Origin of the sequence: Streptococcus sp. HMSC076C09 (genome assembly GCF_001837905.1) — a bacterium.
In the GTDB taxonomy this organism is placed as follows: domain Bacteria; phylum Bacillota; class Bacilli; order Lactobacillales; family Streptococcaceae; genus Streptococcus; species Streptococcus parasanguinis_I.
The window spans coordinates 1-83,576 of sequence record NZ_KV834648.1; the positions used below are offsets into that span (position 1 = coordinate 1).

General features: G+C 43.3%; 73 protein-coding genes and 2 pseudogenes. 35 read left to right on the forward strand and 40 right to left on the reverse strand.

From position 1 onward, the window contains the following. Positions 1–2 precede the first annotated feature (2 nt). Entirely contained in the window at positions 3–62 is a 60-nt protein-coding gene (locus tag HMPREF2704_RS11675; RefSeq protein ID WP_371106653.1) for an integrase core domain-containing protein, read from the forward strand. 89 nt (positions 63–151) lie between these two features. On the opposite strand, the gene rpsR is transcribed toward HMPREF2704_RS11675, so the two are convergent. The 3 genes from rpsR to rpsF are packed head-to-tail and all read right to left on the reverse strand — an operon-like array spanning position 152 to position 1,241. Next, the gene (rpsR, locus tag HMPREF2704_RS07890) at positions 152–391 is read right to left on the reverse strand and encodes a 30S ribosomal protein S18 (protein WP_000068664.1); all 240 of its coding nucleotides are present in this window, start codon (positions 389–391) and stop codon (positions 152–154) included. Between the two features lie 41 nt (positions 392–432). Next, positions 433–930, reverse strand: a complete 498-nt coding sequence (locus HMPREF2704_RS07895; RefSeq protein WP_021153796.1) for a single-stranded DNA-binding protein — start codon at positions 928–930, stop codon at positions 433–435. Positions 931–950: 20 nt separating this feature from the next. Then, positions 951–1,241 carry a 30S ribosomal protein S6 gene (gene rpsF, locus HMPREF2704_RS07900; RefSeq protein ID WP_003005040.1) on the reverse strand — a complete coding sequence of 97 codons (291 nt, stop codon included), beginning with the start codon at positions 1,239–1,241 and terminating at the stop codon, positions 951–953. A 303-nt stretch (positions 1,242–1,544) separates the two neighbouring features. Here rpsF and HMPREF2704_RS07905 point away from each other — a divergent pair, with 303 nt between their 5' ends. Genes HMPREF2704_RS07905 through HMPREF2704_RS07915 form a run of 3 tightly spaced genes read left to right on the forward strand, consistent with a single transcriptional unit; the run spans position 1,545 to position 3,874 of the window. Further along, the gene (locus tag HMPREF2704_RS07905) at positions 1,545–2,597 is read left to right on the forward strand and encodes a bifunctional glycosyltransferase family 2/GtrA family protein (protein ID WP_070846157.1); all 1,053 of its coding nucleotides are present in this window, start codon (positions 1,545–1,547) and stop codon (positions 2,595–2,597) included. Next, the gene (locus tag HMPREF2704_RS07910; protein ID WP_070846159.1) at positions 2,584–3,486 is read left to right on the forward strand and encodes a phosphodiester glycosidase family protein; all 903 of its coding nucleotides are present in this window, start codon (positions 2,584–2,586) and stop codon (positions 3,484–3,486) included. The genes HMPREF2704_RS07905 and HMPREF2704_RS07910 overlap by 14 nt, the downstream gene beginning before the upstream one ends. Then, positions 3,467–3,874 (forward strand): hypothetical protein, encoded by a 408-nt coding sequence (locus tag HMPREF2704_RS07915; protein WP_049490889.1) that lies wholly within the window; start codon positions 3,467–3,469, stop codon positions 3,872–3,874. The genes HMPREF2704_RS07910 and HMPREF2704_RS07915 overlap by 20 nt, the downstream gene beginning before the upstream one ends. Before the next feature lie 64 nt (positions 3,875–3,938). Here the strand turns inward: HMPREF2704_RS07915 and HMPREF2704_RS07920 are convergent, their stop codons facing one another. After that, positions 3,939–6,047 carry a surface-anchored 5'-nucleotidase gene (locus tag HMPREF2704_RS07920; protein WP_070846161.1) on the reverse strand — a complete coding sequence of 703 codons (2,109 nt, stop codon included), beginning with the start codon at positions 6,045–6,047 and terminating at the stop codon, positions 3,939–3,941. A gap of 424 nt (positions 6,048–6,471) precedes the next feature. Here HMPREF2704_RS07920 and HMPREF2704_RS10915 point away from each other — a divergent pair, with 424 nt between their 5' ends. Then, on the forward strand, positions 6,472–6,810 hold the full coding sequence (locus HMPREF2704_RS10915) for a CHY zinc finger protein (protein ID WP_080934958.1): 339 nt from the start codon (positions 6,472–6,474) through the stop codon (positions 6,808–6,810). 46 nt (positions 6,811–6,856) lie between these two features. On the opposite strand, the gene HMPREF2704_RS07925 is transcribed toward HMPREF2704_RS10915, so the two are convergent. From HMPREF2704_RS07925 to hutI, 3 genes are all read right to left on the reverse strand, one after another. Further along, positions 6,857–7,396 (reverse strand): biotin transporter BioY, encoded by a 540-nt coding sequence (locus HMPREF2704_RS07925; RefSeq protein ID WP_024054847.1) that lies wholly within the window; start codon positions 7,394–7,396, stop codon positions 6,857–6,859. A 387-nt stretch (positions 7,397–7,783) separates the two neighbouring features. After that, the gene (locus HMPREF2704_RS07930; RefSeq protein WP_049474088.1) at positions 7,784–10,168 is read right to left on the reverse strand and encodes a phosphoketolase family protein; all 2,385 of its coding nucleotides are present in this window, start codon (positions 10,166–10,168) and stop codon (positions 7,784–7,786) included. A 291-nt stretch (positions 10,169–10,459) separates the two neighbouring features. Continuing rightward, entirely contained in the window at positions 10,460–11,707 is a 1,248-nt protein-coding gene (gene hutI / locus HMPREF2704_RS07935; protein ID WP_070466503.1) for an imidazolonepropionase, read from the reverse strand. A gap of 199 nt (positions 11,708–11,906) precedes the next feature. Here hutI and HMPREF2704_RS07940 point away from each other — a divergent pair, with 199 nt between their 5' ends. From HMPREF2704_RS07940 to hutG, 8 genes are all read left to right on the forward strand, one after another. After that, positions 11,907–13,937: a urocanate hydratase gene (locus tag HMPREF2704_RS07940; RefSeq protein ID WP_045759825.1), complete on the forward strand. Its 2,031-nt coding sequence runs from the start codon at positions 11,907–11,909 to the stop codon at positions 13,935–13,937. Between the two features lie 83 nt (positions 13,938–14,020). Next, complete coding sequence (gene ftcD, locus HMPREF2704_RS07945; protein WP_003008641.1) at positions 14,021–14,920, forward strand: glutamate formimidoyltransferase; 900 nt, start codon at positions 14,021–14,023, stop codon at positions 14,918–14,920. 12 nt (positions 14,921–14,932) lie between these two features. Next, positions 14,933–15,562 (forward strand): cyclodeaminase/cyclohydrolase family protein, encoded by a 630-nt coding sequence (locus HMPREF2704_RS07950; RefSeq protein ID WP_070466505.1) that lies wholly within the window; start codon positions 14,933–14,935, stop codon positions 15,560–15,562. Between the two features lie 35 nt (positions 15,563–15,597). Next, positions 15,598–17,271 carry a formate--tetrahydrofolate ligase gene (locus HMPREF2704_RS07955; protein WP_070846163.1) on the forward strand — a complete coding sequence of 558 codons (1,674 nt, stop codon included), beginning with the start codon at positions 15,598–15,600 and terminating at the stop codon, positions 17,269–17,271. A 15-nt stretch (positions 17,272–17,286) separates the two neighbouring features. Beyond that, a complete protein-coding gene (locus tag HMPREF2704_RS07960; RefSeq protein ID WP_070846165.1) occupies positions 17,287–17,865 on the forward strand; it encodes a HutD/Ves family protein in 579 nt (192 codons plus the stop codon). A gap of 21 nt (positions 17,866–17,886) precedes the next feature. Continuing rightward, positions 17,887–19,230: an APC family permease gene (locus tag HMPREF2704_RS07965; RefSeq protein ID WP_070846167.1), complete on the forward strand. Its 1,344-nt coding sequence runs from the start codon at positions 17,887–17,889 to the stop codon at positions 19,228–19,230. Between the two features lie 215 nt (positions 19,231–19,445). Continuing rightward, a complete protein-coding gene (gene hutH, locus HMPREF2704_RS07970) occupies positions 19,446–20,987 on the forward strand; it encodes a histidine ammonia-lyase (protein WP_070846168.1) in 1,542 nt (513 codons plus the stop codon). A gap of 82 nt (positions 20,988–21,069) precedes the next feature. After that, complete coding sequence (gene hutG / locus HMPREF2704_RS07975) at positions 21,070–22,062, forward strand: formimidoylglutamase (protein ID WP_003008653.1); 993 nt, start codon at positions 21,070–21,072, stop codon at positions 22,060–22,062. Positions 22,063–22,205: 143 nt separating this feature from the next. On the opposite strand, the gene HMPREF2704_RS07980 is transcribed toward hutG, so the two are convergent. The 10 genes and pseudogenes from HMPREF2704_RS07980 to HMPREF2704_RS08020 form a co-directional block, all read right to left on the reverse strand. Continuing rightward, a complete protein-coding gene (locus HMPREF2704_RS07980; RefSeq protein ID WP_070846170.1) occupies positions 22,206–25,142 on the reverse strand; it encodes an ATP-binding protein in 2,937 nt (978 codons plus the stop codon). A gap of 132 nt (positions 25,143–25,274) precedes the next feature. Beyond that, positions 25,275–26,150, reverse strand: coding sequence for a methylenetetrahydrofolate reductase [NAD(P)H] (metF, locus tag HMPREF2704_RS07985; protein ID WP_049474095.1), 876 nt, complete (start codon positions 26,148–26,150; stop codon positions 25,275–25,277). Between the two features lie 113 nt (positions 26,151–26,263). Further along, a complete protein-coding gene (gene metE, locus HMPREF2704_RS07990) occupies positions 26,264–28,513 on the reverse strand; it encodes a 5-methyltetrahydropteroyltriglutamate--homocysteine S-methyltransferase (protein WP_003004989.1) in 2,250 nt (749 codons plus the stop codon). A 315-nt stretch (positions 28,514–28,828) separates the two neighbouring features. After that, positions 28,829–30,436, reverse strand: coding sequence for an alpha-glucosidase (locus HMPREF2704_RS07995; protein WP_070846172.1), 1,608 nt, complete (start codon positions 30,434–30,436; stop codon positions 28,829–28,831). Positions 30,437–30,504: 68 nt separating this feature from the next. Beyond that, entirely contained in the window at positions 30,505–32,736 is a 2,232-nt protein-coding gene (locus tag HMPREF2704_RS08000) for a glycoside hydrolase family 31 protein (RefSeq protein WP_070449316.1), read from the reverse strand. A gap of 120 nt (positions 32,737–32,856) precedes the next feature. Then, positions 32,857–32,952 (reverse strand): annotated as a pseudogene (locus HMPREF2704_RS11585) (CPBP family intramembrane glutamate endopeptidase); the annotation flags it as partial. Positions 32,953–33,305: 353 nt separating this feature from the next. Next, positions 33,306–33,971 carry a potassium channel family protein gene (locus tag HMPREF2704_RS08005; RefSeq protein WP_023919047.1) on the reverse strand — a complete coding sequence of 222 codons (666 nt, stop codon included), beginning with the start codon at positions 33,969–33,971 and terminating at the stop codon, positions 33,306–33,308. A gap of 9 nt (positions 33,972–33,980) precedes the next feature. Then, entirely contained in the window at positions 33,981–35,363 is a 1,383-nt protein-coding gene (locus HMPREF2704_RS08010; RefSeq protein WP_070449318.1) for a TrkH family potassium uptake protein, read from the reverse strand. Between the two features lie 31 nt (positions 35,364–35,394). Beyond that, positions 35,395–36,159: a nucleoside phosphorylase gene (locus HMPREF2704_RS08015; protein ID WP_070846174.1), complete on the reverse strand. Its 765-nt coding sequence runs from the start codon at positions 36,157–36,159 to the stop codon at positions 35,395–35,397. Next, the gene (locus HMPREF2704_RS08020) at positions 36,156–36,725 is read right to left on the reverse strand and encodes a sugar O-acetyltransferase (protein WP_070846176.1); all 570 of its coding nucleotides are present in this window, start codon (positions 36,723–36,725) and stop codon (positions 36,156–36,158) included. Before HMPREF2704_RS08020 ends, HMPREF2704_RS08015 begins: the two co-directional genes overlap by 4 nt. A gap of 176 nt (positions 36,726–36,901) precedes the next feature. On the opposite strand from HMPREF2704_RS08020, the gene HMPREF2704_RS08025 reads away from it, so the two are divergent. The 4 genes from HMPREF2704_RS08025 to HMPREF2704_RS08040 all read left to right on the forward strand — a co-directional run bounded on the left by HMPREF2704_RS08025 (position 36,902) and on the right by HMPREF2704_RS08040 (position 41,733). Continuing rightward, positions 36,902–37,645 carry a DeoR/GlpR family DNA-binding transcription regulator gene (locus HMPREF2704_RS08025; RefSeq protein WP_049497955.1) on the forward strand — a complete coding sequence of 248 codons (744 nt, stop codon included), beginning with the start codon at positions 36,902–36,904 and terminating at the stop codon, positions 37,643–37,645. Positions 37,646–37,657: 12 nt separating this feature from the next. Beyond that, the gene (locus HMPREF2704_RS08030; protein ID WP_070588681.1) at positions 37,658–38,467 is read left to right on the forward strand and encodes a Cof-type HAD-IIB family hydrolase; all 810 of its coding nucleotides are present in this window, start codon (positions 37,658–37,660) and stop codon (positions 38,465–38,467) included. 271 nt (positions 38,468–38,738) lie between these two features. Next, positions 38,739–40,169 (forward strand): vWA domain-containing protein, encoded by a 1,431-nt coding sequence (locus HMPREF2704_RS08035; protein WP_256318628.1) that lies wholly within the window; start codon positions 38,739–38,741, stop codon positions 40,167–40,169. 289 nt (positions 40,170–40,458) lie between these two features. Next, positions 40,459–41,733, forward strand: coding sequence for a hypothetical protein (locus HMPREF2704_RS08040; RefSeq protein WP_070846181.1), 1,275 nt, complete (start codon positions 40,459–40,461; stop codon positions 41,731–41,733). Positions 41,734–41,830: 97 nt separating this feature from the next. Here the strand turns inward: HMPREF2704_RS08040 and HMPREF2704_RS08045 are convergent, their stop codons facing one another. Next, positions 41,831–42,712: a LysR family transcriptional regulator gene (locus HMPREF2704_RS08045; protein WP_070846183.1), complete on the reverse strand. Its 882-nt coding sequence runs from the start codon at positions 42,710–42,712 to the stop codon at positions 41,831–41,833. A gap of 120 nt (positions 42,713–42,832) precedes the next feature. Between HMPREF2704_RS08045 and HMPREF2704_RS08050 the strand changes: the two genes are divergently transcribed. Further along, on the forward strand, positions 42,833–43,876 hold the full coding sequence (locus HMPREF2704_RS08050; protein ID WP_070846185.1) for a threonine aldolase family protein: 1,044 nt from the start codon (positions 42,833–42,835) through the stop codon (positions 43,874–43,876). Positions 43,877–43,941: 65 nt separating this feature from the next. Further along, entirely contained in the window at positions 43,942–46,653 is a 2,712-nt protein-coding gene (locus HMPREF2704_RS08055; protein WP_070846187.1) for a DEAD/DEAH box helicase family protein, read from the forward strand. A gap of 58 nt (positions 46,654–46,711) precedes the next feature. Here HMPREF2704_RS08055 and HMPREF2704_RS08060 read toward each other — a convergent pair whose 3' ends face one another. Both HMPREF2704_RS08060 and HMPREF2704_RS08065 read right to left on the reverse strand, forming a co-directional pair. Next, a complete protein-coding gene (locus tag HMPREF2704_RS08060) occupies positions 46,712–47,749 on the reverse strand; it encodes a zinc-binding dehydrogenase (protein ID WP_049471864.1) in 1,038 nt (345 codons plus the stop codon). Positions 47,750–47,827: 78 nt separating this feature from the next. Then, positions 47,828–48,733 carry a cation diffusion facilitator family transporter gene (locus HMPREF2704_RS08065; protein ID WP_024054599.1) on the reverse strand — a complete coding sequence of 302 codons (906 nt, stop codon included), beginning with the start codon at positions 48,731–48,733 and terminating at the stop codon, positions 47,828–47,830. A 132-nt stretch (positions 48,734–48,865) separates the two neighbouring features. Here HMPREF2704_RS08065 and HMPREF2704_RS08070 point away from each other — a divergent pair, with 132 nt between their 5' ends. The 3 genes from HMPREF2704_RS08070 to HMPREF2704_RS08080 are packed head-to-tail and all read left to right on the forward strand — an operon-like array spanning position 48,866 to position 50,258. Continuing rightward, a complete protein-coding gene (locus tag HMPREF2704_RS08070; RefSeq protein WP_070466537.1) occupies positions 48,866–49,405 on the forward strand; it encodes a TetR/AcrR family transcriptional regulator in 540 nt (179 codons plus the stop codon). Positions 49,406–49,420: 15 nt separating this feature from the next. Next, positions 49,421–49,891, forward strand: a complete 471-nt coding sequence (locus HMPREF2704_RS08075; protein ID WP_070846189.1) for an HXXEE domain-containing protein — start codon at positions 49,421–49,423, stop codon at positions 49,889–49,891. A gap of 34 nt (positions 49,892–49,925) precedes the next feature. Then, complete coding sequence (locus tag HMPREF2704_RS08080) at positions 49,926–50,258, forward strand: glucuronide permease (RefSeq protein ID WP_070846191.1); 333 nt, start codon at positions 49,926–49,928, stop codon at positions 50,256–50,258. 60 nt (positions 50,259–50,318) lie between these two features. Here HMPREF2704_RS08080 and HMPREF2704_RS08085 read toward each other — a convergent pair whose 3' ends face one another. Continuing rightward, entirely contained in the window at positions 50,319–51,257 is a 939-nt protein-coding gene (locus HMPREF2704_RS08085; protein WP_070846193.1) for an AEC family transporter, read from the reverse strand. A gap of 214 nt (positions 51,258–51,471) precedes the next feature. Here HMPREF2704_RS08085 and HMPREF2704_RS11275 point away from each other — a divergent pair, with 214 nt between their 5' ends. Both HMPREF2704_RS11275 and HMPREF2704_RS11590 read left to right on the forward strand, forming a co-directional pair. Further along, on the forward strand, positions 51,472–51,633 hold the full coding sequence (locus HMPREF2704_RS11275) for a hypothetical protein (protein ID WP_001062367.1): 162 nt from the start codon (positions 51,472–51,474) through the stop codon (positions 51,631–51,633). A 14-nt stretch (positions 51,634–51,647) separates the two neighbouring features. Next, entirely contained in the window at positions 51,648–51,776 is a 129-nt protein-coding gene (locus HMPREF2704_RS11590; protein WP_002878297.1) for a hypothetical protein, read from the forward strand. An 81-nt stretch (positions 51,777–51,857) separates the two neighbouring features. Here the strand turns inward: HMPREF2704_RS11590 and HMPREF2704_RS08090 are convergent, their stop codons facing one another. The 7 genes from HMPREF2704_RS08090 to HMPREF2704_RS11595 all read right to left on the reverse strand — a co-directional run bounded on the left by HMPREF2704_RS08090 (position 51,858) and on the right by HMPREF2704_RS11595 (position 61,931). Beyond that, a complete protein-coding gene (locus HMPREF2704_RS08090) occupies positions 51,858–52,658 on the reverse strand; it encodes an energy-coupling factor ABC transporter ATP-binding protein (protein ID WP_070846195.1) in 801 nt (266 codons plus the stop codon). Next, complete coding sequence (locus HMPREF2704_RS08095) at positions 52,645–53,481, reverse strand: ABC transporter ATP-binding protein (protein ID WP_070846197.1); 837 nt, start codon at positions 53,479–53,481, stop codon at positions 52,645–52,647. Before HMPREF2704_RS08095 ends, HMPREF2704_RS08090 begins: the two co-directional genes overlap by 14 nt. After that, positions 53,457–54,248: an energy-coupling factor transporter transmembrane component T gene (locus HMPREF2704_RS08100; RefSeq protein ID WP_173019373.1), complete on the reverse strand. Its 792-nt coding sequence runs from the start codon at positions 54,246–54,248 to the stop codon at positions 53,457–53,459. The genes HMPREF2704_RS08095 and HMPREF2704_RS08100 overlap by 25 nt, the downstream gene beginning before the upstream one ends. Next, entirely contained in the window at positions 54,248–54,850 is a 603-nt protein-coding gene (locus HMPREF2704_RS08105) for a hypothetical protein (RefSeq protein WP_021153833.1), read from the reverse strand. Before HMPREF2704_RS08105 ends, HMPREF2704_RS08100 begins: the two co-directional genes overlap by 1 nt. Positions 54,851–55,182: 332 nt before the next feature. Continuing rightward, positions 55,183–60,582, reverse strand: a complete 5,400-nt coding sequence (locus HMPREF2704_RS08110) for a Cna B-type domain-containing protein (protein WP_070846199.1) — start codon at positions 60,580–60,582, stop codon at positions 55,183–55,185. A 324-nt stretch (positions 60,583–60,906) separates the two neighbouring features. Next, a complete protein-coding gene (locus HMPREF2704_RS08115; RefSeq protein ID WP_256318659.1) occupies positions 60,907–61,680 on the reverse strand; it encodes an acyltransferase in 774 nt (257 codons plus the stop codon). A gap of 62 nt (positions 61,681–61,742) precedes the next feature. After that, entirely contained in the window at positions 61,743–61,931 is a 189-nt protein-coding gene (locus tag HMPREF2704_RS11595; RefSeq protein ID WP_223344859.1) for a hypothetical protein, read from the reverse strand. Between the two features lie 118 nt (positions 61,932–62,049). On the opposite strand from HMPREF2704_RS11595, the gene pabB reads away from it, so the two are divergent. The 4 genes from pabB (at position 62,050) to HMPREF2704_RS08135 (ending at position 66,392) form a co-directional block, all read left to right on the forward strand. Next, the gene (gene pabB, locus HMPREF2704_RS08120) at positions 62,050–63,777 is read left to right on the forward strand and encodes an aminodeoxychorismate synthase component I (RefSeq protein ID WP_049483768.1); all 1,728 of its coding nucleotides are present in this window, start codon (positions 62,050–62,052) and stop codon (positions 63,775–63,777) included. Next, the gene (locus HMPREF2704_RS08125) at positions 63,777–64,391 is read left to right on the forward strand and encodes an alpha/beta fold hydrolase (protein ID WP_070846200.1); all 615 of its coding nucleotides are present in this window, start codon (positions 63,777–63,779) and stop codon (positions 64,389–64,391) included. Before pabB ends, HMPREF2704_RS08125 begins: the two co-directional genes overlap by 1 nt. A 285-nt stretch (positions 64,392–64,676) precedes the next feature. Next, the gene (locus HMPREF2704_RS08130) at positions 64,677–65,585 is read left to right on the forward strand and encodes an ABC transporter ATP-binding protein (protein WP_049497968.1); all 909 of its coding nucleotides are present in this window, start codon (positions 64,677–64,679) and stop codon (positions 65,583–65,585) included. A 54-nt stretch (positions 65,586–65,639) separates the two neighbouring features. After that, entirely contained in the window at positions 65,640–66,392 is a 753-nt protein-coding gene (locus tag HMPREF2704_RS08135; protein ID WP_006595651.1) for an ABC transporter permease, read from the forward strand. A gap of 20 nt (positions 66,393–66,412) precedes the next feature. Here the strand turns inward: HMPREF2704_RS08135 and HMPREF2704_RS08140 are convergent, their stop codons facing one another. Next, a complete protein-coding gene (locus HMPREF2704_RS08140; RefSeq protein WP_070846203.1) occupies positions 66,413–67,300 on the reverse strand; it encodes a sensor histidine kinase in 888 nt (295 codons plus the stop codon). Next, positions 67,300–67,989: a response regulator transcription factor gene (locus tag HMPREF2704_RS08145; RefSeq protein ID WP_070846258.1), complete on the reverse strand. Its 690-nt coding sequence runs from the start codon at positions 67,987–67,989 to the stop codon at positions 67,300–67,302. Before HMPREF2704_RS08145 ends, HMPREF2704_RS08140 begins: the two co-directional genes overlap by 1 nt. A 203-nt stretch (positions 67,990–68,192) precedes the next feature. On the opposite strand from HMPREF2704_RS08145, the gene HMPREF2704_RS08150 reads away from it, so the two are divergent. Continuing rightward, a complete protein-coding gene (locus tag HMPREF2704_RS08150) occupies positions 68,193–68,726 on the forward strand; it encodes a hypothetical protein (RefSeq protein ID WP_070846205.1) in 534 nt (177 codons plus the stop codon). A 114-nt stretch (positions 68,727–68,840) separates the two neighbouring features. Here HMPREF2704_RS08150 and HMPREF2704_RS08155 read toward each other — a convergent pair whose 3' ends face one another. The 6 genes from HMPREF2704_RS08155 to HMPREF2704_RS08180 form a co-directional block, all read right to left on the reverse strand. Beyond that, positions 68,841–70,280 (reverse strand): 6-phospho-beta-glucosidase, encoded by a 1,440-nt coding sequence (locus HMPREF2704_RS08155; protein ID WP_070846207.1) that lies wholly within the window; start codon positions 70,278–70,280, stop codon positions 68,841–68,843. 188 nt (positions 70,281–70,468) lie between these two features. After that, on the reverse strand, positions 70,469–70,816 hold the full coding sequence (locus HMPREF2704_RS08160) for a VOC family protein (RefSeq protein ID WP_003008740.1): 348 nt from the start codon (positions 70,814–70,816) through the stop codon (positions 70,469–70,471). Between the two features lie 109 nt (positions 70,817–70,925). Then, on the reverse strand, positions 70,926–72,701 hold the full coding sequence (spxB, locus tag HMPREF2704_RS08165) for a pyruvate oxidase (RefSeq protein ID WP_070846209.1): 1,776 nt from the start codon (positions 72,699–72,701) through the stop codon (positions 70,926–70,928). Between the two features lie 350 nt (positions 72,702–73,051). Then, a complete protein-coding gene (locus tag HMPREF2704_RS08170; RefSeq protein ID WP_070846211.1) occupies positions 73,052–75,274 on the reverse strand; it encodes a heavy metal translocating P-type ATPase in 2,223 nt (740 codons plus the stop codon). Positions 75,275–75,284: 10 nt separating this feature from the next. Next, a complete protein-coding gene (locus tag HMPREF2704_RS08175) occupies positions 75,285–75,656 on the reverse strand; it encodes a cupredoxin domain-containing protein (RefSeq protein WP_024056338.1) in 372 nt (123 codons plus the stop codon). A gap of 18 nt (positions 75,657–75,674) precedes the next feature. Then, complete coding sequence (locus HMPREF2704_RS08180; protein ID WP_024056337.1) at positions 75,675–76,070, reverse strand: CopY/TcrY family copper transport repressor; 396 nt, start codon at positions 76,068–76,070, stop codon at positions 75,675–75,677. A gap of 230 nt (positions 76,071–76,300) precedes the next feature. Here HMPREF2704_RS08180 and HMPREF2704_RS08185 point away from each other — a divergent pair, with 230 nt between their 5' ends. From HMPREF2704_RS08185 to HMPREF2704_RS08205, 5 genes are all read left to right on the forward strand, one after another. Next, positions 76,301–76,579, forward strand: a complete 279-nt coding sequence (locus tag HMPREF2704_RS08185; RefSeq protein WP_003008749.1) for a hypothetical protein — start codon at positions 76,301–76,303, stop codon at positions 76,577–76,579. 5 nt (positions 76,580–76,584) lie between these two features. Continuing rightward, positions 76,585–76,932 carry a cingulin gene (locus HMPREF2704_RS08190; protein ID WP_256318690.1) on the forward strand — a complete coding sequence of 116 codons (348 nt, stop codon included), beginning with the start codon at positions 76,585–76,587 and terminating at the stop codon, positions 76,930–76,932. Then, on the forward strand, positions 76,923–78,578 hold the full coding sequence (locus tag HMPREF2704_RS08195) for an LXG domain-containing protein (protein ID WP_070846214.1): 1,656 nt from the start codon (positions 76,923–76,925) through the stop codon (positions 78,576–78,578). The genes HMPREF2704_RS08190 and HMPREF2704_RS08195 overlap by 10 nt, the downstream gene beginning before the upstream one ends. Then, the gene (locus HMPREF2704_RS08200; protein ID WP_049474136.1) at positions 78,579–79,205 is read left to right on the forward strand and encodes a hypothetical protein; all 627 of its coding nucleotides are present in this window, start codon (positions 78,579–78,581) and stop codon (positions 79,203–79,205) included. It begins immediately after the preceding gene. A gap of 95 nt (positions 79,206–79,300) precedes the next feature. Further along, the gene (locus HMPREF2704_RS08205; RefSeq protein WP_256318696.1) at positions 79,301–79,729 is read left to right on the forward strand and encodes a TipC family immunity protein; all 429 of its coding nucleotides are present in this window, start codon (positions 79,301–79,303) and stop codon (positions 79,727–79,729) included. 98 nt (positions 79,730–79,827) lie between these two features. On the opposite strand, the gene tnpA is transcribed toward HMPREF2704_RS08205, so the two are convergent. Beyond that, a complete protein-coding gene (gene tnpA / locus HMPREF2704_RS08210; protein ID WP_037616840.1) occupies positions 79,828–80,292 on the reverse strand; it encodes an IS200/IS605 family transposase in 465 nt (154 codons plus the stop codon). 151 nt (positions 80,293–80,443) lie between these two features. Here tnpA and HMPREF2704_RS08215 point away from each other — a divergent pair. Continuing rightward, positions 80,444–80,692, forward strand: a pseudogene (locus HMPREF2704_RS08215) (TipC family immunity protein); the annotation flags it as partial. 163 nt (positions 80,693–80,855) lie between these two features. Here HMPREF2704_RS08215 and HMPREF2704_RS08220 read toward each other — a convergent pair. The 3 genes from HMPREF2704_RS08220 to HMPREF2704_RS08230 all read right to left on the reverse strand — a co-directional run bounded on the left by HMPREF2704_RS08220 (position 80,856) and on the right by HMPREF2704_RS08230 (position 83,052). After that, positions 80,856–81,488, reverse strand: coding sequence for an SGNH/GDSL hydrolase family protein (locus HMPREF2704_RS08220; RefSeq protein ID WP_003008759.1), 633 nt, complete (start codon positions 81,486–81,488; stop codon positions 80,856–80,858). Further along, entirely contained in the window at positions 81,489–82,337 is an 849-nt protein-coding gene (locus tag HMPREF2704_RS08225; protein WP_049523127.1) for an HAD family hydrolase, read from the reverse strand. Between the two features lie 136 nt (positions 82,338–82,473). Continuing rightward, positions 82,474–83,052 carry an HD domain-containing protein gene (locus HMPREF2704_RS08230; RefSeq protein ID WP_070846260.1) on the reverse strand — a complete coding sequence of 193 codons (579 nt, stop codon included), beginning with the start codon at positions 83,050–83,052 and terminating at the stop codon, positions 82,474–82,476. Positions 83,053–83,576 lie beyond the last annotated feature (524 nt).

The window sequence follows — 83,576 nt, forward strand, 5'->3', positions numbered from 1 at the left end:
GAATTAAGGTAAAACTAAAAGGACTTAGTCCTGTACAATACAGAACTAAATCCTTTGCTTAAATTAATTGTCTAACTTTTTGGGGTCAGTACAGTCTTACTCGCTTTTTTATTTTCAAGCTCGTGAAAAAGAGGTCCACTGGACCTCTTTTTTAATCTTCGTTTACGAAAGGCATCAAAGCCATTACGCGAGCGCGTTTGATAGCTGTTGTTACTTTACGTTGGTTCTTCGCTGAAGTTCCAGTTACACGACGAGGAAGGATTTTCCCACGTTCTGAAACGAAACGGCTAAGAAGCTCAGTATCTTTGTAATCGACATATTCGATTTTGTTTGCTGCGATGTAATCAACTTTTTTACGGCGTTTGAATCCGCCACGACGTTGTTGAGCCATGTTTAATTCTCCTTTATAGTTTTAATTCGTTAAACCCATTCTTAGAATGGAAGATCGTCGTCTGAGATATCCATTGGATTGGCTCCAAATGGATTTTCTTCACGACCAAAGTTTGGCGCTGCATTGCTTGGTTCAGATCCACCAAAGCTTGGGGTTGAGTTTCCAGCAAAACCACCGTTGCCTGATGAATAGCCACCACCTGCATGCCCTTCGCGTGCTGCACGGCTTTCCAATAGTTGGAAGCTGTCTGCTACGACTTCAGTGACATAAACACGTTGACCTTGCTGGTTTTCGTAATTACGTGTTTGAATGCGACCGGTAATCCCAATCAAAGCACCTTTCTTAGCCCAGTTGGCTAAGTTTTCTGCTTGCTGACGCCAGATCACACAGTTGATGAAATCGGCTTCGCGCTCTCCATTTTGACTCTTGAAGTTGCGGTTGACAGCTAAGCTGAAAGTAGCAACTGCTTGATTGCTTGGAGTGTAACGAAGTTCAGCATCACGGGTCATACGACCGACAAGTACAACATTGTTAATCATAAGTCACCTCTGATGATTTCTTACGCGTCAACTTTTACGATCATGTGACGAAGAATGTCACCGTTGATTTTTGAAAGACGGTCGAACTCGTTAAGAGCTACAGCGTCGTTCGCTTCAACGTTTACGATGTGGTAAAGTCCTTCACGGAAATCTTGGATTTCGTATGCAAGACGACGTTTTTCCCAATCTTTTGATTCAACAACAGTTGCACCGTTGTCAGTCAAGATAGAATCGAAACGTGCTACCAAAGCGTTTTTAGCTTCTTCTTCAATGTTTGGACGAATAATATAAAGAATTTCGTATTTAGCCATTGATAATGTTCCTCCTTTTGGACTAATGACCCCCTGTCTTTGCAAGGGGTAAGTGAGGTTTACTCACAAGAAACTATTATACCAGACTTTTCGAACAAAGGCAAGAATTATCTTTAGGATTTGAAAAATGATTCTGGACGTCCCCTTCGAGAAAAAAGAAAAAAATGTCCTAAAAAATGACATTTTATAGAAGAAACCCCTCCCCTTCTTTCTCCTCTTTCCTTAAAGAAAACTGATATCAGTTAGCTTTAAGCTTGAGTCTTTATACTAGCTACAACAAATCTCAAGAAACGAGGAACGATTATGAATTATCTTATCATCCCCGCCTATCAACCGGATCTGAATCTTGTCAAACTGGTTCGCTTAGTCCACGCTAAGAGCGATCTCCACATCATCGTGGTCGACGATGGGAGTGACGCTGACAAGAAAGTGATTTTTGACAAATTGGACGGTCTTGCGACAGTTCTGACTCATGAGCACAATCAAGGAAAAGGGCAAGCTCTCAAAACTGCTTATGCCTACATCCTAGAAAGAGGCACCTATGGAAGCATTGTTACAGCTGATGCAGACGGTCAGCACAAAATTTGGGATATTTTCAGGGTTGTTAACCAATCTCAAGAGCATCCTAGAACACTTATTCTAGGAGCACGCGCCTTCTCTGGAAAAGTTCCTTTGCGTTCTGCTTTCGGAAATAAATTGACTCGTTTCTTGTTTAAGCAACAAACAGGGGTGGTGGTCAGCGATACCCAAACGGGCTTACGGGCTTTCACTACGAATCTCTTGCCTTTCATGCTTGAGGTTGACGGTCAGCGTTATGAATATGAAATGAATGTTCTCCTCGCATCAAGCAAGTCCTTCCCCATCGTGGAAGTTCCCATCGAGACGGTCTACATCAATGACAACGAAGGCTCCCACTTCCGACCTATTCGAGATGGCCTCATGATCTACAAGGACATGTTCAAGTTTGCCCTCTCCTCTCTGAGTAGTTTTATCGTTGACTATCTGGTCTACGTCTTCTTCCTTTTCGTGATGATGGCCGTGCCCATTAGTCTACGTATTCTCCTAGCCAATGGGATCGCTCGTGTGACGAGTTCCATCTTTAACTACTCGACCAATAAGCACCTGGTCTTTAAGAATAAAGATAGTGTCGCTAAAACTGGAAGTGGCTACTTTGGTCTAGCTCTTGGCCTCTTTATTCTCGATACGCTCTTGATTCGACTCTTCTATACTGCTTTCGGGCTCAATCTCCTGATCAGTAAGATTGTCGTCGGCTTCCTCCTCTTTCTGGTCTCATGGGTGATCCAGAAAAAAGTGATCTTCAAAGAAAGGACTGCTCCCCACCATGAAATTCTTTAAAAAATCCTACACCTATGCTGCCTGCTTTGGCCTTCTTTTGACCAGCAGTTTTAGCTACTCGATGCTCAAGACCTTTGTCTTATCTGATGCCATCCAAACCGTAAAAGCTACGACTACGGACACCAAGGCAGCAAAAAAAGCAGCTGCATCGGCAACAACGACCGATACTAGCTATTCAGATGACAATATCCAGGTGAGCCTAACAGAAAAAACGATTGAAAATACCCAGGTTTACATTGCAGATATTACAGTCAGCTCATCTGACTACCTCAAAACAGCCTTTGCACAAAACACATACGGAACCAACGTGACAGCCAAGACCTCTGTCACAGCTGCCAACAACAGTGCCATTCTAGCAGTGAATGGTGACTATTACGGGGCTAACAGTACAGGATACGTCATCCGAAATGGAGTGGTCTACCGTGATACCGTTCGGGAAGATTCAAGCAATGGTGACCTAGCCATTTACAAGGATGGATCCTTCAAAATTATCTATGAAGATGAGATCTCAGCGGATCAATTGGTCAAAGACGGGGTCGTCAATCTCCTCGCTTTCGGTCCTTCCTTAGTTGAAAATGGAGAAATTACCGTCGATACCAACTCAGAGGTCGGGCAATCTATGGCGTCTAATCCACGGACAGCGATTGGAATCATCGATGAAAATCACTACATTATCGTCGTGTCAGATGGACGGACTTCAGAAAGCCAAGGCCTGTCTCTCTACCAATTAGCCGAAGTGATGAAGTCTTATGGCGTTAAAACAGCCTACAACCTGGACGGGGGTGGATCTTCTACACTTTACTTCAATGGCCAAGTTATTAATAAACCAACAACAAATGGTACTATCTCAGAAAGGGCGGTGAGTGACATTGTCTACATCGGTTACTAATCCTATCAAACAACGGTTGAAAAAAACGATTCTCTGGTACACTCTGATTTCAGCTTTCTTCTTTGTCGGAAGTCGCATCTATGAACACTTTAGTTTTGGCGAAACCTCTGCCTTCATGCACTACCTCTTCTTGATTCCTTTGATCGGTGGCGCCCTACTAGTGGCTCTACAGTTGATGGTGAAAGGCTTCTCTCGACTGAGTCTCAATCTTTGGAATTCAGGAGTGGCTACCCTAACAGCCGGAGCCCTCTACCGAGGGATTGTCAACCTCTCTGGTCGATCTACCACAATGGATCAACCCTATTATTACCTTGGAGTTGCCTTTCTAGCACTAGCTCTGATCAGCCTCTTCTTTGTCCGCAGTGTCTGGGTGGAGAAAACAGCCTAAGATCAAAAACGTCCGTTTCTTAAAAGAACGGACGTTTTTTAGGGTAAGTTAACGGATGAAGAACTTAACCTTCACGTTTTTTGCTGGCTACAAATCCCGCTAAAGCTAGTGAGGTCATGCCAAAGAGGCTAAGGACGGTTGAAGCCAATTCATCTTGACCTGTTTTTGGAAGACCAGTTACTGGTGTAGCTGTTGCTTCTGCTTGGCCACCTGTATGATAGGTAACAGCGACTGGTTTGTTTGTTGCCACTTCTTTTGTTTCGATTGCAGCTGGTTGAGCTGGAGTTACTGGGCTTTCAGGTTGAGGAGTTGGGGTAACAGGAGAGACTGGAGCCACAGGATGGACTGGATTTACTGGACTTACTGGATCAACTGGCGCTGGCTGTGGTTCTGGAGTTGGTTGAGGTTGTGGTTGTGGTTCTGGAGTTGGTGTTTCTTCTTCCACTTTTTCCACAAAGGTCTTGTTGCCCAAGATTGAAGCAGATAATTTCTTCCCTGCCTTATTCACATCTTCGATGTACTGGATAAAGACTTCAGTATCTGGATTAATCGCACCGATCAATTTTGTATCACGAAAGACTGAGAAGCCATCTCCGCCACCATACAAGAAGTCGTTGATAATCGCCTTGTAGGTCTTGTTGCGATCAATTTCAGTTCCGTCTGCCTTGTAAGCTTTCACGACCTTATAAGGATTTTCTTCTGTTGCATCAGCCGGTTTTGTATAGGTGTACTTGATCCCTGCCATTTGCAAGAAGTAAAGCTCTTTCTCATCATATTGTTGATCCAAAGCTTTGTAGATTTGGTCCCCAGTGATTTCTACTACTTGGAGGATATTTCCAAATGGTTGCACTGCTTGAGCTGCACCCCAAGTGACTGTTCCGTCTGGTTTCACCACGAGGTCTGCACGAATTCCTCCATTATTGGTGAAGGCAAAGTCAACATCTGGATAACCTGATTTTTTGGCAATATCTAGTTGCGCTGCTGTGACCAAATCTCCAACAGCACTTTCTTTTTGCGCATTCAATTCACGGGTAATATTTTCAGCTTTGTCTGCTGTACCGATTTTTGCTTCTGTTACTTTTTTAACCGTCGCATTGGCATCATCGATGATCGCTTGAACCTTGGCATCTTTTGCTTTGCCTTTCGATGGATCTACCGCAATAATCTTAGCAGTTGGAGCTTTGACAAAGTCAGCTGTATCCGTATCTAGGACCCCACGGACATCCGAGTAAGCTTTCCCTTGAGACGTACCTTGAACAATCAAGGTATTTCCAACCATCCCGTTTGTATATTGGTGGTTATGACCTGCAAAGACGATATCCACTGAGTTTTCAGGATAGATTTGATTTAATTTTTTGATCATGTCTGCAGCAGGACCTTCTGCTACACCATTCTTACTAGTGGCAGCAACGTGAGCCAAGACAGCGATAGCATGCACACCTTGGTCATTTAATTCACGCGCATATTTAGCAATCGATTCTGCTTCATCCAAAACACGGTATTGTTCATGATTTTTACGCAAAACAAGATTTGGGAATTCTGTCGTAACAACCCCGATAAATCCGACCTTAACGGTCTTGTCATTGACTGGGATTTCTTTGATGGTATAAGGTTTCCAGTCAAATGGGATTTTATTGGTATCTTTGTCAACCAAGTTGGCAATGACGACTTCTTGTTTGGAAGCTTCATGAGGATACTCATCTACGATCTTATTGAATTGACCAGGTGTTGGGGCTTCTCCCTTCATGATCCGGTTGAATTCACCAAGTCCTTCGTCAAACTCGTGATTTCCAAGGGTTCCGTATTCAAAGTTCATTTCATTGAAGACTTTTACAGTTGGTTCATCTTGAAGGAGGGCAGAGTTGGCTGGACTAGCGCCGACCATATCTCCCGCTTGCACACGGATGCTGGCATTAGGCGTTCCGGCATTCTCCGTTTCAAAGTCTTTTTGCGAATCGTTCAAATAGGTTGCCAAAAGTGGGGCTGTTCCTGCGTTTTTCACAGTTTCGCCTTCTAAACGAGCTGTCCCTGTTTGTTCCAAGGCACCGTGGAAGTCATTAACGCCCATGAACTGTACGGGCAATTCGTCTGCAAAAACGCTATTGATCGCAAAAACACTAAGACCCGCAGCGACCGCTAGGATACTGCTTTTCAAGATAATTTTTTTCTTCATAGAATACTCCATTTTCTAATGTAGAACACTTCTCCAAAAAGGAGAATGCAGAACAGTTGATTTGCTGCAATCAGCTCTTCCATTTTACTATTTTTTCGGTTTTACTTCAATATTTTCCTAGAAACTCTTACAATTTTATTAGAAAAACGCTTGATTTCCGAACTTATATCCAGCTGTCTTTTCTTTAGTTCCTAGATCTATAAATTGTTAAAAAAAATCAGTCCCTAAAGTTTCATCAAATAAGAACTGAAAACTATTGTTACGTAGAAGCATAAGATAGACACAATGAATCATGTGAATCGACTATACTTTTCTCCTAAAAATACAAATCATTTGTGCTATAATGTGGTTAATGGAAAATAGTAAAAGTACAATCACTAGAAAAACTCTCAGAAAGCAGGAACCTGATGTCCTGGGCAAGACAATTGCTTCTACTCCTTATCTACCAGTAGCACAAATTCATGGTCTCCTGGTAGATAAGGAAAGTAGGTGCCAACACTATCATTCTCCACTAGATATTGTTGCTCTAAAATGCTATGACTGTCAAAAATATTATGCCTGTTATCAATGTCATGATCATATAGAGGATCATAGATTTCGAGCTTATCCTTGCCACATAAGGCAGGATAAGGTAGTTATCTGTGGTGTTTGTCTACATGAAATGACTATTGAAAACTATCAAAAGTCTATCTCTTGCTCTCATTGTCACAGTCGGTTTAATCCAGCTTGCTCAAAGCACTATGACATTTATTTTGCAAAATAAAAAGATTGAAGACATTGTTCGTGTGAACAGAGCCTTCAATCTTTTTTTAGTTAAAGTAGCTATGATCTTTTAGTGCTTTTAAAACTGGCTTAGTCACCAAAGAGACGATGAGTCCTTTTAACAGGTCAGGAATGATAAAAGGTGTCAAACCGACAGCTACGGCTGTAGACCAACCCATATTTCCAAGGAAGTGAAGGGTGAGAATTCCACCGACAAATACTGGGACATCTCCTAAAACAAAAGCCAAAAAGATTTTCCAAATGGGTGTATCAGCATTGGTCAGTTTAGAAGTGATAAAGGCGAAAAGGGGATAGGCAAGTATATAACCAGCTATTGGACTAAAGAAGGTTTGAAAACCACCGCTACCTCCTGCGAAAACGGGTAGACCAATTGCACCGAGAATAAGATAGAGGAGAGCAGCAAGAGTAGCTTCTCTCGGTTTAAAAATGGCAGCCACCAGTCCTACAGCAAAGGTCTGTAAGGTGATGGGCACCGCTCCTATCGGAATGATGATTTGTGATAAGGAAGCAATGATAGCAGCTCCGAAGGCTGGAAGAACAATTGAAAAAGTATGATGTTGTTTCACTTTTAGTTAACCTCACTTTCAAATATGGTTAACCTATTATACCAGACAACTCCTCAATGGTCAACCAAAATATAAAAATAGGTTGACTGTAGAAACTGGAATTCGTTTGTAATTTTCTTTCTCAAGCAATCCCACTTTCCAGCACTCTTTTTATTTTATGAAATCATTCACCTAGTTACTGATGGGCTAATCAAATATTTTTAAAAAAATATCAAATTCTTTTACCGCTGGCATCATCAATGCAATCCACAAGGTGATTTCACCCTCTGTGGATAGAAGACTTCCACAAACTGATGAAACAGCGCTTAACTGTTTCAAAAAAAGCAAGTGGAAATGTAAAAGACGGTCTAAATAAGAAAAAAAGCCGGAATGCTCCGACTTTTTTTCTTATTTATTTACATTTTCCCATTTCCAGTTGTGCACTTCCGGAATGTCATCTCCGTTTTCACGGATATAAGCATTGTGGAAGGCAACTGTTTCATCCATTTGAGCTGCAAATGCGGATGCTTCTTCCCCAAGAGCTGCATTAGCAGCATCTTGTGCCAAGTGGAAGCGGTCCAACTCAGACATCACACGCATATCAAATGGTGTTGTGATATCTCCGTTTTCACGGTAACCATGTACACGAAGACTGTGGTTGTGACGGTTGAAGAAGATGTCACGAATCATGCCTTCGTAACCATGGAAGGCAAAGATGACAGGTTTGTCAGTCGTGAAGACTTTATCGAACTCTTCGTCAGAAAGTCCACGTGCATCTACTGATGGGTGACGCAATTTCAAAATATCCACAACATTGACAAAGCGGATCTTCAATTCTGGGAAGGCTTGGTGCAAGATTGTGATGGCTGCAAGAGCTTCAAGGTTTGGCTCTGTACCTGCAGCTGCAATGACAAGATCTGGCTCTTCATCTGCTGACACAGTTGATGCCCAATCGATCACCTTGTACCCTTCACGAACCAATTCTTCTGCCTCATCAGCTGAGTAGAATTGAGGACGTGGGTGTTTTGAAGTAACGATCAAGTTTACCTTGTCTTCTGCCTTGAAGGCTTTATCCATCACTGCAAGCAAACTATTAGTATCTGCCGGCAAGTACTCACGGATGTATTCAGGAGTTTTCTCAGCCAAGTGAGTCAAGATACCTGGATCTTGGTGAGTGTAACCATTGTGGTCTTGTTGGAAGACAGTTGAAGTTGCAATCAAGTTCAAGGCTGGGTAGTTTTTACGCCATGTTGTATGTGTCTTAGACTTACGCAACCATTTGAAGTGTTGAGTGATCATAGAATCCACAACACGAAGGAAGGATTCGTAAGAAGCGAAGAATCCATGACGACCTGTCAAGACATATCCCTCAAGCATTCCTTCTGCTTGGTGCTCTGACAATTGAGAGTCAATGACACGACCAGCAGGGCTCAAGGCTTCATCGTAGTCTGGTTTCATACGTCCTAACCATTGACGGCTTGTCCGTGTGAAGACTTCTTGAAGACGGTTTGATTTGGTTTCGTCTGGACCGAAAATACGGAAGTTATCTGGGTTTGCATCTACTAAGTCTGCCGCATACTTACCAAATTCGATCATGTCTTGAGCCATGATTTCACCTGGTGTGTTGAATTGAAGGGCATGTTTCTTCCAATCAGCTGTGTTCATTGGTTTGATCACACCAGCATTTGTGATTGGGTTCATAGCCATGCGACGGTCACCTTTTGGTGCAATTTCCGCAATTTCCGGAACTAGTTTTCCAGTTTCGTCGAACAATTCAGCTGGACGGTAAGATTCCAACCATGAAAGAAGGGCATCGACATGCTCCATGTGGTGAGCATCTACTGGGATTGGCACTTGGTGAGCACGGAATCCACCCTCGATTGGTGTTCCTTCCCATGCTTTTGGACCAGTCCAACCTTTAGGAATACGAGCAATCAAGACAGGGTATACTGGTTGAGTTGCTTCTTCAGCAGAACCTTTACGAGCTTCTGCTTGGACTTTCTTGATTTCTTCAATCGCTTCGTCCAATTTTTCAGCGAACAAAGCGTGTGCAGCTTCGTGGTCTTCTGAAATCGCAGTGACGTTCGCAAAGATTGGTTTCCAACCAAGACCTTCAAAGAAGAGGGCCAATTCTTCGTCTGTTTTGCGTTCGAAGATGGTTGGGTTGTGGATCTTCCCTCCGTTGAGGTAGAAGATTGGAAGGATAGCCCCATCGTTGACTGGGTTCAAGAAGGTATTTGACAACCAACCAGCCATCAATGGACCTGTTTCTCCTTCACCGTCACCGATAACTGTGGCAGCAATCACATCTGGATTATCCAATACAGCACCTGCAGCGTGAGAAAGGGCATAACCAAGTTCCCCACCTTCGTGGATAGATCCTGGTGTTTCAGGCGCTGCGTGAGAAGCAATTCCTCCTGGGAATGAGAAGATCTTACACAAGTGTTTGAAACCTTCTTCATTTTGTGGGATGTTTGGATTTAATTCAGTATAAGAACCATCTAAGTATGAGTTCGATACCATTACTTGTCCACCGTGACCTGGTCCTTCAATGTAGAACATATCCAAGTCATATTTGTTGATGGCACGGTTCAAGTGAGCATAGATAAAGTTTTGCCCTGGTACAGTTCCCCAGTGTCCGATTGGGTGAGCCTTCAAGTCATTTTCAACGACTTCGCGCTTCAACAATGGGTTATCTTTCAAGTACATTTGAGCAGCTGAAATGTAGTTGGCTGCACGCCACCAAGCGTCTACTTTATCCAAGTAAGCTTTGCTGTTATAATCGACAGTCATCTTGTCTCCTCACAATTTCTAGACAGGTCTGTTGGACAACCTGTTCGTTTGATGAATAGTTTAAAAAATCTGTTTTCAAGTCAAACAGATGATATTGAAGAAAATATTCAATATTACTTCTATTCTATCAAGAATTTCCCTTTTTGTACATCAGAAAGTAAGAAAAATATTCTTTGAACGTCAAATTTTAATTTCCCACTAAAGTGGTTCCATTCCCTACAGGGATAGGTTTTAAAAAAAGACTTTGCTGATTTTTGCAAACCAGCAAAGTCCCAAATGAAATGGAGTCGGTTAAATGACTTTTTGACCTTTCTTGTAGACATCTGTCACTAGATTTGTCGCAAAGAAATAGAAGAGATAATCTAGATTTGGTGCATCAAAGATGGTAATGTCAGCCTGTTTGCCAACATCGAAAGAGCCGATTGTTTTAGCACGATCTACTGAATAGGCTGCATTGATGGTCACTGCATTGAGAATTTCTACTGGAGTTAGGCGCATCATGAAGCAACCCAGATGCATGGCAAACTGAAGATTGGCTGTCGGACAAGACCCTGGGTTGCTATCTGTTGTCAGGGTGATGGCCATCCCAGCGTCCAACATCTTACGAGCCGGTGCATAGGTATCTTCCATGAGGCTGAAGGTTGTAGCTGGCAAAAGATTTCCAATCACTTTTGCTGCGGCTAGTTTTTGAATGCCTTCATCGGTAATCACCATCAAGTGTTCTGCGCTGGTAGATTCCAATTCAGCCGCCACATCAACACCACCAATGGACTCGATCTCATCGGCATGGATCCGTAGCTTGAAGCCCATCTCCTTAGCTTTAGAAAGAAGATAGCGAGATTCATCTGCTGTAAAGACACCTTTTTCACAGAAGATATCACAGAACTCAGCTAGCTTTTCTTCCTTCACTTTGGGAAGCATTTGCTCCACAATGAGATCTAAATATTCTTGGGAACGGCCCTTGTATTCTGTTGGGATCGCATGGGCTGCCATAAAGGTTGAAACCAAGTCTATTTGATGATCCCGGTCCAAGGCAGCTACTACATCTAGTTGGCGTTTTTCAGTTTCCCAATCCAAACCATAGCCACTCTTGGCTTCGACAGTAGTCACCCCATGACGCAACATGTAATCCAACAGTCGTTTGGACTTGTCATAGAGATTGTCAAAAGAAGCTTCCCGTGTCGCCCGAACCGTGCTCAGAATTCCACCGCCTTGAGCGAGGATGTCTAAGTAAGAAACACCTGCTAACTTTTTCGCAAATTCATGCTCCCGACTGCCTCCATAGACCAAGTGGGTGTGGCAGTCAATCAAGCCAGGAGTCGCAACTTTTCCTTCACAGGATTTCACTTCCGTATGGTCATCGATCAGTTCAGGGTCTGGTTGACCTGTCCCAACTGCAAGAATCTTTCCATCTTTAATGGCGATATAAGCATCGGAAAGAATTGTTGCCTCTGCCATCTCCTTGCCATAGAGAGGATGGCCTAGATCATTCGGACAAAACAATTGGTTAAAGTGGGTTAATAGGATATCAGCAGACATATGAAACATTCCTTTCTATTTCCATTGTTATTCATTTTACAATTCTACAGGAAAAGCGTCAAAAAAAAGTCAAAAAGTTTTTCCCTCATTTTTTTTTGCTTTATTAAAAATTATATTTTTTTTTGACTCTTTATTGACGTTTCTTCGATACAATAAAGAAAATATAAATTCACAGTCCAACTATAAGGAGGGTTCTGCTATGTCATTTATAGACGAGAAAGAAATTGCAGCTGCTATGTCTGTCAAACTTGACTTTGATGTCCTACCTGAAAAGGCGACTTTTCAAGAAGGCATCCGTCGTGCACCTGATAGAGGCTTCCGCTTAACGCAAGCTCAGACTGAAATTGCCCTTAAAAATGCTTTGCGTTACATTCCTAAAAAATTCCACCAAGAGTTGATCCCAGAATTTCTGGAAGAACTGAGAACTCGCGGTCGGATCTATGGCTATCGCTTCCGTCCAAAAGATCGGATCTATGGAAAACCAATTGATGAGTACAAAGGAAAATGCACTGCTGCTAAGGCTATGCAGGTTATGATTGACAACAACTTGAGCTTTGAAATTGCCCTTTATCCATATGAATTGGTCACTTACGGAGAAACAGGTTCTGTCTGTGCCAACTGGATGCAATACAACTTGATCAAGAAATACTTAGAAGTCATGACAGAAGACCAAACCTTGGTGGTTGAATCTGGTCACCCTCTCGGCCTCTTCAAGTCTAAACCAGAAGCTCCTCGCGTCATCATTACCAACGGTCTCTTGATCGGTGAGTATGACAACATGCGCGACTGGGAAATTGCTGAAGAGATGGGCGTTACCAACTACGGTCAGATGACGGCTGGTGGTTGGATGTACATCGGTCCTCAAGGGATCGTTCACGGTACCTTCAACACTCTCCTTAATGCTGGACGTCTTAAACTCGGTGTGCCTGATGATGGCGACTTAACTGGTAAACTCTTCATCTCGTCTGGTCTCGGTGGTATGAGTGGAGCTCAAGGGAAAGCAGCTGAAATTGCAAAAGCTGTTGCCATCGTTGCAGAAGTAGACCGCTCTCGAATCGAAACCCGTCACTCTCAAGGTTGGATTAGCCAAGTAACCGACAGTGCCGAAGAAGCTGTGAAATTGGCTCAAGCAGCCCTTGAAGCTGGTGAATCTACTTCTATTGCCTACCATGGAAATATCGTAGACTTACTCGAATATGTCAACGAACACCAAGTTCATGTTCACCTCTTGTCTGACCAAACCTCTTGCCACAACGTTTATGATGGTGGCTATTGCCCAGTTGGCATTAGTTTTGAAGAACGGACACGTTTGCTGGCAGAAGACAAAGAAACCTTCCGCCGTTTGGTTGATGAAACCTTGGCTCGTCACTTTGCAGTGATCAAAGCCTTGACAGCTAAAGGTACTTACTTCTTCGACTACGGTAATGCCTTCATGAAATCTGTTTACGACTCAGGCATCAAGGAAATTTCTAAGAATGGCTTGGATGACAAAGACGGCTTCATTTGGCCATCTTATGTAGAAGATATCATGGGACCTATGCTCTTTGACTATGGATACGGTCCATTCCGTTGGGTCTGCCTCAGCGGTAAACATGAAGACTTGATTGCAACTGACCACGCAGCTATGGAAGCGATCGATCCAACTCGTCGCTACCAAGACCGCGACAACTACAACTGGATTCGCGATGCTGAAAAGAACCAACTGGTGGTTGGTACACAAGCTCGTATTCTCTATCAAGATTGCATGGGCCGTGTCAATATTGCATTGAAATTCAATGAACTCATTCGCCAAGGCAAGATTGGACCTGTCATGATTGGACGTGACCACCATGACGTATCTGGTACGGATGCTCCATTCCGTGAAACATCAAACATCAAAGATGGATCAAACGTTACTTGTGACATGGCGGTTCAATGTTACGCTGGTAACGCTGCTCGCGGTATGAGTCTCGTTGCCCTCCACAACGGTGGTGGTACTGGTATCGGTAAAGCTATCAACGGTGGATTTGGGCTCGTCTTAGACGGTAGCCACCGGATCGATGAAATCATCAAGTCTGCCATTGCCTGGGACACTATGGGTGGGGTTGCTCGTCGGAACTGGGCACGGAATAACCATGCCATTGAAACAGCGATCGAGTACAACCGTCTCCATGCAGGAACAGACCATATCACCATTCCTTATCTGGCAGATGAAGATTTGGTCAAAGAAGCCGTTCAAAAATTGTTTTAACATCAAAAAATAAAAACTGAGAAAGGGGAGGAAAATACAAAGACTCCTCCTCCCCAACTTCTCCTATAAAAAGAGGTAATCATATGGCAAAAATTGTTGAGTGTATTCCAAACTTCTCTGAAGGACGCAATCAGGCTGTGATCGACGGATTAGCAGCTACAGCAAAAAGTATTCCAGGTGTCACTTTACTAGACTACTCGTCTGATGCCAGCCACAACCGCAGCGTCTTTACACTCGTTGGGGATGAAGAAAGCATTCAAGAAGTGGCTTTCCAATTGGTGAAATACGCTTCTGAAAACATTGATATGACCAAGCACGAAGGCGAACACCCTCGTATGGGAGCAACAGACGTTTGTCCATTTGTTCCGGTTAAAGATATCACTACAGCTGAATGCGTTGAGATCGCTAATAAAGTAGCCGAACGCATTAATCGTGAATTAGGTATTCCAATCTTCCTTTATGAAGATGCTGCAACTCGTCCAGAACGGAAGAACTTGGCGAAAGTGCGTAAAGGACAATTTGAAGGAATGCCAGAAAAATTGTTGGAAGAAGACTGGAAGCCAGACTACGGTGAACGCAAGATTCACCCAACTGCAGGGGTTACAGCTGTTGGTGTCCGGATGCCACTCGTTGCTTTCAATATCAACCTTGACACAGACGACCTAGAGATTGCCAATAAGATTTCTAAAATCATTCGTGGATCAAGCGGTGGATACAAATACTGTAAAGCGATCGGTGTCATGCTAGAAGATCGTAACATCGCCCAAGTCTCCATCAACATGGTCAACTTGGAACAATTCCCATTGTATCGTGTCGTTGAAACCGTTCGTTTCGAAGCGCAACGCTATGGTGTTCGCATCATCGGAACAGAACTCATTGGACTGGCTCCTGCTAAGGCTTTGATCGACTCTGCTGAATACTACTTGCAATTAGAAGACTTTGACTACAGCAAACAAGTCTTGGAAAATCACTTGTTGGGTTAGAAAGGGAGTTCTATGAAACTAGTTGACTTAAGTATTACGGAGTTTGCCAAAGTTCTTGGTTCAGATGCTCCAGCTCCAGGTGGTGGTTCTGCTGCTGCTCTATCTGCTGCGAATGGGATTTCCCTTACAAAAATGGTCTGTGAACTGACCATTGGAAAGAAAAAATACGCAGAATTTGAAGACCATATCAAAGGGGTTCATGAAAAAAGCGCTCAACTCCAAGACCAATTACTAGAAGCCATCGACAAGGATACAGAAGCTTTCAACGTCGTATCAGCTGTCTTTGATCTTCCAAAAGAAACCGAAGAAGAGAAAGCTGCTCGTCGTGAAGCCATGCAAAAAGCTCTGAAACATGCGACAGTATCTCCTTTCTCTATGATGGAACTCATCGTTGAAGCTCTTGAAACCACCAAAGAAGCTGTTGGCAAGTCCAACACCAATGCGGCTAGTGACCTAGGGGTAGCTGCTCTGAATCTTAAAGCTGGCCTTCAAGGTGCTTGGCTCAATGTCTTGATCAACATTTCAGGAATCAAGGACCAAGACTTCATCCAAGAATACCACGGCAAGGGACTCAAACTTCTCCAAACCGGTTCTGATCTTGCAGATAATATTTACCAAACCATTTTAGAAAGTCTATCTTAAACCTAGCAAATAAAAATAAAGAAAGAAGGGATTCTATGGTTTTATCGGATATTGAAATTGCCAATTCTGTCCAAATGAAGCCCATCACCGATATCGCTGCTGAACTTGGATTGACTGAAGACGACATTTCGCTCTACGGAAAATACAAGGCAAAAATTGATAGCAACCAACTGGAACAACTCAAGGATAAGGAAGATGGAAAGCTGATCCTCGTGACAGCCATCTCACCAACACCTGCTGGAGAAGGAAAGACAACCACCTCTGTTGGCTTGGTCGATGCTCTTTCAGCTATTGGTGAAAAAGCCGTCATTGCCTTGCGCGAGCCTTCTCTTGGCCCTGTCTTTGGGATCAAGGGTGGAGCTGCCGGTGGCGGGTACGCCCAAGTGGTTCCAATGGAAGATATCAACCTTCACTTTACCGGAGACTTCCATGCCATTGGGATTGCCAACAACTTGCTTGCAGCCTTGATTGACAACCACATCCATCATGGCAATGAGTTGGGCATCGATTCTCGTCGCATCACCTGGAAACGGGTGGTCGACATGAACGACCGTCAACTCCGCCATATTGTCGACGGCCTTCAAGGAAAAACAAACGGGGTTCCTCGTGAAGATGGCTTTGACATCACAGTGGCTTCTGAAATCATGGCTATTCTCTGTCTCTCAGAAAATATCCTTGACCTCAAAGAACGCCTCGATCGCATCATCATTGGGTACAACTACCAAGGACAACCAGTGACAGCCAAAGACCTCAAAGCGGGCGGTGCTATGGCTGCCGTCCTTAAAGATGCCATTCATCCAAACTTGGTGCAAACCTTGGAGCATACTCCTGCCATCATCCACGGCGGACCATTTGCCAATATTGCTCATGGCTGTAACAGTGTGCTGGCTACTAAACTAGCCCTCAAATATGCAGACTATGTCGTGACAGAAGCTGGCTTCGGAGCAGACCTCGGTGCTGAAAAATTCATCGATATCAAGTGCCGTATGGCCGAGCTCAAACCTGCTGCCGTTGTCCTCGTCGCAACCATTCGTGCCCTCAAAATGCATGGTGGAGTTGCTAAAGCAGACTTGGCTACGGAAAATGTCCAAGCTGTTATCGATGGTCTACCAAACCTAGACAAACACTTGGCCAACATCCAAGAAGTCTATGGTCTACCTGTGGTCGTTGCCATTAACAAATTCCCACTGGATACAGAAGCTGAGCTAGAAGCTGTCTATGAATCTTGTAAGAAACGCCATGTAGATGTGGTCATTTCGGATGTCTGGGCAAAAGGTGGGGCTGGTGGTCGTGACTTGGCTGAAAAAGTCATTCAACTGGCTCAAGAAGAAAACCACTTCTCTTATGTCTATGATGAAGAAGACAGCATTGAAACAAAATTGACCAAGATCGTCACAAAAGTATATGGTGGTAAAGGCATCAGCTTAACACCAGCAGCCAAACGCGAACTGAAAGAATTGGAAGCACTCGGTTTCTCAAGCTATCCAATCTGTATGGCCAAAACGCAATACTCCTTCTCAGATGATGCCAAGAAGATGGGAGCGCCAAAAGATTTCACTGTTAAAATCAGCAACCTTAAGGTAGCTGCCGGAGCTGGCTTCATCGTAGCTCTCACTGGTACCATTATGACCATGCCTGGCCTACCTAAAGTTCCTGCCAGTGAAAAGATTGATATCGATGCCCACGGCAATATCACTGGTCTCTTTTAAGAAAGAGGGCGTCCTATGGTGACTATCCTTCATCTTACCCCCGCAGATTATCAGATTTCTACTTGGTCTGGTGGCCAAACCACCCAACTCTTTCTCTCCCCAGAGGGAGGAAGCTATCCAGATCGGACATTTGACTTCCGCCTCTCTACTGCAACAGTAGAGGTTGAAAAAAGTAACTTTACCGATCTCACGGGCTACCACCGAATCTTGATGCCCTTAAATGCCTCCATTAGGCTCACCCATCACCATAAAGAAGTGGTTTTGAACCCCTTTCAAAGCTACTTCTTTGATGGGGGAGATCCTGTATCTAGCCAAGGGACTTGTCAAGACTTTAATTTGATTTACAAACCTTCTTATCAGGGGCATATGAGTGCTATATCCCCAAAAGAGAGTGTCAAAAGTCAGAGTCGCTATCAATTGATCTATGCTCTCTGTCCACTAACACTCAAATGGGGAACCAATCATTCTCAAACTCTCCAAACTCACGAGCTCCTGGTGATCGAACAAGCATCTCCTTTTCAAGAGATGACAATCACGTTTTTACCCCATCAGTCTGGGGAGCAACCGATTGCTATCTGGACTGGACTACAATAATGTTCACAAAGGAGAAACATTATGAACGGAGCACATAAACAGTCGATTGAGGAACAAGAAAAAGCGAAATTCAGCTTTAGTGGTGCCACTCTATACGGTATCAACGCCGTAATCGGATCTGGTATCTTCCTCCTCCCTCAAAAAATATATTCTGGCCTTGGACCAGCTTCTCTAGCTGTCATGTTCGGAGTAGCCATTCTCGTCATGCTACTATCAGCCTGTCTGGCTGAAACGGCTGGCTACTTCGATAAAAACGGTGGAGCTATGCAATACTCAAAAGCCGCTTTTGGAGATTTCGTTGGCTTTAACGTTGGGATTCTCGGTTGGGCCGTTACTGTTATCGCCTGGGCTGCCATGTTAGCCGGCTTTGCTAAGATCTTCATCATTACCTTCCCAGCATTTGAAGGCTACAACCTTCCGATCAGTGTCGGTATGCTGATTCTCTTGAGTCTGATGAACATCGCCGGTCTGAAAACCTCTAAGATGTTCACTCTGACAGCTACTGTTGCAAAATTAATCCCCATTGTCCTCTTCTCACTCTTTGCCATCTTCTTCATTTCTGGCGGGGTAAGCAAGGGCAACTTCACACCTTTCCTTCAATTGGAAAGTGGAACAAGTCTCTTCAGTTCTATTTCTAGTACAGCCGTCTACATCTTCTACGGTTTCATCGGATTTGAAACCATGTCTATCGTTGCAGGGGAAATGCGCAACCCTGAAAAGAACGTTCCCCGCGCTATTCTAGGTTCTATCAGTATTGTATCTGTTCTCTACATGTTGATCATCGCTGGAACAATCGCCATGCTTGGTGGTCGCATTATGCAAACTGGTGCACCGGTACAAGACGCATTTGTCGAAATGATTGGCCCTATCGGAGCTCCACTCGTTTCTTACGGAGCCCTCATTTCAATCGCCGGTCTAAACATCGGTGAATCCATCATGGTCCCTCGTTTTGGTGCCGCATTAGCAACTGAAAAACTCTTGCCAGAAGGGCTTGGAAAAACAAACTCTAAGAATGCCCCTGTCATTGCCATTATCATCTCTGGTATCTTCGCTTTCTTACTCTTGTTATCTGGCTCTTTCGAATCATTAGCAACCTTCAGTGTTGTCTTCCGTTTCTTCCAATACATTCCAACTGCTTTGGCAGCTATCAAACTCAGAAAAATGTACCCAGACAAAAAGGTTACCTTCCGAGTACCATTTGGTCCCGTTATCCCAGTTCTAGCCGTTGTGGTCAGTATCTTGATGATTGCAGGGGACAACATGATGAACTTTGTTTGGGGTGCCATCGGTCTCGTGATCGCAAGTGGACTTTACTTTGTTTTCCACGGCGATAAACTACATAAATCGAAAGCCCTTCCTCACTAATTTTCTTTACACAGTAGATGGGAACAGAGACGGGAGCGAAGCTCGGTTTTGCTCCCTAACCCATCTAGGACTCCACGAATGTCAAACCTGAGCCCTTTTCTCTATGACCCTTTTCAATTTTTATGATCAATAGACAATGGGCCCATGTTTGGTATTCAAACCGAAGTAAACAACACTACTTCCACAGAACAACTATTCATAATCGGAGGTTTTATATGACTCAATTGATTCATTTAGATGGTAATAGCTTAACACTCGAAGAAGTCATCGCTGTAGCTCGGCACGGTGCCCAATGTGAGCTTGATGAACAAGCCAAAGAAGCCGTTATCGCATCCCGTAAAATCGTTGATGACATTGTCCGGGAAAAACGAGTCGTCTATGGTGTAACCACTGGCTTTGGTTCCCTCTGTAATGTCAGCATCTCTCCAGAAGATACTGTTCAACTGCAAGAAAACCTGATACGAACTCACTCATCTGGCTTCGGTGATCCACTTCCTGAAGATGCCGTTCGTGCCATCATGCTGATCCGTATCAACTCGCTCTTGAAAGGCTATTCTGGCATTCGTCTGTCAACCGTTGAAAAACTGTTAGAATTGCTCAACAAAGGAGTCACTCCTTATATTCCTGAAAAAGGATCACTCGGAGCTTCTGGAGACTTAGCACCACTTGCTCATATGGTTTTACCAATGTTGGGTCTTGGACGCGCCTACTACAAAGGAGAACTTCTCAGTGGTCAAGAAGCCCTAGATCGTGCTGGAATTGAAAAGATCCAATTGGCTGCCAAAGAAGGGCTTGCCTTGATCAACGGTACAACCGTCCTAACGGGTATCGGTGCTCTTGCGACTTATGATGGTATCCAATTGCTCAAACTCTCTGATATCGCTGGTGCTCTCTCAATGGAAGTTCACAATGGAATTACCAGTCCATTCGAAGAAGACCTTCATACCATCCGCCCACAAAGTGGACAATTGGCAACTGCTCGCAACATCCGTAACCTTCTTGAAGGAAGCAAGAATACCACTGTTGCGACTCAACAACGGGTACAAGATCCTTATACACTTCGCTGTATCCCTCAAATACATGGAGCCAGCAAGGATTCTATTGCTTACGTAAAAGAAAAAGTTGAAATCGAAATCAACTCTGTCACAGATAACCCAATCATTACCAAAGAAGGACACGTCATCTCAGGAGGTAACTTCCACGGTGAACCAATGGCACAACCATTTGACTTCCTAGGGATCGCCCTTTCTGAAATCGGAAACGTATCTGAACGTCGGGTGGAACGCTTGGTCAACAGCCAGCTTAGTAAATTACCATCCTTCTTGGTTAAACACCCTGGACTCAACTCAGGCTTCATGATTACCCAGTATGCTTGTGCATCCCTTGCATCTGAAAACAAAATCTTGTCTCACCCAGCTAGTGTCGATTCTATCCCATCTTGTGAAAACCAAGAAGACTTCGTCAGCATGGGAACAACAGCAGCTCGTAAAGCGGCTGAAATTCTTAAGAACTCCCGTCGCATCGTTGCTACTGAAATCATGGCAGCTTGCCAAGCCTTGGATCTCAAGCCAGAAAATCATGAACTTGGTAAAGGTACAAAACCAGCTTATGAGCTGATTCGTCAAAAACTGAACTTCATTGAATTTGACAAAGATATCGAAATCTTTGAAGAACTTAATAAAGCATCTGCTGTTGTCGAAAGCGAAGAATTCTTAGCAACCATCGAAAAAGCAGTTGACTTAAGCATTCAATACTGATACAGTAAGAATAAAGCAAAACAGAGGCTGGCGATCTTCTCAGCCTCTGCCTGCTTTCAGAAAAATAAGGGAGGCGACAAGCTTGCTCACAAACTACTATCCAATGACCTACAGCTACTACCAAGGTAGCATCGAGGACAATCCCTACACGGCCAAATGGGGAATGGTCACCAAATTTTTAGACCTAAACGACGAGACTCTCACACCATTTGAGGGGATGACCTTTGGGATCATCGGCTTTAAGAGCGACAAAGGAGTCTATATCAATAATGGGCGTGTAGGAGCAGTCGAGGGTCCTACAGCCATCCGTTCTCAAATCGCTAAACTTCCATGGCACTGGGGAACCAATGTGACAGTGTATGATGTGGGAAATATTGACGGGCCTAACCATTCACTAGAAGAACTCCAAGAAAGCCTCTCACAAGCGATCCAGCGCATGTACCAATTAGGGATCCAACCCATTGTCCTAGGAGGCGGTCACGGAACTGCTTACGGCCACTATCTAGGGATTCAATCCAGTTTAGAAAAAGATGAACAACTGGCTGTGATCAATCTGGATGCCCACTTTGATTTGCGACCTTACGACCAAACCGGTCCCAATTCTGGAACAGGTTTTCGTCAAATGGCTGATCATGCTAAAGAAAAAGGTCAGGACTTCCCTTACCTCATCCTGGGGATCCAAGAGCACAATAATAACCTCTTCCTCTTTAATTACGTTGCTAAAACACCAAGCATTGATTTTTTAACTGGCCAAGATCTCTTCCAGATGAGCCACCAAGCCATTCTGGATCGAATCGATCAATTTTTAGAAAACCAAACCGCGATCTATCTGTCTATTGATATGGATTGCTTTGCGGTCGGCTCTGCTCCCGGTGTTAGCGCCATCCAATCACTTGGTGTCGATCCTAAACTAGCCCTCCTGCTTCTCCAACACATTGCTGCTAGTGGCAAACTAGTCGGATTTGATGTCGTGGAAGTTTCTCCTCCTCATGACATTGATAACCATACTTCAAATCTTGCTGCGACCTTTATTTTTTACTTGACACAAATATTGGCGCAACAAAAACTGAACTAAGAAGATTTCTATACACATAAAAAGCATAGAAACACTCATTGCTAGGGTATTTCTATGCTTTTTCTTCGTTTTCAGACACACTGATCTTTGCCTGAAAGGAGGACAGGCCACTTAGCCCTCTCTTATGATTTAGGCAAGAGACACTACAGGTCTTTTAATTTCTTAAGAAACTGACGATCTCTGTAGGGATTCAAGTGTTGCTCTGCCACCTTTTTGTAGTAATTCTTATCTTCTTTCAAGAAGGTGCTCAGGGCAGGATCGAGCTCTTCCCCCTTCTCCTTTTGATTAGATAAGAAAGCTAATAGATAATGAACCATCCCCTTATCCCGTGAATTGGCAGATTTTTTCATCGTCCTTTCTTTTCGAGCCAGATAATCGGCAACCTTCTCCTGATCCCCTTGCTGACAAGCAATCAAGGATTGGTAAAATTCGAGCAATTCTTCCTTCCAAGGGAAACGAACACTGGACAAAATCTTCTGAGCTCTGTCAAAACAGAGGCGAGCTTGGATCAAATCTCCCTTCCAATAATAGGCGATTCCAAGATCAATATCAAAGACGACACGGACGGAATCAACAGCTTGATCTCCCACTAAACGCAGAACCTCTTCTAAGTGGGTGACCGCTACTTGGAAATGCCCTCTCACTTGCTCGATTTCAGCGAGGTAGGCCAAAGAAGCTGCAATTTGAATGGCATACTTGGCCTGCATGCTATTGGTCAAACTAAAGCAATCAATAGAGCGATACAGATGCCGAGTCGCCTGCTCCTCATCCCCAACCATCAGGTGATACAAGCCCTTCAAACGCAACTGGATCGCGATGACCTCATGATTATTGGCTTGGATGGCATCTTCCAGAGCCAAATCTGTATAATAGGCCATCTCAGAGATATTTTCAGTTTGAATGCAATAATAAATGATTTGCCGATAACCCTCTAAGAGGAAGTCGGATTGCTTGAGTTCCCGCGCATAGGAGATGACTTTTTGGATATCATGAATCCCCTTTTGATACTCCCCACTTCGAATAAAATAGCGACCTTCTAGGTACAAGTAACGCAGTTGCAAATACTTGTATTCTCTATCTCTTTGGTGCCTTGAAAAGAGGTTATCTAATTCTTGGCGTATACGGGATAGCTCTCCAAAAATGTCCAAACGGCTATTTGTACCATCTGATAGGAACCCCTCATCTACCTTGGAATAAATCGGAAACAGTTCATGCTCCAGCTGAAGGATTTCTTCTAAGTAGGTCAACTCAAAAGATATGGAACGCAAAAGATTTTGGGATTGCTTGTATTGGTAGGCAATTTCCTTATAAAGAAGAAGGTCCGTCGCATCTTCTAAGCTTTCTTCCAATTTTTGCGCAATTTGTTGGTGGAAGAGTCGCCGTCTAGCTGGCGAGAGGAGATGGTAAAAGTACATGGCTACCAATTGCTTGCAAAATTGAACCATGAGAGCCTCTCCTTCTTCTACGATTGAAACGATCGCTCTTTCAGATAAAGGCTCGATTAATTCTGTCAAAACAGGAAGCTCTGTAGCTGTCAATTCTGCCAAGATAGACAGAGAAATTGGCTTATGAAAACAAGATAGGTAGTGTAGAAGAGCCTCTTCCTCACTGCTCATATCCCCAAGTTCCTGAGAAAGATAGGCTTGAATGATATCAGGCAAGGGTTCTAAATTTTCATTTTCTTTCCACTCTTCGATATAGCTGGACAGCAAGAACGGACTGCCTTCACTCCATTCAACCATCTGCTCCATCACTGCCGGCTCTATTGCCCCCAGTTCCCCTTTCAAGAGAGCACGACTTTCACTTGGGGAAAAATTGGTCAACTCTAGTTGGGACAAGCGTTTCTCTACCTTCAAGCCCCCCAAGAAGTTGACGAAGAAATCTGGTAGGGGATCTTCCGCTGTGAAAATTAGTTGCCATTTCTCCTGACTTCTTCTCTCCTCTAGTTGTTTCACTTTTTCTAGAGACACTGCATCGAACCACTGGGCGTTTTCAAGCAGGATCAGGAGCGGTTTTTCTTTGCTAAGGCCTTGAAGCTGATTCCATACAGAAATGAGATCATCCTCCTCTTCCAGAAGGGAAATCCCCATCTCATCCCCCAGTTTCTCTAGCGCTTGTCTGAGATCATTCCAGCTGCTTCCTTCGTATCGTTGACTAGTAGCTTTTCCTTCCACCTTGATAAAGTTAAAACTGCGATTGGACATCAAGACCAACTGTCGCAACAGACGTTTCTTACCTGTTCCAGATTGCCCCATCACGAGAAAAGGACCTACCGCTTCACCTGTCTCGACTAAGGAAAGGTATTCCTCGAGTTGCGAGAGTTCTTGTTTCCGACCAAAGAAAGAAAGTTCACGAATATTCAAGCGATTGGTCAGTTTATGAGTTCGTTTGGCTTCCAAAACGGAGTGATAAAGTTCCTCAATCGCTCGACTGGGACGCACACTGAGCTCGCGATCCAATAAATCGACTAGCTTATAATAGGTCTCGAAAAATTTTCCTAGCTGATGATGGAAGCTATAATACTCCATCAAGAGTTGGTAGTTTTTCTCTTCAAATTCATCCAGTTCTACCAAATGATGGAGCAAGAGTTCTATACTAGAGTCTCCGAAACCGACCTTTTCAATTTTTTGATAGCAGCTTTCGACATAGAGCTTCCTATATGCATCCCGTTTTCGAGAAGCCCACTGATCAAAGTCTTCATCATCCTTGACATAGAAGCCCTCTAAAAAGTCTCCCCGATAAAGATCCAAGGCACTTAGTGGATCTCTTTCAAAGAGTTTGACATCCAAAGAAAGGCTCAAATCAGGATTAAGGGCCAAACTGCTCCGACTTGGAGAGACAATGATATCTCCTTCAAAGATTTTATTGGCTTGGTAAACCGTATTCCGTAAGTTTTTGCGAGCTACTTGGTTTTCCTTATCTCCCCAAAGGATACCGGCTATTTCATCGCGGTTGACCTGGCCCATGACCGCTAAATAATAAAGCAAGGCCTCCATCTTCGAAAAAGAAAACCGAATAGTTTTCTGATTGAAAACAACCTTAGGGGGTCCAAATAACTTTAACGTGAGATCTTTCTTCATTGCAAGCGCCTCCAAAAATTTCATATTAATACTATAAAAAAAAAGTTGGCTTTTAGCAAGTGATTTATCCAAATAAAAAGAGATTGAGAACGATTCTTTCTCAATCTCTACACTTCCTACTAAAAGTGTTGATTAATTCACTTCAAAATTCGGTTGATGATCAAATAACGCCTTTGTTGCTTGGTAGACGTGGTAAGCGACATCTTCATTGTTCATGGTGTAAAGATGGACACCTGCCACATCTTGAGTAACCAAATCAACGATTTGATCGACTGCATAAGCAAGTCCTGCTGCTCTGAGTGACTCAGGATCATGCTCATACTTGTCCAGAATGGCTTTAAACTTCCGTGGGATATGAACATTTTCACAAGTCTTAAGGAGACGAAGGGCCTGATTACGATTGAGAATCGGCATCACTCCTGCATGAATAGGAACATCGATCCCAGCCAAGGTACACTTATCTTGAAAATCATAGAAACGCTCATTGTCAAAGAAAAGTTGAGTGACCAAGCTAGAGCACCCTGCATCTACCTTCTTTTTAAGATTTTGAATATCTGAAATTTGGTTTGGAGAATCTGGGTGTCCCTCAGGATAGCAAGCACCAATCACCTCAAAATGAGAAGCTTCTGTTTTAATAAATTCAATCAGATCCGTTGCATAACGAAAGTCTTTTAAAGGTTCCACACCAGGGATAATATCCCCACGCAGAGCCAAAATCCGATGAACCCCTACTTCATCTAACTCATGAAGAGTATCGGCCACTTTTTCCTTGCTCAAATAAACGGCTGGTAAGTGAGCAATTGTCGGAATAGACAATTCATTTTGAATATAATTGGCTAAAGCAACCGTCGTCTCTTTGATATTGTATTTATTATTGCTAGCGGTCACACTAATGAAGTGAGGGGCTAGCTCCTGCATATTTGCCAAGGCACGTAAGAGCTTGGCATTGCCTACTTCAGGATTTGGAGGAAAAACTTCAAATGACAGAGACGGTGTGTGTTGTGACATATTCTATCCTTTTCTTTTGTTTCTTTGATCAAGAACTCTGAGCCACTATTTCTAGGATAAGGGAACGATTCGAAAACCCTCTACACGACGATAGAAGGTCCTCGAAACATTTCTTACAAGTGTTCACGCGCTTCTTTAGCGGCATTAACCAGCTTGATCAAGCTTTCTTTTGTTTCTTTAATTCCGCGAGTCTTCAAACCACAGTCAGGGTTGATCCAAACTTTGCCACTTGGTACTTTGGCCAAGATTGCTTCAATAGTGTGATCAATTTCACCGTCTTGTGGGACACGTGGTGAGTGGATATCGTAAACCCCAGGTCCAACTTCTGTTTGGAAGTTTTTCGCTTTCAACTCATCCAAGATTTCAAGGTTTGAACGGCTTGCCTCAAATGAGATAACGTCCGCATCCAAGTTGTCGATAGCTGGGATGATATCTGTAAATTCTGAGTAACACATGTGAGTGTGGATTTGGGTGTCTGGTGCTACAGTTGAGTGTACCAAACGGAAGGCTGGAATCGCCCAGTCAAGGTAGTCTTCGTACCAGTCGCTACGACGGAGTGGCAATTTTTCACGAAGAGCAGCCTCGTCGATTTGGATGATTTTCACTCCTGCAGCTTCAAGGTCAAGAACTTCATCCTTGATGGCAAGAGCGATTTGAAGAGTAGAATCCTTGATAGAGATGTCTTCACGTGGGAATGACCAGTTAAGGATGGTCACAGGTCCAGTCAACATACCTTTAACCGGTTTGTCTGTACGGCTTTGTGCGTAGCTAGACCATTTCACAGTGATTGGGTTAAGACGAGTTACATCACCCCAGATGATTGGTGGTTTCACTCCACGCATACCGTATGATTGTACCCAACCGTTTTTAGAGAAGAGGTAACCAGACAAGTTTTGACCGAAGTACTCAACCATGTCGTTCCGCTCGAATTCACCGTGTACAAGTACGTCAAATCCAACTTCTTCTTGCCATTTGATCCATTCGTCGATCGTTTCAGCAAGGAAAGCATCGTATTCTTCTTGTGTCAATTCACCCTTACGGAAGGCCAAACGTTTAGCACGTACTTCCTTAGTTTGAGGGAATGAACCGATGGTAGTTGTTGGAAGTGCTGGAAGCTTGAAGGCTTCTTTTTGGATTTCTTCACGTTCTGCGAAAGCTGGCAAACGAGTGTAGTCTGCTTCTGTCAAGGCTGCGATACGAGCATGAAGTTCAGCATTTGCTCCAACGCGTTCTGTTGCAAAGAGTTCTTTGTTGGCAGCAAGAGCTTCTGCCCCTTGACCATTGCGGATGGCATCCAAGTCACGCAATTCACCCAATTTTTCAACCGCAAAGGCGAAGTGGTTCAAAATAGCTGGTTCAAAATCTTCGTTAGCCGTTGTAAATGGCACATGAAGAAGGGAGCAAGAAGTCGTCAAGACAACCTTTTCAGCTGGAACTTGATCTAAGATTTCCAAGCTCTTTTCATAGTTGTTGCGCCAGATGTTTTTCCCATTCACAATACCAGCATAAAGGGTCTTATCAGCTGGGAAGCCACCTTTCACCAATTCAAGCGTTTTCTTCCCTTCAACAAAGTCAAGACCGATACCATCTACTGGCAAGTTTACAAGGTCATTGTAAACATCACGAACATCACCAAAGTAAGTTTGGATCAAGACTTCAAGACCTTTCTTGTCAGCCAAGAGTTTGTTGTAGAGGTTCAAGAAGAGAGCTTTTTCTTCAGCTGACAAATCTTTGACAAGAGCTGGCTCATCGAGTTGAATACGAGTCGCACCAAGCTCAGCCAATTTGGCAAAGACTTCTTGATAAGCAGCAACCAAGCTGTCGACGAAGTCTTCAGCTTTCACACCATCTTCAAAGTCAGATAATTGAAGGAAAGTGAATGGTCCAACGACTACTGGACGAGTGTTGATCCCCAATTCTTTAGCTTCTTGGTACTCATCAAAAATCTTGTGACCAGCCAATTTCACTTCTGTTGTTTTTTCAAATTTAGGAACGATGTAATGGTAGTTGGTGTTGAACCATTTTTTCATTGGAAGGGCACGGACATCCCCTTTTTCACCTTGGTAACCACGCGCCAAAGCGAAGTATTGTTCAAGATCTGTCAAATCCAAGTTTTGAACAGATGCAGGCACGACGTTGAAAAGGAAGGCTGCATCAAGGAAATTGTCGTAATGTGAGAAGTCATTTGAAGGAATCTCTGAGATGCCTTGTTCTTTAACGATATTCCAATGTTTAGCACGCAAGTCTTTAGCAGCTGCCAAGAGCTCGTCTGCTGAGATTTCTTTTCTAAAGTATTTTTCAGTTGTAAATTTTAATTCACGGAATTCACCCAAACGTGGGAAACCGATAATTGTAGTTGACATGTTGTGTCCTCCAAAAATTCTAATTGACACTATCATATCAGAAGATAGCCGTCTTGTATAATTGCTTTTACACGAATTTTGATATAGCCAAAAACTATAACACGGATTTAATGGGCCTTGAGACCAGAGATTAAAAGCAAAAACTAGGACTTCTTATAAAGATTTCCTATAGCCCAAGCGTCCCTGAACCATTTCTGAGCGGATTTTGAGCGGATTCTGCTAGAAGAACAGCCCCTAAAAACTAAAGAAGGCCTTCTCTACTGAGAAAGACCTGCTTCTACGAGGAAGTAATTTCCTCTATTTTTCTTACTTTTATTAGGCTAGTTTGACACAGAAGGCATCCCAAGGGGCTAACTTGCCTGATTCGAGGACTTGTTCTACCTTGGTATTGGCAATGAGAACCTCTTCAACCCCATTGACGAGCGGTAACTCTTGCTCTTGACTGGAGAGATTGACAACCACCAGATAGGCTTGCTCTCCTTCTACCCGCTTGTAGGCAAAAACCTTGTCTGTTGCGTCCACCAATTCATAATCAGCGGTCACAAGCCAAGGGTACTCTTTTCTCAAAGCAATGAGGGCTTGGTAGGTATAGAAAATAGAGTCTGGATCTGCTAGGGCAGCCTCTACATTGATCTCTTTGTAGTTTGGGTTGACAGCAAGCCATGGTTGACCTGTCGTAAAGCCAGCTTCTGCTTCATCATTCCACTGCATCGGTGTCCGCGCATTGTCCCGACCAATATGGCGGATCTGATCCATGATCACTTCGAGTGGCACTCCTTTTTCCAAGGCTTCATGGGCATAGTTGATTGACTCGATATCTTCTACATCCTCGAGGGTCTTAAATGGATAATTGGTCATCCCGATTTCTTCCCCTTGATAGATATACGGAGTCCCCTTCATCAAGTGTAGCAGAATTGCTAAAGCCTTGGCAGATTTGACACGGTAGTCGCCATCATCCCCCCAAGTTGACACAATCCGTGGGAGATCGTGGTTGTTCCAAAAGAGGGAATTCCAGCCTTCGTCTTTTCCTAATTCCGTCTGCCACTTGGTGAAAATTTCTTTCAATTTTGGCACATCCAATTCTTTAGAGTAGTGCCATTTTGGTTGACCCGGTTGGTATTGAAGACCAATGTGTTCAAATTGGAAGACCATGGACAATTCTTGATTTTTTGGATTGGAATATTGCTTAGCAATCTCTGGAGTCGCCCCCCAAGTTTCTCCCACGGTGAGCAGATCCTTATCGCCAAAGGTAGCTTGATTCATTTCCTTCAAATAAGGATGGAGCATGGGACCATTGCTGATGATTTCCTGATCTGGGATCTTACCGATCATATCGATGACATCCATACGGAAGCCACCAATTCCCTTGTCAATCCAGAAATTCATCATGTCATAGATCTGATGACGAAGCTCCTCGTTTTCCCAGTTGAGGTCTGGTTGCTTCTTACTGAAGTTATGCAGGTAGTATTGGCCTGATGCTTCATCAAATTCCCAAGCAGAGCCACTAAAAGCAGAAATAATGCCATTGGGCTCATCCCGCCAAATATAGAAATCCCGCTTTGGACTGTCTGGATTTTCACGTGCTTCGATAAACCAAGCATGCTCATCAGAGGTATGGTTGACTACCAAGTCCATAATGATTTTGATCTTGCGTTTCTGACCTTCTGCGATCAATTCTTCCATATCTTCCATGCTACCAAAGATGGATGCAATATCCTCGTAATCCGAGATGTCATAGCCGTTATCATCCATGGGACTCTTGTAGACTGGTGAGAGCCAGATCGCTGTAATCCCTAATTTTTCCAAGTAGTCTAGCTTGCTCGTGATCCCCTTGAGATCCCCGATGCCATCGCCATTACTATCCTTGAAACTCTTTGGATAAACTTGGTAAATTACGGCATTATGCCACCATTTTTGTTCCATTTTTTCTTCTCCTTTATGATTGTGAAATCACTTTCATCATACAAAAATAGGGGTAAAATTGCAAGAATTTACAAGTCTTCATTCTCTTCACTGGAATAAATCACTTCAAAGAGACGTTGACGCAAACCTTCCTCTAAAGGCGTAATGATCTTCATCAACTGTTTCCAATCCTTGGCTGTTGAACAAGCCGCAAATAATTCATTCTTCCTATCGTAGGCCAGGTTGGCAGATTTCAAGAACTCAAACATCCGATCTTCTTTTGCAGTAGGACGCGATTGCAGCTCACCCATCGCAATCTCCTGACTGTGATTGTCCACTAAGATAGGGGTTGTCTCTAAGGTATGGAGGAAGAACCGGTGCTGTCTCTTTTCAGGAAGCAGCGTTCGATCACCTGTTAAATCCAGCTTAATCTTTCTTTCATCCCAATTGACAGTTAGGCGGGTTTCAACCCTGTTATCTCCTTCTCCTTCAACGAGTACGAAGGAACGATTGTCACCTGGGAAAAGATGCCAGTCCAGCATTTCTGGGAGCTCTACCCCTGTCTGCGGTTGTGCATCCATAGGGATGATGGCTCCTGCACGCGCAAAGACCGGAATATCCTGGCTAGCTCTAAAGACTGTAAGCTTGCCTTTTCCTTCGTACTTCCAATCATGGAAGAAATCATACCAAACTCCGTCTGGGAACCAAACACTCACAGAAGCACTATGATAGACAGGATCCAGAGCCTCTGTAATTGGGGCCACCATGAGTTCACTGCCATAGAAATATTGATTTTTAGCCTCATAAGCCTCTTCTTCGTTTGGGTAATGGTAATAGAGAGGTTGAACCAAAGGCAGGCCTTCTTCGTGCGTCGCCACATTCATGGTGTAGAGATAAGGCAGTAAGCTATGGCGCAGGCGCAAATACTGCTTCATCAAGCGACAGGTCTCAGACGAGTAAAACCACGGTTCCTTGCTGTTAAAGGCATTACAAGAACTATGAAGACGATTGATCGGGCTAAAAACCCCAAACTGCAACCAACGAAGAGCCAAGTCTTCATCATAGTAGCCCCGCATATGGCCACCGATATCATGACTCCACCAGGTGTAGCCGATATTGGAAGCTGTGCTAGTAAAATAGGGTTGAAAGGCTAGGGATTCCCAAGTCACAATAGTGTCCCCTGAAAAACCAATCGGATACCGATGGCTGCCGGGACCCCCATATCGTGATAAGATGAGACCAGCTTGGCCTTTTCGGCAATTATCTACATAATGATAGTGATTTAACAACCAAAGGGGATCCATCTTGCCATGACTACCTTGCTGCCAATCAATCCACCAAAAGTCCACTCCTTGATCTTCCAAAGGATGGTGGACATCTTCGAAATAAGCTTCGCGAAAGGCTGGACTATAAAAGTCAAAGCTAGCCGCTTCTTCTTTTTCAGCATCCAGTCCCAAGCGTTTTGCGACCATGGGATAAGCATCTTCAAAGGCGCGAATTCCATCTGCCGGATGGACATTTAAGGTCACCTTTAAACCACGCTCATGCAGGCCATTTAAGAAGGCAGCTGGATCGGGAATCAAATCCCGGTTCCAACTATAGCCCGTCCAACCACTTCCAAAGCGAGCAGGAATCGCCGTCTTGTGCCAGTCCATATCGATCACACTGACTGCAAGAGGCACCCCTTCTGCTTTGAAACGATCCATCAAATCTGTATACTCCTGACTGGTATAAGGCCAATACCGACTCCACCAGTTTCCCAGAGCATAACGTGGCAAGAGGGGTGGCTGTCCTGTCAGATGGTAAAAATCTTTTAAGGCGCCTAGATAATCGCGCCCATAACCGAAGAAATACAGATCCACTTCTGGACATGGCCGTGCTCTAAATCCGCTTTCGACATCATACAAGTAGGAAGCGGAATCGTCTAAAAGAGCATAACCGGCCTTGCTCAAGATCCCATCTTGCAACTCCATAGCCCCATCGACCTCGTCAAGTGTCCGACTGGTCCCCTTTAAGGTCTCCGGCTGATCTCCATAGTGCCACCGGCTCCCATAGACTGCATACTGACCCTTGAGCTCGATAAAAAGCCGATCCGGTGTAAAAGGTCCCTTTTCAAAATGGAGGTGGAGATGCTCCGTATGAAGATCGAGGACCTCTTCTGTCTCTACGACCTCACAGGCTACAGGTCCAAAATCACGATTTTGCACAACTTGCGTCTGACCATCCTCAAAAACACCATCCTCTGAGTATTCCAAGCGCACCAAAGATTCCGTTAATACGGAGATTCGGTAGTTCTCTCCCTGTATCACTGATCCTGCCATTTGTCTTTCCTCCTCTTTTTATCTACTTCGCCTTACTGTGTAAACGTTTACGATTTTACTATAGCACTCAAAAAAAGGCCTGTCAACACCTGACAGAGCCTTTCCTAAAATTTTATAAGATCAACTTCCCCAATGAATCAAGAGATACATGAGACTCGATCCAAACATATCTGCCAAGGCATGCATGAGGAAAAATGGCAAGAGATTCTTGACGACCTTGAGGACGGACGTTAGGTGAAATTATCCAGTGGATGATTTCAGCAATCCAGGAAGTTCTATGACTAAATTAAGATACAGAGGGCGTCTGCGGAGTAAAAATTAAAAATCATTTTTCTGCAGAATCATTTCACCTATTTCAGTTAAAAAATAGGTGATCAACATTCTGAGGCTGGGACAAAAGTCCTAGCCTCAGAATTGTTTTTGGATTGTTGAGCAAGACGCAGTGGTTGAGTGGGCTCTACTACGCTGATTTCATCAGCTTTTACAGCCATACTCAACTGTGCGGAGGTGGGACGACGAAATCGAATTCTAATGAATTACCGATTTCTGTCCCACTCTCAATTACACGATTAGTCTAACAAGTCTTGGATTCTATCCAGATACTGGTTGTCTGTCACCGCCATCACGCGCACCCCTTCTGGCCAGATAAAGTCGGGAGCAATCTGAATATGAAGCGGTTGATCTTCCGCATCTCGATAACCAATAATGTTGAGATGGTACTCCTCTCTGACAGCCAAGTCCTGAAGACTTTTTCCTACCCAGCTGGATGGAACCGTAAACTCGACTACTACCACTTCTTCATCCAACTGGAAAACTTCAATCCGGTGTTGGAAAAGAACCATTTTGGCGAGGGACATGCCTGCTTCTACCTCTGGCAGGATGACCAAATCAGCCCCAATCTTTTCCAGAATTTCTTTGGTCACTTCATTTTTGACCTTGGCAATGACGTGCTCGACACCTAGTGCCTTACAGTGCATGACAGCCAGCACACTGGACTCCAGGTTTTCACCCGTCGCGATCACGACTGTGTCACAGTTCCCAATATCTGCTGCATCCAAGAGGTCCAACTCCGTAATGTCTCCAACAATTCCAGTCGTAATCATGGATTCATATTGGTTGATCACATCTGCGTGATCATCAATCGCAACAATATCCACATCCTGGTCTTGCAGGGTTTTCAGGACACTCTGTCCAAAAATTCCTAATCCTAAAATTCCAATGGTTCGATTTGCCATAAGTTTCTCCTATCCGATAATGATGTCTGCTTTAGCATATTGCAAGGCATCTGCCTTCTTAGCTTTGTAATTGTTCAAACTGACCATGAGGGTCAAGGGGCCGATCCGACCGATAAACATAAGCACCATGATGATCCCCAGCCCTGCTCCATTTAAGGTCGAGGTCACATTGGCTGTCACGCCTACTGTCGCTAGAGCCGATACTACCTCAAAGACCAGGTACAAAAAGCGTTGACCATCCGGAGTCACGAGACAAAGGCCAAAGAGTCCAAGGAGAAAAGTCAACTGGAAAATCACTGCCGTCCCCAAAGAGCGTTGGACCAAGTCTGGTGCGATGGTGCGCTTACCCAGGTTGGTATGTGGCAAGCCGAGCAACTCTTTGCGCGCTAAGAGAATCAGCACCAAGAAGGTGGTGATCTTCATCCCCCCTGCTGTCCCGCCTGGTGCCCCACCTAGGAACATCTGTAAGAGATAGATAAAGAGCGTCACTGGCCGGACTGCTGTATAATCCAACGAGGCAAAACCAGCCGTCCGCATACTGACAGTTTGGAAGAAGCTGACCAAGATCTTCTCTCCTAACGGAAGGGACCCAATCGTTGCTGGATTATTAAACTCGGTCATAAGACTAGTCACTGTCCCAAAGAGAAGGATCGCCGCCGTTAACCAGAGAACCACCTTGGTATGGAAGCGAAGAGTTCGCCGCCCTGATTGATTGCGGGCCTTGGTGGCTAGGTCAAACCAGACCATGAAGCCCAAGCCCCCAGTAATAATAAGGGCAGACAAGGTCAGATTGACCAACCAATCGGTCTGGAAGCTCATCATACTATCGCCTCCAAAATTATCAAAGCCCGCATTACAAAAGGCCGAGACCGCAACAAAGATGGAGTTAAAGATCCCATGCCCCCAGCCAAAGCGAGGGATAAAGCGGGTCATGAGGAGCAAGGCCCCCACCCCTTCGATGGTAAAGGTGGTAATGAAGATGGAGCGGACAAAACGGGCTAAGCTCTGGTTATTGCTAAAGCTAAAGCTGTCCCGGATGGTCTGTCGGTCCTTGTAGCTGAGCTTTTGACGACCTTCCATAAAGAAGAGACCGATAAAGGTCAAGATCCCTAGGCCTCCGATCTGGATCAAGAGCATACAGATCAATTGCCCCAAACCATTATAGGTCGAAGCCACCGACTGGGTAAAGAGCCCCGTCACACAGACCATGGAGACCGCTGTAAAGAGGTGGTCGATATAGCCTGCTTTTGAGCTCGCTTGCTGGACAAAAGGCAGACTCAATAAGAGCGAGCCCACCAGGATAACCAAGGCAAAGCTGAGAAAGATTCGCCTTGCCGGAGACAGGCTTTTAATTTTGGCCTGCCATTGTTTAAAAAATAATTTGACTAACATAGCTTCATTGTATCATAAAAAGTGAAAAGACCTACAAGTGATGAACCATCTCTAGGCACAATTCTAGGGCCTTCTCAAAAGCTTCAGCCCCCCAGTCACGCTGGTCATAATTTTCTAGGTCTGCAAGAGAATCTGCGGTAAATAGGAGCAAGCCCCAAACTGCATCACGAAGCTGGGCGACTGCTGCAAGTGAGGCACACTCCATCTCCACAACACGACACCCTTCTTCAATGCGATAGGCCACCTTGTCAGGTGTTTCTCTATAAAAACCGTCCGTCGACCAGGTCATGACCTCTTGATAAGGAATATCTTTTCCTTTCAAGACAGTTTCAATGGCGGTCAGTGCACGACTATCCACTTCGATATAACGGGAGGGCGCGACATAATGGTAACTGGCTCCCTCATCTCGCAAGGCCTTGGTCGGGATTAAAAAAGCATTTTCTTCTATATCCACCAAGACCCCACAGCTACCCGCGGAAATGATCTTCTTCACTCCATAGCCAATCAACCAATCCATGAATTGGGCAGCAGCTGCAGAGCCAACTGGTGCTTGCGCCAAGCAGATTTCCTCTCCTTGGTGCTCCATGACATAGACCGGATAGGTCTTGGTAGCTGAGACAAAGCTAGCTACTTGTTTGGCTCCAACAGCTTCCGCAAAGCGATCAATCTCATCTTCCAAGAAAGCATAGATGCATTTTTCAGGTAGGTGCAGGTCTAACCCCTCATGGGTCGGCATAAGGACTGCCTGCGGGTTGTCATCAAACTCTAAAATAGGAATTTCATGTTTATGGATCATTCCTTCTCCTTTTTGACGGGTATTTCTTTAATGACACGGGCTGGATTTCCTGCAAGGACCACATTGTCTCCAAAGGATTTTGTGACCACTGCTCCTGCGCCAGCGACCACATTGTCACCCAGCGTCACACCAGGAAGAATGGTGACCCCTCCTCCCGCCCAGAAGTTGTCTCCTATCGTAATCGGCGCCCCGTATTCGAGACCAGAATTGCGCTCATCTGGATCCAGTGGGTGCAAGGGCGTCAAAAATTGGCAATTGGGACCAATCATGGCATTATTGCCGATCGTAATGGGACAAATGTCCAACATGGTCAAATTGTAATTGGCATAGAAATTTTCTCCCAGATGGATGTTGACCCCATAATCTACAAGAACCTGACGATTGAGATAGAGGTTTTCACCGGTTGATCCAAACCACTCTTTGATGATAGCTGCCCCTTTTTTAGGATCCACCTCTTGGTTAAAAGCTTCTTGTTTCTCCCGAGAGGCTTGGGCCAAAGCCCGCAATTCAAGGTCCGCAGGTTTATAAAAATCACCTGCAATCATTTTTTCATATTCACTGGCCATAAGGAAACCTCCACGTTATTTTGACATATTATAGCAGAATTCCCCCTTTAAAACAAACGTCAGAATAAGGTTTGTAAGAAAAAAGATCATAAACACTTAAAAACACTTAACAAAACTTGCATCCGCTTACAAAATAATGTACAATAAAGAAAAGAACAGAAATAAGGAGCGAATTCATGTACCAGGAACAACGGCTCGAAAAAATCCTAGAACTTTTAGAAGAGCGAAAACAGCTATCAGCTAAAGAAATGGTCGACTATTTCAAGGTCTCAAAAGATACTATTCGCAGAGACTTTGCTCTCCTTAGCCAACGCCAGCTGGTTCGTAGGACCCATGGTGGACTCCTCCCCTTAAACAAAGAACCCGGCCCTTCTTACCTAGACCGTAGTCAGAAAGCCAACAAGGAAAAGACTGCTATGGCTCAAAAGGCCCTGCAATTGATCCAAGATGGACAAGTGATCTTTCTCGACGTTTCCACCTCGATGACCCTGCTTGCTGGCTTGCTTAATAAGGAAGTCACAGTCTATTCGCATTCCCTTGACAATGCCATCCAGCTCAGTAGCCATTCCCAGGTTGACTTTCATCTTTTAGGAGGGAAATTCTACCCTAAAAACCGCTTCTACTATGACGCGAATCAAGCACAAATACTGGACAATCTTCGCTTTGATCTCGCTTTTTTTGGAGCAAGTAGCTTAGCCAATGGCGAAGTCACCTTTGAAGATGCTGAAGACGTTACAGTCAAATCCCTCGTCTTTGAACGGGCTCGTACCAAGGTGCTGGTGGCAGAAAGCAGCAAGTTCTCCCAAAATGCCAACTACTATCTTGCTCGTCTCAAGCAATTTGATTATTGGATTACCGACCAAAAACCAAGCCCTGAAATCCTTAAACAAGTCGGCAACGAAACCACTATTCTCTATTAGGAGGTAATCTTTATGTCTCACATTCGTCTCATCATCAGCGATATCGATGGCACCATCTTAAATGACCACCATCAGATCGATCCACAGTTAGCATCATTGATCCCGGATTTAAAGCGTGAAAAGATTCCTTTCGTGCTGGCCTCTGCTCGCTCTCCAAAAGGGATGGCACCCATTGCCAAAGAGCTCGGCATAGAAGACTGTCCTATGGCCTGCTACAATGGAGCCTTGATCCAAAAAGGAGAGCAGGTTCTGTTTGAGCATCCCTTAGACAAGATTGAAGCCCGTCAATTTATTGATTGGGCCAACCAACACTTTCCTCAGGTTTCGATCAACCTCTATAGTGGAAAAGACTGGATGACCGATCATCTCGACCAATGGAGCCAAGAGGAGGCCCGGATTACAGGAGAAAAACCTATCATTCTTCCCCTATTGGATCCTTTACTGGATGCGACAAAGCCCCTCCACAAATTGCTCTTAATTGGGGAAGCAGAAGAGATCCAAGCCCTCTATCGTGCTATTTCTACCGACGACTTCCCTTCTACCGCCTTTTATCTCTCCAAAGCCAACTACCTAGAAGTCACGGCTAAGCACGTCTCTAAAGAGGATGCTCTGGTTGAACTCGCCAACCACTACCACTTGATCTTAGAAGAAGTCCTCACCATGGGGGACAACTTCAATGACCTTCCTATGCTCAAAAAAGCAGGCATCGGGGTCGCTATGGGCAACGCTCCTCAAGAGGTGAAAGACGGAGCAGCAGTCGTGACAAAGACCAACAATGAAAACGGGGCTGGGCAAGCGGTTGAAACCTATGTCCTGATTTAGAAACATAAATAAAGTGACTAGCTAGTATTTTTTACGACTAAAAAATATAGTATAAATGCCGATAAAATAAGGATTCCTGCAAATTTGTGGGAATCCTATTTTCTTTCGTATGCATTGTATAATTAAATCATTTTATGTATATTTTACTTATTCAGCTTTTTATTAATAATTAGAGATATAAAAAGCTCGTAAACCCTTGATTATTATACCGTTGACAAGCTTTTCAAAAACCTGTATGATAGAAAAAAGTTTATTAAAAAGGGGACGTATTTTGAAAAAATATACTATTTCACGTAAACAAACTTTAACTTTAGCTTCCGTTGTTTTAGGAACTGTCTTCACAGGAACGACTATTGCTTCTGCTGATGACGTTGCACCTGCAACAACCCAAGCTGCTCCTACAGCTACTACAGCAACAAAATCACCTATCACTACTGCAACAGAAGAAATCAACGCCAAAGCCAATACACCAGTTGTTCCTGCTGATAAAGCAAAAACTGGAGATGTCATCGCTGTGGACGTTAAAAAAACTGGCCCATCTGCTAAAACAGACGGCGCAGACACAACCACTACTTCAACAGCAACCATCAAAACCACTAGCTTAGCCGATCAAGACACACCTGTGGGCACTTCAAAACCAGTCTCTTCAACTAAGACAGCTACATCCACAAAAGAAACAGCTGACTACACTGAGACAACTACAGAAACAGTCAATAAAACAACTGTAGTCGAAGTGACAAAAGAAGCAGATGTCATCAATAAAAAAGAAGTCCAAGCAACATCCGACATCGTCTTTGTCATTGATAAATCAACTTCGATGGATTCACATATCAATGATACAATGAAGAACGTTGAGACCTTTGTTCGTAATTTATCTGCAAAAAATATCCAAGCACGCTTGGGATTGGTTGCATTTGAACGATCAGATCGTATACAATACTTTGATTTTAACGGATCAAAATTCACAACGGATCCAGAAAGTTTTATTTCTGCTCTGAAAACTATCAAAACCTATGGTGGTTATGAAAACACCACTGTTCCATTGCGCCACATCGCTACTTCAGAGGACTACAACTGGGGCACCGGAACAAACAATCATCGATTTGCATTCGTCATTACAGACGAGCCAATCGATATGAATACTCCATATAAGAATCCTCTCCCATCAAAAGAAGAAACTCTTCAATCATTGAAGGCAGCGAATATTTCCTTAACAGTTGTAGGACGCACAGTAGACCAGTCTGACTTTGCTCCATTGGTCAATGGGACAAATGGTCTTTACCTAGATATCCGCAAAAATTTTGGTGACTTGTTGAACGTTCAATTTGCCAATAAAGTCGTTGAAACCGTTCAAAAAGGTCGTGTCTTCAAGGTACAAACAGACAAATATGAGTTGATTTCAAAAACTCATCGCGTGGCGAAAGCAAAACCACAAACACCTAGCATCCAAACGCCTGCAACACCGACTCCTACTCCTCAAAAACCGGCTGTTGTAACCCCTGTGAAACCGGCTGTATTCACACCAGCTAAAAACGAGCCTGCCAAAACAGCAGTCTATATCGCACCTGCAGCTCTTCCTCAAAAAGAAGCAAGTCTTCCAAATACAGGAAGCAAGACCTCAATTGCCTTGACAACTCTTGGCCTTGGTCTTCTTAGCATGAGTGCTGCCTTTGGCCTCTCTCGTAAAACAAAGAAAGACTAACATGAAAAGCCTAATTAGTTGATGAACTGCACCTCAAAAGTTAGACAGAAAAATTCTAATTTTTGGGGTGTTTTATTATGAGATTTAGTTATAAAGACAAAATCCCAATCTATGAACTAAAAAAGCAATCAAAAAATATGGGGTAAACCTTTCAAATCTTAGATCCTTCATCTGATTGAATTCTATTCTCAACTAAGTGTTGTTCTTGAATTTGGGCTTCAATGTAAACGCTCTATCTCCAACTCTAGATGTGCTATAATCTAGTTAATAGTAACAAGGAGGTTCTCCTATGAATTCCTATAAAATCAGCTTATTCCGACTTGGTATGCTCTTACCAGCGTATTTAATTTTTAATTATGTTTATTCTATCATTTATAACTCTGCAGGATTTGCTTTTACAATTTTGTGGCCGATATATTACTTATCCTTTGTGATGATTCTGCTAGGAAATATTTTTATCTTTAGAGATCTCTCAAAAATAAAATCATCCGTCGAAGATGATGGGTTTATTCAAAAGACTTCTACTATACAGTTAGTTCTAGCTACAATTGGAGCTTTCATACAAATAATAGGTTTTCCCCTTAATTACATCGAAAACTATTCCCTACTAGCTAGCGCCAGTATTGTCTACTCTATTATCCTCATTATCGGAATTTATCAGAAAGTCATACTTGGGCAAGATAAAGATGTTTCATCTATACTTGGTTTTGTCTTTGGAATTACAGTTCTTTTTCTCTCTAACCTAGTACTACTCACCACTCCTTCTCCAATAGCCAAATACTCTACTTCTTCATTCAGACAAGAATTTCAATCGCTTGGGCTAAAGGGTAAAGTTGAGTTAATTGACCAACATAGAGAGATCGAAGCCTTTAATGGAACAGTATACAAGTTAACATATACTGAATATTTATCTGACGGAACTATTTTAAAAGAAGATACTACCGCAAAAATTCATAAAATAAGCGGAGAACATTTATCAAATTTCTTTCTTCTTTCAGGAACAGATCTTGAAACACTTCTTAATGATAAAGAAAAGGCACTGTTTCACACTGTCAAACAAGATGAATTCAGTTTCTTACTAGATGTATACAAAGAAAGGCCGAATTTCCAACAAGAAGAAGAGCGTATCAAAAATGCTACTGCTGAAAAAATAGATAAACTCTTTGCGACACCAATAACTTCTAGTTTTAAATTTGGAAAATATCCAATAGAAAACTACTATGTTGCAATTATGGCGCAGGCTGTCAGCAATCGAGAAAAAGGAGATTTTGACGCAGCTGGCTTTTATCATATTACAACAAAAGATCTCATGAAAAACAAGGGACTTACTCTCGATTTTGATTGTGACCTTACGAAAATCAAGGCAGAAAATGGTAGTCCTTTAGATACCTTTAAGGAAAAAATCTTATCTTTACCAAAAAATTCATTTTCCGATGGAATCTATAACATCAGTTGTTCTTATGATGAAAATGGAATAAAAAAGAAAGTTACCTGCCCATTTGTTGTTGAAGATGGTGTGGGACACTTTGAAGAGGATGTCATCGAAGGAAATCAAACAAATTAGTTATTTTTGATACTAAAACAGGCAATACTGATACGACTTCTACTATCTGCAACCCTCGTAAAAAAGCCTAATCAAATGATTAGGCCTTTTTCAATCTCTATTTCAAAAACTCTACCATCCATTGCTCGAGGCAATCCATAAACCGTTGGACAGCTGGTGATATCTTTTCTTTTTTAGGGAGAGCCATGCCAAGAGAAACGTAGCGCTTGGGACTGAGAGGAACTTGTGCCACTTCTTCTTTCCAGTCTCTTGCAATCATGGCTTGGTTAAAGCTGACTCCTAGACCAGCCTTGACCATCTGATAGGTCGTAAAGCCGTCCTTGGTGGTGAATCTGGTCTGCAAATTAAGGCCTTCTTGCTGGATTAAGCGGTCTTGGTCTGTATCTTGACCAGGTAAGGTATGGATAAAGTCTTCTGCTTCCAGATCTTTTATCTTGTAAGTCTTTTGTTTAGCCTTGGGATGATTTTTCGGCAACCAAGCCACCAAGGGGTCTCGATACAATTCTTTCCACCTGTACTCTCCACTATCCTGAGGCTCCGCGCACAGACAAATATCGACAGATTTCTCGGCTAGCCACTTGGCGATCTCTTTATTACCACCTTCTAAGAGAGTGATCTGAATGGATGGATAGGTTTCGGAAAAAGCCTGTAAGAGGCTAGGCATCCACATGGAGGACACGCTAAAGTAACAGCCGATTGTGATGGACCCTCGAATGACTCCCTTAATGTCCTCACTGACTTCGAAAGCTACCTGATTGGCAGCCACAATCTCTCTAAAATAGGGTAGCATCAATTGACCGTTTTCCGTTAAGCAAACGCCCTTTTTATTACGGATGAAAATCGGAAACTCCAACTCCTCCTCTAAACTCGAAATCATTCGTGTAATCCCTGACTGGGTATAGTTTAGCTGTTCTGCAGCTGCTGAAAAAGAGCCGGTCTCACTTGCTACTATGACAGCCTGGCATTTACTAGCGTCCATAAGCTCCTCCTTCTTTCTATCTATTCCATTATATCATAGATAAGATGAGTTTTTGCCATTTGTGTTATATCAAAAATTGTTTTAAACTAATAGCATCAACAAAGAAAGAGAAGCAACCAAATGAAAACTCAACTGAATTTCGCCAACGACTATTTACAAGGAGCACATCCTAACATCCTTAAACGGATGATGGAAACCAACCAAGTGGAAATGACAGGTTACGGGACGGACCCCATTACCCAAAGTGCCATCGAACGAATTCGCGAGGCCTGTGCCTGTCCCCAAGCGGAAGTCCGTTTTCTCATGGGTGGGACCCAGACCAATCAAATCATGATTGATAGTCTCCTGCAATCCTATCAAGGAGTGATCGCTGCAAAAACTGGACATGTCAGTGTCCATGAAGCTGGGGCTATCGAGTTTGGTGGCCATAAGGTTCTAGAACTCGACACAGAAGACGGAAAATTGACTGCCCAACAAATCAAAGAAACCATTGAAGATTACTGGGCAGATGGCAACCACGAACACATGGTTATGCCAGGCATGGTTTATATCTCACAACCAACGGAACTGGGAACGCTCTACAGCAAAGCGGAGCTTGAAGCTATTTCACAAGTTTGTAAAGAGAACGCCGTCAAGCTCTTTGTCGATGGAGCCCGTTTGGCCTATGCTCTGGCCTGTCCTGAAAATGATGTGACTCTAGCTGATCTTGCGCGCCTCTGTGATGCTTTTTACATCGGTGGTACCAAGTGCGGGGCCATGTTTGGAGAGGCTGTGGTCATTCCCAATCCTCGTCTTCTTCCTCATATGACCACCATCATCAAGCAACACGGTGCACTCTTAGCCAAAGGCAGACTGCTAGGCATCCAATTTGATGAATTGTTCAAGGACCATTTATATGACACTATTGGTCAAGATGCCATCACCTGTGCCAATCAGATCCGTCAGGCTTGTAAAAAAGCGGGACTCCCTCTCCATTTTGAAAATTCAACCAACCAGATTTTTTGCTTAGTAACTAAAGAGCAAATGGAAAAACTCTCTGAAAAAGTGGTCTTCTCCTTCTGGGAAAAGTATGATGATGAACTAACCGTCATTCGTTTTGCGACCTCCTGGTCCACTCGAAAGGAAGATGTAGAGGCCTTGTGTCAGGTGATTGAGTCACTCTAGGGCCTGAAGGAATCGGTCACCCACCTCATTTATGATATAATAATCCTGATAGAGGGAGGAAACCAATGTTACAAGAACTAGCCTTTACAGGGCAATGGAGACACTATCAAAAACGCGTTCTCGATAAGAGTGACGCTTTTATGGCGGATGGCCACCTGCATTTGGTAGCAGCTCCTGGATCTGGAAAAACAACCCTGGGAATCGAATTTATCAGACGCTTTGGTCAGCCAACCCTGATCTTGGCTCCTACGGTCACCATTCGTCAACAATGGGTGGACCGGATTATCCAGGCATTCCTGAGTGATGAAAGCCAAGCAGAACAACTGATTTCACAAGACTTAAAACATCCTAAGCTGATTACAGTGGCTACCTATCAGGCCCTACACAGTGCCATGAACCAAGTCGTCGGTCAATCACAAGCTGAGGATACCGATGACCAGGCAGAGATTGAAACATTTGATTTCAAAGGCTTTGATATCTTTACTACTTTCAAAGCCATCTCACTTGGAACCCTTTGTTTAGATGAGTGTCATCACTTACGCAATGAATGGTGGAAGAGTTTGGAAGCCTTTCGTCAAGCCTTCCCTGACTTAAAGATGATCTCCCTTACCGCTACTCCTCCCTATGAAGGGGATCCTGCCCTTTGGGAACGCTATATCCGCATGTGTGGTGAGATCGATGAGGAAATTACGGTTCCTGAATTGGTCAAAGAAGACACCCTTTGTCCCCACCAAGACTATGTCTACTTTGCCTTTCCAACCAAGGAAGAGCAAGAGCAATTGGATGCTTTTAGCCAACAAAAAAATGCTCTCTTGCAGCAACTGACTTCCGATCCCCTCTTTTGCCAATACCTCCAAAACTGCCAGGCCTTATCGGGTCAGATCAGCGATGATGAATTGCTCAATGATCCCAAGTATCTCTCTGCTACCCTGATCTTTCTTCGAAGCAAGGGAATCGCCTTCCCAAAACGTTTCCAGGACCTTTTAGGAGCCAAGAAACTACCTGCTTTCACCCTGGACTGGCTTGAAATCCTACTGCAAGGACTGCTCTTTCAGGTACCTCATTGGTACAATCTACCTGAGGAATACGAGAAACAACTGCTTCATGAATTAAAAGCAGCCAGCTTGATCGATCGAAAACAAGTCAAACTGGTCCGCAACAAAAAACAAGACCTTCTGCTCAACCAATCCCTCGGAAAACTCAATGCCGTCCGAGAGATTTTCAAGGCTGAATACCAGGCTCTTGGAAGCCGACTACGCCAACTGGTCCTAACAGACTATATCCGCCAAGACTTTGAAGTTCATCTCGGGGATAAGGACACCCAATTTACTCAATTGGGAGTACTCTCTTATTTCGAATCCATTCGCAGGGAAAGCTTAGAGCAAGCAACTCCTCCTGCCATCGCTGTCTTAACAGGCAGCAGCATCATCATCCCGACGGTCGCTAAGCCTAGATTAGAAGAGCTTCTAGGAGAGAATCGATTGACTTACCAAAGTGTCGGCCAATTATCTCCTGATGACTTTCTCAAGGTTCGCTTGATCGGTTCTCAACATGATTTGGTGACAGCTGTGACCCAGCTCTTTCAAGAAGGGCTTATCCAAGTCGTCATTGGAACCAAGTCACTTCTAGGAGAAGGCTGGGATGCTCCTTGCGTCAACTCCCTAATCCTAGCGAGTTTTGTCGGCAGTTTTATGCTCAGCAACCAAATGCGAGGTCGTGCCATCCGAGTGTGGCCCCAAGATCCAAATAAGACCAGTAATATCTGGCATCTAGTCTCCATCAATCTTTCTCTAAAGAAATGGTATGAAAAGTCCGATCTTGAAAAGGAAGAAATCGAAGCCATCACTGATCAGTTGAAAGAATACAGTCCTGATCTGGAGCTCTTAGAAAGACGGATGAAGCAATTTTTAGGTCTCCATTACAAGGAGCCCTTCATCGAATCCGGTATCGAACGTTTAGCCTTTGACAATATCCGCTATACCAAAAAACAGTTGCAAAAACTCAATGAAGAAACCTTAGAGCGCTCCACTCATCGTCAAGAGCTCCGAGACGGCTGGCAAAAAGCCCTGCCGATTCTGGAGAATATGGAGATTGCAAATGAGGTCCAAGTGGATAAACACTTCCTGCCCCTGGCCCTATTTTTTGACGCCAGAAAGCTAGCTCGTTGGCTGACGGCCGCCGCTTTGACCGATGCTTTCGCCAACCTGATTTACTATTCACATAGAGGAGGGAATACAGCGTCTCTAATTCTTATAGTCGTCTTAGCTGTTCTCGCACTCCTTGCTTGGCTCCGCTACTATCTCTATAAGAGTCCTTATAAACGATTAGAAGTTTTTGGCCAGGCCATTCACCAAGCCCTGCTTCTTTCTGGGCAGATCCAGACTCAAGCAACCCGCATCCAAGTCGTACGAGATCGAAAGGATGCCATCAACACGCTGATTTATTTGAAGGGCGGAACCATGCGGGAGAAGGAACTCTTCTCGCAAACCATAATCGAATTCTTCGCACCGATTGAAAATCAGCGCTATATCTTGAAAGCACAGGAAAAGGTATCCGATCAAACAGAATATTTCGCTGTACCAAGCCTCTTTGACAAACGGAAAGAGGATGCCCAAGCCTTTGTGGAGCAAATCCGAAAGAGTCTGGGCAAGTATGATCTCGTCTATACCCGAAGTGCGGAAGGTCGCGCCATTCTCCTAGATGCTCGCATCAAGGCCTTAGCTAACAAACAAGAGCGTACCTTCTCCAAGAAACAAGTGATGTCGGATTTGAAATAAGAATTTATTTCACAATAAAAGAAAAGTCTAGTAGTTTCATTTCTACTAGACTTTTTCATTACTCAATGATAATCATAGCCTTAATAGTCTTGCGTTCATCCATGTCTTTATAAGCCTGATTAATCTCATCCAAGCTGTAGCTATTAGTAAAGACACGACCCGGATTGATATCGCCATCAAGAACTGCTTTTAACAAAACTTGTTTATCATAAGTAGTAACTGAGGCTGCTCCACCTGCCACCGAAATGTTTTGGGCAAAGGTCGAACCAAGGGCACGGTTATTGTAGTGAGGAACGCCGACAAATCCCATGCGCCCTCCATTGTGAAGAACACCAAGGGCTTGGTCTACGGCTGCTGCGGTACCCACACATTCAAGAGCCGCATCTGCTCCGCCGCCGAGGATTTCACGGACCTTGGCAATCCCTTCTTCACCACGCTCAGCCACAACAGCTGTCGCACCTGACTCCAAGGCCATTTGTTGACGGTCTTGGTGGCGACTCATGAGGACGATTTGCGATGCACCACGCATCTTAGCTGCGATCACCGCACATTGACCCACGGCACCGTCCCCAATGACCACGACTTTGTCACCTTTTTGCACATCTGCTACACGCGCCGCATGATAGCCCGTCGGCATAACATCTGCTAGTGTCAAGAAGGATTTGAGCATGGCTTCTGTATAATCAGATGGTTGACCTGGAATCTTGACAAGGGCCCAGTTAGCATACTCAAAGCGCATGTACTCTGCTTGAACCCCATCAGACCAGTTGGTGCCGATATGGCGGTCACAAGTCCCATCATAGCCAGCACGACAGGCATCACACTCCCCACAACCATGGGTGAAAGGCGCGATGACAAAGTCTCCTGGTTTGACCGTGGTAATGGCCTCACCGATTTCTTCGACAATCCCAATAGCCTCGTGGCCACTATTTTGATGCCCCGCTTCAATATCAGGATTGCGGTAACTCCAGAGATCGGATCCACAGACACAGGTGCGAACGATGCGGAGAATGACGTCATCTGGCGCTTCGATGTGTGGACGTTCTACTTCTACTAGACCCACTTGCCCAGCTTTTGTATAGACTGTTTTCTTCATAGGATTAACCTACCTTCTATTGCTTACTTATCTATAGTATACACTTTTTATCGAGCTTCTACTTATACCAAGTCGTCATTAATGATGGTGATGATCATGCCCATGATGTTGATCCACTTCCAGCTCCTCGATATTGCGCTTGTGGGCTCGATGAGTTGCTAAGTCTTCGTCAACCTCAATAGTGACGTTTTGAAAGCCGCAATCTTTGAGCAAGGTACGAATCGCTTCTTTACAAACCTCCATGTGGTTGACATGCTCTAGACAAACATGGACAATGGCGTTTTTTTCCAAGCCATCCATGGTCCAAAGATTGAGCTGGTTAATACTAGCGACATGGTCCAACTGCTCCAAATCACTCTTGACTTGCTGGATATCCACTCCTTCTGGCACAGCATCCAGGAAAATCTTGAGCGTGCTCCAAAAACGTGGAATGGCTTTTGACAGAATAAAGATGGAAATGGCAAGAGATAAGAGCGGATCCAGAATATACCAATCGGTAAATCGGAGAACAATGGCCATTAAGATGACAGCCACCCAACCCAAGGTATCTTCCAGAAAGTGCAGGCTGAGAATGGATTCGTTCTTGGTTTGCCCTTTGCGAATGACGAGACTCGCTAGCACATTGATGCTGACGGCAATAATTCCAAGCCAGAGAATGCCCTCATCGTTGACAGGTTGTGGGTGAACCAATTTCGTTATATTTTCCAAAATAACCAGAACGGACCCTGTCATAAGAATCACAGCTGTTACCATGGCCCCTAAAAGGCTAAAACGCTTGTAGCCCAAGGTATAGCGGCTATCTTCTTCACGATTGGAAATACTCTCCAAAAAGGCGGAGATCCCAATAGCGATCGCATCCCCCAAGTCATGGACCGAATCCGCAAGGACCGCACTGGATCCAAAAATCCCTCCTGCAATAAACTCAACAATGGCATAACTCAAATTCAAGAAAAAAGCGATCCAGACCGCATGTTTTGTCTTCATAATCCTATTTCCTTTGTTATAATAGATTCATGAACATCATGTTCATTATCATTATCTAACATTCACAACAGAAAGGATAGGGGCAAACCGTTTAGGGTGTACGTTACTGAACAGTTTGTTCGAAGTGTCCATATGACAGCACAGGATCGTCGCATCACCAAAACTCGAAAAGCCATCTATCAGGCTTTCTTACACTTACTCAACCAAAAAGACTACGAAGCCATCACGGTTCAGGAAATCATTGATCTTGCTGATGTGGGGCGTTCGACCTTTTACAGCCATTACGAGAGCAAGGAATTATTGCTAGATGAACTCTGTCAAAAACTCTTTCACCATCTCTTTGAGCGTGCTGAACACCTCTCCCCACAAGACTACCTGGCCCATATCTTTCAGCATTTCAAGAAAAATCAAGACCATGTAACCAGTCTCTTGCTCTCTAAAAACGATTATTTTATACGGCAACTGCGAAAAGAACTAGAACACGATGTCTACCCAATGGTAGCCGACGAACTCATCCAATCGTACCCTAACATTCCCCACTCCTATCTCAAACACCTGGTCGTCAGCCATTTCATCGAAACCCTCAGCTGGTGGTTGAAAAAAGGCAAATCTTACACAGAACAAGAAGCCGTTCAGTTTTATTTAGAGATTCTGAAAGTGGGTTCGAACTAGAAAGGGGTGTTTTTAATGTCCATCGTGCAATTTTACTTTTTATTTCCAGCACTCTTCATGCTTCACGAACTCGAAGAAATCGTTTGGATGCCATCCTTTTTCAAAAAAATATCAATCCAGTATCCAAACAATCGAATCCTATCTTATTACACTCCTTTTGCTTTCAATGCCATTGTCTTGGAGCAATTTCTAATCCTACTTCTATCACTTTTTCTTAGTTACCAGTTTAACAACTATACTATTTACACAACCATTGTGATTGCATATATCTACCATGTTTTCGGACATCTGATTCAGACAATCGTTATTCGAAAATATGTGCCTGGATTGTTGACGGGAATTCTAACGAGTTTGTTTTCTCTATGTAATATCAAAGATGAAATTCCAATTAAACTCTATGGTTACTCTCTTTTTACTTTATTGGTTATCATTTTAAATCTTGTAGTATCATTTATGATTCTTCATAAAATCAGTCACAAAAAATAGCACTCAGACAATCATATTTTAGAAAGGAAACCCTATGTTCTTCCCCATTCTTCTTGGCTTTTTTACAGCCTTATTTGCCCTTGCTTTTGCTCTTCTTCACTTATTAGCCTCCATTTCTGAATTAAAAAAGGGCAAGCACACTTTAGGAAATCGGCTTCTGTTCATTGGAAGTTGTCTTGCGACTGTATCTCTCATCCTCTACTTCATTTTGCCGATTGTCACTCTAGTTCTTTGGCTGATCGGTTGTGGCCTAATTTGCTACGGGGCCTATTGGAATGGCAAGCATAAAGAAAACTTCAACCCAGTTCATCATCTCATTCGGGTGGGGATTGCTCTAATGATTACGGTTTTATTAGCTCTCATATAAAATAAGCCCAAAGTTTTTCAATGAAAACTTGAGCTTTTTCTCTCTAAACTTTTCTAATGATCAGGCCATCAATACCATCAGAATTGGAATGACTACCATGGTTGCTAGGGTTGACTCTGTCACCATGACCGCTGCATAGTCACTATCGGCCCCATAGAGTCTCGCAACGACTGGCGCATTAGTCATCACCGGCATGGCAGACTGGATGATAAAGACCTGCTTCATTAGGCTTGGAAGAGGGGCCCGGTAAACAATGGTCGCCATTAAGAGTGGAGCAAACACGAAGCGACCTAATAAAATGAGGATCTGATCTTTTCCCAGGACCAACTGCTTCAGGCCTATATGAGACACTGACAAACCGATGAATATCATGGACAAGGGTGTTGTTAAATTGCCCAGATACTGTAAATCACTGGCTAGAAAGGCTGGCAACTTAATATGAAGGATCACGATTAGTAGCCCCAAAAGAAAGCCCATGAGAGGTGGAGAAAAGACCTTTTTCAAGCTTGTTTTGAGGTCAAACTGAGCTTCTCCCTCACCGTCTCGCTGGATCAGGTAAGTCCCCAAGGTCCAGAAAAAGGTCGTATTAGACATGTAATAGATCAAAACATAGGGAATGCTGGCATCCCCAAAAAGAGCTTGGTTAATGGGAAGCCCTACAAAAATGGTATTGGAGTTAAAAAACATGGAAATAAAGAGCCCACGACGATCCTGTCTCACTGCAAAGATCCTGGCTACTCCTGTCGCTACTCCAAGCAAAATAACCATAGACAGGGCAGGAAATCGCAAGGCTGGCAACATTTTAAGCAGATCTGCTGCTGTGAAGCGCTGCGTGATGGTGTAGAGCATATAGCAGGGAAGAGCAACTTGAGTGACCAGTTTAGCGAGTAGGCCACGTGACTTGTCGTCGAACCAGCCTTTTTCACCAATGACAAAGCCCACTAAAATCATACCCAAGATGACGAGAATCCCTGATATACTCCTCAAAAAGATCTCCATGTTTTCTCCTTCTACTTCTTTGAAATGAGAGTTTTTCCACAAGGTCTCAAAAACTACTCTAGTATATCATAAAAAGAGGTGGGGCAACATGCCCACTTCTTGTATTTTATTGATTGTTACTAGTAGCCTTTCTTAGCTGCCTTACTCCATTGGTACCAACCAACGAGACTGTTGATAAGGTAAATCAAGAAAAACCAATAAAATGGTGGGGACTATGGCGAAAATAGATGATTCAGTTAAAAAGAAAGTTCCAGAATTGCGATTTAAAGGATTCACGGATGAATGGGAACAGCGTAAGTTGGGAGACGAAGTTCGAATAGTGATGGGACAGTCTCCTAATTCAGAAAATTATACTGATGATCCTAATGGGCGCTAAAAATGCGAAGACCTATGAAGACCTATTTTGTATTAGTCAAACAAAAGATCCAAAAGAAATGGTATATGATTATGACCATGAAACAAAGTAAAATCAAACCGAGTGATCTGAGGAAGCACCCGATGATCATGAAACGTTATTAAACACAAAAGTCACCCATGTGAGTTCTTGCCAGAAGCTGAAGTTAATCCTTCAACCTGGAAAACCCGCAGAGGTGACTTTTTCTATACATCTCGATTTTTCTGGCAATAATCATTAACCGATAAATATGTCTTTGAATCACCCAGCGACTCCGCTATGTCCATAATCCGCGGTGGTAGTAATCCCACTCGCTGGACAAGTTCGTGATCGCTGAACAATTCCCGTGGACTGCCGGCGAAGCCAAACTTCCCGTGTTCCATAACATACACCGACTCAAACTCGGCGGCGACCCAATCCATGTCATGGGTGATGGTCACAACTTGGTGGCCTGAATCAGCCAACTGATGGAAAATTGCGGTCAACTTGCGCCGGCTTTCCCAATCAAGCGACATCATCGGCTCATCAAATAAATAAATCGCCGGATCCACTGCCAAAACTGTGGCAACGCTCAACAGCTTGCGTTCCGACAATGACAGGTCATATGGACTTTCAGCTGTTTTATCATCCAAGCCAACTCTTTTTAGAGCCGCTAAAGCCCGCCTCGTAATCGTGTCGTGGTCATCCATGACCTGCGCGACACTCCACTCCACCTCTCGTTGAACGGTCGGGTTGAAAAGCTGATCGTCAGGATTCTGAAAAGTAATCCCAACCTTCAGTAACTTTTCGACTGGTTTAAGATCATTAAAATTTTCTCCATCGACCTTAATCACACCGGTTTGTGGTGTCAGCAAGCCCGTCAACAATTTGAAGAGCGTTGATTTGCCGGCACCATTTTGGCCGACAATCGCCACCATCGGATCGGCGAAGTATTTGTCTTCAACATCCAAGCTAAAGGACCGTTCCGGATAAGTGAACGTCAGGTGGTTCAGTTCAATTGTGGGCATAAAAAACCTCCTTCAGTTCAGCGTCATTCACCGGATACCGGCCATCAGCCAAGTGCCAATCCATTTTTTGAGCAAGTTGCTGGATTGTCGGGGCTAGAATCTGCCAGTCAGCTGCCAAATGATTAAACACCTCACCCGGCCTGCCCTGGGCTACCATTTGACCCTCGTGCAGCACCCACACAACGTCGGCGACTTCGCACAAATCGTCAATTTCACTGGTGACAATGAAGACAGTCGTCTCTTTGACTTGGGCCAGCCATTGGAAAAATTGTCGGCGGCCAAGGGGATCCATCTGACTGGTCGGATCATCCATAATCAAAACAGCCGGGTTAGCCGCAATCGCCGTGGCAATTGCCAACCGCTGGCTCTGACCACCGGAAAGGCTTTCGGGACGCAAATTCAGCTGTTCAATCAGCCCCATTTGCGTTGCAACTTCTTCAACCCGTTTTTGAATCAGTCCTTCAGCCATTCCCTGATTAATCAAGTCAAAGGCGATTTCATCGGCAACCGTGTCTGCCAACCCGCTTAGTTGGCCAGCTGGATTTTGCAGTACAACTCCATTCATGGCATTATAAACGGGCCAATTGTCGGACACTCGCTGGCCAAACATGTGCCAGTCGCCCTCAATCTCAGCAGACACCATTTTGGGAATGACCCCTGCCAGCACACGGCACAAAGTCGATTTGCCGGAGTGGCTATTCCCGATAATCCCAACCACCTGGCCGGTATGAACCTCCGCGTTAATCTGACGCAGTTGTGGTTGCTCAGTACCCGGATAACGGGTGGTCAAATTTTCAATTACAATCCGTTTATCTTCGTCCATATCTTCCACCCAATCAATAAAATTGCCAATCCAGTCAGACCAATGTGCAGCGTCCGCGACAGGCGATACACGCGCTGGGAGGTTCTGACAGTCCGGTTGGGATTATCAAAACCTCTCAGTTGGAGAGAAATCGACCGCGCCATCGATTGATCCAAGGTCTTAATCACCAATGGAATTAGAACCGGCAGGACTGACTTTAATTTCTGAATCAACGTTTTTTGCGGATTGGTTCCGCGAACTTTTTGTGCCTGCTGGATTTTCCGCATATTGCGCATCATTTCCGGCAAAATATAACACACCGACATCAGAACGTAGACGGTTTTATAAGACAATCCGGACAGTTCCAAATAGGCCGCGTTTTCTGAAATACTCGTGGTCACCATAAAAAAGCCACTGGTCAAAATAATCACCAATACTCGACAACCCAGAGTGGTGGCGTAAATCAGGCCTTCTTTGTAGAACGACACCCCAAGCACAGAAAACAGCACAGTTTGATTCCGACTGTAAAATAATCCTTGGATGATCAGCATGGTGCAAATCAGAAACAAGCTGAATCCCAGCGCCTTAAAGATGGTAGAACTCAATTTGGAAAATAACAATAGCAGTGTTGCGACAAGAATTAATCCGGCCTGAAGCAATAAATTCATACTGGCAAAGCTCAACAACGTCATGTCCACGATGAACAAGAGCTTAGTAATCGGATCGATCACCTGGTACCACTTGAGCTTGACCCGTGGCGCTCCAGAAATCAATGTTTGATCAGTCATCATTTATCACCGCTAAAGAAGTGCACCATCCGCTTCGGCAGCTGACGATAGATGAAGAAGGCCAGGTAGGCCACGCAGACTTTATCCAAAATATCCAAGACAAACTCATCGGTAAATGAGGCCAGCCACACTGGTGCATGATTGGCGACCATTACCGCAAACAATGAGTCACCCCAAGCGATACCGGTCTGACCACCCCAAAAGATGACGTTGAGTGGCGTTGAAATGACAGCTGAAACGATGGCAATAATAATAGCAGAAACAAATACTCGTCGCGCTGACGAGAACCACCCATTGGCGTGCAAAACTCCGACAGCAATCCCAATTCCGATGCTGGTAATCGCATACACGGTTGAAATTGGCGATAAGGTCAGCCCATAGATCACGTTGTTGATGAAACCACTGATGGCACCGGCAACCGGCCCAGCCAACATGCTGGCAAGAAAGGTTCCCAAAGACCCCAGCCAAACGGGCAACTTTAACCCCTCCGCCAAGGCTTTGGCAACATAGTTAATCCCCACGGCAGCGGGAATCAAAGTCATGGTGGCAGCACTTAACTTAAATTTCCACATACTGGTACGATGAATCGGTTCTGTTTTCATAATCTTCTCCTTTTGTTTTTAAAGAGCCGTGTCTGTTTAGACTTTCGGACGCAACGCTCTATAGATTTTCGATTTGAACCGCTTCTCCTTTCACAGATCCCTTAGTCGACATCAGGGATTTTCTTGAAAATGATTGTTCAACAGTTCACAACTAATCATACTCCGATTTTCATAGAAGTCAAGAATTTCCTGAAATTTTTTTGGAAACGTTCGGGAATTGAAAAATAGAGCCAGCGCCCATGAGAATGATCGCAAGACAATAATAAGAGGCCACTATAAAAAAACAAACACCATCTCTGGTGTTTGTTTCATTTTATAAAGGAAGCACTAGCTTATTTTTTCTTTTTCTTCAAAATATAAGCTGCAATGCTTGCCAAGACAAAGGCTAAAACAAGGCTAATAATGGAGATCGTCGTACCCGTATTTGGTAAGAATCCTAAGATTTTGCCTGGTTTTTTTGGCTCAGGTTGGCTTGGTTTTTTAGGCTCAGGTTGACCCGGCTTTTTAGGTTCAGATGAACTTGGAGGAGTTGGTTGTTTTGGAGTTTCTTTTGGAACATGCTTGTTAGTAATCACAACATTTCCTTTACCATCCTCGTCGTTACGAGCTTCATAGCCCTTTGGAACACTGACTTCTCTTACTGTATAAGTGATGGTGTTTCCATTTGCTTTTTCATCTAAATCTGCAAAGGTATGGGTCCACTTGTTTTCAGCTGACAATTCTACTTCTTGACCGACTTTTTGATCATTGGCATAGAGTTGAACGTGAATACTCTTCGGACGAAGTCCATCCTTGTCATTTTCATCATCCCACTTCTTAGTGACCGTGATGCTTGTCTTACCAGGTGCATGGGTATTGGTAATGGTATAAGCAGCCTGATCAATTGTAGTCGTATATTCAGCTACCTTCTCTTCTTGAAGAGTATAGACGATTTCTTTTCCATCCTTGAATTTTGGTAGACCTGTGAAGCTTTCTTTCCAATCTGTCGCATTGGTGAGTTCTTTTTGAGCAACTTTTTCACCATTGGCAAGAAGATTCACCACGATACTTGCTGGACGAAGACCATCTTGATTGTCTTGGTCATTCCAGATCTTGGTCACTGGAATATCGGTCACCGCTGGCGTATGGGTATTGGTCAAGATCGTATGAGCAACGTCAGAAGTATCAGCAGATACTTGGTAGCCTTCAGGAACAGAGACTTCTTCCACACGGTAGCTGATAGCTTGACCAGCTTTCTTTTCAGCTAATTTGCTAAAGGTATGAGTCCATTGATTGTCCGCTGACAATTCAACTGGATCTCCTACTTTTTCATCCCCAGCATAGAGTTGAACCTTAATGGATTTTGGACGAAGACCATCTTGGTTGTTGGCATCTTCCCATTTCTTCGTTACTTTCATCTCTGTAAGAGCCGGTTCATGCGTATTGGTCAAGACAACATTGGCCTTGTCCTTATCATTTACCGTTACTTTGTAACCATCTGGGACAGTTACTTCTTTGACTGTATATGCAATTGCTTTTCCAGCTGCCTTGGCATCAAGGTTTTCAAATGCACCTTTCCAGTCATTCGCAGCTGAAAGTTCTAATACTTGATCGGTCGCAAGACCATCTTTGTACAATTGAACTTGAATGCTGGCTGGACGAAGACCATCTTGGTTGTCTCCATCTTCCCACTTCTTGCTCACTTCTACTTTGGTCTTTTCTGGTTCGTGCGTGTTGGTCACGACTACTTGACCTGGGTTGCTTGCTTCGACGGCTTGTGTGTAGCCTTCTGGAACATCGATTTCTTTGACTGTATAGTTGATAACTTGGCCAGCTTTCTTCTCGTCTAGGTTTGAGAAGGTATGGGTCCATTTGTTATCTGCTGACAATTCAACAGCCTTACCAACCTTTTGATCACCAGCATACAATTGAACCTTGATTGTTTTTGGACGAAGGCCATCTTGGTTATTGGCATCCCTCCAGTTTTTCGTAACAGTAAGGCTTGTCTTACCTGGTTTGTAAGTATTGGTAATCGTAGTTCCATCAATCTTAGTGGTGTAATTGTCCACTTTGTCTTCTGTCACTGTGTAGACAACTTTTTGACCATCTTTATAGACGGGTAGGTCTGTGAAGGTATGAGTCCATTCATCTCCTTCACCAGTCAGATCAAGAGCTTGCACCTCTGTTCCATTTGCCAAGAGGTGAACTTTGATGGTAGATGGGCGAAGACCATCTTGGTTTTGAGCATCATCCCAGACCTTCTTGACTGTAACCGTCGTGGTCTCAGGAGTGCGCTTGTTGGTGATGGTGGCTTTTCCATCTGTGAAGCTGGCTTCTTCTGTATCGACCGTATAATGAGTCGGAACTTTCACTTCTTTAACAGTGTAGGTGATGAGCTTGCCATCACTGTCTTTATCTGGAAGGTTCGTAAAGTGAGCTTTCCAGTCTGTTGCTGCTGAAACAGCAACTGGTTTCCCTTGAGCTTTGCCATTCTTGTAAAGTTGGAATTCCACACTTGCTGGTCGAAGCCCTTCTTGGTTGTCTTGGTCATCCCAAACTTTTGAAGCTTCAAGATCGAGATACTTGATATCTGCTTCATTAGCGATCTCAACTGGGACTGCTTTTGAGCCAACCGCTTTTCCATCCACCGTGACGTGGTAGATTTGTTTGTCCGCATCATAGGTGACAACCACAGCATGTTCTGTTTCATCCAACTTGTAGTTTTCAGGTGCTTTGGTTTCTTTGAGCGTATAGGTTCCTTCTGTTAAGGTGTTAAAGGAGAGTTCTCCATTTTTATCAGAAGTGGCCGTCGCAACAACCGCACCATTTGCATCTGTTAAGGTAAATTCAGCGCCTTCAAGGACTTTCTTAGAATCATCCTTGTCCACCTTCTTGACGTGGAAAGCAGCCGAGAAGATTTGTGCAGTTACGGTATTAGACTCACGATTTCCTTCGTGACCTTTCGCCTTGTAACCAAACTGGTTATGAGCTTGAACAAGACCAGAACGACCGCCGTTGTCTTCGTTGTCTTTGGTACGTTTTTGCATCAAAGCCTTGACTTCATCGGTTAATTCACTTGGATTTACGACTGGGACACCAAAGCTTGCTTCTCCACGCGCAGGAATCGTAGTACCAGCATTTGCAACTAACTTGATTCCTGTTACTTGACTGTAATCAGTCACAGCTGTCGTCCAGATATCCTTGTCAGCAGCTTGCGCCATGGTATCTGTCGTAACGCCTGTATCAGTAGTATAGTAGACCGTCCATCCTTCTGGAGCTGTCACTGGTCCACGAAGGCTGACCGTGTATTCTGTCATCCGACCAGATCCGTCTAGTGTGTTAACGTCTTTTACTTTTGGTAGGACATCATAGACGACTCCGTCTTCTACTGCCTTATCCGTATTATTTTTAATGGTGAGTTTGTAGTTAAAGGTTTCACCTGGTTTGAAGGTACGTGTCACAATCGAAGCGTCTGACAGGTCATCATTTTTAGCGATATATTTGCGTGCATAGATTCCTTCAGCAGCAACAATCGTATAGTTTGATTGAGCATATGGAATTTTATCCGTTGTTGAACCATTTCCGTTCAGATCATACACATCTTCCGTGACCCGATCAGGGTTGGCATTTTCAAGATCGTGGATCCCATTTCCAGCGACATAAACTTTATTGGTGAAGGTCCCACCATCGTCTTTCCCTTTCAGATCGGCCACGATAAATGGTAGACGCACGCGATTAAGATCTTGAAGAGAAGCTTTAATAAACTCTTTTTGATCCAAATGCATGATGAGAGCTGTCCGTCCAGAATTGTGGTAGTTTTCAATGACATCGTAGCTCTTTAAGAATTTCATACCTTTTTCATTAGAGGCAAGGTTTCTCTCAAAATCTTTATAGTCGACTTTAAGGGTATTTGGATCATAAAGATCAATGATTCGCAGGTCTCCATAATCCTTATCAGGATCTAAAACTACTTTGGTTGCCATCAAACCAAAACGAATATTTTGTCCATCAGTATAGCGAACATCATTGTAATCAGTCGTTTTTGCAATTTCAAAGCTTTCCTTCATAGGAATCAGCTTAAAGCTCCAATCTGCTGACTGATCTTTGGCAACGTTTGACTGTGTTTTATAAGTCACACGGCCTGTATTCTTGTAGACATTTTTGGTCGCATCATTTTCATCGTAACGCGTCTTTTCAGGATCCTTGAAGCTTGTATAGCTATTGAGGTAAATTCCCTGACCAGATTGAAGGACAAAATCATCCTTCATTTCCATCCGCCAGCCCACAACGGTTCCATACTTGGTCAAATCAATTAGACCGTTTCCATCTTTATCTGCTTCTGACTGGATTTCTTTGGTGCTACCATCTTCCATGGTCAAGATAATTCGTTTGACAATGGTATGGATTTGCTTCCCAATCCCATAGTTTCCTTCCATCAGGCGACTATAACCGATCTTGGTAAACTTCAAGCGAGGGTCCACAGTCTCATCATAAAAGACGAAATTCTTCTGCGGTGAAGGGGTATTGTTGGCAAATTTTAAGAGCCATTTATAATTAGCAGCCTTGTATTCTGTTGAGTCATAAACATCCCCATCCGCCTGTTTAGCAAAGCTTCCAGCCCCTTCCAGGTCACGTGAAGTCAAACGGAAAATAAGAGAATCTTCCGCAGTAATATCTGGTTCTCCCTCTCCACGGTTGGCAGGAATTCCTACGATGCTACCAGTATTGGTCAAATCCTTACTAAGAACGTCCTTAAGGGTTTGGTCTTTTTCTAAGACCAAATCAGGGAATTTCAAGTAGAGGTAACTTGTATCCTTGATTTTGGTCATAAATTCTTGGTGATAAGCTGCTGGATTGTCGTTTGCATCCGCCTTGAAAGTCTTCGTAACTGTACCATCTCCATTGTCTACCCAGCCTTCAGACTTGGTTGTATCAAGAACAGCTGTGCGAGTCTTCCCACTCTTATCTGTATAGGTTGGTAACTTATCAGTGATCGTTGCTGATTCTAACTGACGGTATTGACCACCGTATTGACCACGCATTCCGTCCAATTGGAAGGCAAATGGGACAGAAGTTGGTGTTTCAATATAGTTCTTACCATCCGCACCTTTGACAATACCTGGCATTGCTTCCGCATAGTCCTTAGACATGGCTTCGTTCAAGTTTTGGTTGATGTACTTTGTGAAACGATAATCGTTGTACTTAGGCTTCCAAATGATATCATTGAGCGCTGTTTCTTGCCCATTGATGTTCAAAGTTCCTGTGATATCTAGCGAGTAATTCGTCGGTGGATACCCGATTGTAAACTTCCCGATAAAAGGCAAGGTCAACACTTCTGATTTTTGGTAATTTTTAAAGTGAAGGGTGACTTGATAATCATCACCAACCTTTGTTACCGTTGGTTTATCATGCTCTGAGGCACTATTAAAGTCTGGAATACTGACTTCTCTGAGGTACTTGCCTGGTACTTTCAAAGTAATCGCGACATCGTTAATGTCGGTTGTCAAATTTTTAGGGGTAATCTGGATATAGCCAGACATGGTATCCCCTGTAAAATAGGACATGCCACCTGGATGGTCTTGTTTGTCCCCATATAAGAGAGTAACATCCAGAGCCCCATTATCTCCGACCGCTAGCTCATTAGCAAAAGCTGTCATAGCTCCTTGCCCAATTTGACCTAGCATCATGAGAATCGTTAAAATGGCAAATCCTTTTTTAAGGAAGATTTTCCATAATGAACTCATCTTCTTCATTTTGTGTCTCCTTTATTTATTGTCAGCCTAGACGAATAGGCTTTCACTCCTATTTTATCATATAGAATTACTAAATTCTCTTCTTTATAAAATAAAGTTGTAATATTTATTTTATATAGACACATTTTGCAATAATGTCTATATTATAAGTCACTATCTGGTAATGATTTCCCCTTTCTTTTATCCAAGGGCAAGAAAATAAAACATCTATAAACGAGGGAATAGACCTACCAATTCTTATCTCTCCTTGATTTTCTTATTACAAAAAAACTCAAACACATCTGCTTGAGTTTTGTACACCCTACTATTGGTTGGTTAGTTTATCTAACTCCTCACCATTTGAAGGAATCTTTTGTTTTTCCTTCTATCTCGCACCCATAGCATGCCCATCCCAAAGAGATGACTGCCAAACAAGGCAGTCACAAAAATCAGCTTGCCCCTGTCTGGATAAGAAGGAGGGAGAGTCCTAAAGCCATAGCGAGCCAACTCGATAAAAATCGGATGGGAAAAGTAAAGGGCCGTGCTCATCTGTTTCAAATACTGCAAATCATAGCTTTTCAAAAAGGACGATCGCAGGCAGGCATTGACAAAATAGACCGTCACAATAGGAAGTAATAAGAAAAAGTTCTTATCGATTCCTTCATGTTGAAAAATGATGGTACCTTCTATACAGAACAAACCAAAGGCGAGAGATAGCTTTTGCCAACAGTGAACCTTAAAGGTTTGTGCATGAAATTGATCATAGAGATAGTATCCCATATAGATAAAAATAGGCGTGTAAAAGAGACCATTTCGCGCTGTGAAAAATAGGTTACTGTAGAGCTGGTAACCCTTAAGAAGACTCGTAGTGTCCAGATAAGCCGAATAGGTCTCGATCAAGCCCCAGCAGTAAAGAAGAAAAGTGATCACCCCCGTCCAAACCATACCTAGGCGTTTGACCAATTGATTGACCAAAAACAAGCCCAGTAAAAAAGCAGGAATATACCAGAGTTGGTAGCACATTCCCAAGTAGACCAGAGCAATCAAGATTCCTGCTGGAAAGAGATAAACAGGAAGGAGAAAAAGAGCCAGGCATAAGGGAGGTAAACGAAACTCCAAAACAAATAGGTTTTTACGATTTTGACCAGATAGGCCTTCATTTTCTGAGAATTCCCTAGGGATTATTTGAGGAAAAAGCTGGCACAGACGATAAAAAATGGAACCGCTAGCCGGCCGAGCATACTCTTGAGACCAAAATGCAGTGGCTCATAGGAGGTCAAGCGACCACTATGCACCAAAATCACTGCAATCGCAAAGAGGTATTGAAAAAAGCTGATACTAGAGGTGTTATAGAGGGGATTCTTTTGCATGGTCCTACTCCTTGCCCAAAGCAGTTTCTATGGTTATTTTAGCATGAAAGGGAAGGCCAAGCAAGGAATCTTGCATCCTTATCTACCTTTTTTCCTCTATTTTTGATATACTAAAAGCATGCATAAACAAACGATTATTGATTTTAAAGAGCTTGGTTTGCGCTACCTTTTCACCAAGTCCATAAAGGAATTAAAAACTAGAAACCTCGACCAGGTAGAGGATCTTCTTAGAGAAGTCGAAGCCTACCAGGAGCAAGGCTTTTATGCGGTTGGCTATGTCAGCTATGAGGCTGCTCCTGCTTTTGAGAAGAAGTTTGCTGTCCATCCAGCACCTCTTATGGGAGAGTATCTCCTCTATTTTACGATCCACGAGGAGGTCGAAACCCTTCCTTTCCCAGAGCACTATGAAGCTGTGGATCTTCCAGCCAATTGGAAGGAAGAGGTAGAGGCACCTGCTTATCAAGAAGCCATCGAGACCATCCATCACCATATCCGCCAGGGAGATACCTACCAGGTCAACTACACTGTCCAGCTTTCTCAAGAGCTAAAAGCAGATCCTTTGGCTATATACAATCGCTTGGTGGTAGAGCAGAAAGCCCATTACAATGCCTTCATCCAGCACGATGATGTCTCCATCCTCTCCATCAGTCCTGAGCTCTTTTTTGAGCAAGACGACCGGCTACTGACCACGCGCCCCATGAAAGGAACGACGCACCGTGGTCTCACCAACCAAGAGGATCTTCAAGAGGCTGCTTGGCTAGAAGCCGACCCGAAAAATCGAGCAGAAAACATGATGATCGTCGACCTCCTCCGCAATGACATGAACCGGATTTCGGAGATTGGAAGTGAGCAGGTGACCCATCTCTGCCAAGTCGAGCAATACTCCACTGTTTGGCAGATGACCTCGACCATTGAAAGTCGCTTACGAGCTGAAATCGACCTGATCCAAACCTTCCGAGCTCTCTTTCCTTGTGGCTCGATTACAGGAGCACCGAAGATCTCCACTATGGAAATCATCCAAAAGACGGAGAAGTCTCCTCGAGGTGTCTACTGTGGAACGATCGGCATCCTTCTTCCAAAAGGGAAACGGATTTTTAATGTAGCCATCCGGACCCTTCAAATGCAGGGGGATCAAGCCATCTATGGCGTGGGAGGAGGCATCACTTGGGATAGCAAATGGGAAGGTGAATACCAGGAAACCAAGCAAAAATCGGCTGTCCTCTACCGACAAGAGTCTCACTTTGAGCTCCTGACGACCGGCCGCATCCACCAAGGAGAGTTGACTTTCTTAGACCAACATTTAACACGCTTGAGGGAAGCTAGTCGCTACTTTGCCAATCCTTATGATGAGTCGAAGCTCCTGAAAGAACTTCAAGAAGAGCTTGCTCATTTGGAGTCCAACCTTGATTATCGTTGTCGGATTGCCTTGCAAAAAAACGGGACCTTTCACCTAGTAATCACGGAGCTGACAGACTTGCCAGCTAGCTATCTACAGGCCCAACTGACAGAGCAGAAGCTTGATTTAGCGACGCCATTTACTTATTTCAAAACGAGTCAGAGAGACCATCTCAACCAGTCAGATCACGAGCAAATTTTCCATCTGCCAGACGGAACCTTGCTAGAGACGACGATTGGCAATCTGGTGCTGGAGATAGAGGGACAACTCTATACCCCACCAGCTCACCTCCCCTTACTCGATGGCATTTATCGGCGCCATCTTCTTGAGACCCAGCAGGTGGAAGAAAAACTCTTGACTCTGAACGATTTAACAGACGCTGATCGTATTTATGCCTGCAATGCTCTTCGTGGTCTCTACGAACTCGATTTTCAAAGAAAGGATTCCTGATGAAACTTATTTTTTTACATGGACTAGGGCAAGATGTCCTCTCTTGGCAAGGAGTCCAATTTGCACTTTCACCCTTGCACTCCAAAACTTTTGATATTTTCTCCCATCCAAAAGAAAGCTATCAGGAAGTCAAAGAAAGGTTGATGGAGCGCCTCCAGCAAGAAAGCGAACCCTTTATTCTGGTAGGACTCTCACTAGGTGGCGTGCTCGCTCTTGATCTCTCCAGACAAGACTTCCCGCAACTCAAGGGCTTAGTCCTTGTAGGAACACAATACAAACTTAACACCAATCCCCTCTATCGGCTCCAGATCCTCCTCTTTCGTCTGCTTCCCAAGCATGTCTTTGAAAAACAAGATGCCAATAAACAACAGATGCTTCAAATCTTGACCGAATTAAAAGGGCTCAATTTAACCGATACCGTTAAAGCTTGCCCTCTCCCTAGCTTGGTTGTTTGTGGTAGCAGAGATTGGGCCAATCAATCTTCTTCTAAAAAATTGGCCAAGCTCCTGCCAAAAGGCTGCTATCAAGAAATCGCAGACGGAGGCCATCTACTCAATACCGATAAACCCTATGAACTCGCGCAAGCCATCAAGGAATTTGTTGCTGGGTTTTAAAATGAAGAGGCTGGGACAAAAATCCTAGCCTCTCAATTATTTTTGGATTGTCGAGCAAGACGCAGTGGTTGAGTGGGCTCTACTACGCTGATTTCATCAGCTTTTACAGCCATACTCAACTGTGCGGAGGTGGGACGACGAAATCGAATTCTAACGAATGACCGATTTCCGTCCCACTCTCTTTTTTTAGAAATATTTGAGAATTGCTTGATAGTTATTTGAAAAGCAGGTTGTATACTAAGAGTGTAAAGAAAACAACTAGTCATTTGGACGAAGGAGAAAACCATGGAAAAAGTATTAGAAATTTCCCATTTGAGTAAAAAATTTGGTCATCAATACGCCTTAAATGATGTGAATCTCACCATTCGCAAAGGCGACGTCTACGGCCTGATCGGTAAAAATGGCGCAGGGAAAACCACCCTCATCAAGGTCATCACCCAACTAATTCAGGAAACTGACGGAAGCGTCTCTCTCTTTTCTTCTACAAATCGCTCCCAGTGGACGCAAGCCCTGAAACGGGTCGGATCCGTCATCGAGAGTCCCGTGGCCCACAAGCATATGACCGCTTATCAAAACCTGGTCTATTATTGCAAGGCTCGCCATATCCCCAATCCCGACCAGGTCATCAAAGAAACCCTGAACTATGTCGGCCTGAATAATACGGGTAAGAAGAAATTCCGTGATTTTTCGCTAGGGATGAAACAACGGTTGGGGATTGCGATTGCGCTCATTGCTAAGCCAGATTTCCTTATTTTGGACGAACCCATCAATGGTCTCGATCCAGTCGGAATCAAGGAATTCCGTCAGATGATCAAGCGCCTCAACGATGAACTCGGTATGACCATCCTCATTTCCAGTCACATCCTGTCCGAACTTTATCTGGTTGCCAATCGTTTTGGTATTGTCGACCAAGGACGCCTGATTAAAGAAATTAGCAAGGCTGAATTCGAAGAACAAGGAGAAGATTACATCATCCTCAAGACTAGCCAGCTAGCCCTTGCCAGTCAACTGATCCAGGATCAACTCCATCACCGTATCAAGGTCATCGATAAGGATGGAGAAATCCATATCTTCGGCCAGACTCACGATATTAAAGTCATTGTCAAAGCCCTCGTTCAAGCAGATATTGACGTGGATGAAATCTACTATGCCCGCCAAGATCTGGAAAAATTCTTTACGGACTTGGTAGACTAGTCAACCCACCGTCTTGCATTACTTATCCCACATATTTCATTTAGGAGATTTATCATGTTGCATACCATTCAAGCAGATTTTTACAGACTTTTTCGCTCTAAAGGTTTTTGGATTACAGAAGCCATCCTCGTTCTCAACATCCTGTCTGGAGTCATCTTTGGAGCTACCGGCCACGTCGGCGTCAATACGGAATCCAAATTACCCCAAGCAACCGAAGTTTGGACGGGCTTTAAAGCCTTGACCAACTACTCTTCCAGCATCAGTGTGACTATCCTCTTTACCATTATTGTCATCACCTTGGTCCTGGGAACAGACTTAACGCAAAACTTATACAAGAATAGTCTGGCCTATGGCGTTTCTCGCACCAGTTACTACTTTGCCAAAAGCGCCGTTGTTCTGACCATTGCTCTCTTCCAATTTCTTGTTTCTTATGGTCTCGTCTTCTTGATCGCGACGCTCTACAATGGACTTGGCACCATGCCAGAGCACTTCCTTGCTCATTTTGGACTGACCGTGCTGATTCAGTTCCTTTCCACCTTGGCTTGGGTCAGCATCATTTCCTTCCTTCTTTATGCCAGCCAATCCATCACCTTGGCCTTCGTTGGCTACTTCATTGGAAATATCCTCTTAAGCCTTCCTGCGCTCTTCCTTAAAGATATTGATATTCTCCACTATCTAAACTTGGAATTCCAATATTCCATGGTACAGAGCACAACAGCAACAACCAACACCCTCTCGATCGCCCTTGGATTCATCCTTGTTTTCGGCTTCCTAGGACTGGCTACTTTTAAACACAAAGATTTATAACAAAAAGACTTGAGCAGTGCTCAAGCCTTTTTTCTTAGTGTAATGGTCAAGATAAACCAGTCTGCCTCCGTTGCCAGTTGCAAGTCTCCCCCTAAGATCTCTACAAAATTTTGAATGATGTAAAGGCCTAAGCCGGAAGACTCTTCTGTATCCGACAGATTTTCAGAATAGAAGCGACTAGCTAATTGATCTAAGTGCTGGATCGGTTGTTGCACAATATTGCGTAGCTCGACCCGAATCGTGTCCGCGTCCGACATTAAGGTTAAACGCGCCTGATCCTTCCCATGCTTGAGGACATTACTGAGCATATTTTGCAAGAGGCGCTCCCAGAGCTCTGGATCCGTAGCATAATGAAGATGCTCTTCTAGCTCTACCTCTAAGGCAATCCCCGCCTCAGACAAGCTATCGTAATACTGGAATAACTGCTGAGTTAGGACTTGGCTGAGATTGACCTCTGAAATCCGAGGTTGAATAGCTCCCTCCATCAAGCGTCTGTACTCCAAGAGAGATTCCAAGCGTTTTGAGACGACTTGAAGATTGGAAGCAATTTTCTTCAGCTTTTCCTCTTCTTGCGTCCCTCCTTTGATGATTTGTTGGGTATAGCCCGACGCAATGGTCAAAGGTGTCCGAATATCGTGAGCAATATTACTGATGGCCATATCCAAGGTTTTTTTCTCTTGAAAGGCAATCCGATTGGTCCGCTCGATCTGATCAAAGAGATCACTGACCTGCTTGGTCAAGGCGACCAATTCTTTTTTTGAAACCTGAGAGGTCAACCGTACCCCACTCCCATTTTGGAGCTTCTTTCGAATTTGCTCCTGCAAATCTTTGAGAGCAGAGAGTAGGCGAAGGTAACCCAGTCCAAATAGAAGGACAAGGACGACTAGAACTAGAACCAATCCCCACATTACTTGTCTCCTTTCAGGCGAACTCCCAAGCCCCAGACGGTTTCAATATAGTCCTCATTAGGATCGAGCTGAGCAATTTTCTTTCGGAGGTTGCTCAACTGGGCATTGAGCGTATTATCTCCAGGCAGATAAACTTCTTCCCAGACCGCTTCATACAATTCTTCCTTGGTAAAAATCTTCTTTGGATGCGCCAGTAAGGTCTCAAAAATTTGAAATTCTTTTTTTCCCAAGCGAAGCGTCTGTTCGCCAGACTCCAATTCAAAGGTTTCTGGGTTCAGGACCAGATTTTTAAAAGTCAGCTTTTTCGATGATGGAGATTCCTGTGCCGGAGTGTTGTTATTTCTCAGCTGCACCGTTACCCGAGCTGCCACTTCGTCCAGATTAAAGGGCTTGACGATATAATCATTAGCACCTGCAAGGAGATACTGGCTAATGAGGTGTTTGTCTCCAAGAGCGGTCATCATGATGACTGGCACCTGACCCTGCAAACGGATCTCCTCCAGGACCTGATCCCCATTTTTCCCAGGAAGCATGATATCGAGAAGGACCAAATCAATGGCTTCTTGCTGGAAGACCCGCAGCCCTTCTGTACCTGAAAAAGCCTGAAGGACCTCATGTTCTTCACCTAAGAGACTGTATAAAATTTCTTGGATATCATTATTATCCTCGATTAATAAAACCCGTGCCACTTGCCTCACTCCTTTTTCCTTTGAACTCCAAATCATTTCTATTCCTCTAGCCTATCAAATAAAGGGACCTTCGTCAATGAAAATCTGATAAAATCCTATAGTACCCCTGCAAATCTGCATGTTAGGTCATCACAAGATGAACTTGACTATCCTTTCTTTCAAAGGGTATAATAGGACCAATGATAGAATAGGGAGAATCATCTATGAAAAATAACGCCAAAACTAAAATCAGCCTTGTATCCATCCTCGTCATCCTGGGCGTTGCTGCAAGAATGATGCGAGTTATCCACCGCCAGCAAATCAGGGAGCAAAACAGACAAACCATTCAAACGACTAATAAGGTTGCAGAGTTTCAGAAAACACTAGACGAGGAAGAAACGAAGAAACGGAACGAAACCTTCAACAAGATTTATAATGAATCCCTTGTTCGGAATAAGTTTGAGAATTGTCAAAAAGCCGATGAACTTCATGGTTTGGGACAAAGAACTGGGCAGTTTTATATCTATAACTTTGAAAAAAAAGAAGAGATTCTCTTAGAGAATACTGATCAAGCATTTGTTCTACCTATTCGAAACAAGAGTGATAACGTCACATTTCAGGCTATCTTTGCCCACAAGGACGGTCAGTGGCACATCATGAAACCAGACGGAAGTTCTCAGTTGCAACTAGGAGAAGCCAACATTTCCGCTGAATCTAAGTTTGTCATCGAGAACAACGTCTTAGATTACGACCAGTAAATCCGTAACGATTTAGCTAAACTACATACAAAAAGCTTAGGACCCCAGCTTGTGAGTGGGATTCTAAGCTTTTTCGTTTATAGGAGAGAGTTGGCGAGCAAGTACCGAAAACTTTTATTTAACAGAAGCCCCATTGGTCGCAATGACTTCTTTGTACCAATAGAAGGATTTCTTGCGCGAACGGGCTAGGGTTCCTTTCCCTTCATTGTCCCGATCGACATAGATAAAGCCGTAGCGCTTCTTCATTTCTCCAGTCCCGGCAGAGACCAGGTCAATACAGCCCCAAGTCGTATATCCCCAGAGGACAACACCATCTTCGTTAATGGCATCTCGCATGGCCTTGACATGGGCAGCCAGGTAGTCAATCCGGTAGTCATCCTCAATCTCCCCGGCTTCATTTGGGGTATCAACGGCGCCTAGTCCATTTTCTACAATAAACATAGGCTTTTGATAACGATCCCAGATGGTGTTGAGGGTAATGCGGAGACCAAGAGGGTCAATCTGCCAACCCCATTCTGAGCTTTCTAGGTAGGGATTCTTCAGAGAGGCAAAGATATTGCCCGCTGTTTTCTCCCTTTCAGCTGGATCCCCAGAAGCGACCCGACTGGCATAGTAGGAGAAGGAAATAAAGTCCACCGTATGGTCTTTCAACAATTGCAGGTCCTGCTCCGTCATCTCGACCGTGATTCCCTGACGCTCCCACTCTTTCTTGGCATAGTTAGGGTATTCCCCACGCGCCTGCACATCGATGAAGAAATAGTTCTTGCGGTCTTCTTCTAGACCAGCCCAGACATCTCGTGGAGCACAGGTATGCGGATAGTTTTGCCCTGCTGCTAGCATACAGCCGACCTTATTGTTAGGATCAATCTCATGGGCTAGCTTGGTGGCAATGGCTGAAGCGACCAACTCATGGTGAGCCGCCTGGTATTTGATTTGCTCCTCATTCTCCCCTTCTTCAAAGCAGAGACCCGCTCCCATAAAAGGCGCATGGAGGATCATATTGATCTCATTAAAGGTTAGCCAGTATTTGACCAAGCCCTTGTAGCGAGTGAAGAGGGTCCGGCAGAGACGTTCATAACATTCCAACATCTTGCGACTACGCCAACCTCCATACTCAGTAATCAAATGCATGGGACAGTCAAAGTGGGTAATGGTCACCAAGGGTTCAATGCCATACTTATGGCACTCCTTAAAGAGGTCTTCATAGAACTGTAGACCTGCTTCATTCGGCTCTAGTTCATCTCCTTTAGGAAAGATCCGAGACCAGGCAATGGACAAACGATAGGTTTTAAAGCCCATTTCCCCAAAGAGCGCAATGTCTTCCTTGTAGCGATGGTACATATCAATGCCATCCTTAGCCGGATAAAAATAGCCCTCTTCAAAATCGAACATCTTTTTCTGACCTGTAATAATGGCGTGCCGATCAGGCCCAATCGGCACCACATCCACATTGGCCAAGCCACGGCCGTCTTCATTATAAGCTCCCTCACACTGGTTAGCAGCCGTCGCACCACCCCAAAGGAAACCATCTGGAAATTGAAGTTTGTCGGTCATCTCTCTACCTCACTTGATTTGATAGTTCTATTATACCTTTCTCTTTCCAAAAAATCCTACAAGATCCTATGAAAAACTGATACTATTCTAAGGTAACTCCGACACTTGGGAACATAAAAAGACCGGATGGCTCCGATCTTTTTAAGTTCCACTCCAAGAACGTTTAAATTTTTTGATAATAGAATTACCTATTTCATACGATAAAAATCAATCACTAAACCAGCTGGGCCTTCAACTAGCAGGCTTTCGGTTCCCCAATCGGTTACAACTGGACCGTTTAAAACTTGGATACCAAGCTCTTTCAACCGTTTGTAGTTCTGGTCTACATCCTCAACCTCGATATGAAGAATGATTCCTGACTGAAAGTTTTCCAAAGGAACCAAATGATTTTGAGACAACATGAGACAGTGACTGCCAATCGTGAACTGAGCAAAACTGTCGTCAACATAATCGGCTTTTTTATCCAAAATATGCTCCAAGTCAGCACAGACCTGGGGAATATTTGAAACGATGATATCTAACTGATTTAAATTCATTTACTATCCTCCATAAAAAGACCGGATTGCTCCGATCTTTTAAGTTTCTCTCTAAGAAAATCAATGCATAAAATCTACAATGTTTACTTTTGATTTTCGACGAGAGGAATTATTTGATTACGCGTGATTGCAACCCTTCTTCTTCCAAGAAGAGACGGAATGGTACAAGCTCTTCAGCTTCGTATTTTTCCTTGAAGGCTTTGATTGCTTCTTCTGAGTGTTGTTTTGGATCCAACTCAAGTACTTCTACTGGAAGTGGACGGTGTTGTGTGATGCGGGCATCGATCACAACTGTCTTACCTTCTTTGTTCAATTTAACAGCTTCTGCAACGACTGCATCGATATCTTCGATACGGTTTACAGTGAATCCTACAGCACCTTGCGCTTCAGCGATTTTCGCATAGTCAGCATTAGGGAAGTCACAACCAAACAAGTGTTTGTTTGTGTCTTCGTATTTGTCCTTGATGAAGGCATATTTACCATTTGAGAAGACAACGTTGATAACTGGAAGGTCGTATTGAACGTTTGTGATAACGTCTGGGTAGCACATGTTGAATGCACCGTCACCCATGATGTTCCATACTTGGCGATCTGGATTGTCTTTCTTAGCAGCGATACCACCAGGAAGGGCAATACCCATTGTCGCAAAGAGTGGAGATGTACGCCACATGTTCTTAGGTGTCATGTGAAGGTGACGAGTAGATGTTTGAGTAGTATCACCTACGTCGATTGAGTAGATAGCGTCTTGATCAGCATGTTTGTTGATTGCATTGTAAACTTGATACAATTGCAATTCACCCTCAGTTTTACCTTCGAGTTTGTTCATGTAATCGCGCCAGTTTTGGTTGTTCTTCACGTTTGCACGCCACCATGGAGTAGACTCAACTGGGTTTACTTTATCAAGGATAGCTTTAGCTGCTTGACCTGCATCACCAAGGATTGAAGCGTCAAGGGCGTGACGTTTACCAAGTTTGTAAGGGTCGATATCCACTTGGATGAATTTTTCAGTGTTTTTGAATGCTTCGTAAACTTCAGCAAATGGGAAGTTTGAACCAAGGAAAAGAACTGTGTCTGCTTCAAAGACCACTTCGTTAGCTGGTTTCCAACCAACACGGTAAGCAGAACCTGTCAAACCTTCGTAGTTCCATTCGAACGCTTCGAAGTTTTTACCAGTTGTGATGATTGGTGCTTTGATTTTACGTGACAATTCAGTGATTACTTCACCAGCTTTAACACCACCGTAACCAGCGTAGATAACTGGACGTTCAGCGTTGTTCAAAATTTCAACAGCTTTGTCGATTTCAACTTCGTTCAAAGCAGGAGCGATGAATGAACGCTCGTATGAACCTGAACCGTAGTATGAGTTTTCGTCGATTTCTTGGAAACCAAAGTTTACTGGAATTTCAACGACAGCTGGACCTTTTTTAGAAACGGCAGCACGGCAAGCTTCATCAATCACTTTTGGCAATTGCTCTGCGTAAGCTACACGTTTGTTGTAAACAGCGATACCATTGTACATTGGGTTTTGGTTAAGCTCTTGGAAGGCATCCATGTTCAATTCGTTAACTGGACGTGATCCAAGGATAGCAAGGAATGGAGTGTTATCCATAGCTGCATCGTAAACACCGTTGATCAAGTGAGTTGCACCAGGTCCACCTGAACCAACTGCAACACCGATAGAACCGCCAAATTTAGCTTGCATAACCGCTGCAAGAGCACCTGTTTCTTCGTGGCGAACTTGCAAGAATCGGATATCTTTGTCTTCAGCCAAAGCGTCCATCAATGAGCTGAGTGTTCCTGATGGGATCCCGTAGATGGTATCTACGCCCCATGTTTTCAATACGTTAAGCATTGCTGCAGATGCAGTAATTTTCCCTTGAGTCATTCTAACTCTCCTTTAAATCTATTTTGATCCTTTAAAAATGTAGCATAGCGCTTCTACTTCATCTTTGCGATCAGGTTTCGTTTTGAAAATGAGTTTTTTCTGACATTTCTCATGAAAACGATTTACAAAACGATTACAGTATTAATTTATCACAAAGAGATGCACATGTATAAGAATCTGCTCAGAGATGCTCAATCCCTATTACATAACAGATGCTCTTTTTTGAGAAAATTTCACAAACTATAGTAGAATAGGATATTTTATTATAATTTACATGCACCTCTAAGACTTGTAGCTGTAGGAAATCGAACAAAAAGTGATACAAAATTCTGTATCACTTTTTGTTCCCATTAATCAATTTTCGCAACATTGAGAAGCAGCGAGCTAGTCAAAACAGACAAAGAACTAAGGGCCATAGCAAGACCTGCTAGTTCTGGATTGAGGGTCAATCCCAGTCCTACAAAGACTCCAGCAGCAATTGGAATCCCAAGGATATTGTAGATAGAGGCCCAGAAGAGATTGAGTAAGATCCTGCGGAAGGTCTTTTGACTCATGTCAAAGGCGCGCACAACGCCAAGCAAATCATTTTGCGTGAGCACGATGCCACCGGACTCGATCGCAATATCCGTTCCAGATCCCATAGCGATCCCCACATCCGCGATCGAGAGAGCTGGAGCATCATTGATCCCATCTCCAACAAAGGCGACCTTGCTAGTTTCTTGCAGTTTTTGGATGGCGCTAGCTTTTTCTTGAGGAAGGACATCAGCAATGACGGTGTCAATTCCCACTTGCTTAGCAATAGCTTGGGCCACCCGTTCATTATCCCCCGTTAACATGACCGTTTTCAAGCCCCGTTCTTTGAGCTTTTTGATCGCTTCTTTTGAGCTGGCCTTCGGAGCATCTTGAATGGCAATCAAGCCAATCACTTGCCCATCCACAGACAAACTGATCACTGTTTTGGCCTGCTCTTGCAACTCTACCATCCGTTTTTCAAGCTCCGGATCCATCGCTGTCCCGTCATGAAGTTTGCCATTTCCCAAGGTCACCAACTGCTGGTCGATCTGACCTTGGACCCCTTTTCCTTCAATCGCTTGGAAGTTTTCCACAGGGGATAACACCAAACCTTTTTCTTCTGCTTGGGATAACACCGCTTGGGCTAGTGGATGTTCTGAAAAAGTTTCAAGACTAGCAGCCAGTGTCAAGACACGCGCTTCATCTCCTACAACATCGGTTACAAGTGGTTGGCCAATGGTAATAGTCCCTGTCTTATCAAACACAACGGTTTGAATCTTTTGCACTTCTTGAAGAACTGTTCCATTTTTAATCAGAACCCCCATCTTGGCACTACGGCCGGTTCCGACCATGAGGGCTGTTGGGGTTGCTAAACCAAGGGCACAAGGACAGGCAATAATGAGGACAGAGACTGCATAGAGCATGGCCTCTTGAAGCGACGCGCCCAGAAGCACGGACCAAACCCAGAAAGTCGCAATGGCCAAAATCGTCACCACTGGAACAAAGATACCTGAAATCTTATCCGTCAAATCTTGAATGGGAGCACGACTGGATTGGGCCATTTTGACAAAGTCCACAATTTGAGATAAGAGGGTCTCACTACCGACTTTTTCAGCCTTAAAGAGAATGGTCCCATTGCTGTTGATAGTGGAGCCGATAACTGCATCACCAACTGATTTTTCCACAGGCAAGCTTTCACCTGTCACCATCGACTCATCAATGGTCGTACTTCCTTCTACAATCGTCCCATCAACCGCAATCTTTTCCCCAGGACGGACCCGAATCAAGTCATCAATTTGGATATCTTCTGCCGCCACCTCGACATAGTTCCCATCACGGAGAACTTGAGCCGTTTTTGCCTGCAAATCCAACAACTTTTCCACAGCCTCGGAGGCATTGTTACGCATCCGTTCCTCAAAGACTTGTCCTAAGAGGATAAAGAAGATGATAAAACCCGCAGCCTCAAAGTATACTGGCTGACCAGTAAAAAGGGCAAATACACTATAGACATAGGCTACCAGGGTTCCAAGAGCTACCAAGGTATCCATATTGGAATGGTGCTTCTTAAATGAGGCCCAGGCACTCTTGATAAAAGGAACTCCTGCTACCAACATGATCGGTGTTGTCGCTAGAAAAGTCCCCCAGTGACTGACTGAATGGGATACAAATCCTGCCATCATCCCGATCATCAAGATCAATAAAGGAAGAGTAAAGATACTAGTAATCCAAAAGCGACCCAGTAAACCTAAGACACGACGGCGTTTTTCCACAACCGTGTAGGAACCCTTTTGCATCTTCATTCCACATGAAAACTCGAAGTCCCCTGTTTCTGTCGGGGTAAAGGATATCACCTTATCCACACCGACTTCCAAAGGCTCTAAAATCCCCTGATCTTCAAACAAAATTTCCTTGTAACAGCCGGAAGGATTGACCCGATGGAAGGTGATTTCAGCAGGGATCCCTTTTTGAAGTTGAAATTCTTTGGGACTATAGCCCTTTTCTGCTGTAATACGGATCTTTTGCACTCCGTTTTCCACAACTGCTTTTTGTTTTTCTGCCATACCTACTCCTTTATTCCACAATCATTTGACCATGCATCATGTTCATTCCACATGAATACCCATATTCGCCCGCTTTTTCTGGCGTAATTTCAATGACATGTTTTTCACCTAAAGGCAAATCTTCATGAACGCCAAAATCTGGAAAGATCACTTGAGCCAGACATGAAGATGGATCCTTGCGATTAAAGATGATCCGGGCTGGAACATTTTTTTTCAGGACAATGGTTTCAGGCGAATAGCCCCCCATGACTTCGACTTCAATTTCTTGATAACCTGATTTCTGACGAGCGTGGCCGCTTACCTTTTCATGCTCTGCAAAGAACCACCAAGCAATAAAAGCAACCAAAAGTAAACAAACAATACTAATTAACAATCCAAACATGGAATTTCCTTCTTTCTATTACATACAATTGCAGCGGACTGTTGCGACAGCCTCTGCTTTCTTTTCTTCCAGGACCTGCTGCAGCTGATTAAGATCTGCAAGCGTAAAGTCACTCTCCTGAATCAAGTTTTCAAGCACCTGGACAATTCTTTTTGAGCAAACCTTGTCTTTCACCTCCTCAACCACCAAGTCTAAACTCTGGTCCTGCTTCAACAAAGCCGAGTAGACAAAGGCTTTGCCAGATTTTTCTCTGGTCAGACAGCCCTTTTCAACCAAGCGCGTCAAGAGGGTCTTGATGGTCGACTTGGACCAGTCAAAGCGCTCGGACAAGACGGCGATCAAATCCCTGCTGGTCTGCTTGCCTTCCATCCAGATAATTTTCATGATGCGCCATTCCGCATTGGAAATTTGCATGGCTTCTCCTTTCTAAATCTACATTTGTAAATCTTATGATGCTATTTTACTCCTAAGATTTACATTTGTCAACCAAAAGATTTTAAAAAAAACAAATCTTCCTTTGAAGATTTGTCTGATTGAGCTTTTTGATATATCATTCGTATCTCTTCTACATGGAATTTAAATGTCTTTTCCTAAAAAGTATGATAAGATAGAACCTAAAATGAATTGTAGAGGAGGAACGTATTATGGATAAAGTTCAAATTAAGTCCAGTCCAATAGAAGCTCAGGCTGCTATTGGTGAATTACTTGGTTTAGATGTATCTCAGAAAGACAACAAACAAGTAGAGTTTAGTTATTCTTCTGGTATTACAGGGATGGAAAATGGTAAGGAAGTGACCAATCAAATGCTTGAAGCAGTTGGAAAGTTTAGCGAAGCTGTTTTAATTCAGGCCAATAAATTTCCTCAAATTGCTGAAACAATGGAAAAAAGAGATATTGAGCAGGCTCAACGTTGGAGGAGTTAAGTCTAGTGAAACAAGACATTAATGAAAAAGAGAGAGATAGACTATTTCACCAAATAGTTCAACTCGAACATGAAGAAGATGAACTTCGTAATTTGAAAAAACGTCGTGAACAATCTTTGGAGAATTTTATAGAGCAATTTAGAAACATTTCTATTAATGCAGAACAAAGATTATCAGTAAATCTACAAAACCAAAGATTCATCCAAGAAACGAGAGAGCTAGAACTGAAAGTTGAACAATATGGGAATAATCAGCTTGACGGCTTTGATTATGAAGCAAAGAAATTATTAAAAGATATAGACATGAAAAAAGAAAAGTTAATACATGAAAGGAATAGTCTACCATGGGAATAAAGTATAGTTCTTCAGAGTCAAGTTCATTGATTGAGGCAATGAATAGTAATATTGAGATTGCAAATGAAATAACAGATAGACTCTCTAGTGGTAGTGATCATTTAATTTCTGTCCTTGAATCAGGTAAATTACAGGGTGCAGCATACACTGCAGGGAAAAATCTATTTTCAGAGATCATCATTCCATCAATAAAAAAACTTCAATCAGCTATAGATGACATTCAGACAGAGTTGTCCTCATATAAGAGTGCAGATGCCGTCATTTCAGGATTTGGCGAGTTAGATTTAGATGATTTGAAAACTCAGAAAGAAACAAGAGAAAAACAGTTAGCAGAAGTAAAGACACAGATAAGGGAAAACGAAAAACTTCGGAGTATAATAGGTGCTTTAGGAACTGGAAATTTGGGAAATCATATCTCAAAAAATAATGCCTTACATGAGTTGGAATACCAATTACAGATGGGGATTGACGAACTGAAAGACAAAATTGAGAAGTTAGAATGGTTTGTGTTGCAGGTTTCTCAATATTTCAGTGATAGCCTACAAGTTTTATCCTTAGCAATCCAGGGAGCCACACAGCTAAGTAAGATTATTGTCGATAATAATGGTAACTATTATGTAGACGGTGTAGACATGACTTGGTTTGATAAAATGAAGAATACTACACTTAAGAATCATGACTTAAATCCAATTGATAAGAGTTTATCTTTTTCAGAAGGACGATTTATAAATACTCTACAAGTTGCTTATGGTTTTAATGAGACTGAATCAAAAATAATATATGATTTGTATGAAAAATTAAGAAATAAATATGGAGCAAAAAAAGCCAACATAGAATTTATTCGGTTAATGGCTGAAATCTCCTATTCAGGAATTTCATGGTATTATACTGCAGGATTACCATCACAAAAAGCAGAAGAACACTTTGTAAAAGAGATGAATAACCTTGGTTTTAAAGATCCTAAAATTGATTTAATAAAAAAAGCGTTAGTGAATCAACATAAGTATTCGGGATTAGTTGCAATAAAGGAAAGTGATTCAAAAGAAATTGTTGAAGAAAAACTAAACATAGCAGCAGATGCAATATTTGGTATAAGTAGTTTTAACGAATTAGATACTCAACAAAAAGAACAACTGGAAGAAATGTTAGATAGATTTGGTGGTAAAGCCGATTATACTCATCAAAATGCGGTTATTTCCACTTATTTTAATGAATCTCCAATGGAAGAAGTAGCAGATACTATATTCGGAATATTAAATGAGAGAGCAGGTTATCTTGGTGATGTGGCAGGTGCTAACGGAGCTCCTCCAAGTATGGGAAATGACGATTATAAAGCTGATCTTGATGCAGTGAATATTTATTATAGAATAAAAAACAACAGAGATTACGTTGAAACTGTAAGTGAATATTATGATGAGGTAGAGTCGCAGACTAAATCAAGAGCACGCGAATTTGTTGTTAATTTAGGAAATGGGAATTATGATGAAGGAATTTTACATTTACAAGATAAATGGTTAACACTTGAGTCAAAAATTAAAGAAAATCCAGAAGTATATGAACATTGGGGAAGAGATCCAATGTATACTTTTAATCGTTTCTTATTAAGTATTATTCATGATAAAAATGATCTTATTGAGGAGAAGTAAATGAAAAATAAAAACAAATTTATCTTTTGTTCACTCGTTTTGCTTGTTTATTTTTTATTGTTCATTTTGAAGCCGATCTACCAATATATTTCATTTTCTAAGATGGATGTGAACAGCAGTATGGTTCAATGGATTCAAGATAAAAGTGATCAGGATTGGCATGCTCTTGATGAGCATATTCATTTAGTAACATCGAAAGAAAATGGACATAACATCGGCCTTATCTATGTGGTGGACGACTATAGTCAAATTGAAAGTAAGATTTCCCCTGAGAATAAGGCGGTATCCATCAGTTATAATAATCGATTACAAGGAGACAAGCGTGTTGAAATTAGTTGGTTGAATGGAGAGAAACGGCTTCGTCATGCTGGGAGATATTTGAAATTAGCAGCTGAGAATCAAGCTGTGATTGAAAGTAGCACAGGTTCTTCAGTGACCGTTTGGGAACAACGTTCGGAGAAAGCTAAAAAGCGATTATATGCAGTTGTAGAACAAATGAAAAAAACTGTTCTAGAACATTTGTTCCATCAAATAGTGTTCTGTTCGCTAGCTGTAATTCTCTTTCTTTTAGGTTGGAGAATTTATGGTGCTTTCGGAAAACGTGGAGATTCGCAATCACCAATGTAGAGGATAAGCCAGCCCACTTTAAAGCGCGAGTGGTGGATCGGTAAACTTGAAAAAACTGTAAATTGACAGAAGAATGGATGCGTGTGAGAAGAAGGATGAAAAAAAGACTACTACTTATTTCAATTTTTATAGCCTTGTGTTTATCTTTTGGTGGTTTTCAGTACTATAAGCATCAGCGAATACATAATATTTTTGATGAAATATATTATGAGAAGAGTGATTACCAGAATATTGAATTTTTATGGCGTAAAAGTGTGTTTAATAATTTAAATGATATCCATATTACGGATAATGATTCAAAAGATGTTTATAAACATAGTGTTGAATACACAGCATCATCCTTGCCTAGAAACATTGGGAAATTAGGTTATCAATTTTATTTTTCGAATTATAGAGCACCTGAAGTTTTTATTTTTATGAGAATAAAACTCCCTGAGACAAAAAATACAATAAATGTAAGTTATACATATAGTGTAACAAATCATGACCACCCGTCAAACGGGTGGTTTGTACCAGGGCTATAAGCCCAGATAACTAGCCAGCGCCTAAAGACGCTGGCTTTCACTTTGTTCAAGCCTTATTGCATTTGACTCGTCACAAGCCTCTCAAAGAGGCATATGTACTACTTGCCACTATCCCTAAAGGGATCTTCATATTCCTTAACACTCAACTTATCTAAAGCAATATCTTTTCGCTCTTGTTCCTGAATGTATTTCTTTATTGTGGCTTCATTGAGGCCAACTGTACTCACATAATATCCCTCTGCCCAAAAATGTCGATTCCCAAACTTATATTTCAGATTGGCGTGTTTATCGAACATCATTAGTGCACTTTTACCTTTTAAATATCCCATGAAACTTGCAACACTTATTCTAGGTGGAATGCTTACCAACATATGTACATGATCTGGCATTAAATGGCCTTCGATAATCTCAACACCTTTATAACTACATAATCTATGGAATATTTCTCCCAAACTACTTCGATATTGATTATAGATCACTTTTCGTCTATACTTAGGGGTGAACACAATGTGATATTTACACATCCATTTTGTGTGTGATAAACTATGTGCTTTTTGAGCCATATTTTTCTCCTTTCGCTTTACAATTGGCTTGAACACCTTAATTGTATCGCGTTTGGAGTTTTTTTGGTATAACCTTCGATGCGCACCCGCATAGCGGGTGGTTTTTTTGTCTCGCACCTAACGGAGCGAGACGGACTGAAAGTCACATAATAAAAAAATAGAACGCTATATGTGGTATCAGGATGAGAATAGCGTGAGATATTATCAACAGTCTCAAGTGGAAGCCTTTCTGGCAGAGCATGGAAAGACTATTGAAGGCATTCGCAAGGAAGAAGATGATGTCCTCCGCAATAAAGTCCTGAAAGATTGGACTTCCATCTACTCTAGTCGCTTCAGCCCAAAGAATTGGGGGGATGTGACCGTCAAGGATATTTGGAGAGATGATTTATCTAAAAACTAGAAAATAAGTTATTTCTTTCATAACAGAAAAAGCGAGCTTTGTCATGAAGCCCGCTTATTTGTATGTATAAAAAATTGGGTGAACTCTAATTATTTACAAGCCAAAAACCATGTAAATCATGGCTTTTACTGTTAACGCTAGTTGCCTGCTACAGACGTTTTCTCTATAACGTCTCCTGCAGAGCTTGGGCTAGAACTCGGTAACCAGCCACACTTAAATGGAGGCCATCCGTCGTATAGGCTTCTGCCAACTGCCCCTTTTCATCCAATAAAGACGAATACACATCAATATAGCTGACCTGGTGGTAGGCCTGGGCCAATTCGCGATAGGCCTGGTTGAGGGCCTGAATTTTTTCATTGGTCCGCACATAGACCTTTTGTTTGTAGCGCTCATCTCGACTCACCGGTAGAACCGAGATCAGGTTGATGTGGGTCAGCGGAAAGTCCCGCATAATTGCTTGTAAGACCGCTTCTACATTGTCTAAGGTTTCCTTTTGAGGAATTTCTTTTCCGATATCATTGGTCCCGATCAAGAGAAAGATCTGATCCACCGCCGTTCCAAAGACATGGGCGTCTAGATGCTCACGAAGGAGATCCGTCTTATAGCCTCGCACTCCTCGATTGACCATGTGTTTGGGACTTTGTAATAGTTCATGAATGGGAAAATACTCTACGATGGAGTCTCCGATAAAGATCAAACCAGGCTCCTTCAGAGGGGCTTGATTGAGTTCCCGATAGGTTGTTATGATTTTCTCCTGCTCCTTTAAGAGCCAGTCTTCTAACAGTTGTACCGCCATCTATTTCTCTCCCTTCACTTGTTCCCAGGGGGTCAATCCTAGATACTCTTCGATCACCTGGTAGACACCACCTTCTTGATGGCTCGGTGCTAGGTGTTTGGCAACAGCTTTGACAGCTTCTTCTGCATTGGCTACAGCATAGGAGTGACCTGCCATTTCAAGCATTTCGATGTCGTTTCCACTATCACCAAAGGCCATGACCTGGCTGGCGTTAAGCTGCCACATCTCCATTAATTGAGCCAGTCCCCAAGCCTTGTGAATGCCAGCTTGTAAGAGATCCATGCTGCCAAAACCGCTCGAAACCGCCATCAGCTGATCTCCAAAAGCTTGTTGGACTTCCTGGCTCACTTGATCAAGACGATCCAAGCCTACCACCAAGCTCATTTTAAGCACCTGATCAAATAGATCTGCTGTCAATTCCGGAACAAACTTCATCCGCTTGTACAAGGCTTCAATCACTTCTGGCTGCATGAATTTCTCAACTTCTGTAAAGACCGTTCCTTCCTTGACAAAGCCACCATTGACAGCTGACACAACCAGCTGGTCTGAAATTTCCCGCCCCTTAAAATAAGCAAGAACCGCCTCTACTAGTTCTCGATCCCAGAATTTTCCTAGAATCATCTGGTCATCCTCAAAAATCCGAGCTCCGTTGGCGACGACTAGAGTCACCCGTTTGACCAAAGGACCCAAGAGCTGGCGCATGCGATGGATTTCATTTCCCGTCGCAATGACAAAGCGAATCCCTTTTTGATCCAAGTGGTCCAATAGCCTTTCCAGGCGCGGAAGATCTACCTCTCCTCGCTCATCTAATAAGGTTCCATCCATATCTGTTGCAATCAACTTAATCATACAATCTAACCTTTTCCCTTTCAAAGGGTGTAAATTATCTGGTTCCATTATACCACAGATCAAGCCAGTCAAAACCACCCGTGAAAACAGGTGGCTTCCTCTTGGGTTGAAGGTTCCTACTGATGGCCAGGGGATCTTATGAATATAAGCCCTTTTCCACACTTTCCTGAATTAACTCTTCTGTCAGTTTCCATAATTCTTCCGATTCACTTTTTATGAACTTTTTCTTTTCTAATACCATCTCTGAACGGATATGATCGGGATTATAATCGACTTCTGACACTTCCAAGTGATTGATCAGTGGTACCAATGCGTCAATCACTCTTGCATATCTTGCCTCAGGACTCTGCTCTTTTTCAAACTCCAACCACGAATTTTTCATACTCACATATGTTACTTCTGGAAGGAAGCTCATTGTTTTTTCTATAGATGTGAGCTCTCTATCATGAGCATGAAGCTTTTTTTCATCATCAAACACCCAAGTATCTCCAGCATAAATCTCACCTAAATCATGGATCAGTAACAGAAACATGACCTTTTCCATATTCAATTTTTCAGGATAATAATCCTGAAGAACCATCGCAGCGATCGCACCCTGCCAAGAATGCTCGGCACTATTTTCAAACCGTCCATCAAGGGTTCTATTAAACCTTGTTACTGACTTTAATTTCTCGATTTCTTTAATAAATTCAACTGTCTGATTCAAATCACTCATGGCGACTCCAACCTCCCTATTCGAAATTACGACTATCATACCAAAAATCAGGTTTTCCATAAATGAATTCCCGTATTTGCAAAAAGAAAATACCCCCCTTTTTCGGAGCACCTTCATTTTTCTAACAAGACTACAAAGGCAAGCAAAAAAGCTAACCTATTCTTACCGGTTAGCTTTAGAATGAGATAAACTATTTTAAAGTAAAATAAGTTAATCGATTCTAAAAGTAAGTAAAAATGAGTTCCTATTTTTAGAATGAATCAAGAAAATACAAAAACTTTCCGCTTTGAGAAAAGTGCCTGAAACAATACGTTTCAGGCACTCGGAATTATTGAGAGTAAAACAGTTTGGGAAACTGTTTTAGCCTGAGCCCAGAAATTAAAGAGCGAAGGGGCTCAATACAAATTGAACAAGGGCTGCGGATTGTGTCAAAAAGATAAGTTCTCCTAGAATCGAAAGATTCTGCGTCAAACTTCCTATTTTGACTTTATCCGCAGACGCCCTCTGTATCTTAATTTAGTCAT

Coding starts and splice junctions, on each gene's coding strand:
- tnpA (WP_037616840.1), bottom strand. CDS start 80,292: ATGGCTCAAAAAGCACATAGTTTATCACACACAAAATGGATGTGTAAA.
- HMPREF2704_RS08005 (WP_023919047.1), bottom strand. CDS start 33,971: ATGGCAAATCGAACCATTGGAATTTTAGGATTAGGAATTTTTGGACAG.
- HMPREF2704_RS07960 (WP_070846165.1), top strand. CDS start 17,287: ATGGTGACTATCCTTCATCTTACCCCCGCAGATTATCAGATTTCTACT.
- hutI (WP_070466503.1), bottom strand. CDS start 11,707: ATGTCTGCTGATATCCTATTAACCCACTTTAACCAATTGTTTTGTCCG.
- HMPREF2704_RS08200 (WP_049474136.1), top strand. CDS start 78,579: ATGAAAAATAAAAACAAATTTATCTTTTGTTCACTCGTTTTGCTTGTT.
- HMPREF2704_RS08195 (WP_070846214.1), top strand. CDS start 76,923: ATGGGAATAAAGTATAGTTCTTCAGAGTCAAGTTCATTGATTGAGGCA.
- HMPREF2704_RS11595 (WP_223344859.1), bottom strand. CDS start 61,931: ATGCAAAAGAATCCCCTCTATAACACCTCTAGTATCAGCTTTTTTCAA.
- ftcD (WP_003008641.1), top strand. CDS start 14,021: ATGGCAAAAATTGTTGAGTGTATTCCAAACTTCTCTGAAGGACGCAAT.
- HMPREF2704_RS07980 (WP_070846170.1), bottom strand. CDS start 25,142: ATGAAGAAAGATCTCACGTTAAAGTTATTTGGACCCCCTAAGGTTGTT.
- HMPREF2704_RS08160 (WP_003008740.1), bottom strand. CDS start 70,816: ATGAATTTAAATCAGTTAGATATCATCGTTTCAAATATTCCCCAGGTC.
- HMPREF2704_RS08180 (WP_024056337.1), bottom strand. CDS start 76,070: ATGCAAATTTCCAATGCGGAATGGCGCATCATGAAAATTATCTGGATG.
- HMPREF2704_RS08020 (WP_070846176.1), bottom strand. CDS start 36,725: ATGGCCAGTGAATATGAAAAAATGATTGCAGGTGATTTTTATAAACCT.
- HMPREF2704_RS07995 (WP_070846172.1), bottom strand. CDS start 30,436: ATGGAACAAAAATGGTGGCATAATGCCGTAATTTACCAAGTTTATCCA.
- HMPREF2704_RS08225 (WP_049523127.1), bottom strand. CDS start 82,337: ATGATTAAGTTGATTGCAACAGATATGGATGGAACCTTATTAGATGAG.
- HMPREF2704_RS08040 (WP_070846181.1), top strand. CDS start 40,459: ATGAATTCCTATAAAATCAGCTTATTCCGACTTGGTATGCTCTTACCA.
- HMPREF2704_RS08015 (WP_070846174.1), bottom strand. CDS start 36,159: ATGATCCATAAACATGAAATTCCTATTTTAGAGTTTGATGACAACCCG.
- rpsF (WP_003005040.1), bottom strand. CDS start 1,241: ATGGCTAAATACGAAATTCTTTATATTATTCGTCCAAACATTGAAGAA.
- HMPREF2704_RS08085 (WP_070846193.1), bottom strand. CDS start 51,257: ATGGAGATCTTTTTGAGGAGTATATCAGGGATTCTCGTCATCTTGGGT.
- HMPREF2704_RS08230 (WP_070846260.1), bottom strand. CDS start 83,052: ATGAGTGATTTGAATCAGACAGTTGAATTTATTAAAGAAATCGAGAAA.
- pabB (WP_049483768.1), top strand. CDS start 62,050: ATGCATAAACAAACGATTATTGATTTTAAAGAGCTTGGTTTGCGCTAC.
- HMPREF2704_RS08125 (WP_070846200.1), top strand. CDS start 63,777: ATGAAACTTATTTTTTTACATGGACTAGGGCAAGATGTCCTCTCTTGG.
- HMPREF2704_RS08010 (WP_070449318.1), bottom strand. CDS start 35,363: ATGTTAGTCAAATTATTTTTTAAACAATGGCAGGCCAAAATTAAAAGC.
- HMPREF2704_RS08045 (WP_070846183.1), bottom strand. CDS start 42,712: ATGGACGCTAGTAAATGCCAGGCTGTCATAGTAGCAAGTGAGACCGGC.
- HMPREF2704_RS08170 (WP_070846211.1), bottom strand. CDS start 75,274: ATGGCAGAAAAACAAAAAGCAGTTGTGGAAAACGGAGTGCAAAAGATC.
- HMPREF2704_RS08135 (WP_006595651.1), top strand. CDS start 65,640: ATGTTGCATACCATTCAAGCAGATTTTTACAGACTTTTTCGCTCTAAA.
- HMPREF2704_RS08080 (WP_070846191.1), top strand. CDS start 49,926: ATGTTCTTCCCCATTCTTCTTGGCTTTTTTACAGCCTTATTTGCCCTT.
- HMPREF2704_RS08220 (WP_003008759.1), bottom strand. CDS start 81,488: ATGGCGGTACAACTGTTAGAAGACTGGCTCTTAAAGGAGCAGGAGAAA.
- HMPREF2704_RS08150 (WP_070846205.1), top strand. CDS start 68,193: ATGAAAAATAACGCCAAAACTAAAATCAGCCTTGTATCCATCCTCGTC.
- HMPREF2704_RS08205 (WP_256318696.1), top strand. CDS start 79,301: ATGAAAAAAAGACTACTACTTATTTCAATTTTTATAGCCTTGTGTTTA.
- rpsR (WP_000068664.1), bottom strand. CDS start 391: ATGGCTCAACAACGTCGTGGCGGATTCAAACGCCGTAAAAAAGTTGAT.
- HMPREF2704_RS08100 (WP_173019373.1), bottom strand. CDS start 54,248: ATGACTGATCAAACATTGATTTCTGGAGCGCCACGGGTCAAGCTCAAG.
- hutH (WP_070846168.1), top strand. CDS start 19,446: ATGACTCAATTGATTCATTTAGATGGTAATAGCTTAACACTCGAAGAA.
- HMPREF2704_RS11275 (WP_001062367.1), top strand. CDS start 51,472: ATGGCGAAAATAGATGATTCAGTTAAAAAGAAAGTTCCAGAATTGCGA.
- HMPREF2704_RS07965 (WP_070846167.1), top strand. CDS start 17,887: ATGAACGGAGCACATAAACAGTCGATTGAGGAACAAGAAAAAGCGAAA.
- HMPREF2704_RS08185 (WP_003008749.1), top strand. CDS start 76,301: ATGGATAAAGTTCAAATTAAGTCCAGTCCAATAGAAGCTCAGGCTGCT.
- HMPREF2704_RS08140 (WP_070846203.1), bottom strand. CDS start 67,300: ATGTGGGGATTGGTTCTAGTTCTAGTCGTCCTTGTCCTTCTATTTGGA.
- HMPREF2704_RS08050 (WP_070846185.1), top strand. CDS start 42,833: ATGAAAACTCAACTGAATTTCGCCAACGACTATTTACAAGGAGCACAT.
- HMPREF2704_RS08065 (WP_024054599.1), bottom strand. CDS start 48,733: ATGAAGACAAAACATGCGGTCTGGATCGCTTTTTTCTTGAATTTGAGT.
- HMPREF2704_RS07930 (WP_049474088.1), bottom strand. CDS start 10,168: ATGACTGTCGATTATAACAGCAAAGCTTACTTGGATAAAGTAGACGCT.
- HMPREF2704_RS07905 (WP_070846157.1), top strand. CDS start 1,545: ATGAATTATCTTATCATCCCCGCCTATCAACCGGATCTGAATCTTGTC.
- HMPREF2704_RS08155 (WP_070846207.1), bottom strand. CDS start 70,280: ATGACCGACAAACTTCAATTTCCAGATGGTTTCCTTTGGGGTGGTGCG.
- HMPREF2704_RS07955 (WP_070846163.1), top strand. CDS start 15,598: ATGGTTTTATCGGATATTGAAATTGCCAATTCTGTCCAAATGAAGCCC.
- HMPREF2704_RS08060 (WP_049471864.1), bottom strand. CDS start 47,749: ATGAAGAAAACAGTCTATACAAAAGCTGGGCAAGTGGGTCTAGTAGAA.
- HMPREF2704_RS08070 (WP_070466537.1), top strand. CDS start 48,866: ATGACAGCACAGGATCGTCGCATCACCAAAACTCGAAAAGCCATCTAT.
- HMPREF2704_RS08090 (WP_070846195.1), bottom strand. CDS start 52,658: ATGCCCACAATTGAACTGAACCACCTGACGTTCACTTATCCGGAACGG.
- HMPREF2704_RS08175 (WP_024056338.1), bottom strand. CDS start 75,656: ATGTTTGGATTGTTAATTAGTATTGTTTGTTTACTTTTGGTTGCTTTT.
- metE (WP_003004989.1), bottom strand. CDS start 28,513: ATGTCAACTACAATTATCGGTTTCCCACGTTTGGGTGAATTCCGTGAA.
- HMPREF2704_RS08055 (WP_070846187.1), top strand. CDS start 43,942: ATGTTACAAGAACTAGCCTTTACAGGGCAATGGAGACACTATCAAAAA.
- HMPREF2704_RS08025 (WP_049497955.1), top strand. CDS start 36,902: ATGTACCAGGAACAACGGCTCGAAAAAATCCTAGAACTTTTAGAAGAG.
- HMPREF2704_RS08075 (WP_070846189.1), top strand. CDS start 49,421: ATGTCCATCGTGCAATTTTACTTTTTATTTCCAGCACTCTTCATGCTT.
- HMPREF2704_RS07910 (WP_070846159.1), top strand. CDS start 2,584: ATGAAATTCTTTAAAAAATCCTACACCTATGCTGCCTGCTTTGGCCTT.
- HMPREF2704_RS07895 (WP_021153796.1), bottom strand. CDS start 930: ATGATTAACAATGTTGTACTTGTCGGTCGTATGACCCGTGATGCTGAA.
- HMPREF2704_RS07940 (WP_045759825.1), top strand. CDS start 11,907: ATGTCATTTATAGACGAGAAAGAAATTGCAGCTGCTATGTCTGTCAAA.
- HMPREF2704_RS08000 (WP_070449316.1), bottom strand. CDS start 32,736: ATGGCAGGATCAGTGATACAGGGAGAGAACTACCGAATCTCCGTATTA.
- HMPREF2704_RS08105 (WP_021153833.1), bottom strand. CDS start 54,850: ATGAAAACAGAACCGATTCATCGTACCAGTATGTGGAAATTTAAGTTA.
- HMPREF2704_RS07920 (WP_070846161.1), bottom strand. CDS start 6,047: ATGAAGAAAAAAATTATCTTGAAAAGCAGTATCCTAGCGGTCGCTGCG.
- HMPREF2704_RS08110 (WP_070846199.1), bottom strand. CDS start 60,582: ATGAAGAAGATGAGTTCATTATGGAAAATCTTCCTTAAAAAAGGATTT.
- spxB (WP_070846209.1), bottom strand. CDS start 72,701: ATGACTCAAGGGAAAATTACTGCATCTGCAGCAATGCTTAACGTATTG.
- HMPREF2704_RS08130 (WP_049497968.1), top strand. CDS start 64,677: ATGGAAAAAGTATTAGAAATTTCCCATTTGAGTAAAAAATTTGGTCAT.
- HMPREF2704_RS08030 (WP_070588681.1), top strand. CDS start 37,658: ATGTCTCACATTCGTCTCATCATCAGCGATATCGATGGCACCATCTTA.
- HMPREF2704_RS07950 (WP_070466505.1), top strand. CDS start 14,933: ATGAAACTAGTTGACTTAAGTATTACGGAGTTTGCCAAAGTTCTTGGT.
- HMPREF2704_RS08095 (WP_070846197.1), bottom strand. CDS start 53,481: ATGGACGAAGATAAACGGATTGTAATTGAAAATTTGACCACCCGTTAT.
- HMPREF2704_RS11590 (WP_002878297.1), top strand. CDS start 51,648: ATGAAGACCTATTTTGTATTAGTCAAACAAAAGATCCAAAAGAAATGG.
- metF (WP_049474095.1), bottom strand. CDS start 26,150: ATGTCACAACACACACCGTCTCTGTCATTTGAAGTTTTTCCTCCAAAT.